Source organism: Paenibacillus methanolicus, from assembly GCF_008124765.1.
Taxonomy (GTDB): domain Bacteria; phylum Bacillota; class Bacilli; order Paenibacillales; family Paenibacillaceae; genus Paenibacillus_Z; species Paenibacillus_Z methanolicus.
The window spans coordinates 115,343-230,685 of sequence record NZ_VNHS01000001.1 but is presented as its reverse complement, the minus strand read 5'-3'; the positions used below and the strand labels follow the sequence as shown (position 1 = coordinate 230,685).

85 protein-coding genes and 3 pseudogenes (2 of these 88 running past the window's edge) are annotated in these 115,343 nt (G+C 56.6%); 15 read left to right on the top strand and 73 right to left on the bottom strand.

Translation table 11 applies throughout. From position 1 onward, the window contains the following. Positions 1-3 carry the end of a methyl-accepting chemotaxis protein gene (locus BCM02_RS00825; protein WP_148927163.1) on the top strand. Its footprint begins 1,275 nt before the window's first position, so only the last 3 of its 1,278 coding nucleotides appear in the window; its start codon lies beyond the left edge, outside the window; it ends in the stop codon at positions 1-3. Positions 4-116: 113 nt separating this feature from the next. On the opposite strand, the gene BCM02_RS00820 is transcribed toward BCM02_RS00825, so the two are convergent. Next, complete coding sequence (locus BCM02_RS00820; RefSeq protein ID WP_148927162.1) at positions 117-1,430, bottom strand: hypothetical protein; 1,314 nt, start codon at positions 1,428-1,430, stop codon at positions 117-119. Positions 1,431-1,569: 139 nt separating this feature from the next. On the opposite strand from BCM02_RS00820, the gene BCM02_RS00815 reads away from it, so the two are divergent. Beyond that, positions 1,570-2,064: a hypothetical protein gene (locus tag BCM02_RS00815; protein ID WP_148927161.1), complete on the top strand. Its 495-nt coding sequence runs from the start codon at positions 1,570-1,572 to the stop codon at positions 2,062-2,064. Positions 2,065-2,150: 86 nt separating this feature from the next. Here the strand turns inward: BCM02_RS00815 and melA are convergent, their stop codons facing one another. Continuing rightward, complete coding sequence (gene melA / locus BCM02_RS00810; protein WP_148927160.1) at positions 2,151-3,449, bottom strand: alpha-glucosidase/alpha-galactosidase; 1,299 nt, start codon at positions 3,447-3,449, stop codon at positions 2,151-2,153. A 352-nt stretch (positions 3,450-3,801) separates the two neighbouring features. On the opposite strand from melA, the gene BCM02_RS00805 reads away from it, so the two are divergent. After that, positions 3,802-4,656 (top strand): AraC family transcriptional regulator, encoded by an 855-nt coding sequence (locus tag BCM02_RS00805; RefSeq protein ID WP_246183131.1) that lies wholly within the window; start codon positions 3,802-3,804, stop codon positions 4,654-4,656. Between the two features lie 143 nt (positions 4,657-4,799). Here BCM02_RS00805 and BCM02_RS00800 read toward each other — a convergent pair whose 3' ends face one another. The 16 genes from BCM02_RS00800 to BCM02_RS00725 all read right to left on the bottom strand — a co-directional run bounded on the left by BCM02_RS00800 (position 4,800) and on the right by BCM02_RS00725 (position 21,599). Continuing rightward, positions 4,800-6,632: a diguanylate cyclase gene (locus tag BCM02_RS00800; RefSeq protein ID WP_148927159.1), complete on the bottom strand. Its 1,833-nt coding sequence runs from the start codon at positions 6,630-6,632 to the stop codon at positions 4,800-4,802. A gap of 146 nt (positions 6,633-6,778) precedes the next feature. Continuing rightward, positions 6,779-7,054 (bottom strand): hypothetical protein, encoded by a 276-nt coding sequence (locus BCM02_RS00795; protein ID WP_148927158.1) that lies wholly within the window; start codon positions 7,052-7,054, stop codon positions 6,779-6,781. 86 nt (positions 7,055-7,140) lie between these two features. Beyond that, complete coding sequence (gene metE, locus BCM02_RS00790; protein ID WP_148927157.1) at positions 7,141-9,429, bottom strand: 5-methyltetrahydropteroyltriglutamate--homocysteine S-methyltransferase; 2,289 nt, start codon at positions 9,427-9,429, stop codon at positions 7,141-7,143. 261 nt (positions 9,430-9,690) lie between these two features. Next, positions 9,691-10,068 (bottom strand): MmcQ/YjbR family DNA-binding protein, encoded by a 378-nt coding sequence (locus BCM02_RS00785; protein WP_148927156.1) that lies wholly within the window; start codon positions 10,066-10,068, stop codon positions 9,691-9,693. Further along, positions 10,065-10,568, bottom strand: a complete 504-nt coding sequence (locus BCM02_RS00780; RefSeq protein WP_148927155.1) for a heme-degrading domain-containing protein — start codon at positions 10,566-10,568, stop codon at positions 10,065-10,067. The genes BCM02_RS00785 and BCM02_RS00780 overlap by 4 nt, the downstream gene beginning before the upstream one ends. A gap of 211 nt (positions 10,569-10,779) precedes the next feature. Beyond that, the gene (locus BCM02_RS00775; RefSeq protein ID WP_148927154.1) at positions 10,780-11,310 is read right to left on the bottom strand and encodes a flavodoxin family protein; all 531 of its coding nucleotides are present in this window, start codon (positions 11,308-11,310) and stop codon (positions 10,780-10,782) included. A gap of 17 nt (positions 11,311-11,327) precedes the next feature. After that, positions 11,328-12,593: an ATP-grasp domain-containing protein gene (locus tag BCM02_RS00770; protein WP_148927153.1), complete on the bottom strand. Its 1,266-nt coding sequence runs from the start codon at positions 12,591-12,593 to the stop codon at positions 11,328-11,330. A gap of 24 nt (positions 12,594-12,617) precedes the next feature. Further along, entirely contained in the window at positions 12,618-13,838 is a 1,221-nt protein-coding gene (locus tag BCM02_RS00765) for an MFS transporter (RefSeq protein WP_148927152.1), read from the bottom strand. Beyond that, a complete protein-coding gene (locus tag BCM02_RS00760) occupies positions 13,822-14,760 on the bottom strand; it encodes a transketolase family protein (RefSeq protein ID WP_148927151.1) in 939 nt (312 codons plus the stop codon). Before BCM02_RS00760 ends, BCM02_RS00765 begins: the two co-directional genes overlap by 17 nt. Next, positions 14,757-15,584 (bottom strand): 1-deoxy-D-xylulose-5-phosphate synthase N-terminal domain-containing protein, encoded by an 828-nt coding sequence (locus BCM02_RS00755; RefSeq protein WP_148927150.1) that lies wholly within the window; start codon positions 15,582-15,584, stop codon positions 14,757-14,759. Before BCM02_RS00755 ends, BCM02_RS00760 begins: the two co-directional genes overlap by 4 nt. Beyond that, positions 15,585-17,438, bottom strand: a complete 1,854-nt coding sequence (locus tag BCM02_RS00750) for a M20/M25/M40 family metallo-hydrolase (RefSeq protein WP_148927149.1) — start codon at positions 17,436-17,438, stop codon at positions 15,585-15,587. Then, positions 17,438-18,499 carry an N-acetyl-gamma-glutamyl-phosphate reductase gene (gene argC, locus BCM02_RS00745; RefSeq protein WP_148927148.1) on the bottom strand — a complete coding sequence of 354 codons (1,062 nt, stop codon included), beginning with the start codon at positions 18,497-18,499 and terminating at the stop codon, positions 17,438-17,440. Before argC ends, BCM02_RS00750 begins: the two co-directional genes overlap by 1 nt. Next, on the bottom strand, positions 18,496-19,815 hold the full coding sequence (locus BCM02_RS00740; RefSeq protein WP_148927147.1) for a DegT/DnrJ/EryC1/StrS aminotransferase family protein: 1,320 nt from the start codon (positions 19,813-19,815) through the stop codon (positions 18,496-18,498). Before BCM02_RS00740 ends, argC begins: the two co-directional genes overlap by 4 nt. Then, positions 19,805-20,455: a degT/DnrJ/EryC1/StrS aminotransferase gene (locus BCM02_RS00735; RefSeq protein ID WP_148927146.1), complete on the bottom strand. Its 651-nt coding sequence runs from the start codon at positions 20,453-20,455 to the stop codon at positions 19,805-19,807. The genes BCM02_RS00740 and BCM02_RS00735 overlap by 11 nt, the downstream gene beginning before the upstream one ends. A 55-nt stretch (positions 20,456-20,510) precedes the next feature. Further along, entirely contained in the window at positions 20,511-21,413 is a 903-nt protein-coding gene (locus tag BCM02_RS00730; RefSeq protein WP_148927145.1) for a RimK family alpha-L-glutamate ligase, read from the bottom strand. 12 nt (positions 21,414-21,425) lie between these two features. Next, positions 21,426-21,599: a lysine biosynthesis protein LysW gene (locus BCM02_RS00725; RefSeq protein WP_148927144.1), complete on the bottom strand. Its 174-nt coding sequence runs from the start codon at positions 21,597-21,599 to the stop codon at positions 21,426-21,428. Positions 21,600-22,130: 531 nt separating this feature from the next. Between BCM02_RS00725 and BCM02_RS00720 the strand changes: the two genes are divergently transcribed. Together BCM02_RS00720 and dapA are read left to right on the top strand one after the other, a co-directional pair. Further along, positions 22,131-23,639: a glycoside hydrolase family 30 protein gene (locus tag BCM02_RS00720; protein ID WP_148927143.1), complete on the top strand. Its 1,509-nt coding sequence runs from the start codon at positions 22,131-22,133 to the stop codon at positions 23,637-23,639. A 193-nt stretch (positions 23,640-23,832) separates the two neighbouring features. Then, entirely contained in the window at positions 23,833-24,702 is an 870-nt protein-coding gene (gene dapA, locus BCM02_RS00715; RefSeq protein WP_148927142.1) for a 4-hydroxy-tetrahydrodipicolinate synthase, read from the top strand. A gap of 144 nt (positions 24,703-24,846) precedes the next feature. Here the strand turns inward: dapA and BCM02_RS00710 are convergent, their stop codons facing one another. Beyond that, on the bottom strand, positions 24,847-26,661 hold the full coding sequence (locus BCM02_RS00710; RefSeq protein WP_148927141.1) for a glycoside hydrolase family 30 protein: 1,815 nt from the start codon (positions 26,659-26,661) through the stop codon (positions 24,847-24,849). A gap of 328 nt (positions 26,662-26,989) precedes the next feature. On the opposite strand from BCM02_RS00710, the gene BCM02_RS00705 reads away from it, so the two are divergent. After that, complete coding sequence (locus BCM02_RS00705; RefSeq protein WP_148927140.1) at positions 26,990-27,688, top strand: aminoglycoside 3'-phosphotransferase; 699 nt, start codon at positions 26,990-26,992, stop codon at positions 27,686-27,688. 45 nt (positions 27,689-27,733) lie between these two features. After that, the gene (locus BCM02_RS00700) at positions 27,734-28,897 is read left to right on the top strand and encodes a methyl-accepting chemotaxis protein (RefSeq protein ID WP_148927139.1); all 1,164 of its coding nucleotides are present in this window, start codon (positions 27,734-27,736) and stop codon (positions 28,895-28,897) included. 124 nt (positions 28,898-29,021) lie between these two features. Here the strand turns inward: BCM02_RS00700 and BCM02_RS00695 are convergent, their stop codons facing one another. From BCM02_RS00695 to BCM02_RS00620, 16 genes and pseudogenes are all read right to left on the bottom strand, one after another. Continuing rightward, entirely contained in the window at positions 29,022-29,360 is a 339-nt protein-coding gene (locus BCM02_RS00695; protein ID WP_148927138.1) for a hypothetical protein, read from the bottom strand. 41 nt (positions 29,361-29,401) lie between these two features. Continuing rightward, positions 29,402-29,821 carry a hypothetical protein gene (locus BCM02_RS00690; protein WP_148927137.1) on the bottom strand — a complete coding sequence of 140 codons (420 nt, stop codon included), beginning with the start codon at positions 29,819-29,821 and terminating at the stop codon, positions 29,402-29,404. Between the two features lie 98 nt (positions 29,822-29,919). Continuing rightward, positions 29,920-30,122, bottom strand: a pseudogene (locus BCM02_RS00685) (zinc ribbon domain-containing protein). Between the two features lie 61 nt (positions 30,123-30,183). Then, positions 30,184-30,384 carry a hypothetical protein gene (locus tag BCM02_RS00680; protein WP_148927136.1) on the bottom strand — a complete coding sequence of 67 codons (201 nt, stop codon included), beginning with the start codon at positions 30,382-30,384 and terminating at the stop codon, positions 30,184-30,186. A gap of 49 nt (positions 30,385-30,433) precedes the next feature. After that, positions 30,434-31,153: a CPBP family intramembrane glutamic endopeptidase gene (locus tag BCM02_RS00675; RefSeq protein WP_148927135.1), complete on the bottom strand. Its 720-nt coding sequence runs from the start codon at positions 31,151-31,153 to the stop codon at positions 30,434-30,436. After that, positions 31,143-31,706, bottom strand: coding sequence for a PadR family transcriptional regulator (locus tag BCM02_RS00670; protein ID WP_148927134.1), 564 nt, complete (start codon positions 31,704-31,706; stop codon positions 31,143-31,145). Before BCM02_RS00670 ends, BCM02_RS00675 begins: the two co-directional genes overlap by 11 nt. A 176-nt stretch (positions 31,707-31,882) precedes the next feature. Further along, the gene (locus tag BCM02_RS00665) at positions 31,883-32,173 is read right to left on the bottom strand and encodes a hypothetical protein (protein ID WP_148927133.1); all 291 of its coding nucleotides are present in this window, start codon (positions 32,171-32,173) and stop codon (positions 31,883-31,885) included. 93 nt (positions 32,174-32,266) lie between these two features. Next, the gene (locus BCM02_RS00660) at positions 32,267-33,895 is read right to left on the bottom strand and encodes a response regulator (protein ID WP_148927132.1); all 1,629 of its coding nucleotides are present in this window, start codon (positions 33,893-33,895) and stop codon (positions 32,267-32,269) included. Further along, positions 33,892-35,289: an ABC transporter substrate-binding protein gene (locus tag BCM02_RS00655; RefSeq protein WP_148927131.1), complete on the bottom strand. Its 1,398-nt coding sequence runs from the start codon at positions 35,287-35,289 to the stop codon at positions 33,892-33,894. The genes BCM02_RS00660 and BCM02_RS00655 overlap by 4 nt, the downstream gene beginning before the upstream one ends. Further along, complete coding sequence (locus tag BCM02_RS00650) at positions 35,286-37,028, bottom strand: cache domain-containing sensor histidine kinase (RefSeq protein WP_148927130.1); 1,743 nt, start codon at positions 37,026-37,028, stop codon at positions 35,286-35,288. The genes BCM02_RS00655 and BCM02_RS00650 overlap by 4 nt, the downstream gene beginning before the upstream one ends. Before the next feature lie 85 nt (positions 37,029-37,113). After that, positions 37,114-37,977 (bottom strand): carbohydrate ABC transporter permease, encoded by an 864-nt coding sequence (locus BCM02_RS00645; RefSeq protein ID WP_148927129.1) that lies wholly within the window; start codon positions 37,975-37,977, stop codon positions 37,114-37,116. Positions 37,978-37,982: 5 nt separating this feature from the next. Further along, positions 37,983-38,882 (bottom strand): carbohydrate ABC transporter permease, encoded by a 900-nt coding sequence (locus BCM02_RS00640; protein WP_425466144.1) that lies wholly within the window; start codon positions 38,880-38,882, stop codon positions 37,983-37,985. 142 nt (positions 38,883-39,024) lie between these two features. Further along, complete coding sequence (locus BCM02_RS00635; protein WP_148927127.1) at positions 39,025-40,398, bottom strand: ABC transporter substrate-binding protein; 1,374 nt, start codon at positions 40,396-40,398, stop codon at positions 39,025-39,027. A gap of 252 nt (positions 40,399-40,650) precedes the next feature. Next, complete coding sequence (locus tag BCM02_RS00630) at positions 40,651-41,910, bottom strand: MFS transporter (RefSeq protein WP_246183130.1); 1,260 nt, start codon at positions 41,908-41,910, stop codon at positions 40,651-40,653. Positions 41,911-42,678: 768 nt separating this feature from the next. Further along, complete coding sequence (locus BCM02_RS00625; protein ID WP_148927125.1) at positions 42,679-43,290, bottom strand: DNA-3-methyladenine glycosylase I; 612 nt, start codon at positions 43,288-43,290, stop codon at positions 42,679-42,681. 61 nt (positions 43,291-43,351) lie between these two features. Beyond that, a complete protein-coding gene (locus BCM02_RS00620; RefSeq protein ID WP_148927124.1) occupies positions 43,352-43,864 on the bottom strand; it encodes a hypothetical protein in 513 nt (170 codons plus the stop codon). A gap of 116 nt (positions 43,865-43,980) precedes the next feature. Here BCM02_RS00620 and BCM02_RS00615 point away from each other — a divergent pair, with 116 nt between their 5' ends. Further along, the gene (locus BCM02_RS00615; protein ID WP_148927123.1) at positions 43,981-44,286 is read left to right on the top strand and encodes a putative quinol monooxygenase; all 306 of its coding nucleotides are present in this window, start codon (positions 43,981-43,983) and stop codon (positions 44,284-44,286) included. Between the two features lie 165 nt (positions 44,287-44,451). On the opposite strand, the gene gltC is transcribed toward BCM02_RS00615, so the two are convergent. Further along, positions 44,452-45,348 (bottom strand): glutamate biosynthesis transcriptional regulator GltC, encoded by an 897-nt coding sequence (gltC, locus tag BCM02_RS00610; RefSeq protein ID WP_148927122.1) that lies wholly within the window; start codon positions 45,346-45,348, stop codon positions 44,452-44,454. A gap of 145 nt (positions 45,349-45,493) precedes the next feature. Between gltC and gdhA the strand changes: the two genes are divergently transcribed. Then, positions 45,494-46,873: an NADP-specific glutamate dehydrogenase gene (gdhA, locus tag BCM02_RS00605; protein ID WP_148927121.1), complete on the top strand. Its 1,380-nt coding sequence runs from the start codon at positions 45,494-45,496 to the stop codon at positions 46,871-46,873. Between the two features lie 83 nt (positions 46,874-46,956). Here the strand turns inward: gdhA and BCM02_RS00600 are convergent. The 8 genes and pseudogenes from BCM02_RS00600 to BCM02_RS00565 all read right to left on the bottom strand — a co-directional run. Beyond that, positions 46,957-48,315, bottom strand: a pseudogene (locus BCM02_RS00600) (glycoside hydrolase family 13 protein); the annotation flags it as partial. 33 nt (positions 48,316-48,348) lie between these two features. Next, positions 48,349-48,732, bottom strand: a complete 384-nt coding sequence (locus BCM02_RS00595) for an alpha amylase N-terminal ig-like domain-containing protein (protein ID WP_187433937.1) — start codon at positions 48,730-48,732, stop codon at positions 48,349-48,351. A gap of 27 nt (positions 48,733-48,759) precedes the next feature. Then, positions 48,760-49,599 carry a sugar ABC transporter permease gene (locus BCM02_RS00590; RefSeq protein WP_148927118.1) on the bottom strand — a complete coding sequence of 280 codons (840 nt, stop codon included), beginning with the start codon at positions 49,597-49,599 and terminating at the stop codon, positions 48,760-48,762. Next, positions 49,596-50,891 (bottom strand): carbohydrate ABC transporter permease, encoded by a 1,296-nt coding sequence (locus BCM02_RS00585; RefSeq protein ID WP_246183129.1) that lies wholly within the window; start codon positions 50,889-50,891, stop codon positions 49,596-49,598. Before BCM02_RS00585 ends, BCM02_RS00590 begins: the two co-directional genes overlap by 4 nt. 101 nt (positions 50,892-50,992) lie before the next feature. Beyond that, a complete protein-coding gene (locus BCM02_RS00580) occupies positions 50,993-52,294 on the bottom strand; it encodes a sugar ABC transporter substrate-binding protein (protein ID WP_148927117.1) in 1,302 nt (433 codons plus the stop codon). Positions 52,295-52,387: 93 nt separating this feature from the next. Then, a complete protein-coding gene (locus BCM02_RS00575; RefSeq protein WP_148927116.1) occupies positions 52,388-53,404 on the bottom strand; it encodes a LacI family DNA-binding transcriptional regulator in 1,017 nt (338 codons plus the stop codon). 236 nt (positions 53,405-53,640) lie between these two features. Then, positions 53,641-54,990, bottom strand: coding sequence for an erythromycin esterase family protein (locus BCM02_RS00570; RefSeq protein WP_246183128.1), 1,350 nt, complete (start codon positions 54,988-54,990; stop codon positions 53,641-53,643). Between the two features lie 266 nt (positions 54,991-55,256). Further along, positions 55,257-55,874, bottom strand: a complete 618-nt coding sequence (locus tag BCM02_RS00565) for a TetR/AcrR family transcriptional regulator (RefSeq protein ID WP_148927115.1) — start codon at positions 55,872-55,874, stop codon at positions 55,257-55,259. A 152-nt stretch (positions 55,875-56,026) separates the two neighbouring features. On the opposite strand from BCM02_RS00565, the gene BCM02_RS00560 reads away from it, so the two are divergent. The 5 genes from BCM02_RS00560 (at position 56,027) to BCM02_RS00540 (ending at position 62,050) form a co-directional block, all read left to right on the top strand. Beyond that, a complete protein-coding gene (locus BCM02_RS00560) occupies positions 56,027-56,950 on the top strand; it encodes a COX15/CtaA family protein (protein ID WP_246183127.1) in 924 nt (307 codons plus the stop codon). Between the two features lie 358 nt (positions 56,951-57,308). Beyond that, positions 57,309-58,643 carry a sugar ABC transporter substrate-binding protein gene (locus BCM02_RS00555; RefSeq protein WP_148927113.1) on the top strand — a complete coding sequence of 445 codons (1,335 nt, stop codon included), beginning with the start codon at positions 57,309-57,311 and terminating at the stop codon, positions 58,641-58,643. Positions 58,644-58,996: 353 nt separating this feature from the next. Continuing rightward, on the top strand, positions 58,997-60,361 hold the full coding sequence (locus BCM02_RS00550) for a carbohydrate ABC transporter permease (protein WP_148927112.1): 1,365 nt from the start codon (positions 58,997-58,999) through the stop codon (positions 60,359-60,361). Then, positions 60,358-61,197, top strand: a complete 840-nt coding sequence (locus BCM02_RS00545; protein WP_148927111.1) for a sugar ABC transporter permease — start codon at positions 60,358-60,360, stop codon at positions 61,195-61,197. Before BCM02_RS00550 ends, BCM02_RS00545 begins: the two co-directional genes overlap by 4 nt. A 79-nt stretch (positions 61,198-61,276) precedes the next feature. Further along, positions 61,277-62,050 carry a hypothetical protein gene (locus tag BCM02_RS00540; protein ID WP_148927110.1) on the top strand — a complete coding sequence of 258 codons (774 nt, stop codon included), beginning with the start codon at positions 61,277-61,279 and terminating at the stop codon, positions 62,048-62,050. 67 nt (positions 62,051-62,117) lie between these two features. On the opposite strand, the gene BCM02_RS00535 is transcribed toward BCM02_RS00540, so the two are convergent. From BCM02_RS00535 to BCM02_RS00520, 4 genes are read right to left on the bottom strand one after another with little or no spacing between them, the layout of a single operon-like run. Continuing rightward, positions 62,118-63,146, bottom strand: coding sequence for an alpha/beta hydrolase family protein (locus BCM02_RS00535; protein ID WP_148927109.1), 1,029 nt, complete (start codon positions 63,144-63,146; stop codon positions 62,118-62,120). 37 nt (positions 63,147-63,183) lie between these two features. Beyond that, complete coding sequence (locus BCM02_RS00530; RefSeq protein ID WP_148927108.1) at positions 63,184-64,032, bottom strand: Gfo/Idh/MocA family oxidoreductase; 849 nt, start codon at positions 64,030-64,032, stop codon at positions 63,184-63,186. After that, positions 64,029-65,111: a Gfo/Idh/MocA family protein gene (locus tag BCM02_RS00525; RefSeq protein WP_148927107.1), complete on the bottom strand. Its 1,083-nt coding sequence runs from the start codon at positions 65,109-65,111 to the stop codon at positions 64,029-64,031. Before BCM02_RS00525 ends, BCM02_RS00530 begins: the two co-directional genes overlap by 4 nt. 31 nt (positions 65,112-65,142) lie before the next feature. Then, positions 65,143-65,997 carry a helix-turn-helix transcriptional regulator gene (locus tag BCM02_RS00520; RefSeq protein WP_187433936.1) on the bottom strand — a complete coding sequence of 285 codons (855 nt, stop codon included), beginning with the start codon at positions 65,995-65,997 and terminating at the stop codon, positions 65,143-65,145. A 210-nt stretch (positions 65,998-66,207) separates the two neighbouring features. On the opposite strand from BCM02_RS00520, the gene BCM02_RS00515 reads away from it, so the two are divergent. Next, a complete protein-coding gene (locus tag BCM02_RS00515; protein ID WP_148927105.1) occupies positions 66,208-67,335 on the top strand; it encodes a Gfo/Idh/MocA family protein in 1,128 nt (375 codons plus the stop codon). A 116-nt stretch (positions 67,336-67,451) separates the two neighbouring features. Here the strand turns inward: BCM02_RS00515 and BCM02_RS00510 are convergent, their stop codons facing one another. The 25 genes and pseudogenes from BCM02_RS00510 to BCM02_RS00390 all read right to left on the bottom strand — a co-directional run. Continuing rightward, positions 67,452-69,092, bottom strand: coding sequence for a cohesin domain-containing protein (locus tag BCM02_RS00510; RefSeq protein ID WP_148927104.1), 1,641 nt, complete (start codon positions 69,090-69,092; stop codon positions 67,452-67,454). A 33-nt stretch (positions 69,093-69,125) separates the two neighbouring features. Beyond that, positions 69,126-74,891, bottom strand: coding sequence for a DUF4962 domain-containing protein (locus BCM02_RS00505; RefSeq protein WP_148927103.1), 5,766 nt, complete (start codon positions 74,889-74,891; stop codon positions 69,126-69,128). Between the two features lie 70 nt (positions 74,892-74,961). Next, positions 74,962-75,834 (bottom strand): carbohydrate ABC transporter permease, encoded by an 873-nt coding sequence (locus BCM02_RS00500; protein ID WP_148927102.1) that lies wholly within the window; start codon positions 75,832-75,834, stop codon positions 74,962-74,964. After that, a complete protein-coding gene (locus tag BCM02_RS00495) occupies positions 75,828-76,736 on the bottom strand; it encodes an ABC transporter permease (protein WP_246183126.1) in 909 nt (302 codons plus the stop codon). The genes BCM02_RS00500 and BCM02_RS00495 overlap by 7 nt, the downstream gene beginning before the upstream one ends. Before the next feature lie 73 nt (positions 76,737-76,809). Then, on the bottom strand, positions 76,810-78,375 hold the full coding sequence (locus BCM02_RS00490) for an extracellular solute-binding protein (protein WP_187433935.1): 1,566 nt from the start codon (positions 78,373-78,375) through the stop codon (positions 76,810-76,812). 294 nt (positions 78,376-78,669) lie between these two features. Beyond that, positions 78,670-80,901 carry a helix-turn-helix domain-containing protein gene (locus BCM02_RS00485; RefSeq protein ID WP_148927099.1) on the bottom strand — a complete coding sequence of 744 codons (2,232 nt, stop codon included), beginning with the start codon at positions 80,899-80,901 and terminating at the stop codon, positions 78,670-78,672. A gap of 223 nt (positions 80,902-81,124) precedes the next feature. After that, on the bottom strand, positions 81,125-81,628 hold the full coding sequence (locus BCM02_RS00480; protein WP_148927098.1) for a HEAT repeat domain-containing protein: 504 nt from the start codon (positions 81,626-81,628) through the stop codon (positions 81,125-81,127). Between the two features lie 211 nt (positions 81,629-81,839). After that, positions 81,840-87,785, bottom strand: coding sequence for a pectinesterase family protein (locus BCM02_RS00475; protein ID WP_187433934.1), 5,946 nt, complete (start codon positions 87,783-87,785; stop codon positions 81,840-81,842). 51 nt (positions 87,786-87,836) lie between these two features. Continuing rightward, positions 87,837-89,381, bottom strand: coding sequence for an extracellular solute-binding protein (locus BCM02_RS00470; RefSeq protein ID WP_148927097.1), 1,545 nt, complete (start codon positions 89,379-89,381; stop codon positions 87,837-87,839). A 131-nt stretch (positions 89,382-89,512) separates the two neighbouring features. Further along, the gene (locus tag BCM02_RS00465; protein ID WP_148927096.1) at positions 89,513-90,385 is read right to left on the bottom strand and encodes a carbohydrate ABC transporter permease; all 873 of its coding nucleotides are present in this window, start codon (positions 90,383-90,385) and stop codon (positions 89,513-89,515) included. Positions 90,386-90,418: 33 nt separating this feature from the next. Further along, entirely contained in the window at positions 90,419-91,384 is a 966-nt protein-coding gene (locus tag BCM02_RS00460; protein WP_148927095.1) for an ABC transporter permease, read from the bottom strand. Positions 91,385-91,908: 524 nt separating this feature from the next. After that, complete coding sequence (locus BCM02_RS00455; protein ID WP_148927094.1) at positions 91,909-93,405, bottom strand: extracellular solute-binding protein; 1,497 nt, start codon at positions 93,403-93,405, stop codon at positions 91,909-91,911. Continuing rightward, positions 93,402-95,711 carry a helix-turn-helix domain-containing protein gene (locus BCM02_RS00450; RefSeq protein WP_148927093.1) on the bottom strand — a complete coding sequence of 770 codons (2,310 nt, stop codon included), beginning with the start codon at positions 95,709-95,711 and terminating at the stop codon, positions 93,402-93,404. The genes BCM02_RS00455 and BCM02_RS00450 overlap by 4 nt, the downstream gene beginning before the upstream one ends. A 288-nt stretch (positions 95,712-95,999) precedes the next feature. Beyond that, positions 96,000-97,169, bottom strand: coding sequence for a DUF4317 domain-containing protein (locus tag BCM02_RS00445; RefSeq protein ID WP_148927092.1), 1,170 nt, complete (start codon positions 97,167-97,169; stop codon positions 96,000-96,002). A 156-nt stretch (positions 97,170-97,325) separates the two neighbouring features. Continuing rightward, positions 97,326-97,658, bottom strand: coding sequence for an RICIN domain-containing protein (locus BCM02_RS00440; RefSeq protein ID WP_148927091.1), 333 nt, complete (start codon positions 97,656-97,658; stop codon positions 97,326-97,328). 249 nt (positions 97,659-97,907) lie between these two features. Continuing rightward, positions 97,908-98,076 (bottom strand): annotated as a pseudogene (locus tag BCM02_RS35615) (ATP-binding cassette domain-containing protein); the annotation flags it as partial. 209 nt (positions 98,077-98,285) lie between these two features. Then, complete coding sequence (locus tag BCM02_RS00430; protein ID WP_187433933.1) at positions 98,286-99,182, bottom strand: sugar phosphate isomerase/epimerase family protein; 897 nt, start codon at positions 99,180-99,182, stop codon at positions 98,286-98,288. A gap of 129 nt (positions 99,183-99,311) precedes the next feature. Then, the gene (locus tag BCM02_RS00425) at positions 99,312-105,188 is read right to left on the bottom strand and encodes an InlB B-repeat-containing protein (RefSeq protein WP_187433932.1); all 5,877 of its coding nucleotides are present in this window, start codon (positions 105,186-105,188) and stop codon (positions 99,312-99,314) included. Positions 105,189-105,297: 109 nt separating this feature from the next. Next, a complete protein-coding gene (locus BCM02_RS00420; protein ID WP_187433931.1) occupies positions 105,298-107,958 on the bottom strand; it encodes a family 78 glycoside hydrolase catalytic domain in 2,661 nt (886 codons plus the stop codon). Positions 107,959-107,986: 28 nt separating this feature from the next. After that, positions 107,987-109,231: an amylo-alpha-1,6-glucosidase gene (locus BCM02_RS00415; RefSeq protein WP_148927088.1), complete on the bottom strand. Its 1,245-nt coding sequence runs from the start codon at positions 109,229-109,231 to the stop codon at positions 107,987-107,989. Between the two features lie 44 nt (positions 109,232-109,275). Further along, positions 109,276-109,935, bottom strand: coding sequence for a histidine phosphatase family protein (locus BCM02_RS00410; RefSeq protein WP_148927087.1), 660 nt, complete (start codon positions 109,933-109,935; stop codon positions 109,276-109,278). A 96-nt stretch (positions 109,936-110,031) separates the two neighbouring features. Next, complete coding sequence (locus BCM02_RS00405) at positions 110,032-111,717, bottom strand: extracellular solute-binding protein (protein WP_148927086.1); 1,686 nt, start codon at positions 111,715-111,717, stop codon at positions 110,032-110,034. Between the two features lie 71 nt (positions 111,718-111,788). Then, positions 111,789-112,676 carry a carbohydrate ABC transporter permease gene (locus BCM02_RS00400; protein ID WP_148927085.1) on the bottom strand — a complete coding sequence of 296 codons (888 nt, stop codon included), beginning with the start codon at positions 112,674-112,676 and terminating at the stop codon, positions 111,789-111,791. 50 nt (positions 112,677-112,726) lie between these two features. Further along, a complete protein-coding gene (locus tag BCM02_RS00395; RefSeq protein WP_148927084.1) occupies positions 112,727-113,692 on the bottom strand; it encodes an ABC transporter permease in 966 nt (321 codons plus the stop codon). A gap of 262 nt (positions 113,693-113,954) precedes the next feature. Next, positions 113,955-115,343 carry the 3' portion of a sensor histidine kinase gene (locus tag BCM02_RS00390; protein WP_148927083.1) on the bottom strand. 399 nt of this gene lie beyond the right edge of the window, so the window shows 1,389 of its 1,788 coding nt (coding positions 400-1,788); its start codon lies beyond the right edge, outside the window; it ends in the stop codon at positions 113,955-113,957.

Here is a 115,343-nt window from a genome sequence, read left to right as displayed (position 1 = left end):
TAACGTCTTGCGATCGCAACCCCGTGTGACGTCAAACCCAAAAAGAGCTGACCGCGTTTTAAATGCGGTCAGCTCTTTTTGCAATGATATTCTGCGAAGCATGCGACGGCCTGTCATCAATACTCCACTAAATCTTTGGCCAAAAAATTCAATAGGTAAATGCTGGCCTTGTCCTTGCCGGCCGTCAAAGTCCGTAGCGATCGGACCCCTACCTTCAAGGCTTGCACCTCATCGTCATACTCCGGCTGCTTGTTCTCGTACCCGATGCCGCTATCCGTGAATACGGGATCGACCGACTGGCCTTCCCAATACCTCAAGTCCGCTTCCAACTCCTGCGCTAACGCGTCGTATTTGGCGGTTTCTCGTCCGCTTGCCTGCTGCTTCATCTTCATGTAGCGATAAATCCGGTATCCATATATGCCGTGCGTCCGGTTCGCCATGTGCATCCACATCGAGCCGCCGCCATTATAGTAATAATCGATTGACGATTTGGCCAACAAGATGCGCTCCACCGCGTCCGCGACTCCTTCCGCATGCGTTCGGAGCGTTTCATCATCAGCGGTCGCCGCTTCCGTCGCCTCCCGGAAACACCCGCCAAGCTCCCCGTACATCATATCCTCGTCCATCTCGGAGAACGTCCAATCGGCATCCTGGTTCGAGCCCGTGTACGCTTCCGTATACAGATCGATGATGCCGCTTTCGTCATAACTCCCGCTCCTGGCCGTCAAGCACAGGCTGCGAAGCTTCTCTTGATTCGGCATTGCGGCCCCGCCCGGTATGCGCGCATCTCCCGCCGCTTGGTTGGGCTGCCGGCTGCGCAGAAAGGCCATTACGTCCATGATCGTCGTAATATGACCCGCGGCGACCAGCCGGTCTTCCAGCTGCGTATCCGATACGAATCGTTTGCCCCGCTGCAGGTAGATCGACGGAATCGTGACGTAAGCCGCGCGCTTCTCCCCCGCTTCTGGCCGAGCTTCGTATTCCGCGAGCACGATCACGTCCCGCTGTCCGTTGCCGTCCACGTCCCGGAACGATACGGCGGTTACCGTCCGCAAGCTGCGTCCTTGCGTGAGATCCGTCTGCGGGAACGCTTGAAGCAAATTCCCGTTGCGGCCTTGGACGGACAGCTGAAGCGTGGCGAACCCGCTCGGCTCGATGCGCTTCGCCGCCACGAACCGGACTTTGCCCCAAGCTTCAAATTCGGTCTCGAACGACTGCCCTCCGATTTCTTCGATAACCGCCTGTCCGTTCTCCTCCCGCAATGCCGTATCTTGAATATGGCCTGCCTTCGTCCTCGAAGGCATCGACACCGTTTCTTGCGTCGTCTTGGCGACGTCTAGCGCCTTCGAATTCAGCGCGGCCGGATGATCCGGCTCCGCGCAGCCGGCAAGCGACGCGACGACCAAGCAAGCTGCGACCCATTTGTACATAATTCGACTCCTTCGTTTCGTTCCGATGCTTCACTTTCGCATGAACATAGTCCCCTCTATTATATCGTATCCGAAGGCGCATAGGGATGGCCAATTGGGGCAAATCTAACCGGTAACAACGAATGGACGGAGGTTTGCCATGCTGGGGCTTGTCTTCATGTGGTCGGGACTGATCGTGCCGTGGCTGACGCTGTTTTTCATGGATGGCCGTATCCTTCGGCGTTATTTGCCCGCCGCGCTCGCCGTATCGCTTCTGAATACCGTCACGAGCCAGCTAGCCTGGCATTATCAATGGTGGACCATCGAACGGCCGATGTTCGTATGGTCGAGCGCGATCGACTTTCCGCTCGTCTACGGCGCTTTCCTGATCGGGACGATATGGATTCTGGCCTTTACGTTTCACAAATGGTGGATGTTTGCGATCGTCAATCTGGCGATAGACGCCTTCTTCTCCTTCGTCATGCCCGGTGTCCTGAGAGCGATGAATTTGATCGATGTTCGTATCACCGGCTGGCAGCTATATGGAATTCTGCTCTTCACCGCCGTATTACTCTACTTGTTCCAGCTCTGGTACGAAGGCGAAGGCGCGGAAATTACGATCGGTCGAGGCTCGCGGGCAGGCGGTCGGGCGTAAGGTTGTTCAAACAAAGTAAGGCGTGCCCCTGTCTAGGGAACACGCCTTTTTGGTATTTCCGATGAATGTATGGGCAGCTCCTTACCTTACCGGTGAGCCGGCAGCCAGTCTCCATGCGCCGCGATCAGATCGTCGCACAGCGCGATAATATCGTCGATCGACAGTTCTGCCGAGGTGTGCGGATCGAGCAGCGCGGCATGGTAAATATGCTCCTTCTTGCCTGTCAGCGCCGCTTCGATCGTAAGCAGCTGCGTATTGATGTTGGTACGGTTCAGCGCGGCCAGCTGCGGCGGTAGATCGCCGACGTAGGTCGGCGTGACGCCGGAGGCATCGACCAGGCACGGCACCTCGACGCACGCTTCTTTCGGCAAATTGGTGATCAACCCGGTGTTCAGCACGTTGCCGCCGATTTTGAACGGGACGTTCGTCTCCATCGCTTCCATGATGTAGGACGCGTATTCATGCGAACGGCTATGCTGCAGATTTTCGTTGGCGAGCAACGATTCGCGCATGTTCTTCCAGCCCTTGATTTGCTCGACGCAGCGGCGCGGATATTCGTCCAGCGGAATGTTGAACCGCTCGATGAGCTCCGGATATTGACGCTTGATGAAATACGGGTGGTATTCGGCGTTATGCTCGGACGACTCGGTCACATAGTAGCCGAAACGAAGCATGAGTTCGAATCGAACCATGTCGTGGTGTTTCTCCTTCTGCTTCTCCGCCGCCCGGCGCTTGATCTCCGGATACAGGTCGACGCCGTCCTTCTTCGCCTCCAGCAGCCACGCCATATGGTTAATGCCCGCGATTCGCGCCTGAACCCCTTCGGAGTCCATGCCGAGCGACCGGAACAGGTCGGGGACGCACACCTGCACGCTGTGGCAAAGGCCGACCGATTTGACTCCGCCCGCCCCGGCAAGCACGTTCGTCAGAACCGCCATCGGATTGGTGTAGTTCAAGAACCAGGCATCCGGGCACACCTCCTGGATGTCACGGGCAAAATCGAGCATGACCGGGATCGTGCGCAGGTTGCGGAATATGCCTCCGATGCCCACCGTATCGGCGATCGTCTGACGCAAGCCGTACTTCTTCGGCACCTCGAAGTCGGTAATCGTGCACGGGTCGTAGCCGCCCACTTGAATCGCGTTAATGACATAAGATGCGCCCCTCAACGCTTCCTTCCGGTCCGAGTAGGCTTTCACGGTACAACGGCTTCCCGACGTCTGGCGGATATTGTTCAGCAGCACCTCGGATTCCCGCAGCCGCTCCGGGTCGATATCGAATAGCGCGAGTTCGAAACCTTGCAGCGCGGGCGTTAGCATGACGTCGCCGAGCACGTTTTTGGCAAACACGGTGCTGCCCGCCCCGAGAAACGTAATTTTGGACATATCGGATAACCTCCTGGTTTTTCGCGTTATACGTCCACTATATCGGGGGGCCGCCGGGATGAACATGGAGCTAAACCTGATTTTCCTGTCATAATGCCAGTTGTACAGCGCTATCATCTACAAATACCGGGGGTTTTCCTGTTATAATACGGCATCGGCACACATTCGCCAATTGATCACGTAGCAGTTCAAGGAGTAACTCGACATCGAATCTTGCGTTCAGGCTTGAAGTCCGGTGTTCATTTAGGTTGGCCTAAACTCCGCTCCTCCTTCTTCGCCTTCACGCAACCTTCTCGGTGCTGAATTGTCGTCTTTTGAACTGCAATTATCTGAAAGAATGGAGCGTGCGGCAATGGAAATCGTGATGGAGAACGTCCCCGGTCCGGCCGGGCAGGATCCCGTGAAGCTTCGTCTGCTCTTCTACGGGCTCGAACATTGTCCGCCCCGCCATGCGTGGGGACCGGGACTTCGCGATGCCTTTATCGTGCATTACGTCCATCGCGGCCGCGGTCAAGTCCACGGCAACGGACAAACGTATACCCTTGAAGCCGGCAGCGGATTTCTCATCGTGCCGGGGAAGCTGATTCATTATGAGGCCGATCCTCATGATCCCTGGACCTATTCGTGGATCGGCTTCAACGGATTGGAAGCGCACGGCTTGATCGCCCGAACCGGATTGAGCGATGCCAAGCCCGTGTTCCAAGCGGCGGCCGCCTCGTACTTCGAACGGTTTCACGACGAATGCGTCTCGGTTGCCGGCCAACGCGGCGCCGATCTCAGCTATCAGAGCATCCTGTACCGGTTTCTGGCCGAGCTGGTGAACGCCGCGGAGGACGCGACGGATGCCAGACCCGCCGCATCCAAGGAGACGTATATTCGTCAGGCGATCGAATGGATCGGCCACCATTACAGCCAGCGCATTACGGTCGAAGACATCGCCAGCCGGATCGGCTTGAACCGGACGTACCTCTCCAGTCTGTTCCAAGCGCGTCTCGGGATGTCGCTGCAAGGCTACCTGCTGCACGTGCGCATGAAGCAGGCGGTCGAGCTGCTCCGTCAGCCGGAGCTGTCGATCAGCGACGTGTCGCGTTCCGTCGGCTATCTGGATCCGTTTCTGTTCTCCAAAATGTTCAAGAAAACGGTCGGACATTCGCCCAGCTTCTATCGCAAGCAGCAGCTTGACGCCCGACACCCTAACGGTACTTAGAATAGAAAGACCCTATGCCGCGGCGGATGATCGCTGCCTGAACGTGCCGCGGTTAGACTCGCGGCATGAGCAAGCATCCATCAACTTCCGTTAGTCATAGGGTCTTCATTCGCGGATGCGGCACGCGCGCCGACGATTCGCCGTTATTCCGTACCGCCGCTCGCGCAATTCCGGCGTTCTTTGCACCGATACAGCGCCCGGTCGGCGTCGATCAGAAGCGATTTCATATCGCCCTCCGCACCGGGCCGCGTCGAAGCGACGCCTATGCTAACCGTCACGACGCCGCTTACGGAGGAGCCGCTATGAGGGATGCCCATCGACTCCACGCCGGCCCGAATCCGCTCTGCCTGGCGCATGGCCGGCATTAGCGCCGCCCCTGGCAGCACGATCGCGAACTCCTCCCCGCCATAGCGGCTGATCATTCGATCCGTCCCGACGACAAGCTCCGTCAGTTTCTCCGCTACTTGCTTCAAGCAGCGATCGCCTGCCTCGTGGCCATAGGTATCGTTATACAGCTTGAAATAGTCGATATCGAGCAGGAGCAGCGATAGCGGGGTACCTTCCTCCGCCCCCTTCTCCCATTCGCGGAGAAGTTTAAGATCGAACGCGCGACGATTCGCCAAGCCGGTCAACCCGTCCAGATAGGAATACCGCTGCAGCTCCTCGTTGAGCTGTTTCAGTTCGAGTTCGGCCTGCTTGCGGTCCGTTATGTTATGGAAGTAGACGGACAAGCCTTCCTTGGACGGAAAAGCCCTGACCTCGAACCACTCGTCTAACGGCTCGAAATACGTTTGGACGGATACGGACCGGTCATGCTGCATCGCTTCCTGATACGCATCATGAAACTTCGTGTGCATCACGCGCGGGAACTCATCCCATATGACGCAGCCGATCAACATTTCCTTCGAGCGTCCGAGGACTCGCTCCGCTTCGCGGTTCACGTAGGTGAAGCGCCAATGCCTGTCCACCGAGAAGAACGCGTCGGCGATGCTCTCCAAAATATTCGACGTGCGCTCGTGCGCTTCCGCCAGCATCCGCGCTTGCCGCTTCCGGCTCGTAATATCCTTTACGACGACCAGCGAGGCCGACTGCCCGTTATATTCGATCGAGATTCCGGTCACTTCCACGTCGATAACCGTGCCGTCCAGCCGAACGAGCCGCTCCTCCATCGCTTCGGCATGCTTGCGCTCCTGCGTGATTTGGCGAATTCGCTCCAAGACGAGAGGATGGTCATCCGGATGAATGAACTGAAGAATCGGCTCGCCGAGCATCTTCCGGGAAGAAACTGCCCCCATGAGACGCGCGCCGAACGGATTGCAGTAGACGATATGGCCGTCCGCATGGATGATGATCGCTTCGGGCACGTTGTCGAGTATGGCGCGGTTGAACGCTTCGCTCTGCGCGAGCTTGTTCGCCATTTCCTTCTTCTCCGTCAGCATGCTGGAGTACCATTGCGCCATCAGACCCGCAAGAACGGATATAATCCAGAAGCAGGTCAAGAGCAGCGGCAGCACTTGCGGGTCGACCAAATAGATGAAGATGATCGTGACGGACCCCATGCTGGTCGCGTGCATCGCGACAAGCCGCTGCCAGCTCGGCCACTTTCGAGTGGACAGCCACGCGCACAGAAGTCCGCTAAGCAAGACGTTCGAGCTCGAGATGACGGCGGTCGTCGAGAACGGAAACATGGTGAGCCTGCCCGCCGCGATGATCAGTGACGCCGTCAACGCGCCGGGTACGCCGCCGTAACGGGCCGCCAGCACGATGACGATGTGACGAAGGTCCATAATCAGCGTGTCCGTGATGCGGACCGCGAACTGCATGAGGATAAGTCCATAGGCGCCATTGACGATGCCGACTTGCATACGTCGCCAGATCGTCGATGCAGCGCATATCGCCTTGCTCTCAAGAACAAGGTGCAGCACGAACAGAAATACGAGAATCAAGGTCACGTCCGTTAACAATTCCTTGAACATGAAATGGCATCGCCTCCCTGCATCTTATTAGGTTTACCATTCACGGTGGAAACATCCTTATTCGCGGACACGGCCGAGCTCGCGCGCAATAAAAAGAGCATGACCGCCCTAATGAGACGGTCATGCTCGTTCCGGTACCGCCGGCATCAGCCGCCGACAGCCCGGTATAAATCCCAACTTACGTATAGGCATAGCACGGCGGCGGCGGTCATTGCCGCGGACACGTAGAAGGTTCGCCGGAGCTTGAACGCATAAGCGCCGAAAAATACGGCGGCCGCGGCCTTGGCGATCGCATCATAGTAACCGTTCTCGAACGCCGAGCTGCTGAATAGGATCGATCCTCCAAGCGATGCGATAATGAGCAGCTTGAACCACCAAGGTTCTCGCCAAAATTGCTTGAGGAAAAATCGAATACGCTGCATCCGCATACAACTCCCGTCCCTCGCGACTTTCCTTTACCCTATCATAATCGGCCGATTCGTCAATAGCCGCTGAACGAAATTGCCGTCTACACGGTAGCGGCAACCGACCGCCGCGCGGCTCTTGCCGCTTCGACCATGTTGCGTAGCGCGGCGACCGTCTCTTCTTCCCCGCGCGTCTTCAGCCCGCAATCCGGATTAATCCAGAATAGCGCGGGGTCCAGCGCCTGCAGGGCGCGGCCGATCATCGCGGTCATCTCGCCGGTCCGCGGCACGCGCGGGCTATGAATATCGTAGACGCCCAGCCCGATTCCGAGCGGGTACGATTGCGTTTCGAAGTGATGAATCAACTCGCCGTGCGAGCGGGAGGTCTCGATCGAGATGACATCCGCATCCATGGCTTCGATGGAGCCGAGCATGTCATGAAACTCGCAATAGCACATATGAGTGTGGATTTGCGTCGTATCGCATACGGTGCATGTCGTCAGCCGGAAAGCTTTGACCGCCCAGGCCAAATACTCCGCTTGCGCCTCTCGCTTCAGCGGGAGACCTTCCCGCACGGCAGGCTCATCTACTTGAATCAAGCCGATGCCGGCCGTCTCCAAAGCTTCGACTTCCTGTCTGAGCGCGAAGGCCAGCTGATAGGCGATCTGCTCGCGCGCGATGTCCTCGCGGACGAACGACCAATTCATGATCGTGACCGGTCCCGTCAGCATCCCCTTCACCGGCCTGGACGTCTTCGACTGCGCGTAGGCCGTCTCCTCCACCGTCATCGCGCCTTCGAACGCGACATCGCCATAGATGATCGGCGGCTTCACGCATCGGGAACCGTACGACTGCACCCAGCCGCCTCGGGTAAAGGCGAATCCCGCCAGCTTCTCGCCGAAAAACTCGACCATGTCCGTCCGCTCGAATTCGCCGTGCACGAGCACGTCGAGGCCGATCTCTTCCTGCAAGCCCACCCACTTGTCGATCTGCTCGCGAATAAAACCGTCGTACCGCTCTTTGCTCCATTCGCCCTTCCGCCACTGCTGCCTCGCCTTGCGCACGTCCGCCGTCTGCGGGAAGCTGCCGATCGTCGTCGTCGGCAGCAGCGGCAGCTGCCACTTCGCTTGCTGCAGCGGCTGGCGTTCGGCGAACGGCTTATCGCGCCGTCCTTCATGTACCGCAATTTCGCTTACCGCCGCTTGGACATCCTTGCGATTGCGCGTCTCGTGCGCGTTCAGCGCCTGAAGCGCGGCTTCGCTCGCCTGCGTCTCCGCGGCGATCGCACCCGCCCCGAGCTCGGCCGCCCGGGCGAGCAGCGCGATCTCTTCCAACTTCTCGTCCGCGAACGACAACGCATGCCTTAACGTCTGCGGCAGCTGATCTTCGCCTTGCACCGTGACCGGAACATGAAGCAGACTGCAGGACGATTGCACGATGAGTCGGTCGGAAGGGACGAAGCGCGCGATATCCTCCAGAAGCTTGCAACCGTTGGCGAGCGATGCCTTCCAAATCCCCCGCCCGTCGACGATTCCCGCTCCGAGCACCTTATCGGAAGGGAAACCATGCTTCCTGAGTGCCGAAAGATTGGCGTCTCGCCCATGCGCGAAATCCAGGCCGATCCCTTGGACGGGCAGCTCGATGATCGCTTCATAATCGTCCACCGATTCGAAATACGTCTGCAGCATGATGTTCAAGCGAGGCGCAGCCTCCGCGAACCTGCCGTAGATTCGGCTCAACCGCTCGCTTGAGCCTATGTCCGAAGCCTGTACGAGCGCCGGCTCGTCGATCTGCACCCACTGCGCGCCGGCCTGCTCCAACTCTCGGAGCACTTGTTCGTACAGCGGCAGAAGCCGGTCCAACCAAGCGTCCGTATCGGCCTGATCGTAGCCTTTCGACATTCGGAGGAACGTGAGCGGACCGAGTAATACGGGCTTGCCTTCGATACCGAGCGTTTCTTTCGCTTCCAGGTAAGCGCGCAGCGGGCGGTTCTCCGTCAGCGTCGGCGCCGTCCCGTCCAGCTCGGGCACGATGTAATGGTAATTCGTGTTGAACCACTTCGTCATTTCGCTAGCCGCCGCTTCTTTCGTGCCGCGCGCGATCCCGAAGTATATCGATGGATGAACTTCGCCGCCGTGGTAAGCGAACCGCTTCGGCACGATGCCGAACATCGCCGCCGTATCCAGCACGTGATCATATTCGCTGAAATCGCCTACGGGAATCAGGTCGATCCCGGACGCCTGCAGTTTGCGCAGACGGTCCAGACGGATTTCTTTCATGCGTCCGCGGAACGCCTCCTCATCCAACTTGCCCGACCAGTACGCCTCGAGCGCTTGCTTCCATTCGCGTTTCTCTCCGATGCGCGGGTATCCCAATATGCTGCTTCTTGCCATCGTGCAACTCTCCTCTGCCATTTGTTACTAAAAAGATAGCATGGCTGAGAAGGCGCGGGGTAACTGGATAAATCTATATCCTGCTATAGCTTAAGGCTATATCGCGATAGGAATTTGCAAACATCATGACGTTTGATTTGATAACGACGCGCGCGCTACAGCAAAGCAGTCATGCAATTCCGATTTCATTCGGTCAATCCAAAAAGCCAACGCGACTGTTCGCGCATTGGCTTCATGGACTTATGTATAGGGTGAAGACGATTATGCGTCCAGGCTCGCAAGCACTTCCTTGGCCAGACGCTTCGGAGCGGCAAGAAGATACCCCGTACGGATCAAGCCGGCGACCTCGTCCCAGTTCGGCTTGGTCGTCTGATCAAGCGATACCCATCCGTGCTGGCCGATGTATGGCGTCCGCACGTATCCGCCTTGCTGCAGCAGCAAGAACTGCTGCTCCTTGTCCGACTTGATGGACAAGCCGGCGGGCGTCTCCTCTTCCGGGCTCATCATAATGAACGTCTTGCCGCGCACCTTCATGACCGTATGGCCGAACCCGTCGATCGATTCTTCGGTCTCCGGCAGTCCGGCGCATGCTCGTCTGACGTGTTCGAGCATCTCTTGCCTTCCGAATGCCGCCGTCATGCCCCGGCGCCTCCTCGGCTCGGTTCCGCGTCGCGGTTCAGGAAGGCGCGGAGCGCGGCGATCAGCAGGTCGTGATCCTCCTGATCGGGGAGACCGGACACCGTAATCGTGCCGAGTTGGCCTTCTCCTCGCACGATGAGCGGGAAGCCGCCACCTGCTCCTACATAATCGGCCAGCGGCAGCCCATAGTCCGCCTCTAGCGATTGGCCATCTTCGCGAACGCGCAGCGCGACGCGCCAGGAGCTTTGGCCGAAATGGTTCACGACGTTGTTTTTGCGCCGGATCCAATTCTCGTTCTCGGCGGACGTGCCGGCCATCGCGTGGGCGAACAGACGCTGGCCTTCGCGGTAGATCTCGACCGTGATGCTCTTGCCTGCCCGCTTCGCCTCCCCGATGATCGCAAGCCCCAGCTCAAGGGCGGTCTCGTTGTCGAACCGGTCGAATTGCAGCTCGCGTTCCTCTTCTTCCATGGCGAGCAGCCGCTCGGCGAGTTGAGTCATGTCCATCTCTCCTTTATCGATCGTCATCGGTACATTCGCAGTCTAGCGTACCACGACCCGTTCAGGCTCGGCAATCGGAACGGACGCTTCCCCCTGCGCACTAGTCAACGATTGTTCGACGCAAAGAAGACCAGGCCCCGGCAATGTTCTCCGTTCGAACCTGATCTTCATTCGCGCAGATACCCTCTTAGCTGCGGTAGTATCCCTTCGCTTATAGCGCATGACGCCAGCCGTCGATCACGGCAAGCGTCTGTGCGTCGTCAAGCACGTCGCCTGGCTTATTGCCCGTGCCGAGCGCGTAACCCGCCAATTCGACGCCGACGAAATCAAAGATATGCCTGAACTGCTCCACGATCGGCAATCCTTTGCGTCCGGGCTCGTCGTCGCCGACCGCGATCAGGTATGCGCGCTTGCCTCGGATCGCCTCAAGAAAGCCTTGCCGGTCCTCGCGCAGCGATTGGCTCCAGCGGTCGACGAACAGCTTCAGCGGCGCGGATATCCCGTACCAATAGATCGGCGACGCGATGACGAGCGTATCCGCCGCGAGCACGCCGCCGATGATCGAACGGTAATCGTCCTCCGGGTATGCGCCCGCCTCCGTATGCCGATAATCGACGATCGGCTCGATGCGAGACGCCGACAAGTAGTAGCGGGCCGCTTCCCTCCCTTCTACCAGCCGGTCGGCCAGCAAATCCGAGTTCCCGCGCCGCCTCGAGCTTCCGTATAATACGGCGATTCCCATTCGTTTCTCTTCCTCTCTTAAGTAGCTTGCGCGATCGGCAACTGTTCCTCCCGGTAATCGATCCCGATCGATCCGATTAGCGCCCGCGCCGCCTCCTTCGCCTCATCCGGCGTGTCGGCGGCGGTAATGACATAGCCGAGCCGGTCATCCGAGCTGCGCGCCGTCTTGACCCGGTCGCCCGGCTGCACCGCGATGTTCGCGCGCACGAGATACGGGCTGTCCGCCAGCTCCGCCGCGCCTGCGACGCGCTCGACGATTCCTTCGCGCTCCGCCGTGAGGTACGCGATGGCCGCCGCGCGCTTGCGGTCTGGCGCGAGCGACGACGGCTCGCCGAGATAGTAGCGCACCGTCGCCGCGAAGACGTCGATGCCGAACGCCTGCACGAGCAAATCGGAGGATATCTGATCGCCGCCCGGACGGCCGTTCACTTCGATTATGCGCGGGCCGGCGGGCGACAACTTCAGCTCGACGTGGCTCGGTCCGCCCGTGATGCCGATCGCGGCAACCGCCTGCACGGCGGTCGCGATCAGATCGGCCTCCCGGTCTTGATGAACGGACGTCGGGAGCGTATGCAGCACCTCGACGAAATACGGGAGCGGCGACGTCAGTTTCTCCGTGACGGCCGCGAAGGCCGGTCGGCCTTCTTCGAGGAACAATTCGACGCTGAACTCCTGCCCGTCGATATATTCCTCGATCAAATATTCGTCCCGCACTTTGAAATCCATATACGTGACCTTGAATTGGCGCAGCTCCTCGAACGCTTCGCGCAGCTCCGCCTCGCCGTGAATGTAATACACGCCTTGCGAGCTCGCGCAATTCGTCGGCTTCAGCACGACCGGATACCCGATCGCGTCGGCCGCCCGCGCCGCTTCTTCGAATGTCCCGACTTTCTCGTACTTCGCGCCAGGCACGCCGTGCGCTTCATACGCCTGACGGGCTAAATCCTTGTTCCGCGCCCGCAGCGCCGCTTCGTAAGGTACGCCTCGCAGACCAAGCCGCTCCGCTACCCGCGCGGTGAGATGGGACGCATAATCCGTCGCCGGAATTAACGCATCGAGCTTGCCGTAATAGGCGGAACCGGCAATCGCGTCATAGATCGACTGTTCCTCGCGAATGTCCGCGACGAGCAAATCGTGATAGATGCCCTCGTATCCGTACAAGGCCGGATTATCCACGGAGGACACGATAGCCACGACCTTGTGCCCTTGCGCGTAGGCTGCTTTCGCGAAGCTGACGCCGTAGAAGCTCGGTTCCACGAAAGCGACGATTTTCGATTGGCTCATAAGAATCCCAGACCTCCTCTTTCTTTATTGTTCGAGCGTGGCTGCGCCGCTCTTCGTTCTGGACGGCAGGTTCAGCAGGGCATAGAGCCCAAGTCCCGCCAGCATGAGCGCCCCGATGCCCGCGAATCCGACGCCCGGGGAGAAACGGTCGAGCGCGAAGCCGAGTCCGGTCGCGGATATGCACTGCAGCAGCAGCGAGATCGCGATCCAGACCGACATCGCGCGCCCCATGTACGTCTTCGACACGAGCTCCATCAGCCGCGTATTGATCATAATGCGCAGCGAAGAGTTGCTTAGACCGAGCACGGCGCTCCCCGCGAACAACAGTCCTACCGATGCGCTGAACGCCCAAGCGAAGAGCACGCCCGCGCCAAGCAAGAAGAACAGCGGGACCGCGGCAGACAGCGATAGCTTGCGCGCGAGCGGCGCGGCCAGGAAGCCGGACAACAGCCCGCCGATTCCGTAGAACATGTCGGATAAGCCGAACACGACGGAATCGCCGCCTACCGGACCGCTCACGTAACCGGGCAGCACGACGTTGAAGATCATGACCGCGACGACGGGGATGATGGAGACGACGCCGAGCGCGAAGACGGACGGCCGCTCCTTCAAATATCGCAAGCCGTCCCTGAAGTTCGCCGCGAACGATTCGCCTTTGTTCTCGATGGCAAGCGGCGTATACCGCACCTTCGCAAGGAACAGGGAGCTGACGAGGAAGGCGGCGGCGTTCAGCAGCAGGATCCACTCGAACCCGGCGTATTTGTAGAAAATGCCGGAAGCCGCGCCTGCCGTGAACATGCCGACCTGCAGCGAAATTTCGATGATCGAATTGCCGTTAATCAGTTCCTTCTCGGGAAGCAGCTCTTGAATTAGGCTGCGCGAAGCCGACATGTACACCGTCCATCCGATGCCGTTAACTATGGTGAACGCGTATAAATACCACGTATGGTAGCCGGTCGCCAGGAAAGCGGCGGCCAGCGCCGCGATGAGCAGCGCCCGCCCCCAGTTCGCGAATTGGATGATGCGCTTGCGGTGGAACCGATCGGTCAGAATGCCCGCGAGCGGCGACACCGCGAAGCCGGCCAGCACGTTGAGCGTCAGCATGAAGCCGACCGCGCCGAGCGAGCCGGTCTGGTCCATGAGATACCAGTTCGCGCCGATCGTGCTCATCCCGACGCCGAACCCGCTGATCACGTCGGAGATGGCGTACCGGCGGAATTGCTTCGACCTAAGCGCTCCGGTCATGACGGTTTCCTCCCAGCTCGGCGATCTGCCGCCTTAATTCGTCCTCGCCGAAGCCAAGGTAACGAAGCACGTCCGCATGGCTGCCGCCGTAGATCGGCCATTCATGGCCGCAATCGTGCGAGTAGACTTCGGCATCCGGCAGCAGCAGCGCGAGATACGAGGCGGTTCCGCCGGTGCCGCGATGCTCTTCCACGACGAGAAAACGGTCCGCGACTTCCCGCAGCTCGCGCGCGTATTCTTTAAGCGAAGCGCTGTCCACGTAGACCAGATGCGCATGGACGAGCGATTCGTCCTCGGCCGCGATGCGGGCGCAGATCTCGGTCGCTTGTTCGCCGACGGAGACAAGGCACAATCGCGGATTCGCGCGTTCTCTCCCTTGGTACAACACTTCGCGCAGACTGCCGCCGGCAATCCGCGGCAAGCTCTCGAACGCGTCGTTGCGGGCAAGGCGGATGTAATACGGCTCTGGCGATGCGGCCGCCTCCCGAATGGCCAGTCGCGTCTCCGCCTCGCCGTGCGGGCAGACGATCCGGATATGCTGGAACGATTGCAGCACCGCGATATCCTCCAGGCAATGATGGGTCGTGCCGAACCATCCGCCGGACGCGCCGCCGTACGCCGCCGCGATCTTGATGTTCTTGCCCATGTAGCCCATGGCGAGCTTGATGCTCTCCGACGCCCGCAGCGCGGCGAAGGAAGCGAACGTCGAGAAGAACGGCACGAAGCCCGCTTCCGCCAGTCCGGCCGCGATGTCGATGCCGGCCGCTTCGGCGATGCCGATATTGAAGAAGCGGTCGGGATGCTCGGTTTGGAACGCGTGGTTCTTGCCGCCGAGATCCGCCTCCAGGCAGAGAATGCGGTCGTCCTCCCGGGCCAGCTCCGTTAATTCCAACTTGTAAGCTTCTCTACTGGAATACGTCATGTAAGGCTCCTTTTCCATTTGTCCGCCGTCTTCGCCGGAATCTTCGCGTAGTGCGCCTCGGGGTTGCCCTCGATCGCGCGGACGCCCTTGCCCTTGACGGTCCGGGCGAGCACCGCGAGCGGCTTGCCCGCCTCCTCGCCCGGCACGGGCGCGACGTCGATGGCGGATAGAATCGCCCCGTAATCATGACCATCGGTCTCCCGCACGCGGAAGCCGAACGCTTCGAACCGCTCGCGCAAGCGCGGCAGCGGCGAGATATCCTGCACGAGTCCGTCGTTCTGACCGCCGTTGCAATCGACGACGTAGACGAAATTCGAGATGCCCTTCGCTTGCGCGATCTGGGCCGTCTCCCAGCACAGCCCTTCCTGCAATTCGCCGTCGCCGCCGATGACGACGCCCGTGCCGCCGGTGCCCTTGAGCCGCTGCGCGAGCGCCCAGCCCGCCGCGTACGGCACGCCGTGGCCCAGACTCCCCGTGGCGAAGGGAATACCGGGCAGCTTATGGTTCGGGTGCCCGGTGAACAGCGAGCCGCTCGCCCCGTACGATTCCGCCGGATTATCGGGAATGATGCCCTGCACGTACAGCGCCGCATAGAGCGCCGCGGCCGAATGGCCTTTGCTCAGAATAATCGCGCTGGCGGGATCGCTTCCGTATACGGCGTAAGCCGCCAGCAGCAGATCGATGACCGACAGGCTGCCGCCGATATGGCACCCCGTCGGCGTCGCGGCCATATCGACGATCAATCCTCTCGCCTCGCGCGCTTTCGCTTCCAGATCCGGTACCGCGTCCTCCCTTCGAATGGCTTCAACCGTTCGCGCCGTCATCTATTCGCCTCCTTGCAGCCGGAACCACTCGTCCACCGCATCCTTCAGGATGTTTCTGGCGGCGAGCGCCTCGGCGAAATGCAAATATTCGTGGTCGGTATGATCCAAATTCGAATCCCCCGGCCCGTACGCGACCATCGGCACGCCTTCCCAAGTCGTCGCCAGCGTGTTCATGTCGCTCGTGCCCCGCTTCTTGAGGTAATGCACCTGTTTGCCCGCACGCGCGAAGCTGCGGACGAAGCTCTTCACAAGCTTGTCGCTGCGCGGATTCGCGTAGCCCGGAGTCGCCCGCAGCACGTTCACCCGCACGTCTTCGCCCAGATCGTCGAGCGCGACCCGCTCCGCGTACGTCTTGCCCGCCGCCGGGGATATGCGAAAGTTCAGCGTCCCTACGGCCGTGAGCAAACCTTGGTCGTGTCGATGTCCGATATCGATCAGCGAGGACAGCGAGTCGGGATCGATCGCCCGCACCCGTTCCCGGATCGTCCGGACGACCTCGTACAGCTCGTCGATGACGCTGACGCTGTCTTTGGCCGCCGTATGCGTCTGTTTGCGGCTGACCGCGATCTCCAGCTTGAACAGGCCGTAATAGCCGAGGGTCAAATTGTCCTCGCCGCTCGGTTCGCCGATGATGACCGCATCGGCGGCGTAATGATCGCGGACGAAGAAAGCGCCTTTGGAGGTGGACACCTCCTCCTCGACCGCGCCGACGACGAGCATCGTACCGTGCTCGGGCACGTCGACCTCCTCCAGCATGTGGACGAAATTGACGAAGCTGCCCTTGGCATCCACGACGCCTCGGCCCGTAAGCCCTTCACCGTCGTTCTTGACTTGCCATTGGTATGGCACGGTATCGATATGGCCGAGCAGCAGCAGCGTGCGCGGACCGTTTCCTTTGCGAAATACGATGTTGCCCGCGTCGTCGATCTGTCCCTTCACGGACGGATAGCGGATTTCGTCCAGCAGGAAGGAAGCGAGCTCCCGCTCGTCGTACGAGGCCGAGGCGATACGCGTCGCATGGCTCAGCAGCTCCGTGCGCCGATCGTCGCCCGGCCGCGGGAAGTTCCAGAACCACGTCTTCCCTCGGCCTTCCAGCGTGTGCGGACCCGAGATCGCCACGTCGGCGACGCCTCGCTCGAGCGCGATGCCGGCAGCCCGCACCTTCTGCTTCATCCGCCCCTTCACCCAAGGCAGGTCGTCGCCCGGATAGACGTGGCGCACCGTAGATTCCGGATCGTCGATATCGGTCAGAATGCCCGGCGTGCCGGTCACGAATCGCAAATGCTGGGCGCCCAGATCGGATGCCAGATGCGCCGCGAGCACGTCGGCGTCGATGTTGATGTAGTCGCCTAATTGTGGATCGTAGATCGGCGGAGACAGGATAACGACGTCGTACGCATTCAATGCCGATCGGATGAACGCCGCGCGGCTGCCGCCATACCCGCCGAACAAGGAATCGCGGACGATGACCGGCTTGCCGTCCCGAATCGCTTTGAGCGGCTTGGCTTTCGTCCCCGTGACGACGCCGTTATCGCCGCCGACCTGCCCGAAGACGCTTAATCCCCGCGCGCGCAGCGCCGAGGCCGCCTCTTCGAGAATGATCTCCCGGTAAGCGCCGCGAATGATCGGCATCTCCTCCGGGGCGCAGTAGCGGACCTCGTCGCCGCTCGGCAAGGTGAGGAACGGCATCTCTCTTCCCAGTCGCTCATACTGGCGCCGGATGCCTTCCGCGCCGCCGGCGACGACTAATACCCGCGCCCCGCGCCCGACGAGTCCGCTAATCTCCTCGAATATGTCGGGCTGGCCGAGTATCGTCCCGCTGCCCAGCTTGACGACATATAGATTGTCCGCCATCACGGCCACGCTCCTTCCGCCGCCGGCGCAAGTCCGGTCTCTTCCGGCAAGCCGAAGTACAGATTCGCCGCCTGCAGCGCCTGACCCGCCGCGCCCTTGATCAGATTGTCGATGCTCGCGATCGAGACGCAGTTGTCACCCTCCACGTACGCGGCGACCTCCGCATTGTTCGTCCCGAGCACCGTCTTGATCATTGGACCTTGCGGCCCGCTCTTGCCATGGAAATAATGGACGAACGGCTTGGCTGCATACGCGCCGTGGAACGCTTTCTTCACGTCCAGCTCGGTTACGCCCTCCTTCAATCGCGAGTAGGACGCCACCAGAATGCCGCGCGGCAGATCGAGGCTGAAGGTTGAGAATTGCAGATCGACGGTCCGGTTCTCGTGCACCTTCAGCGCGTGCTCGATCTCCGGCTTGTGCCGGTGACCGTGCACCTTGTGCGGACGATAGTTGTGGGCGCGCTCGGCATGGGTCTCCGCGCTGGCCTTGCCCGCTCCGCTCGAGCCCGTGTTGGCGTTCGTGACGACGCGCGGCTCGATCAGATCGCGCGCGACCAGAGGATAGAGCGTGTAGATGCTCGCCACCGCCATGCAGCCGGGCAGGTTGACGATCTTCGCGTCCCGGTTGATGGCGCTGAATTCGGGAATGAAATAATGGCTGCCGCCGGGTATGTCGTGCTTCAACGTCTCGGGATAATGCTGCCGCAGCAAGTCCGGATCGTTCACCCGGTAATCGCCGCTGACGTTGAAAATCCGGTCCGTATGGGCCGCGACATGCGCGATGTACGGCGGCAAGCTCCCGGTCGGCAGGCAAGAGAAGACGGCGTCGTAATGGCCGTCCAGCTCCGCGAGCTTGCTGAATTTGAGCGAGCCGCCGCTTTTCTTGCGCAGCGCGTGAACGAAGTACCGGTCGACGGGCACGCCCGCCTTGGATTCCGACGAGATAAACGCGACTTCGATATAGGGATGACGACCGAGCAGCCGGTATAGCTCCGAACCGGTAAACCCGCTGCCGCCGAGAATCGCCACCCGGATCGGCTTGCTTGTCTCCGCCGCGCTCATCCTAATCTCGCATCCCGCTCGTAGAGCACCTTGGTCTCGTTCCGCTCGGCAAGCTCGCGAATGATATCCGGATTGGCGTCGATCTTGCGGAAGGCGAGCGCATAAGCCTGAATCCGCTCGTATTCGACCGGCGAGCGCAGTTCTCGGCAGATCGTCAGCGTCGAGCGCAGCATCTCCAGCGTCACCGGGAAGTTCTCCAGCGCGTAGCCGAAATCGTCGCGTTCGGACAGCGTGAACGGATACCCGCCGCCGAAACCGCGCCGGTTCTTGAACGGCAGATGTCCCGGAATCGGCACGTTCTGCCACTCCCGCGCGGGCACGCCCTCGCTCAAGATCAGCTCCTGGATCGCGTTCTTCACCTGATAATCCGGAAGATCGTCAAGCCCTAGCGCCGCCGGATCGATGCTTACCCGGTACATGTTGTAGCTGTGCTTATATCCCTTCGGCACATAAGGCCCGCGGAACAACTTCGTCTCCGCCAGCTGCTTGGTCAAATAATCGGCGTTGCGAGCGCGGATAGCGTCATAATATGGCAAACGTTCCAGCTGGCTGAGCCCGAAGGCGGCCGCGATCCACGACATCCGGTAGTCGATGCCGCTCTCTTCCAAGAACGCGAGCGCCCGCTCGTAATCCGCCTGCTCGCGGAAGAACGCGATGCCGCCTTCTCCGCCGACCGGGAAGTTCTTGTCCGCCATCAGGCTCTGTCCGGCTCCATCGCCAAGCGAGCCGGCCAATCTGCCGTCGATGGACGCCGAATGGGCATGCGAAGCATCTTCGACGAGACGCAGCGAGTACCGGTCCGTCAACTCGCGCAGCCGGCCGACATCGGCGGGAAGGCCGTGCACATGCACGGGCATGATCGCCTTGGTCTTATTCGTAATCGCCCGCTCGGCTTTCTCCGGGTCCAGGCAATACGTCACCGGATCGATGTCGACGAAGACCGGAATCGCCTTGGCGGCAACGACCGCCTGCGCGGTCGCGATGAACGTGAACGCCGGCACGATGACCTCGTCGCCCGGTTGCACGCCGACGCCGACAAGCGCCAGATGCAGGCTGGACGTGCCGCTGGCCGTCGCGATCGCGTAATTCGCGCCGACGTACTTGCGGTATGCTTCGGCGAATTCCGTCACGACGCTCTCTTCGTCCTGCTGGATGGAGATCAGCATCTGCGTCAAGTCTTCCTTCGTGATCGTCGGGAACGTCGTCTTGCGGACGTCTTCGGGAATAATCGCGGGACCTCCCTTGTAAGCGAGCGCCTCGCGAATCCAATCTTCGGACGGCAGGTCGAGCGGTTTGCGGATAAAATCAGTCTTCATGGCCGCGGTTCCTCCTCAGCAGCGATAATTTGACGCACGCCGCGACGAGCGGACTGAGCCGGTAATTGAACTGCGCGGCCGGCTGAAGCTCCGGCTCGCTCTCTTCCTGGGTCCACATCGTCTGCAGGTCGAAGGCGCCGAAGATTTTCAGCCGCTCCGCCTTTTTCCACGCAAGCTCGCTATTCGTCGCGATCGCCGCCGCCGGCCCGAATCCGAGCGGCGTGAAGTCGAATACCTGTACGGCTGCTTGTTCGCCGCTTGGTTCAAGCAGGCGTTCCAGATCGTTCAGGTTGTTCCAACCGACGGCAAGACGCGTGAAGCCAAGCGGCGAAGAAGCATCTTGCGTAAGCTCGACGCCCAGCCAATTCACGAACTTCCGTTCCTGCTCGATCGGCTCTTCCAACCTCGCTTGCGATCCGTAGACGATGTCTTGGCCCCAAAGGGCCGCATGGACGGCCCCCGTGTAACTATTAAACAACGAAACATACCGTTTGCCCGACAGTTTGGCTATGCTCTTCTCCAGTCCCTTCAACTCGCTCTCGTTCTTCTCGATACTCATGATAACGCCAGACGTGAGTACGCGAGAGAGCACGAACGACAGCGAGAAGAGGTGCTCTTTCTCGATCGTCTTGTTCTTCATAGTTCCTCCCAGCAGCTAGATTAAATGCTAAATATAAACTTAATTTCCTCCCTGTTTACTGGGTTATAGAGGCGAGCTGTTGACCGGATCGCGAGACGACCTGCCCTTTGACATACGTCGCGATCCAGTGCGCTACATCCACCCCGTGGATTTTCCACGACTTGGCGAATTCGGGATTCTGATTCACTTCGCAAACCAAGTACCGGCGATTCTTGTAATCGTAGAACAGATCGACCCCGTAAATGCCTTCGCCAAGCACGTTCGTCAGGCGTCCGCATATCGCGCGGATTTCCGGATTGACCGGAATCGGCTCGATCTCCGCGCCCAGATGCGTATTCGTCTTCCAGTTGTCCTCGGAGACGCGGCGGAACGCGGCGATCGGCTCGTCGCCGACTACGACGACGCGGATGTCGAAATCGCCTTTGTCCACATACTCTTGCAAGAGCACCGGCAGCGATTGGTGGCTCGGATCGACCGATTCGCGCGCCGCGATCCACGTATCCAGGCAATCTTTGCCCGTAATGCGCGCGATCCCCCTGCCCCACGACGAACTGGACGGCTTCAGCACGTAGACGCCGCCGAACGCATCCAGCGCGTCGTATAAGCTGCCCGGCGTGAAGGCGATCTGATAGCGCGGCTGCGGAATCCCCTGCTTCCCGAACACGATCGCCTGATGGATTTTGCTCGTGCATACCGATATGGCATGGACGCTGTTGAGCGTCCGGATTCCCGTCAAACTAAGCAGCGTCGCCCGCGTCAGCGCATTGCGCTGGGAGAGGCAGCGGATAAGCGCCAGATCGGGCGTATTCGCGGTCGAAGCGGTCTCGACCGGCAGCGCCATCGAATCCAGATTGACCTGGACCTGGACGCCTTCGGCCGTCAGCAGCTCGGCGATCCGCTTCTCCTCTTCTCTCAGCTTGGTGACGCAGAGCAGGACGCTCGGCTCTCTTGCGCTCATAAGCGGATCACCTTACTCTCCCCAGGTTTCTTCGATCTCCGGCGCGAGTTCGACCGTGAAAATATTGCCCGCCGCGTGTACTTCATGCTCTTGCCCGCAAGATTCGCACTCCACGATCTCGCCGGTCGTCGCGCTTTGTTCCACCGTAATTTCATCCTTGCAAACGAGGCACAGCAGTTGACTCATTCTCCAACTCCACCTTCACTATTAAAATGTAGACCGCCCGGCTGACTGGACACGTGATGTTATATTGGATACTATCATTCGCTTGGAGCCATCGTCTAATTGATAAAATCAATCGAACGTTCAGGAAGTTTAATACAAAAACGCGACAAGCAACTTCCAACTACATCGCACACCCTTGCCAGACGCCGCGCTCTACCTGAATAACGGCCAATAGAAGCTGAAAAATGACGTATTGTTTTCCCCCTCTCGCTCCAAGTAAAATCGAGTCAAGCAAGCCGGAACCGGCTTGCGGCGGTCATTGTCCGCAGAACTTGTAATCGATTACAAGATGAACTTGCAGCTGCTCTGCGCACGCTGTCGAACGCTGCAAGCGCTTGGTCACCATGAAATTGTAATCGGTTACAACTCGTCCCGCATCCGCAATCTTCATCGCATATTTGGAGGTGAACCCCGATCGCAAGGCTGCTTGCCGTATGGATTAAAGCCAACGCCGTACATGCCTTATTATCCATTCCGAGAGGAGCATGAATAATGAAAATTTGGAACGTTAAATCCGTCTCGCTCGTCCTGGCCGCCGCCGTCGTCACGGTGTCCGGCTCCGTCTCCGGTCCCGTCGCCCAAGCCGCGGGCGAACAAGTCGAGGTGTGGATCACCACCTCGGATCCGAATACCGAGCCTGCCGTCGGACTAAGCCCGAGCGCGCGCCTCTCCCGGATCGCGAACAAAAACTTCTCGACGTCCGGCGACGCCGCCGACTACACGATAACGGTCAACGAAGGCACGACCTACCAGCAAATGGACGGCTTCGGCGTCTCGCTTACCGATTCGTCCGCGTGGCTGCTCAATTACAAGCTCGACGCGAACAAACGCGCGGAAGTGATGGAGAAGCTGTTCGGCCAATCCGGCATCGGCATGAGCGTGCTGCGTCAACCGCTCGGCAGCTCGGATTTCACCTGGAGCGCCTACACTTACGCGGACACGGCGAACGATACCGCGCTGAACAACTTCACGATCGGCCGCGATCAGGCGTACATCATTCCGATGGTGAAAGCCGCGATCGCCAAGAATCCGAGCATCAAAGTATTCGCCTCCCCATGGAGCGCGCCGGCCTGGATGAAATATTCGAACACGCTGAACGGCGGCAAGCTGAAAGCCGAGCATTACGGCACGTACGCGAACTATTTCAAGAAATACATTCAAGCTTACCAAGGGCAAGGCATCCCGATCTACGCGGTCACGGTGCAGAACGAGCCGTTGTACGAACCGACCCACTATCCGTCCATGGGCATGAACACGCAGGACGAGATCGGCTTCATCGGCGATTACCTTGGCCCTACGCTGCGCAATGCCGGCATCAATACGAAGATTATCGCGTTCGACCATAACTATCTGGACTGGAATTTCCCGAATACGGTCATCACGAATCTAAAAAACGCGGGCAAAGGCCAATACGTGAACGGCAGCGCGTTCCACCATTACGACAGCGGCGACGGCTCCCAAATGACGTCGCTCCACAACGCCCATCCGGATAAAGACGTCTGGTTCACCGAAGGCGGCTTCGGCAACTGGAACGATCCGCAGAACGGCACGTCGCAAGGCATCGACAACATGATGAACGAGTTCATCAACATCACGCGCAACTGGTCGAAAACGATCATCCTCTGGAACGCGGCGCTCGACCAGAAGGACGGTCCAGCTCTGATCGGCGAGAATAGCGGCAATAAGGGCATGATCACGATTCAGAACTCCGACAACCGCAACGACGCGCCGGAGAACCAAGTGACGTACAAGAAGCAATACTACCTGCTCGGCCACTTCAGTAAATTCGTCGTGCCGGGCGCGTACCGGATCGCGTCCAACACGGGCTCGGAGATCAAGGACGTCGCGTTCCGCAATCCGGACGGCTCCAAAGTCGTCGTCGCGTACAACTCCAGCGCGTCCGCCCGCAAGGTGAAAATCCAGTGGGGCAGCCAGAATTTCACCGTAACGATCCCGGGCAAATCGGCCATGACGTACAAATGGTACGGCACGGTTTCGTAAAAAGTTTCGTAAACGCTCCTTCTGCCACCGTAGAGCGCCCTTTCCCGGGGCGCTTTTGCCGGTTTCGGCTTGAAGAGACCGTTTGCGTTTGCATCGTTTTTGCCGATGGCCGCCATTCGAAACCCTCCCCAATCGCGCGCTTCGTTCCATGCTACAGTTAAGACAGCCAATCAACCGAGGAGGAAGCGCGCCTATGTTAAACGAAGCTGATCTACAGGGACTATTCGTCCCGCTTATAACCCCTTTCGATACGGAAGAACGATTGGATCTCGAATCTTATGACCGGTACCTCTCGTCTTTGCTTCAGCATGATATCCAAGGCATCGTGCTCAACGGAACGACCGGGGAATCGCCGACGGTCGCGTGGGAAGAAGTCGGAACCTTGTTCAAGGCGGCGCGAACATGCTTAAATCAGCGAAGATTGCCGATCATCGTGGGCAGCGGCACGAACAGCACCGCCGAATCGGTCCGGCGCACCGAAGCAGCCGGTCATTGGGGTGCGGATGCGGTGCTGGCGGTCACGCCGTATTACAGCCGACCTTCCGAGGAAGGCATCGTCGAACACTTCCGGCGCATCGCTTCGGTCGGCATCCCCGTCGTCGCCTACGAGGTCCCCTCCCGAACCGGCGTCGCCCTATCTCCCGAGATGATGAAGCGGATTCTCGATCTCGACGGCGTCATCGGGCTTAAGGATGCTTCCGGCGGCCTCTCGCTCGCGGCCGAGTTGCTGCCGCATTGTCCGAAGCCGATCCTCTGCGGCGAAGATGCCTTGCTCCTTGACATGCTGCAGCTAGGGGCGGCTGGCGGCATGCTTGCTTCGGCGAACGTGAATACCGCGGATTTCCTGAATCTCCTGACGCAAGTAACTGAAGGGAACATCAGCCTCGCCGCGGAAACGTTCGATCGGCTGCTCCCTCCCATCCGGCTGCTGTTCCGGGAATCGAACCCCGCTCCGCTTAAGTGGCTGCTCGCCCGGCAAGGCCTTCTCGCCTCCGACACGCTCCGCTGTCCCATGGGGCCGATTTCGGCCGGTTTGCAAGAAGAGCTCGTCGCGATCACGTAACGCCGATTACCAGCTCCACCTGCCTTTTTAGCCGGTTATCGCGTGTTAACAAGCCAAAAACCTGCAGCCGATTCGGCCGCAGGTTTTCGATTATCTTTCCTATATGGTTTCAGTTCGCTCTAACGAACCATGACTCGTCAGCCATCAAGGCGAAGACGTAATGACGACGTTCGCAACCTGCTTCTCCCACGAATCCGTGCCGGACAGCTCGATCTTCAAGTATTTCGTTCCCGTCGGCAGCAGCGGCACCGGCGCGTAGGTTTTGCGGTACCAGTTGCTGCCCGTGTACGCGCCAGGCGTGCTTACGTGCGAGATTCGCGTCCACGTCGCGTTATCCGGTGACGTATAGAACGCCACGCCGTCCCAGACGCTCGCATGATAGATCGTCGCGTTGAAGCCGGTCATGTTATTGACGTTGTAGACGAAGCTCTCGGTCGTGCCCGTTGTACGCTTCACGCGCGAAGAATCCCCGCCGAAATAGAGGCTGTTGGACGAATCCAGCGCGAGTCCGCTCGTATGAGAGGCCGTCTTCGTCCAGTTATTCAGCGGATCGTTCAGCTGCGTCTCCGCCGGATCGGCGGTCGATCCGCTCTGACCGACGTACGTGACGACGCTCTTCGCGGGAATGATCGTGTGCAAGGAGCCTCCGCTCGCTTGCACGTTACGCCCTTGCGCCATGTTCAGCGTGCTGTCCGTCGTATACGGAGTCAGTTTGCCCAGCGTGAAGCCGTTCGGCACGAAATTCAGCTCCGCCGACGCGTCGCCGTCGTTCACCGCGACGATCGTGATTTTGCCGGTCGCCGGATCTTTGTACGCGGTCGTGTAGACGCCCGATACCGGATTTTCCGTCGCGCCGATCCGCACGTAGCCCGGACGGATATATTTGCTGTAGCTGCCCAACGTGTAGTAGCGTTTCGTGATCGCATACGTGCTGGTCGCTTTGTCGACGTTGATGAGTCCTTCATCGTTGTTGCCCGGGATCGCGCCCGTCCAATACAGCCAAGCATTGACGTTCGCTTTGGTCATGAAGTTGTGGATTTGCTTGGCGAACTTCAGCCCCGAGCCGATGCCCGGATCATACGAATCGACGTCGGATACCTCGGTCATCCATACCTTCTTGCCCTTGGCCGCGGCCGTGGCGAACGGCTCGGTCGGCATCGTCGTATTGATGATCGGGATCGGATAGTTGTGCCCGCCGACGATGTCGATGCGCTCCGCCGAGGCTGGATCGTTGAGCGAGTCCTTCACGAGATCCTCCGACCACCAAGACGATTCGCCGACGATGACCTTCGTCCCCTGCACGCCTTGATTGATCATCTCCGGCTTCAAATAATCTTTCAGAAACACTTGGAAATTGGTCGAATTCCACTCGCTCGAATCCCACGTCAGGAACGTCATCGAGTTCGGTTCGTTCGCGACCGATACCCCATACAAATCCAGGTTGAATTGCGACTTGTATTCCTTCACGAATTTGGACATGAGGACCGCGTAATCATCGTAATTCTCGCTCTTGAGGTAGCCGCCGTTCGTCGTGGAATTGTTGGTCTTCATCCAGGCCGGAGGACTCCATGTCGAGGCCACCAGCTTGTTCACGCCTCTCGCCTTCGCCTGCTGCATGACCCAGACTTGATCCGGGCGGGCGTTGAAGTCATACTGTCCAGGCGCCGGATTGAACTGCGGGAAGATCGCGCCCCGCAAAATCGATGCGCCGATCCCCGTATCCTGGCGGAACAGCAGATCCATAATTTGGCTGCGAGCCGGCTCCTGCAAGTCATAGATCGCATCCGACCAAGCGGCCTGCGACACGCCGAAGCCGTCGATCTCCTGCTTGACGTCGTTCCAATTGATCGCGACATTCGAGGCCGCGCTGGCGGTTCCGGGCCCGAGCGCCGGGGTCAGCATCAGCACGCTGACGCCGAGTCCGGTCAAACTAAGCTTTTTGAACAGATTACCGATCACTTCAATCCACCGTCCTACGATTCGTATTGTGATCCCTTCCGGTCACGCAATCGCTGTCGGTCAGCTCCCTCCTCTGCAACCTGACGTCGTCTTCACAGAGAGTATAAGGGGCCGCATTCCCGCCATTCTACTAGGATGATGACTTCGTACTACGACGATCGTGACCGTGTTTGGACGGCTTGGTTGCAATAACAAATAAACCACCAGCAGGTGGTTTATTTGGAACAAACAGGTTTGCGAGTGGTGGCATGTATAACCAATCTATACGCTTCGGTACTTTGGAGGCATCTGATATGCTAGAAATAATGCGAGTAATGGAGGCTATCGGATGGAGAAAAAGAGGATCGCGTTTAATGCGGGCGCGCTGCCGCTTGGGATCAGAAGCTTATTCCAAGGGGCCGACGTGTACGACAGCAGTTGTTCGGAGCTAGCGCGTACGTTATTCGTCGACGGACCGAAACGCTGTTATGTCAAAATCGGAACGAAAAGCGCTTTGGAAAGCGAGGCGATAATGGGCTCGTTCCTGCATCGTCATCGGCTGTCGCCCGAACCGTTTGCCTATGAGACGGACGACGATCACGATTACTTGGTCACGGAAGCGATTGACGGCGAAGATGGCACGGATCCGGCGTTTCTCGAGCAGCCCGCAAAGCTTGCCTTCGCGTTCGGCGAACATTTGCGCATGCTTCATACGCTTCCCCTCGAAGGCTGTCCTTATCCGAATCGAACGAACGAGCTGCTGGTCGAACACCGGAGCAGCAAGATCTATTCTCCTGCTACGGATCCCGTCGTTATGCATGGCGACTACTGCTTGCCCAACATTATCTTAATCGAATTCGCGTTCCGCGCCTTCATCGATGTCGGCCATGGCGGCGTAGGCGACCGGCATTACGATCTGACGTGGGGACTATGGTCGCTTCAACATAACTTGAAGTCGGATGCATTCGGGGACCATTTCCTGAACGGATATGGAAGAACGTACTTCGATGACTTCAATTTGCGTTATTTTCGTAACCTGATTCGTTAGGTTCGGCGCAAATCCGTTGCCGCAGACATCTGCCGCTTCACCTTGATGAACAGCCAAACCCGCCATTCTCCGGCATTCCGGCGTTCGGACATAATTACCTTTGCGCTGGCCGCCCTAACTATACTACACTTGCTGAGCGTAACGAAGCCGGTTCGCGAAATGGAAAGCTTGATGAACCAAGCGGCTAGCGGCGAATTGACCGTCGTCGGCACGTATTCGTCGCGTGACGAGTTGGGTAGCTTGACCAATTCGTTCAATAATATGGTTAGCGGCCTGCGCGAGCTGATCGGCACGGTCAGCGAAACGTCTCGCAAAGTCGCCGAGTCCTCCGAAGAACTCAGCATGAGCGCGGACCAAAGCAGCTCGGCGACCGAGCATATTTCGCACACGATTCAAGAACTGGCTTACGGCGCCGAACAGCAGGTGCAGACCGTGAAGAGCAGCACGGAGACGATTCAAGAGATGTCGTCGAGAACGAAGCATATCTCGAACGCGGCTTCGATGGTGAAAGGAACCGCCCACACGGCAGCCGTGCAATCCGATCAAGGCGCATATGCCATCACGAACGCGATCGGGCAAATGAACGCCATCCACACGCGCGTCTCCAGCCTATCGCAAGCCGTGACGGATCTGGGCGAGCGTTCGAAACAGATCGAACTCATCTCCAAGTCGATCTCCGATATTTCCGGCCAAACGAATTTGCTTGCGCTTAACGCGGCTATCGAAGCGGCGAGAGCCGGCGAGCACGGCCGCGGATTCGCCGTCGTGGCGGACGAAGTGCGGCAGTTGGCCGAGGAATCGTCCGGCTCCGCCAAGCAAATCTCGGAACTGATCAATCAAATTCAGCGCGAGACGCAGACCGTCGTCGATTCGATGTCGGACACGATGCACGAAGTTAGCAGCGGCATCGACGTCGTCAACGGCGCCGGAGAAGCTTTCCGCCAAATTCAAGACGCAATCCAGGTGGTGACCAGCCAAATCACCGAGGTGACGGCCGCGGTCGAGGAGCTCTTGCACGGTACCGGCGAGGTCGCGCATTCGATCACGGACGTGAACAAGATCGCCGAAGACACGGCAGCCGGCACGCAGCACGTATCCGCGGCCACGCAGCAGCAGCTAGCCTCGATGGAGGAGATCAACATGTCCGCCTCGCGATTGGCCGGCATGGCCGAGGAATTAAAGCACATCGTTGACCGGTTCAAATATTGATCACCGCAACAAAGCCTCTCTTTTCCGGATAACCGGCGAAGAGAGGCTTTTCTACTTGCCAAAAAACGGTTGCCGCCCGAAGGCGACAACCGTTAATTCGTGTGCATGGAAAAGTAAAGGATGATTACCAGCCCGTACGGGGACGTTGAATGGAGTCCGTCGCTTTATCGATGTCGTTCATCATCTCTTTAATCCGGTCAAGCCCTTGCTGAAGCTGCTTCTGATGCGCGTCCAACCGGTGAGCGATCGCGCGGATCTGCTCCTGCGACGGCGCGTACTGCGCGCCCGCCATCTCGATCAATTCCTTCTCCAACGCGTCGATGCCGATGAGACCGGTGCCGAGAATTTCGATGCCAAACTTCGCTTTATCCGCGATATGGTCGATTTTCCAGGCTGTTTCTTTCGCTTGGTTGTTGCCCCAACCGGACATGTAGTTGCCTACTGGCGGCGTGTAATCGCTCATGCGAGTTGCCTCCTCATTGTGGGTCTTGATTGCGGGTCATTTTACTTCTGATATTTATCGGTAATCTCGTCGATCTTATTCGTGAGTTTGTCGATTTCGTCGGTCAAGCCGTCGATTTCGTTCGTCAGTTTGTCGACGTCCTTAATGTTCTTCTGTACTTCATCGATGTTGCCGCCTGCCGCGACGACTTTCGACATGACTTCTTGCGCGATCGACGTAACGAGCACTTGCACGTGATCCGGAGCGTTCTGGCCGACTTGCGCCACGAGGCGGTCGATCAACGGCTTGATTTGATTCAAGGTCGATGCGGCATTCGTCAGCTCGCGACCACAGGAATTCAACTCGGAGTCGATTTTATCGGATACGCGGTCGATTTTGGACTGTGTAATTTGGTCGATATCGCGTACAACTTTATCGATTTCGTTTGCCATTTCGCGGACTGCGCCTTTACCTACTAACATTAGCATTCTCCCCCAGCTGGTTGACAGATTCTTGAATACTTATTAATTATAAGGTGAAACGTTTGCCACATCAATTAAAAAGCAGTTAAATTCTTAAATTAACCGAAGAAGAAGTCGAGCACATTCGAGGCGCTCGATGAACGCCGATTGTAAAATTCCGAGTAGCCGCAGTTATTACAGTACACCACGATAAATTCGTTTTTTTGCACGTCGAACATTTTCGACAGGCCCGTTCCCGCCATCGCGACTTCTTTCGTGCTCGCGTCCCGGCTCCGCATTTCACGCAGCCTTTTTCGCTCACGGCATCACCTCTCCATTTTTTACAATTTACGGAATCTATACGGAAAAGGTTTCGGCAGCGGTCAGAAAATGATCGTGACTTCGACATCCTCCCAAATTTCGAATAAGCGTTTTCCGTTAATCGTGCCGTTCGGCGTATGCGTTATAGAATATTCGATCCCTTGATAGATAAAGTGCAGTTCATGTCCGATGTCTAGATCCTTAAGTAGTTCTTCATAGGTATAGGGCTCTGGTTGGCGATCGTTTTCGTGTTTAGGGTCCATCTCAATTCCATCCTATAATCAATCATTAACCAATCGTACCACTCTCAATTTACTTCATCAACAACGCGATGAAGATAACTACATCCTGCAGAAAATGGATCGCGAGCGCCCAGAAGAACCCTTTCGTCTCGAACATGGACTTCGCGAGCAGCCACCCGATGTACGCAGCCATCAACACCCCCGGTATCCCGCCCGGCGTTCCGAAATAATGCACGATGCCGAAGGTCAACGCGGCCAATCCTTGCGCCACATAGGGCGAATACCCGTACCGATGGACCACGGCAACGAACGAGAACCGGAAGATGATTTCCTCCGCGAACGCGTTCATGAGCGCGAACAAGACGATTAGCGGGAGTCCCGGGAATAGATCCAATGTTATACGCTCGCCGTGAATGACTTGGAAATAGATCACGACCGCGGTCACCAAGGTAATGACGACGGCCATGTTCCTCCCCACGTTGTTCCACGAATCGGAATCGCTCGGCTTAAGGCCGATCCAAGGCTCAGGGCGTATGCGGCCATCCCGGTTCCGGAGGTTTAAATACGATAGTCCGGCTTTCCCCGTCATCGCAGCCACGATCGCAATCACGACAAGCACGATCATAAGCACCGTAATCTGATAGCTAATCTCCGTATTGTAGGTTCCCCGTTCAAAAAACGAAAATGCTAAAAGCGGATGATCCCGAATCCATAAGAGGGTTGGCGCGATCGCGACCACGATCAACGTGATTGCGAGAAGAGGAAGCAAGCGAAGGTTTCTATTCGTCATGACTTTCCGGTCTCCCATCCATTTGGTTTAACACGTCCAAGGCATGCTCGCACCATTCGATCGTCATGCGTACATACCGCTCTCCGTAATCGAGCGTCAACAGCCATAACCGCGCTTGCCGGCTATCCGCGCTTGTTACCGTCGCCTTAATTCCGCCCAGCATGCCGAGCAACTGCCGGCACGCCGACCGCTCTTCCTCCACATAAGCGACCAAGTTCGGAATATGTCTGTCTTCGGAGACGAAGATTTTCATTAGCAATTCATTCCTCATCACGGGCTCTTCCGGCGTTAACGTCAGCCAACCATCGACCTGTTCGCAGCCTTGCGGCGTAATGCCATATACCTTCTTCTGGCGCCCGGTCGTCGTCTCTTCGAGGAGCGAGACCGCCCCTTCCCGCTCCAATTGCTGCAAGCTCTTGTGAATATGCCCGTAGGACTCGTTCCAGAACAGCCCGATGCTCTCTTTCGTGAACTTGACGAGCTCATACGCGCTCATCGGCTTGATCCGCAGCAAGCCTAGAATAGCAAAATGGGTGGTGTTGATCCGTTTCACGTTAGCCTCCTCATCACTAATATATCTTTGAGATATATAATATACTCAGCATAAACCATTTTGTTCCACACGGCAATCCTTTTTGCGCGACTGCATGTCAAAAAGGGCGCCGCCTAATAATAAGGCAACGCCCTTTCCTACTTCCGATAATGCCGATCAATGCCGTAACTCTGCCGCTAACCTTGCCCCTGCGCCTGTTTGTACTCGCGCTCCAATCGTTCTTTCAGCGCGTCGTTGCTTCCTTGCATCATCATCCGAATTTCGTCCCATTGCGCGGTCGCCATGCGGATCGCATCCAAATTCGATTCCTCGGCGTAACGACCGATATCGTCCAGCAGCGTCAGCGCAAGCGCTTCTTTCGCATTGACGAAGCTCGCCTCCACGTTCGACGTCGTCCGGTATTGCTCGTAAAACCGTTTCATCCGCTCGATCAGCGTCTCGTTCGCTATGTTCGTCAACGTTGCCATTCTGTCCCCTCCTCGGCCTGAAACATATCGCAGAATCGGTTCTAATTTGCGCCGATTGCGGCAATTTCATCCGAGAATAAGACGGGTTCCGACTCAATCGCTCGCGGCCTTCACGCCATCCGTTCGCGCTTCCTCTCGATATTCCGAAGGCGTAAGCCCGGTCGTTCGCTTAAACACTTGGGTGAAATATTTCGGATCCTGGTACCCGACGAGCGGCGCGATCTGGTACACTTTTACCTCGGTATGGCGGAGGATGTATTTCGCCTTCTCCATCCGGTAATGGGTCAAATATTCGAGGAAGGTATATCCGGTGACGCTCTTGAACATCGCGCAAAATTGACTGGTGCTAAGCTCCGCGATCTGCGACACCTCTTCGATGCCTAGATCGTTCGCAAAGCGGGCTTCCATATAGCGGATCGCTCGCTCGATCATGCTCTGTCCGTCTTCCTTGGAAGGCTTGGCAAGACCGGCCTTCATCCGTTCCTCGAACGCCTGTTTGAGCTGTCCGATCCACTCGTCCGGCGTCTGCGCTTCCTGGAGCCGAATGAGGAGCTCGTGCAGAGTTGCGCCATCGGGCGGCGGGGCATGCTCGAAGCGCCGGTATAACGCTGCCGCGATGCCGGCCATGACGCCGCTCACTTGCGCCTTGGTCAGCGCGCTGCGTCCGAAATAATCCCGCAGTTCCTCCAGCCCCTCGGAGAACCCGTTCACGTCCAGCAGCTGCGCGCATTGAGCCAACTTGCTCTCCAACGCCTTGGGGTATTGTACCGGCTCCGCCGCGTGGCCGGGCAGCTCCTCCTCCAGAAACACGCGCCGGGACTCCGCGAAGAACTTTCGGTTCAGCGCCAAAGTCGCCGCTTCGTAAGCGCCGCTGAGCCGATCCAGCCCCGACACCGTGCCGCTGATGCCGACGTGGCAGCTTAGCTTGGCATAGACGCCGACCACCTGCGTCAGCTCGGCGCCGATCTCCCGCTTCGCCTCCGCGGACGCATCGGGGAACAGCAGCACCCATTCTCCGCCGTGGAAAGGGAATACGACCAGGCCGCCGTAACGGCCCGACCATTCTTCGATGATGTTCCGGACCGCGAACGCCCACAGCTGCCGCTCGTCGGGGGACCAGCCGCGATAGGCGTTCACCTTGGGATCTAGCTGGACGACGACCATATAATAAGGCTGATCCAGCTCGCTGCTCTCCAGCCAATGAAGCTGGGTGAGCGGTCTGGGCGTACCTTCGATCAGCTCGGCCAGCATTCGCTCCCGGGCTAGCATCGACAGCGATTGAACCGAATGAAGCAGCCGCTCGTTCTCCAAGCGCGAATGCCGCTGGCGATCCAGCTTTTCCACGGCCCGGGCGATCATGCCCGTCAGCTCCTCGTGATCGATCGGCTTGAGCAAATAATCGAACGCGCCTTGCCGCAGCGCGTCCCTGGCATATTCGAACTCTCCGTACCCGCTAATGAAGATGAATAGCGGCTCCGTCTCCATCCCGCTCTCCATCGCCTGCTTCATCATCGAGATGCCGTCGAGCGTCGGCATCCGAATATCGCTGATGACGAGATGGGGCGCATGCTCGCGCGCAATCTGCAGCGCCTCCTCCCCGTTACGCGCCTCGCCGACGATCGCAAGCCCGAGCTCTGGCCAAGGGATCGCGGCCCGGAGACTGCGCAGAATTAGCGGCTCGTCGTCCGCGATCACGACTTTATAGCGCTGCTCCGCCTTCATTCTTTCGCCTCCTCTTCCGCTGCCTCTTCCACTGCCTTCGCGGGACTTGCCGCCCGCGAAGTACCTTGAATCATGCGCCAATAAGCTCCGGAAGCCGCATCCAACCGTCGAAGCGCCTCTTCGGGAGCAGCCGTTCCTTCCAACAGCTCCGCCACGATCTGGAGAAAGGCGCTGTTGACTTCCGGCGCGAGCACGTTGTCGTACGCCAGAAAATCAAGTCCGTCCCGCTCCACCAGCTCCATGACTTGCGCGAAGATCGGCCCCGTCCGCTCGCTGTCTACCGGAATGCGCATCGCCGGAATCCGGTTACCTTCGTAGACGAGCCTGCTCTGGATGTCGGCCGTGTAGATCGAACGGAGGAGTTCGATGGCCGCTTCCTTCTGCTTGCCGGCCAAATTCGACGAGAGCGCGATGCCGAGCGTATAACCGCCGGCCATATCGCCTTCGCCGCCTTCTTCCATCGACGGGAACGGCAGCACGCCTACCTCGTCCCGGAACGCTCTTGGCGCATCCCCGTCCTGAAGGAGCGTAATATCCCAACTGCCGTTCACGTACATCGCCGCCCGACCGCTCGTGAACAGGCTAATCGCCGTCTCGCCCGACAGTTCGTTCGCCGCTGTAGGGAATGCGCCGCGGCGGGTCCAGTCTTCAAGCAGGCGAAATGCCCGTGCGTATGCCTCGTTCGCGAACGCGCTCCCTTGTCTTCCTTGAGCGAGCGCTTCGATCTGGTCCGATCCGGCGAAGCCGTCCATCAAGTAATGCGCGTAAATGCCGGCCGGCCAGCGGTCTTGATTGCCAAGCGCGAACGGGATGTAACCCGCTTGTTTGATACGCGCGATCGCCTCGTCCAGCTGCTTGACCGAGGAAGGCGCCGCGAGCCCCAGCTCCCGGAAGATCCGTTTGTTATAGAAGAGCGGCTCCGCATGTCCTTCCAGTGGCAGTCCGTATAGGCGCCCATCGCGGGAAAATTGGCTCGTATCCTTGAATTGCGCCGCCCAGCCCGCCTCGCGCGCGACGTCGGTCAAATCCATAAGCCGGTTCGACCGGATGTACGGCACGATTTCGGCCCCGCCGAACAGGACGAATATATCGGGCGGCGTTCCCGCGACCATCTCGCTCTTGAGCTTGTGCTCCCGGTGGATCGTCTGGTCAATTCCTTCGAAATTGATTTTGACGTCCGGACGAGACAGTTGATAGGCGGCTACCGCATCTTCGAAGATGCGCAGGATCGGACGATCGTGCTCTTTGATCCAGAAGTGCCGGAAGGTGAGCTTGATTTTCTCCTGCGGCGCTTGTTCGATCGGCTCGGTCTTGGCGGACACGACGATGAGCACCGCGCCGGCCAGCAGGAGCGAATACAGGAGCATCCAGCTCCAAGCTTGCCACGATCTCATGCGTCTCCCTCCTTCGCGAACTCGCCTTTCGGGATCCGAATCCGGATCGTCGTGCCGCAATCCGGCGACGTGCAGATCAGGATGCCATATGCCCGGCCGAAGCGGATGCGGAGCCGCTCCTGAACGTTGCGCAGGCCGACTCCTTTATCCTTGTATTTCGCTCGTACGCCCGCCGTTTCGTCGTCCGGCTGCTTCAGCACGTTCGGATCGAAGCCGGGGCCGTTATCCGAGATATAAATATAGAGGCAGTCGCGTCCTTCCTCGGCATGAATGCGAATCCACCCTTTCTCCCGCATCGGCTCGATGGCGTGATACAGCGCGTTCTCCACGATCGGCTGGACGATCAGCTTCTGGGTGAGCTGCGGCTTCAACGATTCCGGCAACGCGATTTCGAATTCGAACTGATCCTCGAAGCGCAGCTTCTGAATATAGAGGTAGTGGCGAACGTGTTCGAATTCCATGGCCAGCGGGATCAGCTCTTGGCTTTCGCTGATCGAGATCCGCAGCAGCTTGCCGAGCGAGACGACCATCCGGCTAATGTCTTTGTTGCCCTGCAGCACGGCCATCGAATTGATCGACTCCAGCGAATTGTAGATGAAATGCGGGTTGATCTGCGACATGAGCGCCTGCATCTCCGCTTCTTTCTTGCGCGCCTGCTCGGTCTCCACCTGCACGAGCAGCTCTTGGATTTGGCCGCTCATCCGGTTGAATCCCTCGATCAGGCGGCCGGATTCGTCCGTCGTCCGAAGCGGCGGGCGAATCGGCTTGAAGATCCGCTGTTCGACGCGCTTCATGCCGTTCACCGCGCTGTTGATCATGCTGACGAGCGGCAGCACGAAGAAGCGATCGAACATGAGCGCGGACAGCAGCGAAAACGCTACCAAAATAATCGCCGTGTTGCGAATCGGCTCGGACTCGGAGCGCAGCAGCGCGAGCGGCGTGATCGCCACCCACATCCATTGCGTATTATGGGATGGCATATAAGTGATCAGAGACCTCACTTCGCCGTAACGGTCGATGTAGTGATTGTCGGCAGGCTCGTAAGCTTCCTCCGAGAGAAACGGGAAATCGGCCCGCACGCCCGTCGCTTCCCCCGATCGGTCGTACACGATGGCGCCTTCCTTGTTCACCAGCAGCATATCACCTTGCCGCAAGGTTGCCGCTTCCCAGAACACCTGCTCCAGAATGTCCGGCTTCACGCCCATGACCAGGTAGCCGATATCTTCGAGCGAATAATAATCTTTCACGACTCGGGCGTGGATCAGAATCGGCTTGCCGCCGTAGCTGGAGCCGTTCTCGCCGGGGCCCGACCAGATCGGCTTCCCTTCGGCCGCCTTCATCCGATTGAACCACGGCTGATCGCGCAGCTCCCCGAACTCCGACACGTTATAGCCGATAACCTGGCCTTCCGTCGTGATCAAGCTGAACGAGTCGATCATCGGATGATTGATGAGCAGATTGATCATCTCCTGCCGCCGTTCGTAGCCGGGGTTCTGCCCGCCGCGCTTGAGCGCCTGCTGGATGACGGGCTGGGTGATGGCCGCTCCCGATACCGCCGAGATTTCGTTCAAGGCGAACTTCAGCTTGCGGTCCGACTCCAGCAAGGAAATGCCGTAGAAGCTGCTCGATTTCGTCTCGATCGCCTTGGAGAACTGCGTGTAGGAAATGACGCCCATCGCCAGCACCGGGATGAAAATAAGCAGGATGATCGCGAGCAAAATTTTGCGCCTGAGTTTCATGGGTGCGTCGACCTGCTTTCCGCTTCATTTTCCTTCAACATTCTCCGTCTTCCGGACTATTTCCTGCGCTTTCGGCGCGGTTTTGTTAACTTTTCACGGCGCCGCTCGTCAGCCCCGTAATGAACCAGCGGCTGAACAGCAGGAACACGACGAGCAGCGGCAGCGTCGCCATGAAGGTGGCGGACATGATCATGCCGTAATCGAGCCCGTCCCTAACCGTGAACAGCTGCTGCAGCGCGATCTGAATCGTGAAGTGCTCGCTGTTCTTCAGCACGACGAGCGGCCAGAAGAAGTCGTTCCACGTGTTCAGGAAGGTGAAAATGCCGAGCGTCGCCATGGCGGGCGTAATGACCGGCACCGCGATGTTCCAGAAGATGCGGAAGTGGCCGCAGCCGTCGATGCGCCCCGCCTCGATCAGCTCGGTATGCACGGCCGAGGAGATATACTGCCTCATCCAGAAAATGCCGAACGCGTTGACCATGGCCGGCACGATGAGCGCCTTGTAGGTATCGATCCATTGCAGCTTCGCCATGATGACGTACGTCGGCAGGACGCCTAGCTGCTGCGGCACGAACAGCGTGCCGATGACGAAGAAGAACAGCGGCGTCTTGAACCGGAACTGGTACTTCGCGAACGCGTAGCCGGCCAACGTGCAGAAGAAGAGCACCGACGCGGTGACCGAGATCGAGACGATCGCCGAATTGCCGAGCGCATGGAAGAAGTCCGATTGCTCGAGCGCCCGCTTGAAGTTGGCGACGAACTGGTCGCTCGGCGTGAGCAGAGGCGGCACGTGGAACGCGCCGCTCTTGTCGCGGGTCGAGATGACGAACATCCAGTAGAAAGGGAAGACCGAGAACGCCGCCCCGACGATAAGGACGAGATGGTAGAAGAACGAAGCGGCAAAGCCCGGCTTATCCGCGTTCCGGTTACGGGTGCTTGCTTTCACCATGCTGGCTAACCTCTCCCTTCCGTGTCGCCGCCCAGACGGTTCGACACCCACATGTTCACGACCGAGAACAGAATCGTAATAAGGAACAGCATGACCGCCGTCGCCGCCGCCGTGCCGAAGAAGCTGTTGCGGAACGCCTCGCTGTACAGATAGATGACCATCGTGATGCCTTCCTGCCGAGTAGAACCCGTTCCCGATTGGCCGAGGAACACGTATGGCTCCGTGAACAGCTGCAGGCTGCCTATCGTGGAGAGCAGCACCGTGAACAAGATGAACGGCTTGAGCAATGGCAGCGTAATGTACGCCATCTGCTGGCTCCGGCTCGCGCCGTCGATCCGCGCCGCCTCGTACAGATCCGTCGGAATGCTCTGCAGCCCGGACAAATAAATAATGGCGTTGTAGCCGGTCCAGCGCCAGATCACCATACTGGCGATCGCGATCTTGACGCCCCACCAGCCGGAGTTCCACGCGACGTCGTCGAACCCGAGCGTATTCAGCAGCCAATTGCCCATGCCGTGATTGCCGAAGAATGTGCTGAAGACGAGCGTGACGGCCACGATCGACGTGATGTTCGGCATAAAATAAAGCACGCGCAGCCCCTTCTTCATCCGGGTCAAGCCCGAATTGAGCATGACCGCCAGCACGAGCGCGATTATAAGCTGCGGCACCGTGCCCATCGCGCTAATGAGCAGCGTATTGCCGAACGAGATCCAGAAGGTCGGATCCTCCACCACCCACTTGTAATTTTGCATGCCGACGTAAGTCATCGGGCCAAGCGCGTCCCACTTGAAGAAGGACAGATAGATCGTGAATATGATCGGATAGAGTCCGAATACAGCGAACAGCAGGAAGAACGGCGAAATAAACAAGTAGGCGGTCAGTTGGCCGCGCCTGTTCTCCGTCATCCACGGACGTTTGAGCGGGCGCGCCGCGGCGGCCTCGATTGATCTCTCCATAGCACCCTCCGAATGAGTAATCGCTTCATGGACAAGCAGGCAGAGAACCAGCGGCTGCCGCTGGTCCCCTGCTTGCCCGGATTCTCGTTAATTAGCTGCGCTCCGCAAGCTTCTTCGCCTGCGCGATCGCGTTCTTCCACTCTTCCGCCGGATCGGCTTTCTTCTCCAGCACGTTCTTCAGCCCGGCTTTGATGAAGGAATCCGTCTGGTCGTGCAGCGGGCCGTAGAACATCGGCTTGACGCGCTCGGCCGCCTTGCCGTATTCGGCCGCGGTCTTCTGGCCGCCGAAGAACTCGTCGGCGAAATCCTTGAACGCCGGATCTTCGTACAACACCGGAATCGACGGCATTAGACCTTTCGTCTTGAACGTCTCCAGCTGGCGTTCCTGGCTGTCCAGCCACGAGATGAATGCGAACGCTTCCTTCGGATGCTCGCTTTCCTTCGGCAGCGCGAGGAACGAGCCGCCCCAGTTGCCCGAACCTTCCGGCAGCTGCGCAATCCGCCACTTGCCGGCAGAGTCCGGTCCGTTGCTCTTGATGTTGCCCGCCATCCACGCCGGCCCCGGCAGAATGAGGAAGTCGCCGTTGTTCGTCGCTTGACCCCATTCCGGCGACCATAGCGCCCAGTTGCCGACCCAGCCTTCCTGAATGCCTTTAACGGTGAAATCGTACGCCTTCTTGATCTGCGGATTCGTCTCCGCGATCAGCGATTTGTCGGCTTTGCTGAAATAAATTTCGCCGTCCGACTGGTCGCGAAGCGCATTGTAGATGAGGTCCGTGCCGTCCACGAACGGCTTGCCCGTCTTCTCCTTGAACTGCTTGGCGACCTGCGCGAATTTATCCCACGTGTCGATCGCCGCGCTGAATTCGGCCGGGTCGGTCGGCAGTCCCGCTTGCTCGGCGAGATCCGTCCGGTAGTAGACCACGGTCGGCCCGATGTCCGTCGGCAAGCCGATGACGAAGCTGCCGTCCGCGGAAGCGCCCTGCTTCCATTTCCACTCGAGGTAGTTTGCCTGCAGCTCCTTGGCGCCCAGGTCGTTCAAGTTGTGGAATTTGTCCTGGGCATTGATGAACCGTTCCATGAAGCCGATCTCCAGCTGGAAAATATCCGGCGCCCCGGATCCCGCCGACAGCGCCGTCGTCAGATTATTGTGATGCGCCGTCTGATCGCCCGTGTTCTGCACTTTCACCTGGATATCGGGATTCTCGGCGTTCCACACTTTGACCAAGTCGTCGTAGCCGGTATTGCCGAGCGTCCAGAACGATAGCTCGACTTTGCTCGGGGACGCGGCGTTTGCTCCTTCGTTCTTCCCTTGCGCGTTGCCGCCGCTCGCCTCGTTGCCGTTGCCCCCGTTACCGTTCGCGCCGCCTCCATTGCCGTTTCCGTTGCCTCCGCTGCATGCCGCCAGCGAGAAGACGAGCGCCGCGCTCATGAGCGACATCGCCCACTTTTTGCTTGCATTCATCGTACGTTTGACCCCTCTCAACATTTGGTAAGCTTACACGATTAACTGTAAAACATCGCCAAACATTTGATGAGGAGGCATTCTTCCGATTTGAGGTTGAAATTGTTCCGGCGATAAGGCGTAAACTTGCCGACTGAGCAGCGCTGACCCGCGTAATCGCCATCGCCCACGCAAAAAACACGCCTTTGCAGGCGTGTTGACGAACTAGCTTATGGATGCGACGAATTAGATGCGACCAATCCAGATGGAACGTCACTTCGGGGAGGAGATGCCGTTCGAGGCCGACGCTTGCGGTTTGGCGCGCGACCATAAGACGACGGGAATAAGGAGCAGCGCGAGCGCACCTCCGGCAAGCGATAGTGCGGCATAACTCGTCTGGGCGACCACCATGCCGGACAGCGCCCCGCCCGATGCGCCGGCTAACGCGATGAGCACGTCGAGCGATCCTTGCATCTTGGCGCGCGAGGCCGGATCGGTCGCATCGACGATGAGCGCGGTTCCGCTAATAAAGCCGATGTTCCAACCGAGCCCGAGCAAGGCAAGCGCGGCAATAAGCAGCGGCATGGAGTCGGCCGGCGCCAGCGCGGCCAACACGCCCGCGAGCAGCAGCAAGCCGCCAGCCGCCGTCGCCATGACCGTCCGGCCCCATTTGTCCACCAGCACCCCCGTAATCAGGGAAGGCAAATACATCGAGCCGATATGGATGCCGATAACCACGCCAACGTCGCCCAAGCTATGCCCGTGGTGCTTCATATGGATCGGCGTCATCGTCATAATCGCGATCATGACGATCTGGGTGAGCACCATGACGGCCGCGCCGACGGCCAGTCCCCGATTGCCGGCTCGCGCTGCGGGCGCGCCTTCCGCCGACTTCGTTTGGTCCCGTTGTCCGGAAGAGGCTGCGATACGCGACGCTTCAAGCAGGGGATCGGGACGCAGGAAAATCAACAGCACGCAGCCCGCCAGCAAGAACGCGGCAGCTGCCAGCATGAACAAGCCGTTCAGAGGCGGCAGTCCCACTGACGTTGCCAACCGTCCCGTAACGCCCACCAAATTCGGACCCGCGACCGCGCCGAACGTAGTCGACACCATCGCCATGCTGATTGCCCTGGCCCGCTGGTCCGGCCGCGCCAAATCCGTGCCCGCGTATCGTGCCTGCAGGTTAGCGGCCGTCCCCGCCCCGTAGATAAAGAGGGCGACGAACAGCAGAACAACGCTGTCCACCTTCGCCGCCAACAGGACGCCGACCGCGCCGACGCCGCCAACCAGGAATCCGCCCGCCAATCCGAGCCGTCGGCCGCGGCGCTGCGAGATACGTCCGATCAGCAAAGACGCCAGGGCGGAACCGATCGTAAGAAGCGCGGCGGAAACGCCCGCGATGCTCTCCGTGCCCAGCATCTCCTGCGCCAGCAGCGCGCCTACCGTCACGCCGGCAGCTAATCCGGCTCCGCCGAATATCTGCGCGATGATTACGATCAGCAGCGATCGCTTATATAATTGTTGCCGCTGCATGCGGCCCTCGGCATCTCCTCGAGGAGTCTGTCGTTCTTGCGTCATTCGCGCATCACCTTCCCTATTTGCTCCCTCCCCCTTCCCCCTCCGCTGAGGGAACCATAGGACTTCGCCCTCTGGACTCCCTTCTTCGTGCAGCCACCATTGTTCGCGGTCGGCGATTAGGCTTGAGCGGGGCACGCTTTTGTCCTGACGGACAAAGCTTCAGCAGGTTTTGAAGTCCTCCTAAGACTTCAGCCTATCAACTAACGGCCTTAGTTGGCTTCATCCGACGTTTTTCCTTAACCTGACAGCATTGCCCTCCGCCTAGGGGAACCAAAGCCTATGCTTCCGAAGTGCGCTTTCCGTTGGAAAGCGCTCAGGACTTTGCCCAAGCGTATGCTTCAGAAGTGCGTTTTCCTTTGAAAACGCTCAGGACTCCCTTTTTCGTGCTGTCGCACTTGTTCGCTGTCGGCGATTGGGCTTCAGCGGCGCACGCTTTTGTCCTGACTGACAAAGCTTCAGTAGGTTTTGAAGTCCGGCCTATGACTTAAGCCTGTCAACTATAGGCCTAAGTTGGCTTCATCGGACGTTTCCCCTTAACCTGACAGCATTGCCCCTTAGATAGGTAAAGTCTAATACGATTTCGTTGTTAAGGACATAGACTAATTCAAGTCTTATTTGCCACCGGCTTGGATATTGAAAGTCTACTCGGTTATAGGTCAAAAAAAACCGGTCTTTCGAACCTTCTCGTTCGGAAAGACCGGCCTCGCTCGATGAGAGTCGCCGTTATCGCCCGGGGCGTCTAAACGACGCTCTCGCCTGCTCGACTTGGCCTCGAATTACGCATTGCTCCGCATGATCGTTAATTAGTCCCATCGACTGCATGAAGGCATACATCGTGGTCGGTCCGACGAATTTCCATCCCTGCTTCTTGAGCGCCTTGGACAAGGCGACCGATTCGGCGGAGGTTGTCGCGGACCGAGGCGGCGCAACCGGTTCCTGCTCAGGTTCGAAACGCCAAATAAAGGCTGCGAGCGACCCTTCCCGTTCGACGATATCTCGCGCCAGCCGCGCGTTGTTCAGCACCGCCTCGATTTTGCCGCGATGCCGAATGATGCCTTCGTTGCGTACAAGCCGCTCGACGTCGCGCTCGGTATAATGTGCGATACGGTTGAAATCGAATTGATCGAACGCCTCGCGGAAATGACCGCGCTTCAAAAGAATGGCGCGCCAGCTTAATCCGGATTGGAATCCCTCCAGACTTAATTTCTCGAACAACCGGACATCATCCCGAACCGGGAATCCCCATTCCGTATCGTGATAGTCGAGCATCTCCGGCCCGCCGGCGCACCAACGGCAGCGCGATTGTCCATCCGGACCCGTTACGATATCGTTCATCTTTGGATTCTCCTCGTGTGCCAGACTTACGATGCAGATTAGCACATACGTTCTCGTATTGTCAAAGCGTTTGTGATCGCTGAATGCTGCATTCCCGGTCTTTCGACCGTGAACGCAAACCAATCAGCTTCGGCTGAATGCTGCATTCCCGGTCTTTCGACCGTGAACGCAAACCAATCAGCTTCGGCTGAATGCTGCATTCCCGGTCTTTCGACCGTGAACGCAAACCAATCAGCTTCGGCTGAATGCTGCATTCCCGGTCTTTCGACCGTGAACGCAAACCAATCAGCTTCGGCTGAATGCTGCATTCCCGGTCTTTCGACCGTGAACGCAAACCAATCAGCTTCGGCTGAATGCTGCATTCCCGGTCTTTCGACCGTGAACGCAAACCAATCAGCTCTGAATGCTGCATTCCCAATCTTTCGACCGTGAACGCAAACCAATCAGCTTCGGCTGAATGCTGCATTCCCGGTCTTTCGACCGTGAACGCAAACCAATCAGCTTCGGCTGAATGCTGCATTCCCGGTCTTTCGACCGTGAACGCAAACCAATCAGCTTCGGCTGAATGCTGCATTCCCGGTCTTTCGACCGTGAACGCAAACCAATCAGCCCTTTTGTCGCGATTTTACAAGACATGACGGCCTGTCTTTGCTAATCTATAGCGAATTGAACATAATGGAGGAATCTGACATGCAGAAGTTTTCAATGGTTGCGAAATTTATAGCCAAAACCGGGGAAGGAGAAAAACTCGCCCGCATCCTGCTGGACGCCGGCGACTCCTTGCAAGCCGTTCCCGCCTGCGAAGCGTATATCGTCTATCTTTCGGACACGGAAGCGGATACGATATGGGTGACCGAGATTTGGGCAGACGCCCAGTCACATGAGGCATCGCTTGCGCAGCCGGAGACCCGGGCGGCGATCGCCCAGGCGATGCCGCTGATCGAAGGCGTCGAAGGCACGAAACTGCGGCCTCTTGGCGGCAAAGGCTTGACCTAATCCGAGATTGGGCACCTCTATGCCCTTCCTATCCCGCAACATGTTCAACTTGCGCAGACAGCTGGAGCAAGGCTTGTTCCCGTTACACAAGCGTCTGCTCGCTTAAATCAAACCAGGCTTTGTTCCCCGTCGGCGAACAAAGCCTGTTGACGTTCGGCGCTCTGATTACGAATCGTGCCGCGCAAAAAATTCGGCCAGAAATTGAATGAACAACTGCTCCGTGGGAAGCAATTTCCGCTGCGTCGGAGAGATAACGCCGATCGTCCGGGTCACTTGGGGATCGACCAGCGGGATTTTCACCGTGGCGTGCGGCGTGTTATCCACCAAGGTCACTTCGGGCATAAGCGCGACGCCGAGACCGGCCGATACCAGCCCTTTCAACGCGTCGATATCGTCGCCTTCGAACGCGATATGAGGCGCGAAACCGATCTCGCCGCACGCGTTCCATACGATGTCCCGAAAGATCGTCCCCTCGGGCAGCGTGACGAAGGCATCCTCCCGCAGCTCCTCCAATCGGATGCTCGGCCGATCGGCTAAACGATGGTGGATCGGCAGGAGCGCCACGATTCGTTCGGTGAATAAGAGCCTGGATTTAATGCCGCTCGCTCCGACGGGCAGCGGGGCGATCATGGCGAGATTAAACTCTCCGTTCGTCACGCCCTCGATCAAATCGCGGTAGAGCGCTTGCCTCATTTGAAATTTGGCCTCCGGATACCGCTCGCGAAACGCATAGATGGCCGTCGGCAGCACGTGCGCGGCCAAACTGATCGGGAACGCGATGCGGACGACGCCTCGCTCCGGCTCGAGATACTCCTTCACTTCCCGTTCGGCTTCGCCGATCATATACATCACCTGCTCGACGCGTTCCAGCAGGATTTTCCCGATCGGCGTTAATTTGACTCTCCGGCCCGTCCGTATGAAAAGATCGACTCCGAGTTCGCTCTCCAGCTGGAACAGCTGCCGGCTAACGGAGGATTGCGCGACATGCAGCGCATTCGCCGCCTCCGTGACATGCTCCCGCTTCGCAACCTCCATAAAATATCGCATTTGTCTGACTTCCAAGGCGCGCCCCTCCTCTTTATGCATTTAACGCATCAACTCGATGTGATCTGAATATTGAAGCGATGATTCACTAAATAATAATATTAATCTACGATCGGAAAAAGAGGAATGAATTTCCGCAATGCAACCATGAAGGAGTGTACGTATGAGTTTAGTAGAAGAAGTCATGCAAGCCAGCTCGCCGGATGCGCATCTATACGTAAACGATGTTTACGAAATCGTAAAAAAACGCAATCCCCATGAAACCGAATTCCATCAAGCCGTGAACGAAGTCTTTCTCTCTCTCGTTCCGGTTCTCGCTCAAAATCCCGTCTATATGGAGCACGGCATCCTCGAACGCTTGGTCGAGCCGGACCGGCTCATCGCCTTCCGCGTGCCGTGGCTGGACGACAACGGCAAGGTACGGGTGAACCGCGGCTTCCGCGTTCAATTCAGCAACGCGATCGGACCCTACAAAGGCGGCTTGCGCTTTCATCCTACCGTCAACGCCAGTATCGTTAAATTCCTCGGCTTCGAGCAAATTTTCAAAAACGCGCTGACCGGTCAAGCGATCGGCGGCGGCAAAGGCGGTTCCGATTTCGATCCGAAAGGTAAATCGGATCGGGAAATCATGCGCTTCTGCCAAAGCTTCATGACCGAGCTGAGCAATCATATCGGCGCGGATACGGACGTGCCGGCCGGCGATATCGGCGTCGGCGCGCGGGAAATCGGCTATATGTTCGGTCAATACAAAAGGCTCGTCGGCGCCTATGAAGCCGGCGTGCTCACCGGTAAAGGCATCGGCTATGGTGGCAGTCTCGGCCGCAAGGAAGCGACCGGATACGGTGCGGTTTACTTCGTGGAGCATATGTTGAAGAGCGCGGGACTCGGCTTCGACGGGAGCACCGTCGTCGTGTCGGGATCGGGAAACGTGTCGATCTACGCGATGGAGAAAGCGATGCAGCTCGGCGCCAAGGTTGTCGCGTGCAGCGATTCCGGCGGCTATATTTATCATGAAGCCGGCATTAACCTCGCTACGATCAAACGGCTAAAGGAAGTCGAGAACCGGCGATGCCGGGATTACGTCATCGAGCATCCCGATGCGGTCTATGTGGAGGGCTGCTCCGGCATCTGGACGATCCCGTGCGATATCGCGCTGCCGTGCGCGACGCAGAACGAGATCGACAAGGCGTCCGCCGAGCTGCTCGTTCGCAACGGCGTCAAAGCCGTCGGCGAAGGCGCCAACATGCCTTCGACGCTGGAAGCGATCGATGTCTTCCTCGACCACAACGTCTTGTTCGCGCCCGCCAAAGCGGCCAATGCGGGCGGCGTGTCCGTCTCCGCCTTGGAGATGGCTCAGAACAGCGCGCGTCTATCGTGGTCGATGGACGAAGTCGATGCCAAACTGCGGCAGATCATGAACAATATCTACAGCGAGTGCATGACGGCTTCGGAGAAATACGGCGTCCCCGGCAACCTGGTCATCGGGGCCAACATCGCCGGCTTCGTCCGAGTGGCGGATGCCATGATCGCGCAAGGCGTTTGATTGAATAAGCGGTGCACGAAGAGGGAGCAAGCCGAGATGGCTTGCTCCCTTCTCATCTATCTACCGATTGCCGAGTTTCAAGTTCATACGGCTTGTACCGCGCGCATGGGGACGACTACGCTTTCTCCAGGCGGCAAGCTCAGCCTGATTAGCGAGCGATCGGCATATACTTTCCTTCCGGTTATCCGGTCGTGATAGATTCCCGTGACGACGTCCGCGCCGATGCTCGTCGGCGCGAGCTCTTCATTCTTCCAACCCTCGGACAAATTCATGACGATCAGAACGAGCTCCTCCTCATGATGCCTCGTGTAAATGAGCAGTTCTTCTTCCTTCGTGTCCAAGAACCGGATCTCGCCGGTCTGCAGCGCGCGCTCTTGCTTTCGCATGGCGGTCAGCTGCCGGATATGGCGAAGAATATCGGAATCCCAACCATTCGCATCCCAATTCATGGTTCTGCGGCATTCCGGATCTTCGCCGCCCGTCATGCCGACTTCATCCCCGTAATAAATGCTCGGGACCCCCGGAAACGTATATTGAAACACGAGCAGGCGCATCAAAATCTCATGGCGTCCATCGCAGGCCGTGAGCAATCTTGCCGTATCGTGGCTTCCCAGCATATTGAACAAATTGGCATTGACTTGTTCGGGGTATTGCATCAGCAGCCGAATCAAGGCATGGATAAAGGACGGCCGATCGATTCGGCGGCAAACGAAATAATCCAGCGCCAGCGTCCGAAGCGGATAGTTCATGACCGAATCGAATTGATCTCCCCCGAGCCAAGGCAGCGCATCATGCCAGACTTCGCCGATTAGCCAAATATCCGGACGGATATCCTTTAACCGGCTTCTGAAGGCTCGCCAGAAATCGTGATCCACTTCGTTCGCGACATCCAACCTCCAGCCGTCGATTTCCGCTTCTTTCGTCCAGTAAATCGCGGTGTCGATGAGGTATTCGGCTACTGCAGGATGAGCCGTATTCAGCTTGGGCATGTTCTTCTCGTAGCCGAAAGCGCGGTAAGGCAGCGGATTCCCTGCTTCCGGTTGCGGCTCGACAAAATGAAACCACTCGTAATACGGGGATTCTGTCCCCTTCTTATTCGCATCCACGAATGGGGCAAAATCGCTTCCGCAATGGTTGAACACCGCATCCAGCACGACCCGAATCCCTCTGCGATGACATTGTTCAACCAGCAGCTTCAGCGTGTCTAACGTCCCGAAAGACGGATCGATCAATTGATAATCGCTTGTATCGTATTTGTGGCTGCTAGGCGACGCGAATATCGGCGTCAAGTACAGCACGTTTGCCCCTAAGGCATGAATATGACCCAGCTTATCCAGGATGCCTTGCAAATCGCCGCCAAACCGATTCCAATAGGTAGGGTCCGCGTTCCATGGGACGCTATTCGGCGGGTCGTTACGGGGATCGCCGTTATGATACCGGTCCGGAAATACCTGATAGACGACCGCTTCGCGCGCCTATGCCGGAGGGTCGATTCGCTCGGTGTGGTGCAGGAATGGAAATTCGAAGTAATCCAATGGATGCGTCTCTTCCGCATGCGTAACGAAGAATCCTTTCTCCGTAAACCAGAGCCCTTCTTTCCCGGACTCTAGGTAAAAGGCATAGCATAGACGACGATCTTCCGGTACCACATCCGCTTGCCAATAATCATGCAGGCCGTCGGAAGCGATGACGCGCATTTGGACTTTTTGGCGCCTGCTCCATTGAAACTTGTCGCCATACAACAAGGTGCAGCCCGTGAGATCGCCGCACGCGGCTTTCAAGCGAATTCGTACCGTTCGATCATCAACGGCGTACCGAAACGGCAGAACCGACCGATGCGTAATAGCTGCTCGCAGCATATGCATTCATCCTTTCGTCATGAGGAATCAGCCCTTGGAAGCGCCAGCCGTCAAGCCGTCGATCACATAACGCTGCAGGAAGAAGAACAGCAGGGTGATCGGAATCGCCAGGAGCACAGCGCCGGCGGCGAAAGTCGTAAACTGCATCTGCGACTTGTCCATGACCATCTCGAACAATCCGATCGCCAGCGTCTTCTTCTCGCTCGAGCGGAGCAGCAGCCGGGGGAGAATGAAGTCCATCCATGGCGCGATAAAGCTGGTCAAGGCGACGAACGAAAGGATCGGAACGCATAACGGCGCGATCACGCGCACAAAAACCGTCGTATGGCTCGCCCCGTCGATTCTCGCCGTTTCTTCCAGACTCTTGGGGATCCCGTCCATGTACCCTTTGACAATCCAGATCCCGATCGGCGATCCGCCCGCGACGTAGACCAACACCAGACCCAAATGCGTATCCAGCAATCCCGCCTGCAGCAGCAAGATGTAGACTGAGATCATCGCCATGAATGACGGAAACATTTGCAGGACCATCAAGGTTGTCAGCACGATTTCTCTTCCGGTAAATCGAAAGCGGGATACCGCATAGGCCGCCGCCGTCACGACGACGAGCGATGCCCCCATGTTCATGCAGGCGATCTTGAACGTGTTCCAGAACCAAAGCACGTAGTCCGTATGGTCAAACAAATAGCGATAGTGGCTAAGCGTCAGTTGTTCCGGAACCAGGCTCGAGCTGTACAAGGCATTTCCCGTATTGAGCGAAGCCATGACGATCCATTGGACGGGAAACAAACAAATGACGGACAGCATAATCAAAAACAAATAGAGCAGCGCGGTTACAGCTTTACTTTCCCGCCGTCTTGATTTCATTGGACGAGATCCCTCTCTTTTTGCGCTCTCGTAAACCGGAATTGAACAATTGAGAACGAGGCGATGACGATAAAGACGAGTATCGATACCGCGGAAGCCAAATTGAATTGATTCTGCTCCAGCGTCAGCTTGAATATCCAAGACAGTAAAATATCCGTCTCTCCGGCGAATTTCAAGGCATTATTGACCGGATTTCCTTCCGTTAATAAGTAAATCAGATTAAAATTCGTGAAGTTGAAAGCAAAATTCATAATGAGCAGCGGAGCCGTGCTGAGCAGCACCATCGGCAGCGTGATGCTGACGAACTGCCGCGGGCGGCCTGCGCCATCCACCTCGGCTGCTTCGTACAAGTCTTTGGAGATCCCGCTCATCACGCCGGTCATCATAAACATGAAGTACGGGAACGCGAGCCATAAGTTGACCAGGAGGACGGTGAACTTCGCAAGCATCGGATCGGACAGCCATTCCATGGCAGGAAGACCGAAGAACTGCAGGTATTGGTTGAGCGGTCCGAACGAACCGTTGAACAAATTGCGCATGATAAGGATCGAGACAAAGCCGGGCACGGCATAAGGCACGATGAAAATCGTTCTCCACAACTTCTTGAAGCGAACGGCCGGATGCTGCACGACGACCGCGACGAATAAGCCGAAGAAGAATGTACTCCCTGTCGCGAGTACCGCCCACACGATCGTCCACAAGCCGACGCTAACGAACGTGCCGCTCCAGCTGCCGAGCGTAAGCAAATCTTTGAAGGTTTGAAAACCGACCCAATCGACCAAATGCCTGGGAGGCAAATGATTCGGCCCCGCATAATTCGTGAAGGCGACCAGCACGCCGAAAGCAATGGGCAGCATGGTGAACAGCAGCGTAATCATAAACGCCGGAGACATGAGGAGGAATGGATACCCTTCCTCGCCGAGCCGCTTCAAACTCTCCCTGAATGAGGGAACTCGAACGCCGCTTTCCCGCAGTCTCCCGAAAAGAAATGCATCGCGCACGTTCCAAGCATAAAGCAATGCCATAAGCAGGAGACCGAAGGCGGTTAACAAACCTTGCACCATCATAAATATGGAATGATCTCCCGGCATGAATTGGCCGTCGACCAGACGTGACGGCTGCTCGCCAAGATGAATGAGCATCCGAATACCCTTTTTCCACGCCGGCAGGGCAATCAGGCATCCGCATTCCACCAGCAGCAGCAAGAGCCCTTTCATCCATTGCCTGTTGTAAAACTGTCCGATGCCCATGCCAAGCAGCGACAGAAGCGCGGCAATCGTACGAGTACGCACTGATGATTCCCTCCGTCAGTACGGGAATACGGAGTCAAGATCGCCCCCGATTCCCGCGTCAAGTAGTGCAAACGTTTGCACAAATGTCATGCGAATGCTAGTTATTTGTTGATCGAGATGGCTTCGCGTATTTGTTTCACGGCTTCATCGAGCAGCGCTTTGCTATCCCCGCCGTTATTCCAGGCTTGCGTTACGGCAGTTCCCATAGGTCCCCAGACGTTCACCATTTCCGGTATGGACGGCATGGCGATTGCTGAAGCTGCTTGCTGCAGGAACGGAGCCGCGTAGGGGTCATTCGCGATCGCAGGGTCGTTCATCAGATCGTTTCTCGGCGGCAGCTGTCCGGAAATTTCGAAGCGTTTGGCCAGCATCTCTTTGGAAGAAGCGAAGTGAGCAAACAGTTTTGATGCTTGAGGATACTTCGTGTAGGAATTTACATACAAAGCTCGAATGCCAAGAAAACTCTTCGGCGTCTCGCCGTTCGGTAGTTTTGGCAGCGGTATGACGCCGAAATCAACGGCTCCTTCGAGCGATGCGGCGCCTGCCTGACCATTGATATTGAAGGCCAGCTTTCCTTCTTTGAATAATCCTTCTTTGATGTCGTACGTAACGTCTTCTTTCTTGAACGGAACGACCGTCTTGATTTTCCCGATATAATCAAGCGCATTCACGGATGCTTCGTTATTCAGGCCAATGTCCTGCGCGTCGCTGCCGTTCTTACCGAAGACGTAGCCACCGAAGCCCTGGAAGAAGGCGCTGTCATAATAAAGATTGCCCATCTCCCACATGAGCCCATAGGTCTTTTGTTTCGGATCGTTAATTTTCCCGGCGATAGCAATCAGTTCATCGAACGTCTTCGGCGGCTCGGGAACAAGTTTCTTGTTGTAGTAGAGCGCATAGGTCTCTACCCCAGTAGGGAAACCGTACAGCGTGTCCCCGAGCGTGACCCCTTTCATCGCGCTGTCCATAAAATCGTTCTGCATCATTTCTTTGAACTCGTCATTAGGCAGGATCAACCCGGCGGACGCCATATTGCCTAAATGGTCGTGCGGCGCGACAAAAACGTCGGCGGCAAGTCCGGCCGGGCCGTCCGTCTGGAGTTTTTTCGGAGCGTCTCCGTTCTCGACGACTTCGATTTTGACGGGGATGTTGTATGTCTTGGTAAACGCCGTCGTCACGTATTCGACCCACTGCCCGTTGACGCCACCTCCTTCCCACACCTTCAGCTCGGCGCCCGGCTCCGGCTTCAGACCCGCCGGATATTCGGGATTCGTACCTTCGGCTGCTTCCGTGCTCGGCGCAGACGTGGACTCTACGGGAGTCGCGGGATCAGAAGTCTGTGAACAACCGGAAGCGGTGAAAGCGAATAACAAAGTAAATGCAACTATTTTCTTGCGACCCATACTCTATTCATCCTCTCTTTAGTGGCTTGAAGCTGATATATTACCCTTTCGGGTTGCTTCCTTCATTGTGGCCATCCTTGCAGTCCGCCGCAATTATAATGCCTTGGTGCTGTTCCGTACGCTTAGACTTACCGGAAGGACATGCTTGCAATTGTCCGTAGACTCTCCATGGATCTGACTCAGCAGCATGTTTACCGCAGCCTGGCCTTTCTCTATTAAGTCCTGCTTCACCGTTGTGATAGAAACCGGGATATACGGGCTTAAGAAAATATCATCGAACCCGACGATGGACATCTGATCGGGAACGCTTATTCCGAGATCGTGCATCGCCTTCATGAATCCGATCGCGCCGACATCCGAGAAAGCGAAAACAGCCGTGAACCGCTCTTCCGCCGGCAGCGTAGCGGCCTTCAAACCAGCATGGTATCCGCCTTCCAAGGATACGGGCTCTTGCAGCACCAAGCTCGGATCGTAGGGAATTCCCGCTTCCTCCAATGCGCGACGGTAGCCGAGCCAACGTTCATGGCTCACGCCATTATGCTGTAGAACGCCCGATAGCACCGCGATTCTACGATGTCCCAGTCCAAGCAGATGCTTGGTACCGAGATGCCCGCCCGCTTGATCGTCTATGTTCACTTGCGCCAGTTTCGGATCAGACAAATAGCTGTCCATGAAGACGCAAGGCACATTCAATTGCAACAGCCGCTCCAGCACGGGGGAATTGTCAAAGGTCCCGATCACGATCAAGCCGTCCAAATGCCGTTCATGAACAAATGAAAACGACTCATTCTCGTCTGCCCCGAACAAGATCAGATGGAATTGGTGACTGCGGGTCCCTTCCTCTATGGCGGAAAGCAGCTGCCAGTAGAACGGATTATCCTTAAGTCTCCCTTTCTCCAGGAAAGGAACGATAACGCCGATCAGGTGGGATTTCTTGTCTCTTAAGTTTCTAGCCGACGTGCTCGGAACGAATTGAAGCTCCTCCATCACCTGCTCCACTTTGCGCATGGTCTCCGGCGAAGTTCTCCCGGTCTTATTCAGCACGTTGGATACGGTCGTGACCGATACATTGGCTATTCTGGCTACGTCTCTAATCGTAATGCGGCTCATGCTTGTCTCCTCCAAGGATGTAACGTTTCAGCAATGGTTATAAAATTAGAATTCGGCGCTTGAAACTTTGCTGATTTCAATCTTGATAAATCTGGTGTAACGTTTCAGCTTTTGGCAATAGCATAAAATCGATCTCGTTCGTTGTCAATCTTTTCCTTGAAATAATTATCCAGTTTCTTGTCTTTGGAAAAGTTAAAGCCACGTACAGGTTTAGACTTGTACGTGGCTTGCTGCGGTTAAATAATGGCGGAAGCGGTGATTTTCTCGATCCAAAGTATGCCGTCATACTGTTCTCTTAAGGTCATTTGCTCTTCCATTACGCCCCAATATAAGCTTGTTCGAGGTGTATCCATCCACGAAGTGCCTTTATTTCGCGCGGCTCGCAGCATGTCCACGAACACATATGAATCTCCCTTGTGCTTCAGCAGACTTTCCAGGCTCGCAGGATCGTGCTTCACGTTCACCGGGAATATCGTCTGATTGTCGCTCCCCAGGCTTTCTCCGGACAAAGCAAACATGCCGATGGTGTACGTTTGTTGCTTAATTCGCTCCGGCAAGTAATCTCCCATATTCGGTCCCGTCGGCGTGATCGTCGTAAAATCTTTGTCGGCTTTCGTATTATTTTTGCGAAGATGATAGTTATGCCCCCACACGATGATTTTTTCATGCGGATATAGCTGCTCGGCTACCCATTCGAGTTGACCTGCCATTAGACGGTCGCGCAAGAAAAGCGGGTGATCCTCCAGCTGTTCAAACGGCTGCCGATGCATCGCTCTCCACTCCTGTAACACATACGCGTCCACGACTTGTCGCCGCAGCGATAACGCGCGTACAAGAATGTCCACATCCTGCTTCCTCTTCAACCCGGCAGACGCCAGCTCAGAACGATGGCTGTCCACGAATTTCTCCAGTTCTTGATACTTCTCGGCAAGCTTCTCCTTTCGGGAGATCATCTCTTCGAGTGTCTGGCTTGACGTGATGGCCGAGAACTCGTTCTCCGCCCCTTTTAGCCTTTCGGCTTCGGACGGATCGATCTCCTCAAGCCATTCGTAAGCGGATGTCGTAAATGCGTTGCCGATTCGCGATATATCAAAACCCGTCAGGATGAGCGGATCCCCCTTTTCCTGCTGCTCCTGGATATAACGGAACAGCTCAAGCACCTCGTCTGTATGCCAAACGCCATAAATCGCGTTTTTCATGAGCTGCTCCGGCGTTAAATCGCCCATTCGACTATAAGCAGCGCTGGTCTCGGCAAATCCGGATTCAAAGGCGATGACATCGTAGTCGAGTTCTTCATGAAGATATTGAATGAGTCGCACTTTCATTTGATTCATTTCTTTCGAGCCGTGCGTGGACTCGCCAAGCTGCACGATGCGCTTGTCTTTTAATAATGGCCTCAGAAATTTTAAATCTCTCGTTTGATCGCTGGCAGGTTCTTTTAACGAACGCGCATATTTGCGAATCCATAGCTCCCAATCCTTCATCGTCCCCTCCTCGGGTTTGGCGGAGGCCGGAACGGTCCATGACAGGAACAGCAGGCTGAGCAAGATGGCAACAGCCGGACATTTCGCGATACTTCTCTTCACGTCATCACTTCCTCTCTCTTATTTCGACACACCACTAACATTAATTCGCTCAGGTTAAATGCAGGGGGCGATCCGTTTAAATTTTGTTAAAATTATCCACAAACGCACCATTATCGGGAATCGGCGGCACAAGGTAGGCAATGTCGTGAATGGGCTTAGTAGGCATCTGTTGGCGGACGCCATGAATTCGCAAAAGGTGCCATACTATGAGAAGCATGAAAAAGAGCAAACCAGCTCGGCTTGCTCCCATTCTTGCTTCTTATTTTCTATCCCTCGAGAGTCGCTCCGCGCAGGAACAGATCCACGATCTGTTTGCCCAAGTCGCGACTGGATACGTAACGGCTCTTCGTATCTTTGCGGTTGCCGAGCAATAGCAGCGTAGAGAAGGACTGCGCGAGAAACAAAGCATCGTTGTCTCTCAAGATGCGCTGCTCCATCGCGCGCTCGAAGTGTTCGGCCAGCAATTGATAAATGCGAAGCTCCGCCTGCCGAATTTCCGTATATTGCGCCTCGCTCAAGTAGTTCGCCGCCTCGTTCAATATCGTTTCGAATTCCGGATGCGGATTGGCAAGTCTAGTCTCGGCCACGCGCAGCAGCCCCGTCTCCAAGGTGTCCGATTCGCGAAGCAAATTCGAGGTTTTCGCGTGCACATGATTCATGATCGCGATCACCGAAGCCGTGAACAGTTCGGGCTTGCTCGAGAAATGATAATAGATGGATGGCTTCGATACTTGGCATGCTTTGGCGATTTGCTCCAAGGACACCTGGTCATACCCTTTCTCCATAAAGAGCTTCGAAGCCGTGCGGATGAGCATATCTTGAACGGGCTCCTGCTCGTTATCGTGTTTGGGCCTGCCCGGTACCCGATTCGTTTTGTTTTCCATAACAACCTCCATGAACATTTTATGACAAAGGCCGTTTATTATCAAAACGAACTTGTAATTATACTTACCGGTAAATATAATTTAGTCAACCTTTCATTTTCCTATCTCAGATGAATCGTTACTTCATAACTCTACCTGAAAGGAATACGCGCATGAAGAAACTCAGCTACCTCACCACGCTATTCATGTTCTTCGCTACCTTCGGAGGCGGCGTCGTCACCCGGACCGAATCCGGGCTCGGCTGCGGGGATGAATGGCCGCTATGTCATGGGAAATTCGTCCCGGCTCATACGCTCGCTTCCGTCATCGAATATTCGCATCGGCTGGTTAGCACGACGGCCGGCCTTCTCGCGATCGCGACGCTCGTTCTCTTTATTTGGACCAGAACGAAGCGCAAAGATTTGGTTTTGTTCTCGTTCCTGACGGTTGTCTTCGTCACGATACAAGGCATTATGGGGGCGCTTGCCGTCGTCTATTCCCAGTCGGCCCCCGTCATGGCGCTTCATCTCGGCTTCGCGTTTATTTCGCTGGCCAGCTCGCTCATGACGAGTCTTGGCGCCCGACAAGAAGAGCGATCGGGCGGACTGGCCGCCTATGACCGGATGCCCAGAACGAGCAAGGGATTTCGGATCTTCGTGTGGGCGACGACATTCTATTCGTACATCGTCGTCTATTCGGGCGCTTATGTCAGCCATACAGATTCCGCGGGGGCATGCGCCGGATTCCCGCTATGCAACGGCGAGCTTGTGCCTGCGTTATCCGGCGGCGTCGGAATTGCATGGGTTCATCGGTTGGCCGGCTATCTGCTCGTGATTATGATTCTCCTGTTATGCGGGTTCTTGTACCGATCCTATCGCGACATTCGCGAATTCCGGATTGTGGGAGCCCTCTCGGCTTCGTTGATCGCGTTCCAGATACTGACCGGCGCGAGCTTAATGATCACCATGGGCCGACTCGAATTGTACATGTTCAATGTATTAGCGCACGTGACGAGCATCGCCGTATTGTTCGGCGTCCTCTCCTACTTGAGTTACTTGGTCTGGAGACTAGACAAACCCGTGAAGACATCATCGTGAAATTCGATCGTAACCCGTGTGGAAAATTGTGGTTGAAATTTCCCCGACGATCCCTTATGATGCAAGTAATAAATTAAAGGCACTGCTACCTGTACAGGTACATCCTCGAAGCTTCGCGCGGAGGATGTGCCTTTTTTGCATCTTGTAACAGTCTAAATATGACTCCTTTTGTATTTACTTCCAGTACAAATTGAAGGCAATGCTACCTGACAAGGGTACATCCTCGGACGACATCCAGGATGTGCCCTTTTGTCGTTTTCCGCTCGGAGACGACGCCGACGCTGTGGCGAGATGCCAATCGCACATTGTTGTAAGCGGTTGCATTTGACGCATATAAAACCGAAAGGGGTAACAACGAATGATGAAAAAAACAGGGGTTCTTCTAAGCGTTATGGTCATGACGTACGCGCTGAGCGCATGCTCGGGCGGCAGCGCGGGGAATGGCGGGAGTAGCGGGAACGGAGGAGACGAAACAACGCCCGCCACGACGGTGCAAACCGAAGACGGACAGACGAATGCGGACGGTTCGGAGGAGCTCGTGCCCGAGCCCGGCGCCAAGCTGATCATCTGGGAAGCGAAGGAACAGCAAGCGTTCCTTGAAGAAATGGGCAAGCAATTCACGGCCAAATACAACGTGCCGGTCGAATTCCAGGAGGTCGGCGGCGGCGACCAGCGCAACCGGCTGACGACCGATGGGCCGGCGGGCATCGGCGCCGACGTCCTCGCCATCGCCCACGATCAGCTCGTCGAAGCGGTCGCCGCGGGTCTCTTCCTGCCGAACGATTTCTACGCGGAAGTGACGAAGAAGAACTTCCTGCCCTCGGCCGTCGAGGCCGTGACGATCGACGGCGTCCTGTACGGTTACCCGCGGAATATGGAGACCTACCTGCTCTATTACAACAAATCGATCGTGAAGCCCGAGGATCTGGCGAGCTGGGATAGCATCAAAGCCTTCTCCAAGCAGTTCAACGAGCCGAAGAACAACAAGTTCGGCTTCATGTTCTTGGCGAACGACTTATACTTCGTCAACTCCTTCGTGAACGGCTATGGCGGATACATCTTCGGCCAGAACGGCACCGACCCTACGGATATTGGCATCAACAAGCCCGAGTTCGTGGAAGGGATGAAATTCTACCAGAGCCTGCACGACATCCTGCCGATCAAAGCGACCGACGCGACGGCCGACGTCAAGACGAATTTGTTCCAGACCGGCAAGCTGGCGATCAATATGGACGGCATCTGGCAGCTTGGCAACTTCACGAGCGAGAAGCTGGGCTTCGAGGTCGGCGCCGCGACGCTCCCTCCGATGCCGAACGGCAAGAGCCCGCTTCCTTTCGCAGGCGTGAAGTCTTACTTCGTCAGCTCGTTCAGCCAGTATCCGAACGCCGCCAAGCTGTTCATCCAGATGCTCACGACGGAAGAAGCGCTCTCCAAGGAATTCGAGATGACAGGAATCATTCCCGCCCGCAACGGCATGGAGGACGATCCGGCTATTAACAAGAACGACGTGGCCAAAACGTTCCTCGAGCAGTTCAAGACCGCGCAGACGATGCCGGGCATTATCGAGATGCGCGCCGTGTGGACGCCGGTAACGGCCGCGCTCGAGCCGATCTGGAACGGCGCCGACGTGCAGAAGACGATGGACAAAGCCGCGGCGGATCTGAAAATCGCGATTGAACAACAAGGCAAGTAATAAAGCTGATTGGTTTGCGTTCACAATCGGAAGATTGGGAATGCAGCATTCAGCCAAAGCTGATTGGTTTGCGTTCACGGTCGTAAGACCGGGAATGCAGCATTCAGCCAAAGCTGATTGGTTTGCGTTCACGGTCGTAAGACCGGGAATGCAGCATTCAGCCTAAGCTGATTGGTTTGCGTTCACAATCGGAAGATTGGGAATGCAGCATTCAGCGAACAAAAAGCTGATTGGTTTGCGTTCACGGTCGAAAGACCGGGAATGCAGCATTCAGCCAAAGCTGATTGTTTTGCGTTCACGGTCGAAAGACCGGGAATGCAGCATTCAGCGTTTTCAAGAAAGGAGAAATTAGCATGAGCGAAGTCAATACGAGCTCCATCCCTACCCTGTCCCCCGTCGCGGACGGCGTTCCTCATGCGCGTAACGCGGCCCTGCTGTCGGTCGTCGCGGCGGGGCTGGGCCAACTCTACAACCGGCAATTCGGGAAAGGCGTCCTCCTGTTGGCGATGTATGCGATTGGATTGTTCTTTGTCATCACCCGTCTCGGACATGCGATCTGGGGGCTGACTACGCTCGGGGAACAGAAGCAGCAGCTGAAGCTCGTCGGCAAAGTATATCAGCCCGTCGCAGGAGACCACTCCATCTTTCTGATGGTGCAGGGACTGATCGTCCTCTTCGTCGCGATGCTTCTCGTCCTGCTCTATGCCGCGGCCATCCGCGACGCGTACCGCACAGGCAAGCTGCGAGAGCAGGGTAACCAGCCTAACCGCTTCGCGGATACGATCCGTTACGTCAATGACAAATGGTTCCCGTACATGATCGTCTCGCCGCCGCTGCTCTTCGTCCTCTTCTTCACGGTGCTGCCGATCGTCTTCTCCATCTTGATCGCGTTCACCGACTATTCGTCGCCCAACCATCTGCCTCCGGCGAATTTGGTCAACTGGGTCGGACTGACGAATTTCCTGGACTTGTTCCAGCTCAGCGCGTGGGCGAAAACTTTCTACGGCGTATTCACGTGGACGATGACGTGGGCGGTGCTGTCGACGGTGACCACCTTCTTCGGCGGCTTCGGCATCGCGCTGCTCGTGCAGCAGAAGTTCATCCGGTTCAAATCGTTCTGGCGCACGCTGTATATGCTGCCTTTCGCGATTCCGTCGTTCGTCTCGCTGCTCATCATGCGCAATTTTTTCAATACGCAGTTCGGGCCGGTCAATCAGTATTTACGCTGGTTCGGCATCGAAGGTCCGGAATGGCTGGCCGATCCGTTCTGGGCGAAAGTGACCGTGCTGATCGTCAATTTCTGGCTCGGCTTCCCGATCTCGATGCTGCTCATCATGGGCATCCTGACGACGATTCCGCGGGAGCAGTACGAAGCGGCCGAGGTTGACGGCGCCTCCCCGATCCAGCGCTTCCGGATGATCACGTTCCCGGGCGTCATGTATTCGCTGGCGCCGATACTGATCGGCACGTTCGCCGGCAACGTCAACAACTTTGGCGTCATTTTCCTGCTGACCGGCGGCAATCCGACCAACAGCGAATACCAATTCGCGGGCGAGACGGATCTGCTCATCACGTGGCTCTATAAGCTATCGATCACGAACGGCAAATACAACTTCGCTTCCGTCATCAGCATTATCATCTTCGTCATCATCGCCGGCCTGTCGATCTGGAATTTCCGCCGGACGAAGGCGTTCAAAGAGGAGGAGACGTACCGATGAGAACCGGCTATCGGCTGAGGCAATCGCTGTGGGTCGCTACAAGTTACGTGCTTCTTGCCTTAACTGGCCTATTCGCCGTATTCCCCGCCTTGTGGGTCGTGCTGGCTTCCTTCCGCCCGGGAACCTCGCTATTCAGCGAGACGCTTATTCCCGTCAGTTGGACGGTGGCGCACTACAGCGAGCTGTTCACGCAATTCCCGTTCGCGGAATGGTATTGGAACACCCTCAAGATCGCGGTCGTCTCCACGATCTTCGGCACGATCTTCGTGCTGCTCACGGGCTACGCGTTCTCGCGGTTCCGGTTCTACGGGAAGAAAAATTTGATGAGCGTCCTGTTCGTCCTGGGGATGTTCCCGTCATTCATGAGCTTGTTCGCCGTTTACATTCTGCTGCTGAACATGGACCTGCTTAATAAGCATTCAGCCCTGATTCTCGTCTATACCGCCGGCGCTGCACTGGGTTACCTCGTGGTCAAAGGCTACTACGACACGATTCCCAAAAGTCTGGAGGAAGCGGCGCGCCTTGACGGGGCCAGCCATTGGGGCGTATTCTTCCGCATCTTCCTCCCGCTGTCCCGTCCGATGATCGTGCTGCTGTCCGTCACCTCGTTCGCCGGCGCGTTCAACGATTATATTTTCGCGCAGGTCGTGCTGCGGTCGACGGAAAAACAGACGCTAGCCGTCGGGCTGTTCAACATGGTCAGCGGCAATTTCGCGACGCAGTTCACGATCTTCGCGGCCGGCTGCGTGCTCGTCGCCCTGCCGATCACGGCGGTATTCCTGGTCTTCCAACGCTTCCTCGTCGAGGGGTTGACGGCCGGGGCGGATAAAGGGTAAGGATTGCGGGGGACAACCCCTTGACGTTATTCGAGGAAAGATCATATTAGAAACTTAACATCTGAGGAGAATGGTCATCATGCAGCATACCGATAAACTACTTCAACGGCTCGACGCCATCGGCGAATCGCTAAGCAAGACGGATGGAGCGTTAGGTCTGCTCGGACTAGGCTCGGTCGGGCTGGAAACGGATCGTCTGGATGCCTACTCCGATCTGGATTTCTTCGTCCTCATTCGGAATGGCGAGAAACCGCGCTTCCTCGCGAGCTTGGATTGGCTGGAGCACGTATATCCGTTGGCCTATTCGTTCGCGAATACGGAGGTCGGCTACAAAATCTTGTTCGAGGACGGCATCTTCGGCGAATTCGCAATTTTCGAAGAAGACGAGCTTGCCGACATCGCTTACGCCGGCGGGCGAATGGTGTGGCGGTCACCCGAATGGAAGACGGAGATAGCCGCCTCGTCTCGGCTGCCACACAAGGAAAAGCCGACTTCGCTCGACCAACCGCTTAACGAAGCGTTGACCAATCTCTATGTCGGCCTCGGCCGCTATGCCCGGGGCGAACGGTTAACGGCGCTGCGGTTCATCCAGAGCTATGCGATCGATAACGTGATTTCCGTCTTGCATCTACTCGAGCAAGAAGCGTCGTTCTTCCCGGATCCGTTCGGACCGGAACGGCGGTTGGAACGGCGGTATCCGGGATTCGCCGACAAACTGGGCGGCATGCTGCTGGGCTGCGACCGTTTGCCGGAATCGGCGCTGCATGTGCTGGCTTATATTGAAAGCGTCTATCCGGTGAACGATCGGATGAGCTTCGAAATTCGGCGGCTGGCTAAGGAATGCGGCAATTGAGAAGAGAATCAAAAAGCAGGGGCAGTTCCAAACGTCATCCTAGATGACGCTGGGACTGCCCCTGCTGTTACTTCAACCAATGATCGAGAAACGCATATGCCATTTGGCGGATCTCTACAGGGAAATCATGGCCGCCCGCCCCAATGTAGGCACGGAAAGCATCCTCTTTGCCCAGCAGCCGATACAACTTCGCAAGTTCGAGCATCCCCTCTCCGATCGACTTCCAGTGGGGGAAGATATGATCCTCTCCGCCGGCATAGTTGAAGAAAGGCGTCGGCGCGCACAGAGCGGCGACTTCATGAAACTCGAACGGGATCCGGTCCGCCTTCAAATCATCGGAAATCTTCGGAATATGCGTATACGGGAAAGCGCGGTATCCCCAATGCTCCGGATGCGGATCCCCGGTGAACGGGCTGAAGCCGCAGCTGGATACGACGGCTTTGATCCGGTCTTCCATCCCCGCCAGGAAGTAGGCATTGTATGCGCCGAACGAATGTCCGATTGCCCCGATCGCCTGCGGATCTACGTCCGCTAACGAACATAAGACATCAATACCCTGTACATGATCCGTCACGTTCTTGGCGACCGTCGACCATTCTGGATGCTGTTCGTAGAAAGGTCCGCTATGAAAAGCCTCATGTTCCGGATAAATTCGTTCGCCTGCCGTAAGGGCATCCGGCGCTAATACGACATAACCACGCTGCACGAGCTCCAGCGCATACATGCGGTTTCTTTTGCCTTCGGCCGTCGCGATATCTTCCTTCCCTCGCTGATTCGTCGGATGAAGGGCGATGACGGCCGGATAACCCGTTGAATTAGGAGGCGGCACCTGTTCCTTGTCCGGCACCAAGATGTACGCCGTGATCTGGTCGTCATAGACCGTATCGTAAACGATATGCAGTCTCGTATGATCGGGTTGCTCGCTTCGCGAAAGCACGCGCATCCGGACGGGCGGTCTTGCGGGCAGCCCCCCGATATAATCCAGCCAGATGCGGCGAATGTCCGCCCGCTTGAGCGCCCATTGTTCCTCGTTCTCAATCCCGCTCAATAGCGGCGGAATTCCGGCTGCGCTCAACTGCGATAACTGGTAAGCCATCGTTCCTTTCTCCCTTCCGGACGATGAAGATACTTCTCTATTCGTCGTGTAGACTCGGCAATTCAATCCATTGATATGGCGTTTGCATGGCCATCCGTCCATACTCGATCAGGGCCATGACCGCGAGCGTCTCCTCCGGTTGTACCGTCGCCGCGCCGGTACGGAAAAATTGCGCCAAATTATCAATAAATGAGGTGAAGAAATCCGATTCGGCCGTCATTCGAACGGAATCGCCATCCTTGAATTGCGCGGTAAGATGAAACGGACTGTTCTGAATGTGATGGAGCGTCGCTTGCCGGCTATGCGCGAATTCGATGAGCAGCGCGGGCGTAAGAACGGTGCCGATCGACATCACGCGCTTCGCATCCGCCCCCATCAGAGCTACGATCGGCTCGATCTGATGAACGCCATAATTAGCGAATTGGCCCGGCCCTTGGCTGCACAGCGTATCGATCGCCTTCCCTTGGGCTAGCTCGTACTCTGCGGCAAACCGCAGCGCCGAGGATGAATAGAGCGGCGTACCATGCTTCTTCGCCCTGTCAAACATTCGCAGCGCGGTCTGGCGATCGGGAGCGAACGTTTTATCCACGTACGTCGGTTTGCCGGATTGTAATGGAAGCCAGGCCAGCTCTTCATGAAATTCCGGATGATCGGGCGACAGGACGATCAAGTAATCGCTCTCCGCGATAACCGCTTCAATCGTAGGCAGCAGCTCGATGCCCATGTCGCGGCACCATGCTTCGTTGGTTCTCCCTTTCGGCGAATCCGCCTTACCGTACGCACAAGTCACTTTCATCGATCCGCCCGTTGCCTCTTCGATCCAGGCCGGATAATGCTTGGCATGCCATTCATCAAGAAAATAGTCAATGAACCCGATTCTTTTCATGCTTCAGCCTCCCCGGCGCTTTCGAAGACAATCTCTCTATTCGAGTCGGACGAATCGTAGATGCCTTGGATGATGCGAGAGGAAAGAATGACCGTATCGATATGGGACGGCAGCTTCTCCCCGGTGCGGATACAGTCGAGGAAGGAGTCGATCTCGTTCTGGAACATCTCCAGGGACTTGAAGGCGGGCGTTGTCTCCAATAACACGCCGTCCTTCGCGCCGAACACTTTGAAGCCTTTGCCATATTGCAGACGGATGCCGGCTTTATCGCCGAGGAAATCGATGTACATTTCTTCGACGCCTATATTTTGCGCCCATGCGCCGTTCAACGTAATCGTCGGGCCGGCCGTTCGGATCATGGCCGTCACCAGATCTTCCACGTCATACGTGCCGGCATGGTCGGGCGGACCCGCCCACATGTTGAGATACGCATAATCGGGGATGTCCGAGCCCAATTTGCTGTACGTCTGTCCGGATACCGTGAGCGGCTGCGGATCGCCTAAGCAGTGCATGACGATATCGAGAAAATGGACGCCCCAGTCGATCAACACCCCGCCGCCCGAGACGGATTTGGTCGTAAACGCGCCGCCAAGTCCCGGAATCGACCGCTGGGAACGAAAGCTTATATACACATGATACAGCTCTCCGAGCTCGCCGTCTCGGATCATTTTTTTGATGAGATTCACGCCCGTGTTGAACCGATTCACGACCCCGATATTGAGCACGCGTCCGGTCTCATGCTGAACCTTCTGCATCTCCAGCGCTTCCGCATACGTCCTGGCGGCCGGCTTCTCGCACAGCACGTGCTTGCCTGCTCGTAAGCTATCGATGGATATGGCCGCATGAACATCATTCGGCGTGCAGATGGACAGCGCCGCGATCTCCGGATCGTTCAACGCGATGCGGTAATCCGCGATGGCCGTCCCGCAGCCGTATTCAAGCACCGCTTGATCCGCTTTCGCTTGGTTAATGTCGCAGAAATATTTGATCTCGGCACTGTGATTGGCCAGATAAGAGGGAATATGCGAAGCGTTGGCAATCGTGCCGCACCCGATAATGGCAACCTTTATTTTGGACATTGTAAACTACCTCCCTGTCGCTTCAATAAAATTATAAAATATTGCACATCCGCCGATACAACCTCGGCGATACCCCCTGCCATTTCTTGAACGCGTGACTGAAGCGATGCAAGTCTTCATACCCGACCAGCCTGCCGATCGATTCGATCTTCAAATCCGACTCCCGCAAATATTTGATCGCTTCATGATGGCGTATGCGCTGTAAAAATTGATGCGGCGTTGTCCCGAACGTTTCCTTAAACAAGCGAATGAAATGATCCTCGCTTATATTTAAACGTTGCGCCATCGCGGCATTCGACCACTGCAGCTGCATATCTTTGCGCAGCTCGTCTGCCAATTCATGAAGCGCCTTGTCATAAGCAGGCGAGGTTAACCTTGCAGAATTCGCTTGGAGTCTCATAAGAGCCGCGAAGATAAGCAGCATCAATCCTCTGCATACCGTTTCGAATCCTGGTTTGGCGGATAGAAACTCCTCCCTGACGGCCTCCATCCATCGTACGATCTCCAGCGGAACCGCCGAATAACGGCAGGCGAATATCGAATCGCCATGTTCATCTACCGGCAGGAAACAGAAATGATTCTCGTCGACGCAGTCTTCAGGGACAACCATATCGAGATCGATTCCCGTATCCAGCTCATCGTAAAAGTCAAAATGGATGCCTAGCAACCGCGCGCCCTGATCGGATGTAATCTCGATTCGATGATGGACCGCCGATTGCAGGAACAGAAGCTCCCCGGATTGGTAGATCACCGGGCACGGTTCGCCCGCGAAATGAACGCGCATTTCACCCGTCATCACGTACATGAATTCAAAATCGTACAATCGCCTAGTCGTGCCGTGCATGACGGGCGCGCATTGGCTTTGCGCCCAGTGAACGCTCGGCATTAGTTCACGGCTAATGAAAAGGCGAGGTTTCGGATGCATGAAAGCCTCTATGATTTCCTCTCTCCTCACGAGCAAATTGATCGATTTCTTGCAACTTTTAATCGAGAACTAGCAAATACTTCAGGTTTGAGTAGTGATACGATTACTCCATAAAGTCGATTATTAACAAGTTATGAGACGACTATCAACTAAAGAATAGGGTGTTGATCGATGAGAATCGGTATTATCGGATATGGAGCTCGGGTTCAAGGTTTATTCGCGGAACTATCGAAGATAGATCCCGGCTGTCAAATTGCCGCCGTTGCGGATCCCCGCAAAGAGGAGATCAAGTCGCGCGCAACGTTCGACCATGCAGATCGGATCGAATGGTACGAGAGCCCCGATACCCTCCTAGCGAACACCGAGCTGGACGGGGTTGTCGTGGGCACCCGCTGCGACCTGCATACGGAGATGGCCCTCAAGGTGCTCAAGCGAGATATCCCGTTGTTCTTGGAAAAGCCGGTTGCGACTACTTTCGAAGATCTCGTTCGATTGAAAGAAGGATATGCGGCCTCCAAATCGCAAGTCGTCGTCTCCTTCCCCCTCCGGAATACCCCCCTGGTCAAACTCGCCAAAGAGATCGTCGATTCCGGGAAGATCGGCACGGTCGAACACGTACAAGCGGTTAATAATGTGCCGTATGGTAATGTGTACTACCAAAATTGGTATCGAGACGAACGAATTACCGGCGGCTTATTCCTCCAGAAAGCGACGCATGATTTTAATTATATCAATTATTTGGTCGGCCATAATCCGGTCGCGGTATGCGCGATGAAATCCAAGCAGATCTATAAAGGCGACCGCAAGGCCGGGTTAAAGTGCACGGATTGCGAAGCGCAATATTCCTGTCCGGAAAGCTCCATAAACCATGATTTAGGCTTATATTGCAGCTTCGCCGAAGATACGGGGAATGAAGATTCCGGCAGCGCGCTTATTCGTTACGACTCCGGGATGCATGCGGCGTACTCGCAGAACTTCTTCGCCCGCCGCGGCGCGGGCAGACGAGGTGCGCGTCTGCTCGGCTACAAAGGGACATTGGAGTTTGATTGGTACACGAGCGAACTCAAGGTGTTCATGCACCATGAAGCCCGGGTGGAAACGCATCGGCTTGACGCGAACGCCTACGACGGTCATGGCGGCGGAGATACCGAGCTGCTGCGTAACTTCACGCGCGTCATGCGCGGGCTCGAGCCATCCGCGACGCCGTTGGAAGACGGATTGCTTAGCGCATTATTGTGTTTAAGAGCCAACGAGTCGGCGGATTCGAACGCGTTCCGCACCATCGATTGGAACACCTAAATACGTAAAGAACGATCCGCCGGACGTCGAATTTGGATCGAGGGCGTCGCAAAGGGTCTCCCTTTTGCGATACCCTCGCTGCTTTATCCAACTCCTTTTATCCACGATGGGCCATTCTAATTAACTCGGGTAATCCGCCGCGAAATAAAGACCAGGTCGACCGTATCCACTTTCCCGTCTTCATTCAAATCCGCGATTTTGGCCGAGAGCCAATCCGCGTCGGATGACTGTTTACCGAAATACCCCACCGCTAAGCCGAGATCTCCGATCGAAATTTGCCGCGAGAGGTTGATATCCCCCGTCGCAGGCTGGATTCTTTTGCTTTCGAATAGATCCCGAGCCGCGGTTAACCGGCGAATCGCCGCATCGATTTCCTGCGTCGTGGCATCCGTCTTGTTGGCGACGAGCTGCGCTTCGTCAATGGCCTGCTTCAAGGCAGCCTTTAATCCGCTTAGCGTCCCGGGAATGAAGGTACCGTCTTCGACTCCCTCTTGCGCGCCGTTATGGAGTGCCGTCGTCGTACTAATGAGCCCGGGCAATGCCGAACTTTTACTGACGGTAACGGAAGCCGCCGCCAATGTTTCGATGATGGTTTCGTTGCCGGAACCGTCGGCCACGGCCGCATTCGCGATGGCGAATTGCCCGGTTGCCGCGACATTCTTCGCTCTGAAGGTGATTCGCGCTACCGGCGCTTCGCCATAGATTACGTTTGCTTCCCCGGGATTCGAAGCCACGATTCGCAGACTGCCGGTTGATGCCTCATGTTCGACGCTATCGATGGTCGTGCTGGAATTGCCGCTTGCCGCGCCTTCGGTTCCGATATAATCAAACACGTTCGCATCATAATTCACCGTGATGTCTTCGGCCTTCGCTGCGGTTACGTTCTTCACCCCCACATGGACTTGGAATTCCTCCAACTCGTTTACTTGATTAGGCGCGGTAATCACGGCCTCAGGTGAGGCGGACGCTTCGTATAAGGCAATATAGTCGAAGTACGTCTCCCCTTTGTAGAGGTTCGAGTAGAGCTGGACTTTCGTGATTTCCGTTCCGGTGAAGGCGCCGTATAAGGGAATGCCCGTTTTATGAAACGTTCCCGTCGCCGAATCCAGTGCGGCCTGACTATCCACGGTACCGCTATAGGTCTTGAGCGAATCGGATTGGACGGTCAAGTCATAGGTTCTCGCCGCCGTATCGATGATCATCTTCACCGTCACCCATTGGTCGATCGGAAGCGGGGAACCCGACGATCCGCCCGGGAAGGCGTAGTTATCGGCGGTCGCGTCGCTTAACGTCTTTATGCCGAAGTTACCCGAACTATACTGCAGCATTCTCGCCGCCTTTTGAGTGCCCCCGTACAGCTCGATGTTATAGCTCGGCGTCATGCCGTCGATCTGCTTGACTTTGTACCTGGTTTCGAACACGACTTTGCCGCTTAATCCTCCGAAACCTTCTTTGACGGCAAAGGCGCCGAAACGGTAGGCATTGACCGTGCTGCTCGTATCGTAGTCATTGTCGACGAGCTGTAGGCTCTTATTAGCCGCATCCGGCTCTTCCACGATGGAGGCGATCCCTCCGTAGTAATTGACATTCGTCCACCCGTCGCCATTGGTGAAATCGCCGGTGCCTTTAGTATCGAACGATTCCCAAAACCCGTCCGTGCCCGGGATATACGCGGCAAACGAAGATTTCGCATTGGTAAATGACATCATGACCAACAGGCCGAATAGCAGGAATAGGATCGCACGCCGCTTTTTCATCAAGGTACAACCTCCTCGGTTTTGAGTGCTTACTCATTCCCCTTGCACGAAGGTGACGATTGAATCCGTTCCTATATTCTGGATTTTTTGACTAGTTGCTCCCGCATAGGTCATGCTGAATGCATGCGTTCCGCGCAGCAGCTCCTTCACGGTCTCCCCACCCGCGGTCGTACCGAATGGCCTCCAGCCACTTGCATAATACTTCGCCACTCCGCCGTCCAACGGATTGCCTTGACCGTCTTTCAACGTCACTTTCACTTTAACGGTCTGGAATACGACCGCGGCTTGAACGCCGGTATCCTGACTCGCATCTTGGGAAGTTCCTTGGTAGGTCATTCGAAACGTATGCGTTCCGGGCAGAAGCTCCTTCGCGGCTTCGCCTCCGACGGTCGTTCCTAGCGGTTTCCATCCTGCCGCATAATAAGTAACCGTCCCGCCGTCCAATGGACGACCTTGGCTGTCTTTCAACTGCGCCTTCACCTTGACGGTCCGGAATACGACCGTAGGCTTCTCGGCGATATTCTGCTGCACGTCTTGGTACGTCCCTTGGTAGGTCATACGGAATGTATGCGCCTTGTTCGCGATCGGCTTGCTGACCGTTCCCGAACTATCCGTCACGCCGTAGGGTTTCCAACCATTATCGTAGTAGGTGACCGTACCGCCGCTCAGCGGGTTGCCGTCGCTGTCCTTAAACACGACGCCCGCGAATGGCACCGGATTAATCACGCTCACCGCAACGGATGGCAGATTGTGGATCTGAGTTTCGTTGCCGCCAGTATCCGCTACAGTCGCTTCGGTTACGGCGATTACGCCGGAACCCGATAACGTCTTCGCCTTGAACGTGATCTTCAGCAGATTCGGCTCGTCGTACACTTCAGTGTTCGTTCCGATATTCGTCGATAGCAGTCTCACCGTTCCGCTGGCTTCATCCTCCTCCGCGATCGTCACCACGGTGCCCGTGCGCATAGCGGCCGCGCTTATGAAGTCAAACCGCTCGCCGTCGTAATCCAGCAGCATATCTTGCGCCGCGACCCCGGGCGCATCCCGTAGTCCGATCGCAACCTCGAACTCGCCGGACGTATCGACTTGCTCGGGTGCCGCAAGCATAACGGCTGCCTCCGAAGTCGGCTCCGAAGCTTCGTCCTTAAACAGGGCAACGTGATCAAATTGGTAAATCCCTGTATATCTGCTCCCGGTAATCTTGACCGTGTCGAGACTCGATAGACTTACGTCGTTGTTATAGAAGGGTATATCCGATACGCGGATGGTTCCCGCACCCGTTGCGCCGTTCCCCCCTGATACAGCCGGCCAAGTTTGGAACGACTCGGAGGTCAGAAGGAGGTCGTAGGTTTGAAGTTCGGTATCCACTTCCATTCGAACATCGATCCATTGGTCGCTCGGATTCGTATAGGACGCCGAACCGGTCGGTACATATTGCGCCGCGGCTGCGCCGTTCTCCATGACCCAGTAGCCCAATCTGCCGTCGCTGAATCCCGTTAATCGAGCCGCGGTCTTGCCGTTGCCGATCAATTCGACATTGAAATTCCCGTGATCGCTGCTAAGCTTGCTAAATTTGAATTTCGTTTCGAACACCAGCTTTCCGCTCAGCGGGGCGAAGCTTCGGTTCGCGACGAACGCTTGGCGGTATTCGTGATTCTGGCTCGAATTATCGTAATCCCTATCCTCCAATTTCAACATATTCCCGGTACCCCCTGGCGCCGCTTCGACCGCGGCTTTGCCGAAGGGCGCGACGATCGACCAGCCGGTCATGCTTGGCGATTCGCCTGCCGGTACGAGGTCGAACGTATCGAAGAAACCTTCTGTCGATTCCGTTGCCTTAGTCGTTACGTTGATGGCGAGACCCGTGACCGATTGATTCCCGCTCCTATCGGACGCTTCGACCTGGAATCGATAGTTCCCGCCTGGCTGCAGCCCGAATACATCATACCCCCGGCCGGTAACCGAAGCGATTAGCATCCGTGCCGTCCCCTCCATTCGGTACACCTCATACGCGTGTATCGCCCCGGAATTATCCTCGGCGCCGTCCCATGCAAGCCTGATCATATCCCCGTATACGAGGGCGGCTTTCAAGGTCCCGTCGTTCCATGCCGGCGGGGCGGTGTCCGTCGTCATGATCGACGCGATGCTGCTGGATACCGAGTAATTCTCGGAGGTATCAACCGCCTTAACCGTGATCTTATATTCCGTCGCGGGTACAAGACCGGTAAGCTGATAGGTTAGCGTTTGCGCATTGACCCTGCCCGCTTCCGCGTTGTTGGCATAGATGACATAACCGCTTACGCCTACGTTATCCGTGGAAGCCTCCCACGTCACTTGGGCCGTCGTATCGTCGACCGACGCAACGGCTACGTTCCCGGGAACCGTCGGCCGAATCTCGTCCTCCTTCACCTCCACGATGCCGATCCAATCCGTATTCATTCCGCCTCCGGCATGCCACATCGTGATTTCGACCGGACCCGGGTTCAGCTCCTGATTCATGCGGACGCGAAGCGATCTCCATTCGCTCTCCGCCCCTCCGAAGCCAGCGGTAGCCGGCACATCGATTTTGTATCCCTGATCGCCCACTTGCAGAAGTCTGCTGGCCGGGGCATCCCAGCCTGCTACGTATTTGACGACGAAGTCGTATTTCCCTTGATGGGGCACATCGAGTTCCCATTTGATCCATTGTCCTTTATTCAACCAGTTGCTTACGCCTGCGCCGTCGGACAAGAAAGGACGCGTTCGATAGATTCTGAAGGATCCGCTTCCTCCCGTTGCTGTAAACAACTCCGCTTCCTGCCACACTGTCAACGTATCTCGGACCTGGTTAAAGTCTTCTCTCACCTCTGTCGGCGTCAGCTGATCCGAACCTATTTTCTTTAATTTCAACACGCCGGAAGCGCCTGAAATGATGACGGAAGGATTGTCTTCCGAGTAGAACACGTTCTCTTTGTACTTCTCGAATAATAGTCCAGGCGATTTCTCGATGATTTCGTACAGCCCTTCTTGAATGGGCAGTTTCCCCCATCCGACCGGATGGCCGTCCAAATCCTGGTGCGCTTTCAATTGCAGCGCCGATGACGCCCCGTCAACCACCAGTTGCAAAGGAATATCCGCTAACGGCCCGGGCACTACAGCATCGTTCAGCTTTAACGCATACTTTCCCTTCTGAATTTGGATGGACAGCCTGTCATTGGCCGCGCTCCAATACAGCCCTCTTGCCGATAGGTTGGCGGCAGCGGTTCCGGCATTCGGTATGGCCTGGCCTTGCTCATCTCTAACCGCCGTAATTCCGGGAGCGTATAACGAATGCGTGCTGTCCGCATCGCTCATGACCATCAGCTGCTTCTTGCCGTACACAATCGTCGAAGGCGCGCTGCTCTCGATCAACGTCACGCCATTGCGAACGAGCTTCGTACCCGACACCAGGAGCACCGTATCTCCCTTGACGGCGATCGCGGCGCCGTTGAATCTGTACGTCCCCGTGTCGATTTCGCCTGTGTGCGCAAGACGCACATAGACTTGCGAGCCATCCTCGAATGTTAACTTTACATAAGTACCGAGGTTTTCCGAAACCACGTTCTGCGGACGAGCCGACTTCTCATACACGTCCATCGTCGTTACGATGGTCGTGCTGCCCGTCTTGGGCGTCGTAAACGCGGCATGTCGTTGGTTCGGCTTATCGGCGTATCGGATGGGACTCCCGTCAGCTTTTACGCCCGGTCTTTTTTCCACCCCATTCGCATCCAGAAACCGTTCCTCATAGACGGCGCTCATTTGCCCGGGTGCATGGATCCTCGTCTTCAAGGCGGCTTTTCCTTTCTTGATCGTCGCGCCCGCTTGATCGTGATCCACGCTCAGGTTCTCTTCCGCGTGCAGCCACCATGTAAAGGCAGAGCCTCCGGCTTGGGGCGACGCCAGGTTATCAATCGTCACGAACATGGAAGGACGGACATAAATGATATGTCGTTCAGCCTTGGATAAAGCTCCGGCATAAGCCGCGGATGCGTCGCCGCTTACCGAGTCGAAGTCCGGGTGGGTGACGAATCCGGTTATTTTCCCCTTGGCGTCGATCGTGTCGAAAGGCTGTCCCTTCTTGCCGTCGTACGTAATCGCATTATGGGCAAACGTTTGTTTCGTATAGGAGGCATGATGGGGAGAATAATATTCATCGTAGTAGCCGCTGTCCAAGGCCAGCGTTTCCCCGAAGGCGTTCAGAATGAAGCTGTTCTGATCCGAATGGCTGTGGTTGTAGCTTCCGTACGGACTGGATTTGAAGTAGAAGGACACGCGCTCCTTATCATACAGATTGGAGTGCAGAGCCGCCCAGCCCGTATCTTTAAACCAGTAGGCTCTCGGCAGCGCGACCGGCGGCTTCGGTTCTATGGATGGGTCGCCATGAAAGTAGTCGTTCAAGAAATCGTATGGAGCCGAACCGTTGTTCAAATACGCCCACTGCATGTACGGATTGTTGTACTTTTCCGCAAGCCGTTTGTACGTCGTGACATTCGGACCGTGCGGCACGTATTCGCTGTCGTCCCCGAACACGCCTCTAGGCGACCCGTTCGGATAAGCATACAACGGGAAGTTGACTTGATGCCTTGAATACGCTTTATCATACAAATCCAAACCATTGGCTAGCAGAAGGACGTCCATGAACTCTTTGCTGGACAGCAATCCCCACTGCGAATAGCCGGTCCCTTGACTATAGCCGCCGTCATCCCCGCCCCAAGGCGCCAGCAAATTAGTATATAAGGGGATTGTTTTGCGAAACCAGTCTTCGGCTTCCGGTATATCGTCCATCATGGCGATCGATACAATTCCCAAATAGCCGAGTCCCGTCCACCCATGGGATTGGTAGGGGTTTTCCACAATTGGCGTGGTTTGAAAGAGAGCGTCCGCCATGGCCTGGGCTCGAATCGCAACCATGTCCGCGATTTCTTTTCGTTCCGCCTCGGTTAGTATGCCGTACAGCCAGTCATAGGCCATAGCCGACTTGTATGCGATCGATCGATTCCACTGATTCTGCTTGGCATGACTCGTGCGGCCATCTATCGGGTCCCACTTGGCGAGATTCAATAGCTGTTTCTTCGCATTCTCGCCGACAGCAGGGTTATCCGAGATTAAATAAACGAAGGCTGCATCCCACATATTGTTAATCGACACCGTCACGTAAAGATCATCATGACTCGGGCCTGGATCGACCGGCATCGTCACGTTTGGGTTTATATTGGCGGTTACTTTAGCCAGCTTGGCATCGTAAAGCGTCTTCCCTTTCGTCAAGGAATAGGAGCGGAACTCCGCCAGATTCGCGTCATTCGTCCAGATGCGAGGATGATCCGAGCTGATGCGCGCTCGAATCGTATCCACTGGCGGGACAGGAAAGGGAAACGCGTTCTCTTCAATGCGGAAACGCCTCGGCGCCGTCCATGCCGACCATACTCCCGCTTGCTCGTACTTCACTCGCCAGAACCAGGTACCGGTGGCGAACACCTCAGGGAAATTATAGAAGTTCGTCGAAATCGCGGACGACTCATAGGCGACCGCCGCAAAATCGGCGCTTCGGGCGACTTGAACGTGATAACGTGAAGCGCCTTCGATATAGGCCCAGCGGAAGTCCGGCGGATTCTGGCTGCTAGACGATTGGTCCTCCGGCAGGAACGGCATCGTCAATCCGCCCGTCGTTGTCGGCCATTGCGGCATCTCGCCTTCGGCCGAAGCCGATGTGCCCAGCAAGAACAAACTCGCCATGATTGTCGCGATCGCAAGCGTTATACGATGAACCATTGGTTTGCGCATACGTACCTCCTCGCTTCGTTTCCCGGGACACGCATCATTCCTGTAAGCACGGCAGCGGCATTGCCCCGCATTAACCCTTCACGGAACCGATCAACGCGCCTTGCTCGAAGTGCTTCTGGATGAACGGATACACCATGATAATCGGCAGGCAGCCCAGTAGAATCAGCGCATATTTCAAGGATTCCAGCACGACCCTTCGGCCGGAGGCTGAAGTGGTCTCCAGCACGTCGCCTGCCTGGCCGACCACGACCAGATTGCGGATCACCAGCTGAAGCGGATATAAGTCCGGGTTTCGCAGCAGCAGCAGCGCCGCCGAGAAGCTGTTCCAGATTTCCACCGCGTAGAATAGACCGATCGTCATGAGCACGGGCTTCGATAAGGGAATGACGATGGACGTGAGCAATCGAATATCCGACAATCCGTCGATCCGGCCGGACTCCTCGATTTCTTTCGGAATGCCTTGGAAAAACGTACGCATCACGATCAAGTTGAACGTATTGATGGCATTGGGCAATACCATCGCGCCGATCGTATCCAATAGACCGTATGACTTGACCACGAGATAGAAAGGAATCATCCCGCCGTTAAACATAATCGTAAAGACGATCAGCATCATGATGGGCTGCCCAAGCAGCAAGTTTCTTCGCGATAACGAATACGCGCCCAGCATGGTGACCAGCATCGAGATGCTCGTGCCCAGCACCACGTACAGCAGCGTGTTCCGGTAGCCGATCCACAGCCGCTCGTCTCCGACCGCGGCGGTTAGGGCATCCCATTGCAGGCCTTTGGGCCACAACCCGACTTCGTTGCGAATGACGTATTCCGGCGAGCTGAGGGCAACGGAGGCCATATGGACAAAGGGAAACAGGGACGCGAACGCCACGATGGCGAGCAGCACGAAATTGACGACGTCGAAGAGTCTGATCCGCTTCAGCTTCACCATAAACTCGTCTCCCCCACTCTACGGCTGACTTTATTGGCGGAGTAGATAAAGAGGAATGAAATGACGGCCATGGATAAATCGATCGCCGCCGCGTAGCTAAAGCTGCCCCCCAGAATGCCGATACGGTACACGTAAGTCGAAATGATATCCGATGTTTCGAGCGTCGCCGTATTGCCGAGCAGGAAGGCCTTGTCGAAGCTAAGCTCCAATATGCCGCCAATCTGCAAAATAAACACGATCACCATCGCGGGCACGATGCCGGGCAGCGTAACATGAAGCGTCTGCTTCCATCTTCCCGCTCCGTCGATCTTGGCGGCTTCGTAGAGCTGGGGATCGATCGAGGACAACGCGGCCAAATAAATGATCGTGCCAAAACCGACATGCTGCCAAATGTCGGAGCCGATATAGATGGGACGAAACCATTCCGATTGCTGCAAAAAATAGATCGGCTCGAATCCCAAGGATACGATGAGTTGATTGATCCATCCCGTGCTCGGCGACAAGAGCATGATCAGGATGCTGGAGACGACGACGCTGGACAAGAAGAAAGGCATGTAACTGACGGTCTGCACGAACCTTCTGTACTTCTTCCAACGCATCTCGTGAAACAGAATGGCCAGTATGATCGGCGCCGGATACAAAAACAAGAGTTTTAACCCGCCAAGCACAAGCGTATTGCGAATGATATTCCATGCGTCCGGATTGTTGATGAACATGTTGTAATGTTTCAGTCCGACCCAATCGCTGGCCCAAAACCCTTTGAACAGGTTGTAATCCAAAAAGGACACCGCGATCCCGAACATCGGCGCATACCTGAACAAGGCGTAATAGAGCAGCAAAGGGACGAGCAGCAGCAGATAGATCCGATCGCGCTTGAACCGCTTGATGATGGATGATTTCAAGACACCGTCCCCCTCTCCTGATCGTGAAGCAGGGCCATACCGTGCGTTATCGATATGGCCCTATAGCTTAGGTTCACTTGGTATTGGCCAGCAGCCGATCCAAGGCGGTTTGGTAGGTTGATTGAATGGTGGCAATATCGTACTTGTCGAGCTCCTTCACGAACGTCTCCCATTCCGACATGTCCCGATCGCCGAAAATAAACTTGGTCACTTCCCCCGTCCAGAACTTCCAGATCTGGTCGTTCAGCACCGAGACGGTTGCCGCCTCTTCCGTGGTTAACACAGGCAGGATATTCGACACGTTGAGCCGATATTTCGGCGCTTCCCGGTACGAAGCTTGCTCCTCCTCTTTCACCAGCGCAAGCCAAGCCTCGAAATCGAACCACCCGTAGGTGCCGGCGGTCTGAATACCCGATTGGACACGCAAATCATTGGCTTCTTTGTAGTTGGCATTAAACTTCCGCTTGCCGCCTTCGACCGTGTAGGTCTCCCCTTCTTTGCCCCAGCTCTGAATGTCCCGGCCTTTCGCGGAGAAGATGTAATCCAGATAGCGCAGGGACGCGTCAAGGTTCTTCGTCGTCGACGATACGGCCAGACCATAGTTCTCGAAACCGCTCTTCGCCAAGTATGGCTGGTCGCCCGCTCCGATCGGCGGCACCATAAACTTGAGAGTCCCCTCCGCAAGCTGACTGTTGATGATTTCGATTTGGCCGATGAATTGAACGGCGATGAACGACTTGTTCGTGGTCATGAACTGCGCCCACGCTTTATAGTCCATCGTGAGCCAATCCGGCGGGATCAGGCCTTCTTCCAGAAACTTGTTCAACATCCCCACCATCGTTTTGGCGGCCGGATCCTGAAGACCGTATTTCATTTTGCTCGGATCCTTCGCATCCGGATGCATCTCCGGATAAATCCCGAACGAAGGCCCGATAAAGTTCAGCGTGTTCAATCCATGGCGGAAGGCGAACGGATAACTATCCGGATAGAGCTCTTTCAACTTCTTGGCCGTGGCATACAAGTCGTCCCAGGTTTTGGGCTCCGCGAGATTATGTTTCTTGAAAATATCCTCGCGATACATCCAGACCGTCTGACTGCCTTCGCCGGCGCCATCGTTCAGGATGCTGAACATTTCTCCGGTCGGAGACAGCACTCGCTCCTTCACGTCGGGCTTGCTGTCCAAGTAAGCTTTGACGTTCGGCATTTGGTCCAGATGTTGGGCCAGATCGATGAAAGCCCCTTGCGGGCCGTATTTTTGCACATCGCCGGGGAAGACGGACAGCACATCCGGCATATCGCCCGAAGAAATCGCCAGCGCCAACGATTCGGGGCCTGTCGCGAGCACCGGTTCGATCGTAATATTCGTCTCTTCCTTAATCCATTTCCAGACGCCCCAATCCGGCTTGACGGGCCAAGCGGTTGAATTCTCCGTAAAGAGGCGAATCGTCGCAGGTTCAGGCAAAGCAGGCTTATCCGAAGCTTTGGGTTGTTCGTTTGATGAGTCATCAGGCGTCGCGGCCGGTTGGTCCGTCTTCGATGGCGTTGACGCCGGCTTCGTGTTGTTATTGCTGTTGCTGCAAGCGGCGAGAAGCAGAACCATACAGATGACGGCAAGGAAGGCAAACTTCGCATTTTTCATAGAACCCCGTCCTTTTCTCATTCATGGAATGTTGAGCGCTTTCACTTCATCGAAGATGACGCAAACCCATATCCCCCCTTTGGTCATTCCAGCATAGGCGAGGGGCGAGGGCCCGGTAAATAAGCTGTTCGCTTAGTAACCGATACGATTTTACACATATGAAAAAAAGATAAAGGTTCCGTAAATAAGCCCACTCTGCCACTCTTGCCGACTACGACCCGCTACGCGCCGATTATAAAGAAATGACGGCAGGTTCAGGGAGCTAGCCCCAGCACGCCTGCCGCCATTATTCATTCACATGCTTTCCGACCGCGGTTCCCGGTTTTTTCGGAAGTCGCTCGGTTTGAGACCCGTATATTTCTTGAACATCCGGTTGAAGGACGTAATATTCCGATAACCGACCGCCTCTGCCACGTCCTGAATTTTCAGTTGACTATCCGCCAACAGGTCCGTCGCTTTTTGGATCCGGGTCTCATTGATGTACTCCACCAAATTGACGCCCGTCTTCTCCTTGAAGTAAGAGGATAAATAACCGCTGCTAATATTCAGCTTGTCGGCTAACGTTTGCAAATAGATGTCGTGCTCCAAGTTCGCGCCGACATATTCCATGACGAAAGAGATAATGGCATCCTTCCGTTCCTTCTTCTGCTGAATGACCTCCGCGATCCGCTTCACCCAATCCGCAAGCAGCGACTCCAGCTCGTGTACGGTCACGCACCGCTGAAGCTTCTCCTCCGCGTTCGCCAGAATTTCGTCCAAGGTGGATGGATTCATCACGTCGTAGGATAGCGCTTGCCGAATGCGAACCATCTCCGTCTCGGCAAACCTGAGCCAGGCGCCGGCATGAATCGGGCAGTCGCGCCACTGCGCGAAGAAGCGCTCCAGCAGCTCGGTTAGCGCTTTGGCGTTCCCGGCTTTTAGATTGGCTCGAAATTCTTTATCCTGCTCTGGCGAGAACCCGAGCGCCTCCGTTATAACCGAAGACGTGTCCACAATCTGCGTTTCGTCGATCAACCTGCGATAGCCGACACGCTCATGAGCTTCCTTATAGGCAGTCGGAACCTGATTGAAGTGATGGAACGTGGAAGTCATCGCGATCGTAATCACGCCGCTGTCCCGATCCTGGTCGAATACGATTTTCATCTCGTCCAGCTGATCTCTTAGCTTCCGCAGATGATGCTCGTCCTCCAGGAAGACGAGACTTAGAATTTGGTTGTGTTCGATTTGGATCGTCACCGCTTCCGGGAAACTGCGGCTGAATCCGACTTCGACGAATACTTTGATGTAATACAGCCAGCTTGGGAACGAGCCGCGAACGCCGGACGAGGCGTGCTTCTCCACGACATGAAACAGCACGAATACGAATGCCTTATCCGAAAAGTCGAGCTTGGCGGTTTCGGAATCTTGGTTTCGAATATCTTTCAAGTAATTGATAAACGCCCACTGCTTCAAAATCTTCTTCTTATCGCTCATCTGACTGCCGATTAAATCGAACTCCTGAATATGCGACCGGTAAGGCTCGGAATCGCTCGCTCCTCGAATCGACTGAATCAACCGCTTGAGCGGCGTATTCATGCGCGCGGCTAGGAGGAACGAAATGAGAATGCTCAACAAGACGACCGCTACGATCACCATCACCATCGTCAGGTTTAACCTGGTCTGAGAAGCCAAGTCGGATACGGGAAGCCGATGAAGATACGTCATCCGGCTGTCTTTGCCCGTCATATAGAAGAAGTATTGATCGGCTCGGCTGAAGTAGGGTTCGCCTTGCGGCTTCAGCTCGCGCAGCGGGACCGCGGACTCGCTTCCCGCTCGGCTGAATATCGTATCTCCTTGTTCGTTGAAGATGATCAAATCCTCGTTGCTCGACTGATGGAAGGCCTCGTACATTTTCTTGGCGTTCAGGAACACCGCCATGTAGAAATCTTGACTTCGGCCGGGTTTGAACACGATGGGGATGTATTCGCCAAGCTCGCTCGCTCGGCTCCGAAACAAATTCGTATAGAAGCGGTCGGCCGGGAAAACCCGGCTGTTATACGTTTCTTCAAACTGCTCCGCCCAAAATCCTTTGGGATATCGCTCGCTGGCAAGGAACACGTCGAACATAATATCGGGTGTCGTCGTGGTGCCCTTCTCCAAGACGAACTGATGTTTATTCGAATAGAAGACGATATTGTCAATGAAAAGATAGGGGTTGGATACCCAAGTTTGAATGTTCTTGATGACTTCGGGGGAATTCGTATAGTGGGGTTCTCGCTGCAGCTGCTGGACGTAATCGCTGTAATAGAACACATGCATGTGCTTCTCGATCAGCTTGAAATGTTTCTCGTAGCTGTCCATCGTATTGCGGAGCAAGAGGGTATTGTATTTGACGACTTCCTGTCTGACGTTGTTCTTCTGTACCGATACGGCGTATAGGGTCAAGGATACCAGCAGCAGAATGATACCTAAAAAACCGATCACGAGCTGCAGAAAAAAAGAGACCGATTTCAACCGGAAGTCGAACAACGATCGGATCTTCTTCATGATTCCACCGACTCTCTGTTCGAGTTACTTGCCATATGCCAAGTTTTACCTCGTATAGATAGCCAAAGTATATCTCGCACCCCCATCATCGTCAACGCAATACCTTGTCCCTCGGCGATCTGTTCGATATTCATGTATATTTACGCTATGGAAGCTTAATCACAAGCGAGTCGATCGAGGAATCCTTTCGCGCGGGACGCGGCGAACTAGGCTAAACCACCTATTACGTAAGAAACAAAGAACCTTGGGCTAATCGTTCAAGCGCCTCTTCGAGAATTTCGTTATTTTTCTTCTTCAATTTCGGTTCAATGATATTCCGACACCTTTCTTTCTCAACGTCAGACAGATTATCGATTACATGTTCTAACAACAACAACGATTGTAAACTTGCCTCGAAGGTATCGTCGCCAATAAAGCCGGTTATGGTTTCGATATGAGAGAAATACTCGAGATTTTCTAACGCATATAATAAGGTCCCTCTGCTCCCCTTGGTTTTCGGGCGGACTAAGACTTCGATTATTGGTTCAACCGCTGCGTTGTGTCCGATATCCGACAGAGCCAGCGCAATTTCATTCCTCAATTTATTATTCTCTGTTGACTGCAAGTGCTTAATTAACGTATCCAATAGGGAAGCTTCTTTCATATTACCGATGGATTGAATGATAACTATAGCGTCATCGATTGCGTTCTCTGCGATTAAACGATCTAATTGGCGTTGTATGTGCAACTCCCCATTCCCTGATTGTGACTAGCAAGTTCCTATTTCCACTATACGCCAATGAAGTCAAGAAAGCCTAGTGCTGTTTGTTCTCTATTGAAGTGTCCTAGTGTTCCGTTCAATAGTTGAATCCGCCAATACAAAGAACCCCATGTCTCCAACAAGACATGGGGTTCCTCTCATTCTGCGACTCGCAGCCATCGCCGCGTGCCTTATTCCGCTACCAGTTCATAATCTGCCGCGCCATCATCGTCAAATCCACAATATCGATTTTGCCGTCGGCGTTCAAATCGCGCTGCTTGATCGTCTCCCACTGCGCATCGGCGCTCGTCTTGCCGTACGACTTGGCCATCAGCGCCAGGTCGCCGATCGTCAAGCTGCCGTCGTTGTTGTTGTCGCCGGGCACGTTCGCGATAACGGAGGCTTGGAAGACGTTCAGCGCCGCATCCAGCGTCTGGATCGCCTGTTCCACTTGCGCGCTCGTCGCGGCATCGTTCGCGGCCACCGTTCGCGCTTGATCGATCGCCGCTTGAAGCTTCGCCTTCGCGCCGGCCGGATATTGGCCGACCCGGCTGCCTTCTACGGCGGCGTCGTGCGCTTGCTGCGCCTTCGCGATAAGCGCGTTAAGCGCCGCTTTATCCGCGACGGCCGATACTTTGATCGTGAACGATTTGCTCGGAATCTGCGATTCGACGCCTTCGCCAGTAGCTTTGGTCAAGTCAAATGCGATCGTCTGGTTGCCCTGCACCGCGCTCGCTCTAACCTTGAACGTCAGCTTGAGCAGCTTGCCGTTAGGTGTCGTCTGCCCCTCGCCGACATGAACGCCGAGTATGCGCAGGTTGCCAGGTTGAGATTGGGCGTGATCGACGACGACGAATTTCGATTCGTCCACCGAAACGACGCCGACGAATTCGAACTGATCGGCGTCGAACGTCACGCCAATATCTTGCGCGAGCACGTCTTCTTCCACCGAAGCCAGCCCGTATCCGAGGTCGAATGCCGCCCCGCCGGCCGTGGCCGACGAAGGCCCTTGAACTTGGATCGAAGGCGAGTTGTTACTCATATCCTCGACAGCATATCCATATACTTGCCTCGGATTCCATTGGTCGCTTCCCGCCAGAAGGTTATCGCTCGCATAGACGGCTGCTTCTTCCGCGGTCAGCTGCTTCGTCCAGCTGAACCGGCTCTTCGGATTCGCGCCCGGTCCGTAACTGGCAAACTCGCCGTATCGCGCCGTCTTCTCGTTGTTGGCGTTGCCCCAGTTGTTCCAGCCTTCCGGCGTAATATGGGAACCCAAGTAGCTGTTGATATAGATTACGTTCGCATCGCCGCGCCATGGCCGTCCGAGCGCTACGCCGGTCACGCCTTCGTCCGCCGTAATCCGGCTGTTCACGAACACGTACCCCGTATTGCTCGCGCCCGTGGATGCCGCCGTAACGTATCCACCTCTCAAGCTGTGAATCGTATTGTTCTCGAATACGGCCGTCGCGTTGCCGAAGATGAAATCGACCGTGCCTTCAATATAACTATCGACATAATAATGACGGCCGTTGTTCGCGTACAGCGTGTCTTGGTGTCCCTTCAGGCTAACGTCGCGGAACGTCAGCCGATCCGCGTTCGCGTAGAGCGCCACCGCTTGACCGGCGTCCATGCCCGCATCGTTCTGAATCGTCAGATGCTCCGCCGTAAATCCGCTGCCCTGCACGCGGAAGCTGTAGCTGTTCGAGGTGCCGAGCGGGTTGCCGTTGGCATCGAGCGTGCTGGCGGCATCGCCATAGATCAGGATCGTGCCTTCCCGGCTCTCGCCGATCATGCGCACGTTGGTCTTGGCGGAAGAGAGGTCCAGCTTCTCGCGGTAAGTCCCGTTCTTGATCCGGATAATCGTCGGCACCGCGCTATTGTTCGGCACGGCGTTAATCGCATCCTGTACCTTCGTATATTGTCCGCTGCCGTCAGCCGCGACCGTAAGAACTACAGCCGGCACCTCGCGAACGATAGCCGACGATCCGCCCTCGCCCGCCGCATTGGAAGCCGAGACGATATAATAGTAAGCGGTGCCATTCACCAAGCCCGAATCCGCGAAAGCCGATTCCGTCAGATCGCTCGCAACGACCGCGAACGGGCCGGATGGCGATACGCCTCGTTTCACGGTATAAGTTGACGCGCCGGCAACAGCTCCCCATCGCAGCGATATGCTGCCATCTCCAGGCGTCGCGGCCAGATCGGACGGAACCGCGGGCAAGTCGCCATTGGCCACGTAACGAGCGCCTACCGGATTGGAAGCCAAGCTGCGCACGGCGTCGTTCACGGCGGCGACCTTGTAGTAATACGGTTGACCATCCGTCAGACCGACGTCCGTGGACGTCGTGCCGGCGACGTTGTCCGCAATTACCGTATAGGGTCCGCCGAGCGAATCCGCGCGGATGATCTCATACGAGGCGGCACCCGCGATGCTCTCCCACGTCAACTGCACGCCGGTCGCATTCCCGGTAGCGGTAACGACCGGCGTATTCAGCTCCATCGCAGGCGTGACTGTCGCGGCGGCGGAATTGTCGCTCTCCCCGCCGATGCTCGACGCGGTAACGACGTAATAGTACGTCGTGCCGTTGTCCAATCCGCCGTCCCGATACGTCGTCGCGGCGATGTTGGAAGCGACGTTCGCGTAAGGGCCTTCCGGATTCGCGCTCCGCTTGACCGTGTAGTGAATCGCGTTGTCGACGGCCTGCCATTGCAGATCCGCCTGCCCGCTGCGCGGCGAAGCCGCAAGTCCCGCAGGCGCCGCCGGCTTGACGGCAGCCGTGGACGGCGTTACGACGGCTTGATTGGAAGGGCCGCTCTCGCCCGTGGACCCGACCGCCGTCACGATGTAGTAGTAAGTCGTCTCATTCTGCACCGACTCGTCAATATACGTGACGTCCGTCACTCCCGCGGCGATCTCCGCGTAAGGTCCGCCGTCCGTCTCGCTCCGCTTGATCGCATAGGTGGACGCGCCTTCGGCCGCCGTCCACGCCAATTGGACTTTGCCGTTGCCCGGAAGCGCGGACAGCCCGTTCGGGCTTTCGACCGGTTCGACATACAGCTTCACGTTGTCATAGTAGATCGTGCCCTTGCCCGTGCCCGGCGTCTTCGCCGAGAGGCGGCCGATGCCCAGCGTCCGGAAATCCGCCTCGAGCGGCGCGTCATCCGCCGCGAGCTTGTTATCGATGAAGATGTCGGCCGTCTGGGCCGCGACGTTCGCCACGATCTTCAGGTTGATCCACTGGTTGTTGGCAGGCGGGTCGACAAGCTTCACGTCCGCGCCGTTCCGCTTATACACTAGCGTGTAATTCGGTTCCGCGGCAGGAACGGTCGGCTTGCGAAGCTGGATGGACAGCGCCGTCTTGGTGCCGTTCTCGTCCTGCAGGTTCAGCACCGTGGACGTTCCCGGCCAACCAGGCGAGGTCAGATCGGCCTCAAAGACGAATTTGCCGGTCTGCGGCGCGAATTTGCGGAACAGCTCCGAGCTTCCGACCGCGTTGTCGTACAGCAGCAGCGCTTTGGACGAGGCATTACCCGTCGTGCCTGTCGGAATCGCGGCGGCTACGACCTTATGGTCGGCATCCGCCGGTACGGGCGCGAACGTATACCCCTCCGGCGTCGCGTCGGTCGCCGCGTCTTCGAAATCGTCGTCGATCATATAGAGCGTCTCGGGATCGCCTTCCGCAATCGCGCTGACGACGTCCGAGTTGAAGCTCGTGCCTTTCGCGTTGTGCGCGGTCACGTAATAGTAATACGTCATGCCCGGCGCAAGTCCGGCATCCGCGTACGTCGTCGCCGTCACGCCCTCCGCGATCTGCGCGAACGGACCTCCCGGAATTTCGCCGCGGTAGACGTTGTAGGCTGCCGCGGATTGCGCTTCGTTCCAGGTCAGGTTGACGGACTTGATGCCTGCCGTCGCCTGTACCCCGGTCGGAGCAAGCGGATAATCCGCGTCGAGCGGCTTTACGGCCGCGTTCGAGAATACGGAAGCATTATATTTGTTCACGTCGTCGTCCGCCTTGGAAGCATCCGCAGCCAGGCCGAAATAGACGGTCTCCCCCATCGTGATATCGGACGAATCCACGACCGCCCAATCCATGCCGTCGATCGAGGCTAGCGCCGTGAATTGGTTGCCTAACCGAACGAGCTTTATCCAATACGGCGTGTTGATGAACGCTTCGGGTTCGACTCGCTGCGCTTGGCCGCCATCGGATTGCCGCTTCAGCACGATGCTCTTTTTGCCATATTTCACATAGGAGGCCATAAGCGCGACGAATTTGGCGCTCTTATCCAAGCTGTCCCGAATCATGACGCCGGCTTCCGACTCGTCGTCCGTCGCCGTGATACGATGCACTTGAGCCACGATCTCGCCGTTGCCCGTCAGCTTCTGGTACGCGTATTGAAAATGGTCCTCGCGGCCGCCAATATCGCCAGCCGACTTGACGGTCACATCCGATGCGCTCTCGCCCAGCTGGGTATGGCCTTTGATCCCCGGCGTCCCGACGTCGGCCGACTTCCAAGGCTGGGTGCTGCCCATCTTGTTCACGTGAATCCCGACATTGCTGGACTGCGTCGCCGTGCCCGTGTCATCGATCGCCCGAGCCGTCACGTAATAGCTGCCGTCCCGCGCGTTTTTCCATTCGAACGAATAGGGAGCCGTCGTATCTTCGCCCAGCTTCTGATCGTTCGCGTAAAATTCCACCTTCGCCACGTTGCCGTCGGGATCGGATGCCGTCGCGTTTAGGTTGACGGTGGAGCCTTCCGTTACCGTCGTATGATCAGCCGGAGAGACGATGGCCGCCGTCGGATTAAGCGAACCGTTCCCTTTAATGCCGTTCAGGTAAACTTCCAAGTTCGTATATCCGGAAGCATGGATGCCGTTGCGGTCCGAGGCCTCGTTCGGATTGAGTCCGTTCGCCTGCTCCCATTCATTCGGCATGCCGTCATGGTCATCGTCCGCATGCGTCGAGACCGTCTCCGGGAACTCGAGATACCCCCCGACTTCCTTCTGGGAGTTGATGTGACGCCCCGCGCGGTCCTTCGTCTCCTGCACGACCCGGGCATCGATCGCGTCCCGCTTCGGCACGATCGCGCCGGCGGAGGCGAGCACGTGCTCGTAAGCCGCTTCCGCGGATTCCGGATTGGCCGGATTCGGCATCTGGACAGGCTCGCTTAAGACGGACGCTGGATTCGCGACGTCGCCGACGCCTTTCCAATTGTCCGCGGTCACCTCCGGCGAGCCATCCATCACGTTGCCGCCGATGTAAATTCGCGTATTCGCGCTCACGCCGACGAACACTTGGTCGCGCACGGAACGCCACGTGCTCGGCCCGTATTTGAAGTAGTTGTCGCGCAGGTTGTAGTTGCCCTCCTCGCCCCCGTAGGCGGAGAAGAAGCCCCAGTCGTAGATGATATTGTTGTACATATCAACCGGAAAACCAGGCGAGCCGGCAAAACGCGGATTACGGCTCACGTTGTGCGCGATCAGATTATGATGGAACGACGCGTTGTTGCCGCCCCAAATGCCGCCGTATCCGTGCCGGCCTTTCTGATGAGAGGTCATCAGCATGCTCTCGGAGATGATCGACCATTGCACGGTCGTATTCTCGTTGACGTACATGCTCAGCACTTCGTCCACGGACCAGCTGAACGAGCTGTGATCGATGATGATGTTCTTATGATAGCGTCCGCCGAACGCGTCGTCCTCGCTCATATAGCGGTCGCCGAGCCGGAACCGCATGTAGCGCACGATGAGGTTGTCGGCTTCGAAATAGGTGGCGTAATCGGACACCGTGATGCCGTCGCCCGGCGCCGTCTGTCCGGCAATGGTCAGGTTGGATCCGGTAATCTTCAGCGGCGACTGCAGGTGAATCGTGCCGCCGACGCGGAAGACGATCGTCGTATTGCTCTTGGCGACGCCTTCCCGCAGCGAGCCCGGCCCGGAATCCGCCAGCGTCGTCACTTCATACACTTCTCCGCCGCGTCCGCCCGTCGTATACATGCCACCGCCTTCGGCGCCGGGGAAAGCCGGCAATAACACGGTCGCCGTGGCCGACGCGGTCTGCGGCGCGTCGGCGGCCGCGATACCGGACAGCAGGCCGGATACCATGGAGACGGCCAAAGTCAAAGGAACCATTTTTTTGAGCAACGTGAATCCTCCTCGGTTTTCGTTTTCTCTCGTGTTGCCGTTGACGAAAGTCTATGGCTTCACCTTCAGATACGCTTCCTTGTACTCCTCCATCATCTGCGCGCCGCCAGCGTTCTTCCAATTCTCGACTTCCGCCTGCCAGCCGGCTTCGTCGATCTTGCCCATGATGAACTTCGTCTCGGCGTCGGTGATCATCAACTCCAGGTCGGCGCCGCGGTCGGTGTACATGGCCGATAGCAGCGTAAGCGCCGGATTCGGCACCGCATGCTTCTCGTTCTCCGTGACGACCTCGTTATTCTTCTTGAACAACGGCGTCTGCTGCATCGGCCGGTCCATGTTGTACGCTTCGCCGCGCTGCAGCAGCACGTCGCGATACGGCTTCACTTCCTTGGCATCGGCGTCCTTGTCGAGCGGAACCGTCACGTCGCCTTCTACCTTGTAGTGCTTGCCTTCAATTCCTTTATTAATGAGATTGACCATTTCCTTGTCGAGCAGCTGGTCCAAGAACGTGAGCACCCGCTTCAGCTCCTCTTCGTTCTTGACCGACGACTTCGGCACCGTCAAGATGCCCGCGTTGCCGTTCTCGCCCGGCACCCGGATGCCCTGCGGTCCTTCCAAGCCGACCGCGTCCATCACGGCCGTCGGCACGACCTTCTCCAGATTCGTCTGCATCGACTGCGCGTTGCCGCCTGAGATGCGAACGGCCACGCGGCCGGACTCGTACGCCTTGTCGATCGTGGTCGCGTCGCTCACCGCGAAGTCTTGATTGATGAGCTTCTCCTCGTACAGCCGTCTGAACAGCTTCATCGTATTGAAGAATTCGTCCGTCATAAATTCCGGCGTGAAATGGCCTTGATCGTCAACCTTCCACTTGTTCGGTCCGCCTTGCGAGACGCTAAGCCGGGTTAACATGGAAGCCGTGCCTTGGTTATAGTTTTTGTCCAGCATCATGCCGTAGGTATCCCGCTTGCCATTCTGATCCGGATCGCCCTCGGCAACCGCTTTCATGACGTTGTACCACTCGTCCAGCGTCTTCGGCACGGTCAAGCTCTTCGCGTCGAACCAGTCTTTGCGGTAATGCAGCACCGCGCGACCGACAGGTCGGAACACCGGAATGCCGTAGATCTTGCCGTCCACCTTGATGTTGTTGTAATACGTCTCCGGCTGCGCGGCCAAGTTCTTGTAATCCTTCAGATACGGGCCGATTTCCCAGAAAATATCGTTCTGCATCGTGCTGATGATATTCGGGACGTAGCTGACCTTCACGATCGTCGGCAATTCGTCGGAGGCGATCATGACGTTGATCTTGTCGTCGTAGCCCGAATTCGGAATCCACTGCATCGTCAGCTCCGTATTCGTGTATTTCTCCAGCGCTTGCTCGAACGGATTGTCTTCCGCCGGCGTTTCGCCCGGGAGATGGGAAGCGAACGTAATTTCATAAGGCTTCTCCTCCTGCGCAGGCGCCTGATTGTTGCCCGTCGCCGGCGCGTTGCCGTTCGCAGCCTGACCATTGTTGTTCGTGTCGGAACTGCATGCGGTCAACACGGTGCTTGCGAGCAGCGCGCTCCCTAAGACGAGCGTTATTTTCTTCCCCATACCTAACCCCTCCGTCATCTCATATCGGATTGTGATCTATGCAAAGTCCGCTGCCGCGCGGGGGGCGGCATGGACTTCATAGCGGAACGCGGTACTTTACGCGGCGCGGCCTTACGTTTATCCTCGTAGCTTCAACCTTTGACCGAACCAAGCATGACTCCTTTGGCAAAATGCTTCTGCAGAAACGGATACACGAGCAAAATCGGCACGGTGGCGAATACGATGACGGCCATCCGGATCGTCAGCGGCTGAATCTCCGTCTGTTCGATCGACGTGTCGCCAATGCTGCTCTGGGATAAAATGACGATCTGCCGCAGCAGCACTTGGATCGGATAGAGACGGTTGTCGTTGATATAGAGAATGGCGTTGAAGAACTGATTCCAGTGTCCGACCGCGTAGAACAGCCCGAAGGTGGCCATCGCCGGCAGCGACAACGGAAGCACGATCCGGAACAGCACGCCTACGTCGTTGCAGCCGTCGATCCGCGCCGAATCCTCCAATCCGTCGGGAATTTGCTGGAAGAAATTTTTGAGCACGATCAGATTAAAGGCGCTGATCGCGCCGGGGAGCATCAGCGACCATAACGTGTTGGTCAGGTGGAGCTCCTTCACGACGAAGTACGTCGGAATCATCCCGCCGCTGAACAGCATCGTAATGAGCACGCCGAGCAGGATCGTCTGCCGGCCGCGCAAGTGAGTCTTGGCCAGCGGATAGGCCATCAGCGACGTGAACAGCAAATTGATCAGCGTCCCCACGACCGTGATATAGATGGAGACGAGCATGCTGCGGAATAACGTATCGGTGGAGAAAATATACCGGTAGGCGGCCAGCGACCACTCTTTCGGCCACAGCATCAAACCGCCCTTGGCCACCTCCGCGGGACTGGTGAACGAGATCGCCGTTACATAGACGAACGGGAGCACGCATACGAGCGCAATGACGAGCAGTGTGAAGCTATTGACCGCGTCGAAAATGCGATTGCCGAGCGTTTTATCTTGCGTCATTACGAATGACTCCTTTCTTCCGGATCGGCTGCATCAATACACGCCCTCTTCCCCGAACCGCTTCGCCAGCCAATTAGCGCCTAGGACGAGCACGAGGCCGACGACCGATTTGAACAATCCGACGGCCGCGCTGTAGCTGTATTGCGCCTGCGTCATGCCTTTCGTATACACATAGGTATCGAACACTTCCCCCACCTCGCGATTCGTCGGCGTCAGCATAAGGAAGATCTGCTCGAACCCCGAGTCCAGGAAATTGCCCAGGCGAAGGATGAACAAAATGATGATCGTGCTGCGTATCGCCGGAAGCGTAATATGCCACAGCTGCCGCCAGCGTCCGGCTCCGTCGATCCGCGCCGCCTCGTACTGCTGCAGATCCACGCCCGCCAGCGCCGCCAGGAAGATGACCGTCCCCCAGCCGACCTCCTTCCAAATCGATTGGGAGATGATCATCGTCCGGAACCATTCCGGCTCGAGCAGGAACGCGATTTTGTCGCCGATAAGGCGATAGAGCAGCTCGTTGATGATGCCGTTCTCGGTCGTGAAGAGCATATAGAAGATGCCGACGACGACGACCCAGGATACGAAGTGCGGAATGTACACGAACGTCTGCACGAAGTACTTGAACTTGGCGTGCCGGACTTCGTTCATCATGAGCGCCAGAATGATCGGCAGCGGAAAGAAGAAGACCAGGTTGTAGATCGCCAAGATGACGGTGTTCCGGAACAGCATGCCGAACTGCGGCTCCGAGAAGAAACGCTCGAAGTGCTTGAGTCCGACCCACGGACTGTTCATGAAGCCGGTGAACGGCTTGTAATCCTGGAACGCCATTAATAGTCCGTACATCGGCACGTACTTGAAAATCAGAAAAAACAACACGCCGGGAAGCAGCATCATATATAACCACTTGTCCCGTATGAGATCCTTCAGCAGTTTGCCGGACTTGCCATCCGCGCCCCCTATTGCGGGAGGGCCCGCCGAAGCAACGATGTCTTGCTTCATCTCTCGCTACCTCCTTTATCGTCTTGCCTCTCATTATTAGACCGTGAGCGGATGTCCGCCTATAGGGCTGGTGCAACCTGATTGCCTGTATCCGCGTGCAGCCGCCCGGCGTAAACATGGGGCAACTTTCCGATGTGCATCGGATAACCTGGTGGATGTAAAGGGCTTCGCCCTTATGAACCCGCCTTTCTCCCTCCCCCTTCCCCCTCCGCTGAGGGGAACCAGAAGGTTAGCACCCTCTGGACTCTGCTAATAAGCGTGACTCGTTGCGCGGCCGTCTTCGATGTGTCCTTTCGCGAGGAGCTCGCGTGTCCTTGCGGACAAAGCTTTCGTTCGAGCTTCGTACATAACGGTATGCCTTGGGTGGTGACTCGTCTGTTCGAGTTGTTATCGGGCTTGCGTGCTGACCTTCGCTTTCGTCCGCTCTAGCGGACACGCTTTACGTTTTTTCTTTTTAGAGCATCATTTCCTAAGCAATAAAAAAGCGCGACAGTGATCTGTGTGATCACCGCCGCGCTTCGCGCTTACGAATGGATGTCCTGCCTATACGCTTCTTCATACTCCGCAATCATCCGGTCGCCGCCGGCTTGACGCCATTTCTCCACTTCCGCTTGCCACCCGGCCTCGTCCAGATGGCCCATGATGAACCGGGTCTGCGCATCGGTAATGAGGATGTCGAGCTCCTTGCCTCGCTCTTCATTCGTCGCCGAATCCAAGGTTAGCGCCGGATTCATGACGAGATACGAGCGGTACATATCTCCGATGCGTTGATTTTTCTGGAATAGCTCGGGCTGGCGAACAGGCTGGATGCTATCGAGATCCTCGCCGAAGTTAGGCAGCATATCCCGATAAGGCTTGACCTCCTTCAGGTTCAGCGTTCGGTTCAGCACTTCGGTATAATTGTCCTTCGCCGCCCAATGACGGCTCTCGATGCCGTGCGCGATGACGGTCTGCATCGGAGGCTCGAGCAGCATGTCCAGAAATTCCAGAATTCGCCTGACCTCGCTCTCCGATCGGACCGCGTCCTTCGGTATCGCCAGGAAGCCCGCGTTGCCCGGCTCGCCCGGCAGCCGAACGCCGCTTGGTCCCGACAGCGGCGCGACGTCCACCGTCCCTGCGGGCACGGACTTCGCCAGCTTATCCTGCCACGTTTGGGCGTTCCCTCCGCTGACCGCGATGCCCGCGCGGCCGGAGTCGTAGATTTTGGACGTCTCGATCGTATCCACCAGCGTAAAATCCAGATTGATCAGCTTCTCTTCGTACAATCGTCTGAACAGCTTCATCGTCTCCAAGAATGGCTCCGTCATGAATTCCGGCGTGAAGCGCCCGTCGTCCTCCGCCTGCCACTTGTTTGGACCGCCCTGCGAGACGGAAATTCGGGTCAGCAGCGAGCTGACGTCCTGATTGTAGCGTTTCTCGAGCACCATCCCGTACGTATCGTTCTTGCCGTTGCCATCCGGATCTTCGAGCGTCAGCGCCCTGATGACCCGATACCAATCCTCGAGCGTTACCGGCGCCGATAAACCTAACCGTTCGAACCAATCCTTCCGGTATTGGATGACCGCGCGGCCGAGATCGCGGAACAACGGGATGCCGTAGATTTTGCCCCCGACGGCAATGTGGTCGTAATAACGCGGATCGGGCGACGTTAAGTTCGGGTAGTCCTTGAGCATCGGGCCGATCTCCCAGAACTGCCCGGCCTTCAGCGAAGCCAAGTACGTCGGCGAGTTACCGAGCTTGATCAGCTTCGGAAGTTCGCCGGACGCGATCATCAATCGGACCTTGTCGTCGTAGGCGGACAGCGGGATCCATTGGATTTGCAAATCCGTGTTCGTATACGCTTCGATCGCTCGTTCCACTTCGTTATTGTTGGGCGGGAGCTCGCCGACGAGGCTTGCCCCGATCGACAAGTACAACGTCTCGGCGCCCGGTTCGGCTTCGTCCGCGCTGAACGGCGCGCACGAGGACACGGTGCCGGCCAAGAGCATGAGGGCAAGCAGGACGGGTGAACCTTTGATCATACCGTGCGCTCCTTCGACATCGACTCCCGGTATTGGCCGGGCGTGATGTTGTAAATTTTCTTGTAGCCGCGAATGAACGAGCTGACATTGTTATAATGAAGTTTCTCGCTAATCTCCGATACCTTCAGCTCGGTCGTCTCCAGCATGACCTTGGCCATCTTCATCCGGTAATCCATCAGGTACTCGCTGAACGGGACGCCGATCTCCCGCTTGAAGATGCGGCTCAGATAGACCGGGTGATAGTTCAAAAGCTGCGAGCACGATTCCAGCGTAATCTCCCGTTCGTATTGCTCCTGGATCAATTTCACGAGTCGGTCCGCGATCTTGACGAATTGGCTATCGGACTTCTCCGACAGGATCCGGATCATCGGCTTGAACAGCTTGCTCGTAAACCAATGCATGATTTCTTCGCGGGTCTGCAGCTGCATCAGCCGCTTCATCGCGCCCGCGTCCGCCAGCACGCTGTTCAGCCGGATGCCCTGCTCCTGGACGATTTGCAGCAGCCGGGACACCAGCTGAACCAGCAGTATTTGATGCTCGTGCAAGCAGCCATCCTTGTACAGCAGCGCGTTCAAATATTGCCCGAAGACGTCGGACGCCTGCTCCGGTTGCAATTCGCGGATCGCGTAGACGAGCCGCTCCTCCAGCACCTTCAGATGGTAATATTCCACATGCTCGGCGCCGGGGCTGTTGGCGACGTCTCCGTAGTGGACGATGATCTCCGGCCCCAGCTTGATCCTGGCCTGCAGCGCCGTCAGACACTCCCCGAACGCTTGCACCGTGTCCGTCAAATCCTGGAACGGATTGCTTATGCCAACGCTTACATTTAGCTGCAGCACTTGCTCCGCGTTCCGCTTGATCGTCTCGGCCAGCTCGTAGAAGCGCCGATTGACCGCCTCGGGTTCCTCGAGATCCGTGACGACCAAAGTCACCTGCGAATGGTTAAACGTAATCGGCGCGAAGCGGACCGATGGCGGGATGACCTCCTGCACGATATTGCCGACAGCGTAGAGCAGCAGCTCCCGATCCTCCTCCGCGTAGCGGGTTTCCTGCAAATTGTCGATTTGCAGCGCGAGGACGCCCAGCCGCTTCCAACCCGCAGGGAAATCATGCATGGCCGAACGGAACAAATAATCGTTCTCGGTAATCTGTCCGGCGAACAGCTTGAAGACGAAGAAATCCTTCAAGTGGCTCGCTTGGCCGATCAACTGCTGCTCCACGCGCTCCCGCGAGACGACCAGCGATTGCATGCTGTGCTTGATAAACGCTAGTTCGTCCCGTTTCGACGGCGCCGGCTGTTCCGGACTGCTCCCGCCAAGCCCTCGCGCTACCTCGAGCAAATGCCCGATGGGCCGATACATCCGGCGGCTGCCATATAGCGCGGCGAGCAGGACGATAAGCAGAATGGCGGCGCAGACCAATACGGTCAATTCCGCGATCTTCTGCGTCTCCTTCTTGAGCTCTCCGATCGAGACGACCGAGACATACGTCCAGCTGTTGAAGGCGGAGGCGCGGTAGAGCACGGCGACTTCCTCTCCGCCCGCCTTCATATTGAATAATCCGGACGGTTGATCGGACCCGGAGGCCAGCCGCTCGGCTACGGCGCGATTGACCGCTTGATTGGATTGTCGGCTCGCCTCGGTACCGAGTATATCCGCTCCGGAACGGTCCAGCACGTAGCTGCGGTTTTGCGCATCCGGGAATGTAAGCGCATTCTTAATTTCGGACGAAACGATGCGGATGACGAGCAAACCCTGGGGCTGATTCGTCTGCGGCAGAATCGGAATTTTGTGCACCATCGTAACGGACTGTACCGGCTCCGCGAAATCCCCGTTCGACGAGGCGAGTCCGGTATACCACAGGATGCTCTTCGGCTCTCTGGCATAGCGCCGGAACTCCTCCTGATTCTCGAACTGATCGAAGGGTTTGAGCGCGTTCAAATTAAGCACCCAGTTTTTGTTCAGGTTCACCAAATAAGCTTGCGTGATGACGACGTCGCTGGATTGCAAATTATACATTTCCTTGGACAGCTCCCGAACGGATTCAAAGTCCGCCGAGCCATAATTGATGTTCATCGAAGCTTTCACCAGCGAAGAATTGGCCAGCTGCGTCGCGGATTTCTCGATCGATTTGAGCATCTGCTCCACGCGCATCTGCGTCTGCGCCAACCACTGCATATTGACATCCTTGACCTTCTTCTCGATGTCCCCCGAGGCGATGGAATACGAGAGGATGCCGATCAGAACGGAAGGAAGTATGCCTAATAAAAGGCTGTATGACAACAATCGCAGCAAATAGTTTCTCAACCTTATACCTCCAGGATGCCTTCCTCTGCGGGAGGGGCGAATATGCTTCAGATAACTTTTACTCGCATCATCGCTTCCCGAGGCGTTGCAGGCAATATACATGATGAAACTTCTTCGCCGTACGCGATTGATGTGAGGAAAGGATAGCTTCCAGTTATAGGGATAACCCTTCTCATGGTATCCCGCCGCCTATTCGTCGTCAAGATTCTTAAGCCCCCCCTCGCTGCATCGCAGACTTATAATCCAAAATGAAAAGACCCTCTCCAAAAAGAGAGGGCCGGTCGAAGATTACAAATTCTCCGTCGCCAACGTAAAGCCTTCGATCGCGACATCCTCGTCCACTTCGATCAAGAGGCACTTCCTGCCTTGGAAATTCACCTGCTTCACATGCTTCAAATCCTGCGGGCTGACCGTGATCGTGGCGATCTTCGTATCGATCCGGATCGACTTCGACGTGAACTTCGGCACGACGCTGCTCGCTTTGATCTCGTAATTGCGGTCGTCGACGACCGTCTGGAACGCCTGCTCCACCTTCTCCGGCGTCACGTCTTCCACGCCGCTTGCCGTCAGCAGCCGCTCCACGTCTTTGAAATCCAGCGTCGGCGGTTCTTCCGTATCGTGCGATTCGACGACCCGGTTGATCTCCTCGTACACATACGCGATCGTGCTCGAATCGAGCGTCTCGCCCGCGACTTCCTTCACGATATCCTCGAAGATGGTCCGCTCTTCCAGCGCGGTCACGGTCGGCTCGGCATTGAGCACCTGCTCAACAAAAAACGAATTCGGTTCGTTGGCTTTGCCCGAGCAATACAGGACCCTGTTAATGTCGGAATAGCCGTCCGTCACGCTCGGATAGAAGAACCCTTGCTCCGGCGTGCTCAATTTGATGATCGGATCGACGAAGACATTGTATTTGAACTGCCGCTCGACATAATCGAACATAAGCGTCTTCCGCTGCGACTCGGTGGAATTCACGCTGCACAGGATGAACGGATGCGCGAACATCTCGTCTTTCCCAGTCTCCTCGGCTGCATCGTTCCTGGACTTGGTCGGACGGAAGTATTGTCCGCGTATGAATGTGACGACCATGTCCTTCTCATATTTGCGGTCCTTGATCATCTTCTCCACGAGATGAAGCATCAAGTCCTGCCACTCGTCCGGATCGCCGGTGATGAGCGCTTGATGGAGCAGCACCATCGTCGGCTCTCCTTCTTCCACGGTATCGTGGAACTTCAGCTCGAACAGCTTCTGGCCCAGCTCGCCGGACAACAGCTTCTTGAAGTTGCCCATATGCAGCTCCTGCTTCTCCCGGTCCACCAGCGCGAACGGCTGACGCTCCCAATGATAGATCTCGGTGCTGTCTTTCATAATATACACGTTGAGAATGTCGTAATTATTGAGCAAATCGTGATCCAGCTTGAATTGTTTGCGAATGTGCGCGATTTCTTTTTTGATCATGGTCCGTCAGACAGCTCCTAATATGTGATATGGCTTTTCCAGTATATACGATCGAGCCGGCGGATTGTAAGTAAAAGGTGAATCGGCTGGCGTCTTCTTCGTGAGTGACGCGAATAGGGACGCTCCGATAACGGAACGCCCCTTCTTGCCTGCCAGCTAATTCGCCTCGATGATCTGCCACTGCTGATTGGCCCCGCCGTTATCCGCCCATTGAAGCACGTTCGCCCCGTCGTCCAGCGATCCGGAGGAGACGTCGATCAGCTTGCCGGAAGCCCGGTTCTCCAGTTTGAAGAACCCGCCGCCCGTATAGACGGGCTGCCATTGCTGGTTCGTATAGCCGCCGTCCATCCATTGTTCGATGATGGTGCCGTCCGGGGTATTGCCGTTCGTTAAGCCGAGAATGAGGCCGCTGGCGCGATTCTGGATTTTGTAATAGCCGCCGCCCGCGCGATCGCGACCATCTGCTGCACCGAGACCGAATAATGGGATAACGGCTGCTTGACGTCGATGTGGAAATCAAGTCAGGCCATCAACTCCTGGCTGCGGCGATTCATCGTCTCCCATTCGTTCAGCAGCGCTTGCGCGGATAGCGGCCGATGAAGATATTTTCCGCCACCGTCAAATTCGGGCACAGATTCACTTCCTGATAAACGGTGCTAAACTCGAGCTGCTACGCGTGCAGCGGCGATCGTGGAAGGATCTCCTGTTGGTTCATCCAGACCGTGCCCAACTCTTTCTCGTATACGCCGGTCAGCACCTTAATGAGCGTCGACTTCCCCGCTCCGTTCTCCCCCATGAGCGCGTGTATTTCCCCTTTGCGCAGCTCAAAATCCACTTGGGGCAGCGCCTGAACGCCCGGGAAGGACTTGCTGATTCCCTGAACTCGTAATAGTTGGCCCGTGTCCATCGTACTCACCTCGCATAATGTCGTCTTCTTCATTGTAGGAAGGATATCAAAGCAAGTATTTAGGATTACAGGCTATTTTGTTGACTATTCGGACATTAGGGGGCTTCTGTCGCGATATAAGAGGTTAGCTCGCCGCAGCGCAGCGCAAAAAGAAGCAAGCCGTTGCGGCGTGCCTCTGAGGGGAGTTCAATCACGGTTACCGAACCTTGCTACGTCGGGTTGGGTACGAAGATATCACCCCGACACCGCTTCAGATAAGACAAGGCCAGCGCCTGCCCCGTCATCTCGAGTTCTCCGTTGTACACCGGATCATGCCCGCCTTCGATATCGATGCTTCCCCGGTATCCGGCTTGCCGAAGGATCGTCATGACATCGGTCCAATTCGTATCGCCGAATCCTGGCATGCGATGCCAGGCGAATAGCCGTGAACCGTGGATGCCGTCCTCGCGTACGACGTCCCACGCGATGGCGGCGTCTTTGCCATGAACATGGAACACCCTATTCGCCCACTTGCGAAGCTGCGGGATCGGCTCGATCAAATTAACCAGTTGATGACAGGGCTCCCACTCGAGTCCGATGCTATCCGATGGAACCGCATTGAACATGCGCTCCCAAGCGGCCGGATTATGGGCGATGTTCCAATCGCCGGTCTCCCAATTCCCGCCCATGTCGCAATTCTCGAACGCGAGCCGCACGCCGCGGGCTTCCGCCCGGCGCGCGAGTTCGCCGAACACCTCGGTGAAACGCGGCATCGATTCCTCGATGGGCCGACCGGTCAGCCGGCCCGCAAAGCCGGTGACCAGGTCCGTGCCGAACAGATGAGTATGATCGATGAGCCGCTCCCAGCTCGCAATCGTGTCCGCGCTATCGCCTGTGTCCGTCAGCGGATTGCCGTATATGCTCAAGGCCGAGATCGTCTGGTTTCGTTCTCCGATCGTTTCTTGAAGCCGGTTAGCCGTCTCCGCGAGATCGATATCCCCTGTCGTGAGCCAGAAGGACAGGTTAAACGTCTCGAATCCATGCCCGGCGATCTGCGGAATGACGCGTACCGCATCCTGTCCGGCGACCATCGTGCCGATCTGAATGCCCATATAATCGCCTATCATGGTTCATCCCTCCTGTACATAATTGGATAGGACCCGCGACTGCTTCACGGGTCCTCTACTAACGCTCGTATGCCTCGCTCTTATGGAAAAGCTGTGTACTTCATTCTTATCCTATTGCAGTCGAGGCCGTCATTCGTTAGGCTGCTTCTCGGTAAAGAACGGCCACATGACGTTTTTGAATGTCGTTTCAACATATTGTCCGTCCACGCCCGCTGATACGACCAGCCCTATCGTGTAGGCGTCAGCGAAGGTAATTGACTTCGAGCTTCTCTCGGTCCACTCGACGCCGTCCGTCGAGGAGTACGTCTTCACGACGTTGCCTGTCTTCTCTACCTTCAGCCAGATCGGCCACGTAATCGTGCCTGCATTCACCCCAATCGACGATACCCCGGTGTTCTCACGGTAAATGCTTCGAAGCTCGCGGTGCCCGTCGACGAATATCCCATGGTGGGCGCTACTATTCTCCGTATTCTGGCGGATCATGACGCCAAGCTTCATATCCCGGTTCGGCGTTGAGCCCGAGAAGGTAAGGCCGTCGAGTTTAGCCACGAGAACCGCGTTCTCGGCGGTCCCATTCTGGTACACATAACGGAACTTATCGATCTGTCCCCATACGTTCGCTCCCGAGCCTTTCACCGTAAAGTCCGCGCCTGATTGCGTCGTGAGACCGGGGGTGCTAGTCCCGATATCCGCGCTGGTATAATCCCCGTTACCCAGCACGCGCACAAAGTTAGCCGCAATCGTCTTATCGCCATCCATCATGACCGTGACCGAATCGGTGGAGGTGCCATTCAATCCGCCGCCGCTCCAGCCGACGAAGGCATAGCCGTCCAGTGGCTTTGCCGTCAAGGTTACCTTCGTACCCGCACGATAGGTTGCCTGGTCGGGACTGCGTACAATTACCCCTTGTGCCGGTTCCGCATGCGTGGTTAACGTGTAGAGATCGGACTCGCTTCGGAAGTTGGCCATAATGTTCTTGTTACCGTTCATGACAATGACGTCCTGCTGCTTCATACTGACTAGGTCGCCGGTCCAACCTGTGAAGACGAAGCCATCAGCCGCCGTTGCGTTCACCGTGACGGAAGTGCCTGCCGGGTAAGCCGGGAGCGCAGGTTCGATGGAGACGGTTCCGTTCTCGGCATGCGCTGCCAGCGAGTACGAAAGCTGCGCCGGCAACTGAACCGCTCCGAACTTGGCCGTGGCGAATTTGCCGTCGCTGCCGGACGTCACGGCTAACCCTGCCGTGAACGGATCGGTGAACGAAGGGATCGTTTGGGTGTCCCCCTCGATCCAGCTATTCCCGTCCTTCGAGGTGAACGTCTTTAATGTCGTCCCCTTTTTCTCCACCTTCAGCCAGATCGGTAATTCAACCGCCGCATCCGACAAATATTTGCTGCCGGTCGAGGCATTGAGTCGATACTGGCTTCGGATCTTGCGGTCCTGCGTCAAGAATACACCTTGGTAAAAGCTGCCTGGATCGGTGCTTTGACGGATCATAATGCCGGCCTTGGCATCCCCGGCCGTGCCGTTGAATGCCTGTAACTCCGCAATGATCGTCGCATCGCCGCTCAACTGATCCTGATAGGTATACCGGAAGCTGTCGCTGCCACCCCAGATGCTCGTTCCGGATGCCGTCATCGTGATGCCGTCCGCATCCTCCGAAGTGCTGCCCGCATTCGTCGTCACGATATCCGTGCTTAAGTACGAGACGAATTTGGCCGAGATCGTTTTATGCCCATCCATACGTAATTGAGCTGGAGAGGATGTCCCGATCATATCTCCCGTCCAATACAAGAAACGGTAGCCTGGCGCAGGTTCGGCTTTTACTTCTACCAGTGAATACGGATCGTAGTCTTTTTTGCCGGCAGTGGACGGACTGATGTTACCGCCAATGGCTTGCTCGACCTCCAAGCTAACCTTCTCGGGCATCGTTCCAAAGGTGGCGGTGACCTTCTTATCGCCTTTCATCGTTATATAATTCGGGTTGGCTCTGCCCGTAAGATCGCCCGACCACCCTACAAAGGCGGTGCCTACGGGCACTTCCGCGGTTAATTTGATTTTCGCCCCTGCGACATAAAGACCGGATTTGACATCCACGGTGCCATTTCCTTCTGTCTCAACCGCTGTCTCAACTTGAAGGCGGTGCATATCCGGCCAGCCGACATCGCTAAATGCGGCCGTAACCGTCTGTGTTGCAGCTCCGGCTGTCGCGAACAGTCCAATGGTCAGCTCCATATTCGGATCCGCCCAATCATAGATCGTCACCTTATCGGAGTTCTTCCAATTTTCCCCATCCGCTGACCATGACAGGACGAGATCCATGTAACCGCTTCGTTCGATCTTCAGTTGTACCGAATCCGAACTGCCGACATCGCCCAATATCGCCGGTGGACTGATGAATTCGCCGCCTTTCCTGTTTTGCATGACGACGTGCCCGTTCTTCACCATTATCGCGGCGTATTGGGAATCATTCGCCAAGCTTCTGCGGATCTGGATCCCGGCGGCGGCAGTCGCCGGATTGCTGCCGGTTAACGACTCGAGCGTGGCGGTAAAGACCGTGTTCGTCTTCAGGCCCGGACGCAGGAGGTAGCGGAAACCATCGGGCGCGGTCCCGAAGCTGCCATCGCTGCTGGTCAGCGTGTAGACGCCATTATTGATTTCCGTCCGCCCCGGCGTAACGCCCGGACCAATGTCCGGCTTAATGTCCACGCTCAGTAGTCTGTCGGCGGGCGTGAAGTTGGCCGTTATCGTCATATTCGACGCGACCTTGACCTTAATCGAGCCCGCGGAGCTGGTCACGGCGCCGCTCCATCCCATAAACACATAGCCAGGGTGTGCCGCAGCCGTCAGGGTGGCCTCTGTTCCTGCTTCATACTTATCGCCATCTACGTTGGTCGGCATGTCAGCGGTCTTGGTAATACTGCCGCCTTCCGCCACATTGACGGTCAGCGTATAGACATTAACAGGTGAGAAATGGGCCTCAACTAGTTGGTTGGTGAGCATCGGAAGAAGGGCAGGATTCGCTGTATCCGTCCAGCCTTCTTTTCCGCTCCAACTGTCGAACTTGAAGCCGAATTTATCCACCGCGTTGAGAACGACCTTCTCGCCCTTATAATAGCTATCTTTCGCAGGATTTACCTTAATGAGGCCATGATCAGGCTTCGCGAAGGTCTCGAGCGTATAGGTCGAGAGCGGTTCGAAACGGGCGATCACGTTCAGATCCGTTTCTCCTACGATAACGTCTACCGAAGACGCGGTACCCGTTGCATCACGATCCCAGCCGACAAATGTATAGCCGTATTCGGCTACCGCCGTCAGCTTCACCTTCTCGCCTTCGCTGTATTTGCCGTCCGCATTCGCTTGAATCACTTTACCTTTACCGCCCTCCGCGGTAACCGTAATTGTGCGAACCGGTACTTGTTTATACAGGGCGGTAATGGTCTTGGACTTATCCATCGTGACCTCAATTGTATTCGACGTACCCAAGGAAGGTTCGCTCCAACCGATGAATTGATACCCTTTATCGGCCTTCGCGGTCAAGGTTAACGTCGAGCCCTTCTTGTATGTTCCGCCTGCTGGCACCACGTAGCCTCCGTCCGAGTTCACGGTTAGCTCGACCGTCTCGAGCGGAATCAACGGCAGGATGGACGCGGCGTTTGCCGACAAAATGTTGACCGAGAACTCGTTCTTCGTGTTCCAGGAGTCGGTATACCTGTACATGACGGCATGATTCTCGTATTTCGGAAACACCTTCGTTTTGGCAACCGCGTTCTCCTTGTCCTTGAACCAGGACGGATAGGGCGCGCTCTGAAGATCCGAGTTCGGAATGCCCGGCGGCGGGGCGCTCCATCCCTTAGTGGGATCATTCGCGTATTGCGCCCACTGGTAGTGGTTTATCTCGTGGATGAACCACCTCGGCGTTCGCTGCGGGTCGCCAAGTCCCGTAATGAACGAGCGGCTGACCGCATTGCTTCCCAGCGTGTAGTCCCATGTCTGCTGGATGCGATTCAGATATTGCTCCTCGCCCGTCACGGCGTACCCAACCATGATCGGCATCAGCGCCGAGGAGGTAAACCGCCATCCGATCTTATCCGGAAACCCTTCGTCCTGCGTGGATGCGCCGAACGGCGTCTGGTGGTCCATCTCATCCTTCGCATAATCGATAATTCCGGCGCGAGCCCATTTCCTTAAATCCTCGCTTACGTTCGGGTTATCGGACATCGAGACAAATACGCCCAGCCATGCCCGGTCGAGCACCCATTCCCAGAGCTTAAAGGTGTTGTATTCCGTTCGTTTAAACGGCATCTCCTTTTCGATCATCTGCTGCAAGTCATTCTTCGTAATGGGCGGCGTCGTTGGATCCTCGTCGTCAAGCGATTCGCGATCGCCCATCGCTTCCAACAAAGCGCTGGCGGCAAGTAAGAACTCGTTGGACCATGTATTAGGCATTCCCTCCTTGGTTTGGTCGTAATAGGAGCCATCCATGAAATACTTCGAACCCTTATGCTTCATAAATCCATTGAATGCATGGATTGCCGCCTTCAAGTATTGGTCGGTCTTGGCCTCTTCTCCATCTTCCGATTCGGAATAGTATTCCTGCATGATCGGTGTATTGTAGGCTTGGGCCAGCACGCCCGCCGCAAACAAAGTCTCGGCAGTGTAGGGACCTTGCGTCCGGTTGTAGTACATCCGGTTTTTTGCGCCCTCCGGACCTTGGCCGGTTTCATACGTGCCTTTATCCGGCTCGTTCGATTGCGGTCTCAGATAGCCCGCGACGGTCCCGTCCGTGGACGGATTCACGACCGCCTTGCGCAGCCAATCCAGCTCGTAAACGAGCTCATCGAGATAATCGGGCTTGCCGTTGCCCGATTCGGGAATTTCCAGCGATTCGCCCAGCGCTTCGATTTGCTGCGGATAATATTTGGCGCCAATCAGCATATCGAGGCCGACATAGGCCGAATTGTACGGATACTTCCCCCGGTCTCCCGCGTCCATGTGACCGCCTATTAGGTCGACGTGCGCGTCTTTGGCATTGTTGCCGTTATCCAGATATTTAGCTTGGTCGATTGCATCATCCATATGAGCCTTCGGGCGATTCCAATGGGTAAGGTTCTCGTTATAGAGCCCATGATCGCCGTCGCGCTGCATGAACAAGGCGCGCGTGATCGTATATCCGATCTCGTCCTTGTAGATCGAGGCGTCGATGCGGAACGGATAGGAAACCCCGATGCCCGGGATTTCAATGTGATAGGTCCCCTCCGCCCCAAACGCTGTGAAGTCCAGCTTATAAATATAGCTCTTCGTCCATCTGTTCTCCTCTAACTTAGCGGGGTCCTTGGTCGAGATCGGAGCCGCTACTGTTCCGGTAAAGACTTTCCGTCCCGTGTCGTGATCCACGACGTAGAATTCGGGGAACTGCCCGAACTCCATGGTTCCTTGCCCGGTCCAATGCGATAGATACGCGATCTTCTTCCCTTCAGACGGATAGCCGACCTGGTTGGCTTGGATAATGGGATTCAGCTTGGTCGAATCTAACGTGAAGTCGAACGAGCCGACATTCGCAACCTTGGGATCGATCGTAACCTTGTATTGTTTGCCTTCTTTAAACGTAGCGGCGGGCGGCATCTTGAGATAGGCCCGATAGAACACTTTGATTTTGCCCATATCGCCCGCATAATTCGGAATATAAGGCGCTTCCTCAGGGAAATACCGGTAGTGAACCGTCATAGGATGAACGGTTCCATCGAAAGCCGGATCATCGTCGCTATCGATCTCGTAAAGGTCCGTATTCGCTACATGCTCGTCGGCATAGGGATTGTCGACCAGCACGATTTCCAGCCACTCGGCGTTCAACGCCCTCGCATAGGATACCTTATCATCCGGCGGTACGGGCGCGTGCTCCTTCAAGGCCAACGCGGGACTGGCCGCCGTGAACGCAAGCAGGGCGGCCAAGCCAAGCGCCATCCCCAGCAAGGACCAAACCTTCCGGGGGTTCAAGTTCACCATCTCGAATTTCCTCCTCCGCATCATTTGACTGCATGACGATCTGCTAACGACCGAGAATTTCAAAGCATGCCGACGATAGTCACCACCTCCTTTCAACCCTTCCTCGCGCCTATGGCCTCTCCAGCCGATGGAGATTCCGCAACGCGTCCTCCTTATAGATCGCTTTCCATTCATGCCGTCCGGAACCTACCGAATAGACGGCGTAGTTCCCTTCGAACCGAAAAGGGGCTTCATGACCGGAAACGCTCGCTGACCGCTCATATTCAATGCATGCCCGGTCGCCGGACGGGATATAGACCTCGGCCGTCGCATTCGGGGGGATCTCGACGGCGAGGACAAGCTGGGTACGGCCCTTCTGCCAGCGCGACTTCACCATGCCGCGAACGGTATGGATCTGCGCGCTTGCATGCTCCATGTCATCGGGAATGAACGGCTTGACGCGGATGCGCCGATAGCCTGGCTCGAGCGGAGAGATGCCGGCCAGATGCTTGTAGAACCAAGCGCTTAATCCGCCGACCAGGAAGGCGTGATTATTGGAAGCGTAGTTGTCGGAGAAGTTCTCGAGCGCGGTGGTAGACGCATATTCCTGGACCCAATATCCCCAGCATCCTTTATTCGTATTGGTCGCCAGGTAATAGGCGATATCATTCCTGCCGTTCTCCGCCAGCGCCGCCAGAATCGCCGTCGCGCCGAGACAGCCGACGGTCATCGTGCCGCGGGACAGGACGTCCTTCACCAGGCTGCCGAGCACGGCCGGCTTGCTCGCGGAAGGAACGAAATCGAAATAGAGCGCAAGCGCGTTCGCCGTCTGCGAATTGGCGTCGTAGTAGCGGCCTTCCTTCAAGAACGCGGCGTTGATGCCCGCTTCCACGCGGCTGGCAAGCGCAGAGTAGGAAGCCGCGTCCCCGGTCTCGCCCAATTCGCCTGCGATTTTCGACAAGAGAGTCAGACACCGGTAATAGTACGCGGTCGCCAAGAAGGTCTTGGAGAGTTCGGCCGCGCTGCCGAACCAGTCGCCGAAGATGGTATTGTTCTGAAGCAGAAGCGAGTCATCGAGCAGGTGACGGAAGGAACCGAGGCATGTGCTCATCACATCGTAATGCTTCGCCAGGAACGCCTTGTCGCCATAAGCCACGAAGTAGTCCCACGGAATGAAGATCACGGCCGCGGCCCAAGGCATGTCGAGCGTATATTCGTGCCCTTCGCTAGGACAGATCAACGGGACGATGCCGTTCTCCAGCTGGCAATCGGCTATATCGTCGAACCACTTCGCAAAGAAGGCCGCCATGTCGAAATTCAACGCGTCCGCCTCCGCGTGGCAGTGGGCATCTCCGAGCCAGCCCTGCCGCTCTCGCGTCGGACAATCGAACGGGACCGACACGAGATTGGAGCGGAACGACCAGACGGCGCCGTGCTGCAGTCGGTTCAGCAGTTCGCTTGCGCACTCGAATGCGGAGCCGTTCTCGATATCGCTATGAATGACCAGCGCCGAGATCCGGTCGGCGGTCAGGCCGCCCGGGTAACCGGCAACCTCGACATAGCGGAAGCCGTGACACGAGAACGTCGGCCGATACGTTTCTTCGCCAGCGCCGCGGAGTATGAACTCGTCGTACTGCGGCTGTGGTTCGGCCAGCCAGCCGGCCTCCAGGCTGCCGGGATTAATCGCGCCGTCGGGATGAATGGATTCCGCATACCGGAGCGTGATCTTCGTTCCCGCCTCTCCGGATACGGTCAAGGATACGCCGCCGAACAGGTTCTGGCCGAAATCGACGACGTATGTATCCGCATTACCGTTCGAGATTGATACGGGCGCCAGCGTACGCGAAGCAATGATCGGTTGCAGCTGCGCTGTCAGCAGCAGCGGTCCGTTCTCGGGAATGGGCCTGCCCCACGCCGAATCGTCATATCCAGGCATATCCCATCCGTCCGGCGCCAACCGGGCGTCGTAGGTTTCGCCCTTCCCCTCGGATATGCTGCCTCCCGCGTAACGCAAGGCAATATAGGGCCCTCGCTTGAGTCTTCGCCACGATTGGTCGCTCACGATCGCTTGGGAGGTGCCGTCATCATACCGGATGTCCAATCGGAAGATGACCTTGCGGGTATGCAGGATGCCGATCGCGTTCCGGCCGGAACGAAGATCATCCGTCACGTCGAACGTCCGGTACAACGCCCGCCTGAAATGCGTCTGCCCCGGGCTGATCAGGTCTTCGCCGATCTTCTTCCCGTTGATGCGCAGCTCGTAAGCATTCGCTTTGCTGCCCGTCGCACCGATATAGGCTCTGGCCGCCGTAATCCGCGCGCCGCTTGTCGGGACGAATTCCTTGCGTTCGTAATAGACGGCGGTTGCGCCGTTCGGATATTCGCAGTTGAACCATCTGCACTGCCAGTCGTCGGCCCTGAAGAGGCCGGTCTCGAAATAGGCGGCTTCGCTCCAAGCGGATTCGCGGCCCTGCCGGTCCCAAATCCTCGCCTTCCACCAATACCGGCTCTTCGAAGCGAGCTCCGCGCCGCCGTAGACGACGGCGTTCTGACTATCCCCGTCCACCCTCCCGCTATCCCACAGATCCCCGACGTGTCGCTCCAGCGCGGATTCGTCGGAGGCGACGAGAATCCGATAAGCCGATTGCAGGACATCGCCATCGTCAACCGCGCATGCGGTCTCCCAGCTGAATTTGGGGTTCGGTCTGTCTACCCCGAGCGGATTGTCCATGTATTCGCATCTCAGTCTGACGAGCGTCCCGCTCCGCTTCGCCGCTAACGTTCGTTCCATCGTCATGTCCTCCTCTTCTTGGCGTTCCTTATATGCGCGCGCGTCCCAGCATGACCGCGTCCGTCGATTCGTTCATTACGGAATGATAGGCATAGATGTACATCCCGGCGGACCACGCCTGATAGGCCATGCCGGAAGGCATTCCGCTCCTGCCGTTCAGCCACTCGTTAAACTCCCACTCGAGCCGCTTGCCCATCTTGTTCGCCTTCGCGAGGTTCTCGAGCTCCTCGATGGCGAATTCGCGCCTCCCTGCTTTCACGAGCGCCGCGACATAGAATCCGCCGATGAACGGCCAGATGCCGCCGTTATGATACTGATAAGGCAGATTGAGATGCGCGTTGCGGTAATACTCGCGCCAGTCCTTGTCGCCGGGCATCGTCGGCGGATAGTTGGCCATGATCGGATAGGGGCGGTTCATGCCCGTCTGAATAAAGTGGTCGAGTATCGTCTCGGCCTTGGCTTCGTCCGCCACGCCGAACAGGATCGCCATACTGTTGCCAAGCGCGTCGCAGTGGTAGCCGAAATCCCGGAACGACGCATAGGGCAAATAAAACTTCCCGAACCAATACGTCTCGCCGCTCATCCGGATCACTCGCAGCCATTCCGGGCAATAGCCGTTGTCGCGAATCAGCCTCGTCTTCTCCTCGACGTCTCCCGGCCACAGCAGCATGTTCAGTTTGCGATGAACGTCCTCCGCCTGGCGAAGCCGTTCGTCGCCGTTCTCCCCGCACAGCTCCAGAATGGCGGCATATTCGAGGAGCGCTTGGTAATAGAGGACGTTGTCGTACAGAATGTTGCCCCGATTGGCATACAAGTCGCCCCAGTCGGCAGCCTCCTGTACCTCCAGCAGCCCGCAGTTGTTGCTGTCCTGATAGTCCAGCCACAGCATCGCTTGCTTGATCGAAGCCAGATGCTTGCGGAGGAAATCAATATCTCGATAGCGCTCGTAGCAGACGCGATGGCCGATGACATACCACAGATTGCTGTCTACGGCGCCTTGGTTCGCTTCCATGCGTGGCTTCTCGACGTCGACGGATAACGGAATCATGCCGAGCTTCGTCTGATAGCCGGCTAGCGTCTCCAGCGTCGCCTGGAAAGCGTCTTTGAATGCCGGGCGGTCTACGAGGGACGCGCCCAGCAGCGTAATGATACTGTCTCTGGCGAATACCTGAGGATATCCTTCCGATAACGCCGATGCCTTGGCGCCCATCGCATGCATGCACCGTTCCGCCACGCAGATGGATTGCCGATATGCTTCCTCGATCACGCTCATTGTGTCCTTCTCCTCCGTTCTTCCCCATCATCGATTCGGTCCTCTTAACCGTGTAGGTCATGCAGCGCGCGAATGACCAGCTGGGGGTAATAGATTCCTTTGCGTTCCGTGAATTGAAGGACTGCCGTCCCCGTATGCTCGAACGAAAAGCTGCCGACCGGAAAAGGCCGGACGCCGAGCAAAAAGTTCAGCAAAACGCCGAGCGAACCGCCATGACCAAAAACGGCGACGGACAACGCCTTGGCATGCGATTCAGGCACGAAGCCGCCCATTCGGGCATGGATGCCAAGCGTGCCCAATTCCTTGAGGAAGGGCGGAATGATTCTGGCGCACATGTCGTAATACCCCTCGCCCAGATCCGTCTTCCAAGTGTCCTCGGCATAGGCGTCGCCGACCTGCCGCTGCATCTCCTCGAGAACGGTGCTGGGCACCTGCTCCAAGGCGCGGTTCGGCATCCACTCATAGAGATAAGGCAGAACCCGTATATCCGTCTCCCTGCCCGCCAGCACGATCTCGGCCGTCTGGAGCGCTCTGCCGTAAGGCGAGGAGAACGCAAAGTCGAATCGCTCGTTCACCAGGGCCGCCGCGGTCGCTTCAGCTTGCGGAATTCCGCACGTCTCCGATAAGCACCCCGCGACCGGCCGCTCCGGACATACGAACGGGTCTCCCGCCATATGGCCGTGCCGTATGAATGTCAGTCTCATGTTCGTCTCCTTCGGTAGTCATAATAAAGGCAATGAATGGAAGTTCGCTATCTCCACCCATTGCCGTTTGTCGCCCAACTCGCCCGTCTATCCGTCCTACGTCCCGGATAACTGCTTCTCGTACTGTTGATGCATCTTGGTCATATACGCTTCGACCTGCTCCGCGCCGGCGGCATCGAGTTCGCTCACGAACTTCGCGAATTCCGCCGCGCATTCCGCCTCCGTCTTGGCCAGGATGACGGAGAACGCGTTCTCGTACAGCCGCTTGTCGACGGCCTGCTGTTTGTTGAGCGTATCGGTATCCGCGCCGACCATCAGATCGCCAATCGTCGTGGCGTCGTACCAATACGGGCTCAATGCCTGATCGCGCTGCTGCGCCCTCGTGTCGTTGGTCGCCACCGGATCGTCCTTCAGAATCCAATACGTCCCCCAGCTCGTTCGGCCAAGATCGGAGCCGACGATCCGCGCGTAATGCCCCATGCCTGTTTCCTTCTCGATATTCACCTGCTTCTCGCCGGCGATCCACCGGTCGAGGTACGATTGCGTAAGCGTCGGCTTCCCGTCCTTCATCTCCCACTGAATGCCTTCCGGTCCGTTCATCGCCAGGAAATTTCCTTCCTCCGTCGTCAGGTAGTTGAGCAGCTTCATGGCCGCCTCCGGATTTTTGCATTTATCGGTGATGATAATCGCGCCGGTCCCTTTCTTGCTGACGGAGAAGACGGCCGGCTTGTCGCCGGACGGGAACTTGAAGACGACGTTCTCGAAATACATGTTCTCGGCATTAGGAAGCTTGGCGTCGGTGTACGTTTTCAACACGTCGTACGTCTGATTCCACCCGCCGATGTGCGCCGCGACTCTCGCCGGATACAGCTTGGATTTCTGCCAGGTCGCGTAATCCTGCGTGAACGCCTCGGGATCGATCAGTCCTTCGCGGTACAGCTTGTTGTAGAACTGGAGCACCTCTTGCGCCCAAGGAGCCTTCGCCCAATATTTAATGGTATCGTCCGGTCCGATATAGATCTTGGAATCCGCCGGCGAACCCGCCATGGCGATCATGCCGAAGTAAGGCGAACCCCAGTTGCGGTTGTAGCCGCTCAGCGGATACATCGTCTGGCCGTCGGACGTCTTCGGGTACTTCTCCTTGACCTGCTTCAAGTAGTTGTAGACGTCGTCCGAGGTTGCAAGTTTGGGAGAACCGAGCGCATCGTAGATGTCCTTCCGCACTTGCAGGCTGTATCCGTATCCCGGAGGCGTCGCGCCCTCGGGCAAGTAGGAGTTGGTGAGGTGATAAATATTGCCGTCGTCCTGCTTAAGCAAGTTCAGCGCCGAACCGTATTTCTTCTTTAAATCCGGTCCGTGCTCCTCGATCAACTCATTGAGCGGAATGGCGATTTTGTCGGCGATGACGCGTGCGGGATCGGAGAGCATGATGAGATCCGGATAATCGCCGCTGGCCAAGGTCACGTTCAGTTTATCTTTGCCGACGCCGGAATACACATCCCACTGCAGCTTGATGTTCAGCTTCTCTTCGAGCGCTTTGGCGACGGGATTGTCCTCCCAGAACGCGTCGCCCGTCGGGAAATTCGGCGTACCGCCCGCGGAGTTGACGATCGATAAGACGATCGGTTCGTCCTTCTTCGCATTCTGCTGCACGCCCGCCTGGTTGTCGGCCGCCGTCGGCTCGACGGTTTCGTTGACCGCGTTATTGCTGCATGCGCCAAGCACCGTGAAGCACAATACCGCCGCCGCGATCGGAGCCATCATTTTTTGAACCCGTTTCATGCCGTTGTCCCTACCTTCTCGTGTTTTTTGGTGTTAAGCATCGCGATGTTGTTCCCTGCCGCTGAAGCTGCTCATCCTTTAACCGCGCCTACCGTAAGCCCGCCGACGAAATAACGCTGCAGGAACGGATAGATCATGACGATCGGCACCGTCGTAATCGTAATGGTCGCCATCTTGATGACCTCCGGCGTCAGAATCGATCCGGCCTGCTCCAGTCTAGCCGCCTGCGCGGGGTCCGTCGACTGTATTTGAGTCTCCATTAGAATTTTGACGAGCACGCCCTGCAGGGTCGCCAGATCATTGGAGCCCGACGTGAACATGTACGTATCGAACCACGTGGTCCATTGCTGGACGCCGATCATGAGCGCGATGGTCGCCATAACCGGCGTCGCCATGGGGAGAATGATGCTTCGAAGCGTCCGAAGTTCCGATGCCCCGTCGATCCTCGCCGATTCGGCCAGCGACGCGGGCAGCTCCTCGAAGAACTGCCGCATGACCATCACGTTCCAAATATTGAGCGCCATCGGCACGATGTAGACCAGAAAGTTGTTATACAGGTGCAGCGTCTTGAACAGCATGAACTCCGGGATCAATCCCCCCGAGAAATACATCGTGAAGATAAAGAAGAACAGGAACACCCTTCTGAAGACGAGCTCTCGGTTGGCCAGCAGATAAGCGAGCACCGCCGTGCATGCGAGCCCAAGCACCGTGCCCAGCACCGTTCTCGCGATGCTGATGTATGTGGCGTGCACCAAGCTGCTTTCGTTGAAGATGGCCAGGTAGGCTTCGATCGAGAATTTGCGCGGCCAGAAGTAAATGCTCCCCCGCATCGCATCCCGGGCGTCGTTGAAGGACACCACGAAGATATTCCAGAACGGGAAGGCGGCGCAAAATCCGACGGCTAACAAAAAGAGATAATTAAAGCCTTGAAATACTCGTTCGCCTCTGGTAAGTCTCATCTGACGTCCCCCATTGCAAGACCTTTAGAACATCGCTTAAGTACGTTTCGCTAGAATATGCCCATTCTCAAAAACTTTCGGCATGCGTAATTACAGAGCAAGAGCAGCGCGAGTCCGACCACGCTCTTGAATAAACCCACGGCGGCCCCGTAGGAGTACGCCGCTTGCTGCAAGCCGTATTTCAGCACATACGTGTCCAGCACCTCGGCATGCGGCATGTTCATCGGATTTTGAAGAAACAGCTGCTGGTCCAGTCCGGCATTCAAGATGTAACCGACGCCGAACGTAAACAGCAGAATGATGGTGGGCAGTATCGAAGGCAGCGTAATATGTAGGATCTGCTTCCATCGGCTTGCGCCGTCGATCATGGCAGACTCGTACATCTGCTTGTCGATCGAGGTGATGGCCGCGATATAAATGATCGAATTCCATCCGACGTTCTTCCACACGTTGAGGCCTGTGACCAATGGCCAGAAGTGATCCACCTCCCCCAGAAAATTTATTGGTTTATCAATCAACTTCAGCTGGAGCAGCAAGGAATTGACCGGCGCCAGCTCGTCGATGGAGAAGATCGTCATCGCCATTCCCGCTACGACCACCCAGGAAATAAAGTGCGGGAGATACGAGACGGTCTGAACGAACTTCTTGAAGATGGCATTGCGCACCTCGCAAATTAAGATGGCGAACGCAATGGCCGCCACGGTGGAGAACACGAGATTCAAGGTGCTGATGACGACCGTGTTGCGCATGACGTAGGCGAAATCAGGGCTGTTGAAGAAAGCGCTGAAATACTTGAAGCCGATCCACTCGCCGCCGAACGGGGTGCGATAGGAGAATTCCCGGAAGGCGAGCAGCGAGCCGTACATCGGGACATATTTGAACACGAGAATAAAGACGACAAACGGAATTAACAGCAGGAGATGCACTTTCTGCCTCTTTATTTGCTTTCGAATGCCATGGCCGCGATAGCCGGCTTTCACGTCCCGCTTCCATCGGAACACACTTGATACCCTCAACGAATCCCTCTCCCCGTTCTCATGATTTCCTCCTGCTATGCTTTAATTATGCGGGGTTAGGCCTTGCGCTTCAATTGAAGGATCTATCGATACATGGTGCGATTCGTTTCTTTTGGCCATGTAAAAACCGATAGATTCAAACATAATCCATAGATAATGGAACGCCTGGCCTACGCGGGCCGCAAAAAAGCAGGACCTCGCCCGGCAAGCGCATTCGCCGAGAAAAAGTCCTGCTAAAGGCGGCCATGTTCATGCCGTGAGGTCAACCCGAGAGATCGTGATCGTAACGCGGCATCGCTTCCGGTACCTGTTGTCGTTCGACGGAGAACGACAGCTCGACGATCGTGCCCGGGTCGCCCCGGCGCACCCGGATCTCGGCATGGCGATCGAACAGCTTGAGGCGGGCGAACGTATTCGTAACGCCATACCCTACCCGGTAGGCGGACGTCTCCCCCTTGTTCAAGCTGTCTATATAAGCGATGAATTCGTCCTTGACGCCCATGCCGTCATCCCGAATCGTCATCTCGAAGCGATCTCGCTGCTTGCGAATATCCACCTCGATATGCAGCATCCTGCCGTGGACTCGGCCATGAATGATGCTGTTCTCGACGAACGGCTGCAGCGTCATTTTGCTAATCGGCACCTGCTCGCAGGCCGGATCCACGCGAACCGTCAGCTCGATCTGATCGTGAAGACAGCAATTGTGCAGCGCGACGTAATGCTCGATGAGCTCGATCTCGGATTTGAGCGCAATGACATCCTTTCCCTTGCTCAGCGCGATTTTGTAGAAATCGCTCAGCAGGTCGATGATTTGCACGATCTTCGTCTCGCTGCCGCGAAAGGCCATCCATCTAACGGCGGACAGCAGATTATAGAGAAAATGCGGATTCATCTGCATCTGCAAATATTTGATCTCGCTCTCTACCTTCTGCCGCTCCGTCCTCGCGACGTCTTCCGTCAGGCCATCGATCGTCTGCGCCATGCGGCATAAGGTGCGGTCCAGCGCCGCGATTTCGCGAATGCGGGTCGCATCCGGCGTCAAGCGGTGTTTCCCCTGCTCGATGGCTTTCATCTTGTTCGCCAGCCGCTCGATGATATGCGCGAAGCGCGTGGAGAACCAGATCGCGAGCGCCACCCCGATCAGGACGAAGAAGCCCGTGCAGAGCCAGACATACTTCGCGATCGACCGTTTTTCTTTGCCGAGCTCGTAGGCGTCGTAGAGAATGACGAACGATAACGCCTCGTTAACGTTGACGGAATACGAATAATAGGCGGCGCGCCCTTGCCCGAATTTCGCGAAGACCTGATCCTTGCGGACGCTCCGTTCCACGTCGTTCAACGTTTCCCGCCCGATGCGTACGTCCGGATTAGAGCGAAACATAATCCGGCCGTCGCTCAATAAGTACAGCAGGTATTTGGCGTTATCGTCCCCTTTGTACAAGCTGCTCAGCCGCGCCTGGTTCATCTCGATCGCCAATACGCCGCCGGGCCGGTTAATATTGATGTATTTGAGCAAGAGGATTTTGGTCCCCTCGCCCTCCTCCTCGAAGGTGACCCATACCTCTTTGCCGCGTGCGTCGATCGCCTGCCGCATGAGATCCTGTCGTTCGAAGCTCTCGATATCGCGGATGTTTTTGCCGTCCGTGATCAG

Bases quoted from the DNA above. Each gene is read 5' to 3' on its own strand.
- metE (WP_148927157.1), bottom strand. From the start codon at position 9,429: ATGGCAAGAAGCAGCATATTGGGATACCCGCGCATCGGAGAGAAACGC.
- BCM02_RS00420 (WP_187433931.1), bottom strand. From the start codon at position 107,958: ATGGAACGAACGTTAGCGGCGAAGCGGAGCGGGACGCTCGTCAGACTG.
- BCM02_RS00635 (WP_148927127.1), bottom strand. From the start codon at position 40,398: ATGAATGCAAGCAAAAAGTGGGCGATGTCGCTCATGAGCGCGGCGCTC.
- BCM02_RS00615 (WP_148927123.1), top strand. From the start codon at position 43,981: ATGCAGAAGTTTTCAATGGTTGCGAAATTTATAGCCAAAACCGGGGAA.
- BCM02_RS00650 (WP_148927130.1), bottom strand. From the start codon at position 37,028: ATGAAACTCAGGCGCAAAATTTTGCTCGCGATCATCCTGCTTATTTTC.
- BCM02_RS00490 (WP_187433935.1), bottom strand. From the start codon at position 78,375: ATGAAAAATGCGAAGTTTGCCTTCCTTGCCGTCATCTGTATGGTTCTG.
- BCM02_RS00555 (WP_148927113.1), top strand. From the start codon at position 57,309: ATGATGAAAAAAACAGGGGTTCTTCTAAGCGTTATGGTCATGACGTAC.
- BCM02_RS00720 (WP_148927143.1), top strand. From the start codon at position 22,131: ATGAAAATTTGGAACGTTAAATCCGTCTCGCTCGTCCTGGCCGCCGCC.
- gdhA (WP_148927121.1), top strand. From the start codon at position 45,494: ATGAGTTTAGTAGAAGAAGTCATGCAAGCCAGCTCGCCGGATGCGCAT.
- BCM02_RS00675 (WP_148927135.1), bottom strand. From the start codon at position 31,153: ATGACGAATAGAAACCTTCGCTTGCTTCCTCTTCTCGCAATCACGTTG.
- BCM02_RS00510 (WP_148927104.1), bottom strand. From the start codon at position 69,092: ATGAAAAAGCGGCGTGCGATCCTATTCCTGCTATTCGGCCTGTTGGTC.
- argC (WP_148927148.1), bottom strand. From the start codon at position 18,499: ATGAGCGCGGCGGAGACAAGCAAGCCGATCCGGGTGGCGATTCTCGGC.
- BCM02_RS00445 (WP_148927092.1), bottom strand. From the start codon at position 97,169: ATGATCAAAAAAGAAATCGCGCACATTCGCAAACAATTCAAGCTGGAT.
- BCM02_RS00580 (WP_148927117.1), bottom strand. From the start codon at position 52,294: ATGGGTCGCAAGAAAATAGTTGCATTTACTTTGTTATTCGCTTTCACC.
- BCM02_RS00575 (WP_148927116.1), bottom strand. From the start codon at position 53,404: ATGAGCCGCATTACGATTAGAGACGTAGCCAGAATAGCCAATGTATCG.
- BCM02_RS00550 (WP_148927112.1), top strand. From the start codon at position 58,997: ATGAGCGAAGTCAATACGAGCTCCATCCCTACCCTGTCCCCCGTCGCG.
- BCM02_RS00505 (WP_148927103.1), bottom strand. From the start codon at position 74,891: ATGCGCAAACCAATGGTTCATCGTATAACGCTTGCGATCGCGACAATC.
- BCM02_RS00500 (WP_148927102.1), bottom strand. From the start codon at position 75,834: ATGGTGAAGCTGAAGCGGATCAGACTCTTCGACGTCGTCAATTTCGTG.
- BCM02_RS00525 (WP_148927107.1), bottom strand. From the start codon at position 65,111: ATGTCCAAAATAAAGGTTGCCATTATCGGGTGCGGCACGATTGCCAAC.
- melA (WP_148927160.1), bottom strand. From the start codon at position 3,449: ATGTCCAAAATTACGTTTCTCGGGGCGGGCAGCACCGTGTTTGCCAAA.
- BCM02_RS00780 (WP_148927155.1), bottom strand. From the start codon at position 10,568: ATGACTCAACTCGCCGAGCGGCTGCTCGCCATGGAAGAAGAGGAACGC.
- BCM02_RS00565 (WP_148927115.1), bottom strand. From the start codon at position 55,874: ATGGAAAACAAAACGAATCGGGTACCGGGCAGGCCCAAACACGATAAC.
- BCM02_RS00800 (WP_148927159.1), bottom strand. From the start codon at position 6,632: ATGTTCAAGGAATTGTTAACGGACGTGACCTTGATTCTCGTATTTCTG.
- BCM02_RS00795 (WP_148927158.1), bottom strand. From the start codon at position 7,054: ATGCAGCGTATTCGATTTTTCCTCAAGCAATTTTGGCGAGAACCTTGG.
- BCM02_RS00485 (WP_148927099.1), bottom strand. From the start codon at position 80,901: ATGAAGAAGATCCGATCGTTGTTCGACTTCCGGTTGAAATCGGTCTCT.
- BCM02_RS00520 (WP_187433936.1), bottom strand. From the start codon at position 65,997: ATGCCGAGCGTTCACTGGGCGCAAAGCCAATGCGCGCCCGTCATGCAC.
- BCM02_RS00680 (WP_148927136.1), bottom strand. From the start codon at position 30,384: ATGGACCCTAAACACGAAAACGATCGCCAACCAGAGCCCTATACCTAT.
- BCM02_RS00775 (WP_148927154.1), bottom strand. From the start codon at position 11,310: ATGGGAATCGCCGTATTATACGGAAGCTCGAGGCGGCGCGGGAACTCG.
- BCM02_RS00735 (WP_148927146.1), bottom strand. From the start codon at position 20,455: ATGAAGAACAAGACGATCGAGAAAGAGCACCTCTTCTCGCTGTCGTTC.
- BCM02_RS00820 (WP_148927162.1), bottom strand. From the start codon at position 1,430: ATGTACAAATGGGTCGCAGCTTGCTTGGTCGTCGCGTCGCTTGCCGGC.
- BCM02_RS00760 (WP_148927151.1), bottom strand. From the start codon at position 14,760: ATGACGTATTCCAGTAGAGAAGCTTACAAGTTGGAATTAACGGAGCTG.
- BCM02_RS00690 (WP_148927137.1), bottom strand. From the start codon at position 29,821: ATGTTAGTAGGTAAAGGCGCAGTCCGCGAAATGGCAAACGAAATCGAT.
- BCM02_RS00645 (WP_148927129.1), bottom strand. From the start codon at position 37,977: ATGGTGAAAGCAAGCACCCGTAACCGGAACGCGGATAAGCCGGGCTTT.
- BCM02_RS00620 (WP_148927124.1), bottom strand. From the start codon at position 43,864: ATGCAGCATTCAGCCGAAGCTGATTGGTTTGCGTTCACGGTCGAAAGA.
- BCM02_RS00560 (WP_246183127.1), top strand. From the start codon at position 56,027: ATGAAGAAACTCAGCTACCTCACCACGCTATTCATGTTCTTCGCTACC.
- BCM02_RS00660 (WP_148927132.1), bottom strand. From the start codon at position 33,895: ATGAAGGCGGAGCAGCGCTATAAAGTCGTGATCGCGGACGACGAGCCG.
- BCM02_RS00725 (WP_148927144.1), bottom strand. From the start codon at position 21,599: ATGAGTCAACTGCTGTGCCTCGTTTGCAAGGATGAAATTACGGTGGAA.
- BCM02_RS00515 (WP_148927105.1), top strand. From the start codon at position 66,208: ATGAGAATCGGTATTATCGGATATGGAGCTCGGGTTCAAGGTTTATTC.
- BCM02_RS00530 (WP_148927108.1), bottom strand. From the start codon at position 64,032: ATGAAAAGAATCGGGTTCATTGACTATTTTCTTGATGAATGGCATGCC.
- BCM02_RS00455 (WP_148927094.1), bottom strand. From the start codon at position 93,405: ATGATCAAAGGTTCACCCGTCCTGCTTGCCCTCATGCTCTTGGCCGGC.
- BCM02_RS00595 (WP_187433937.1), bottom strand. From the start codon at position 48,732: ATGCTGCGAGCAGCTATTACGCATCGGTCGGTTCTGCCGTTTCGGTAC.
- BCM02_RS00770 (WP_148927153.1), bottom strand. From the start codon at position 12,593: ATGAGCCAATCGAAAATCGTCGCTTTCGTGGAACCGAGCTTCTACGGC.
- BCM02_RS00755 (WP_148927150.1), bottom strand. From the start codon at position 15,584: ATGACGGCGCGAACGGTTGAAGCCATTCGAAGGGAGGACGCGGTACCG.
- BCM02_RS00625 (WP_148927125.1), bottom strand. From the start codon at position 43,290: ATGAACGATATCGTAACGGGTCCGGATGGACAATCGCGCTGCCGTTGG.
- BCM02_RS00460 (WP_148927095.1), bottom strand. From the start codon at position 91,384: ATGAAGCAAGACATCGTTGCTTCGGCGGGCCCTCCCGCAATAGGGGGC.
- BCM02_RS00405 (WP_148927086.1), bottom strand. From the start codon at position 111,717: ATGAAACGGGTTCAAAAAATGATGGCTCCGATCGCGGCGGCGGTATTG.
- BCM02_RS00785 (WP_148927156.1), bottom strand. From the start codon at position 10,068: ATGACGGCGGCATTCGGAAGGCAAGAGATGCTCGAACACGTCAGACGA.
- BCM02_RS00815 (WP_148927161.1), top strand. From the start codon at position 1,570: ATGCTGGGGCTTGTCTTCATGTGGTCGGGACTGATCGTGCCGTGGCTG.
- BCM02_RS00765 (WP_148927152.1), bottom strand. From the start codon at position 13,838: ATGACCGGAGCGCTTAGGTCGAAGCAATTCCGCCGGTACGCCATCTCC.
- BCM02_RS00425 (WP_187433932.1), bottom strand. From the start codon at position 105,188: ATGGTGAACTTGAACCCCCGGAAGGTTTGGTCCTTGCTGGGGATGGCG.
- BCM02_RS00400 (WP_148927085.1), bottom strand. From the start codon at position 112,676: ATGAGACTTACCAGAGGCGAACGAGTATTTCAAGGCTTTAATTATCTC.
- BCM02_RS00740 (WP_148927147.1), bottom strand. From the start codon at position 19,815: ATGAAGACTGATTTTATCCGCAAACCGCTCGACCTGCCGTCCGAAGAT.
- BCM02_RS00545 (WP_148927111.1), top strand. From the start codon at position 60,358: ATGAGAACCGGCTATCGGCTGAGGCAATCGCTGTGGGTCGCTACAAGT.
- BCM02_RS00430 (WP_187433933.1), bottom strand. From the start codon at position 99,182: ATGATAGGCGATTATATGGGCATTCAGATCGGCACGATGGTCGCCGGA.
- BCM02_RS00630 (WP_246183130.1), bottom strand. From the start codon at position 41,910: ATGCAGCGGCAACAATTATATAAGCGATCGCTGCTGATCGTAATCATC.
- dapA (WP_148927142.1), top strand. From the start codon at position 23,833: ATGTTAAACGAAGCTGATCTACAGGGACTATTCGTCCCGCTTATAACC.
- BCM02_RS00470 (WP_148927097.1), bottom strand. From the start codon at position 89,381: ATGGGGAAGAAAATAACGCTCGTCTTAGGGAGCGCGCTGCTCGCAAGC.
- BCM02_RS00535 (WP_148927109.1), bottom strand. From the start codon at position 63,146: ATGGCTTACCAGTTATCGCAGTTGAGCGCAGCCGGAATTCCGCCGCTA.
- BCM02_RS00695 (WP_148927138.1), bottom strand. From the start codon at position 29,360: ATGAGCGATTACACGCCGCCAGTAGGCAACTACATGTCCGGTTGGGGC.
- BCM02_RS00540 (WP_148927110.1), top strand. From the start codon at position 61,277: ATGCAGCATACCGATAAACTACTTCAACGGCTCGACGCCATCGGCGAA.
- BCM02_RS00730 (WP_148927145.1), bottom strand. From the start codon at position 21,413: ATGAGCGCAAGAGAGCCGAGCGTCCTGCTCTGCGTCACCAAGCTGAGA.
- BCM02_RS00705 (WP_148927140.1), top strand. From the start codon at position 26,990: ATGGAGAAAAAGAGGATCGCGTTTAATGCGGGCGCGCTGCCGCTTGGG.
- BCM02_RS00465 (WP_148927096.1), bottom strand. From the start codon at position 90,385: ATGACGCAAGATAAAACGCTCGGCAATCGCATTTTCGACGCGGTCAAT.
- BCM02_RS00640 (WP_425466144.1), bottom strand. From the start codon at position 38,882: ATGACGGAGAACAGGCGCGGCCAACTGACCGCCTACTTGTTTATTTCG.
- BCM02_RS00700 (WP_148927139.1), top strand. From the start codon at position 27,734: ATGAACAGCCAAACCCGCCATTCTCCGGCATTCCGGCGTTCGGACATA.
- BCM02_RS00415 (WP_148927088.1), bottom strand. From the start codon at position 109,231: ATGAGCGTGATCGAGGAAGCATATCGGCAATCCATCTGCGTGGCGGAA.
- BCM02_RS00750 (WP_148927149.1), bottom strand. From the start codon at position 17,438: ATGGCGGACAATCTATATGTCGTCAAGCTGGGCAGCGGGACGATACTC.
- BCM02_RS00410 (WP_148927087.1), bottom strand. From the start codon at position 109,935: ATGAGACTGACATTCATACGGCACGGCCATATGGCGGGAGACCCGTTC.
- BCM02_RS00805 (WP_246183131.1), top strand. From the start codon at position 3,802: ATGGAAATCGTGATGGAGAACGTCCCCGGTCCGGCCGGGCAGGATCCC.
- BCM02_RS00665 (WP_148927133.1), bottom strand. From the start codon at position 32,173: ATGGCAACGTTGACGAACATAGCGAACGAGACGCTGATCGAGCGGATG.
- BCM02_RS00590 (WP_148927118.1), bottom strand. From the start codon at position 49,599: ATGAAATCAAGACGGCGGGAAAGTAAAGCTGTAACCGCGCTGCTCTAT.
- BCM02_RS00655 (WP_148927131.1), bottom strand. From the start codon at position 35,289: ATGAGATCGTGGCAAGCTTGGAGCTGGATGCTCCTGTATTCGCTCCTG.